At 65.0% G+C, this 111,212-nt stretch carries 109 protein-coding genes, 2 tRNA genes and 1 pseudogene (1 of these 112 running past the window's edge); 44 read left to right on the plus strand and 68 right to left on the minus strand.

What is annotated here, in order from left to right; translation table 11 throughout:
* Positions 1–165: 165 nt before the first annotated feature.
* Positions 166–1,437, plus strand: coding sequence for an IS256 family transposase (locus ACODTB_RS08690; protein WP_133598508.1), 1,272 nt, complete (start codon positions 166–168; stop codon positions 1,435–1,437).
* A gap of 56 nt (positions 1,438–1,493) precedes the next feature.
* Here ACODTB_RS08690 and ACODTB_RS08695 read toward each other — a convergent pair.
* The 8 genes and pseudogenes from ACODTB_RS08695 to merT all read right to left on the minus strand — a co-directional run.
* Positions 1,494–2,108 (minus strand): annotated as a pseudogene (locus ACODTB_RS08695) (DUF4158 domain-containing protein); the annotation flags it as partial.
* 2 nt (positions 2,109–2,110) lie between these two features.
* Positions 2,111–2,671: a recombinase family protein gene (locus tag ACODTB_RS08700; RefSeq protein ID WP_003124096.1), complete on the minus strand. Its 561-nt coding sequence runs from the start codon at positions 2,669–2,671 to the stop codon at positions 2,111–2,113.
* Positions 2,672–2,801: 130 nt separating this feature from the next.
* The gene (locus ACODTB_RS08705) at positions 2,802–3,791 is read right to left on the minus strand and encodes a DUF3330 domain-containing protein (RefSeq protein ID WP_003132006.1); all 990 of its coding nucleotides are present in this window, start codon (positions 3,789–3,791) and stop codon (positions 2,802–2,804) included.
* A complete protein-coding gene (gene merE / locus ACODTB_RS08710; protein ID WP_003132004.1) occupies positions 3,788–4,024 on the minus strand; it encodes a broad-spectrum mercury transporter MerE in 237 nt (78 codons plus the stop codon). The genes ACODTB_RS08705 and merE overlap by 4 nt, the downstream gene beginning before the upstream one ends.
* Positions 4,021–4,386 (minus strand): mercury resistance co-regulator MerD, encoded by a 366-nt coding sequence (merD, locus tag ACODTB_RS08715; protein ID WP_000995360.1) that lies wholly within the window; start codon positions 4,384–4,386, stop codon positions 4,021–4,023. Before merD ends, merE begins: the two co-directional genes overlap by 4 nt.
* A 17-nt stretch (positions 4,387–4,403) precedes the next feature.
* Complete coding sequence (gene merA, locus ACODTB_RS08720; protein ID WP_003158917.1) at positions 4,404–6,089, minus strand: mercury(II) reductase; 1,686 nt, start codon at positions 6,087–6,089, stop codon at positions 4,404–4,406.
* 71 nt (positions 6,090–6,160) lie between these two features.
* Positions 6,161–6,436 (minus strand): mercury resistance system periplasmic binding protein MerP, encoded by a 276-nt coding sequence (gene merP / locus ACODTB_RS08725; RefSeq protein ID WP_003131987.1) that lies wholly within the window; start codon positions 6,434–6,436, stop codon positions 6,161–6,163.
* A 12-nt stretch (positions 6,437–6,448) separates the two neighbouring features.
* Positions 6,449–6,799, minus strand: coding sequence for a mercuric ion transporter MerT (merT, locus tag ACODTB_RS08730; protein WP_003131974.1), 351 nt, complete (start codon positions 6,797–6,799; stop codon positions 6,449–6,451).
* 71 nt (positions 6,800–6,870) lie between these two features.
* Here merT and merR point away from each other — a divergent pair, with 71 nt between their 5' ends.
* Positions 6,871–7,305, plus strand: coding sequence for a mercury resistance transcriptional regulator MerR (gene merR / locus ACODTB_RS08735; RefSeq protein WP_003131969.1), 435 nt, complete (start codon positions 6,871–6,873; stop codon positions 7,303–7,305).
* Between the two features lie 35 nt (positions 7,306–7,340).
* On the opposite strand, the gene ACODTB_RS08740 is transcribed toward merR, so the two are convergent.
* The 6 genes from ACODTB_RS08740 to mads1 are packed head-to-tail and all read right to left on the minus strand — an operon-like array spanning position 7,341 to position 17,446.
* A complete protein-coding gene (locus tag ACODTB_RS08740; protein WP_166226536.1) occupies positions 7,341–8,516 on the minus strand; it encodes an RNA/DNA-binding domain-containing protein in 1,176 nt (391 codons plus the stop codon).
* On the minus strand, positions 8,498–11,167 hold the full coding sequence (locus ACODTB_RS08745; RefSeq protein WP_116356570.1) for a TrlF family AAA-like ATPase: 2,670 nt from the start codon (positions 11,165–11,167) through the stop codon (positions 8,498–8,500). The genes ACODTB_RS08740 and ACODTB_RS08745 overlap by 19 nt, the downstream gene beginning before the upstream one ends.
* Complete coding sequence (locus ACODTB_RS08750; RefSeq protein WP_166226534.1) at positions 11,164–12,375, minus strand: GIY-YIG nuclease family protein; 1,212 nt, start codon at positions 12,373–12,375, stop codon at positions 11,164–11,166. Before ACODTB_RS08750 ends, ACODTB_RS08745 begins: the two co-directional genes overlap by 4 nt.
* Positions 12,368–14,422: a DEAD/DEAH box helicase gene (locus tag ACODTB_RS08755; protein ID WP_166226532.1), complete on the minus strand. Its 2,055-nt coding sequence runs from the start codon at positions 14,420–14,422 to the stop codon at positions 12,368–12,370. The genes ACODTB_RS08750 and ACODTB_RS08755 overlap by 8 nt, the downstream gene beginning before the upstream one ends.
* On the minus strand, positions 14,419–17,187 hold the full coding sequence (locus ACODTB_RS08760) for a class I SAM-dependent DNA methyltransferase (protein ID WP_166226530.1): 2,769 nt from the start codon (positions 17,185–17,187) through the stop codon (positions 14,419–14,421). Before ACODTB_RS08760 ends, ACODTB_RS08755 begins: the two co-directional genes overlap by 4 nt.
* A 58-nt stretch (positions 17,188–17,245) precedes the next feature.
* Positions 17,246–17,446, minus strand: coding sequence for a methylation-associated defense system helix-turn-helix domain-containing protein MAD1 (gene mads1 / locus ACODTB_RS08765; RefSeq protein ID WP_010378957.1), 201 nt, complete (start codon positions 17,444–17,446; stop codon positions 17,246–17,248).
* Positions 17,447–17,775: 329 nt separating this feature from the next.
* Between mads1 and ACODTB_RS08770 the strand changes: the two genes are divergently transcribed.
* On the plus strand, positions 17,776–18,144 hold the full coding sequence (locus ACODTB_RS08770) for a helix-turn-helix domain-containing protein (protein WP_166226528.1): 369 nt from the start codon (positions 17,776–17,778) through the stop codon (positions 18,142–18,144).
* Positions 18,141–18,500 carry a helix-turn-helix domain-containing protein gene (locus ACODTB_RS08775; RefSeq protein ID WP_047350575.1) on the plus strand — a complete coding sequence of 120 codons (360 nt, stop codon included), beginning with the start codon at positions 18,141–18,143 and terminating at the stop codon, positions 18,498–18,500. Before ACODTB_RS08770 ends, ACODTB_RS08775 begins: the two co-directional genes overlap by 4 nt.
* Positions 18,501–18,743: 243 nt before the next feature.
* Here the strand turns inward: ACODTB_RS08775 and ACODTB_RS08780 are convergent, their stop codons facing one another.
* From ACODTB_RS08780 to ACODTB_RS08825, 10 genes are all read right to left on the minus strand, one after another.
* Positions 18,744–18,974, minus strand: a complete 231-nt coding sequence (locus ACODTB_RS08780) for a type I toxin-antitoxin system ptaRNA1 family toxin (protein WP_010378963.1) — start codon at positions 18,972–18,974, stop codon at positions 18,744–18,746.
* Positions 18,975–19,036: 62 nt separating this feature from the next.
* A complete protein-coding gene (locus tag ACODTB_RS08785; RefSeq protein WP_210768845.1) occupies positions 19,037–19,309 on the minus strand; it encodes a hypothetical protein in 273 nt (90 codons plus the stop codon).
* Between the two features lie 2 nt (positions 19,310–19,311).
* Positions 19,312–20,910 (minus strand): P-type conjugative transfer protein TrbL, encoded by a 1,599-nt coding sequence (gene trbL / locus ACODTB_RS08790; protein ID WP_166226526.1) that lies wholly within the window; start codon positions 20,908–20,910, stop codon positions 19,312–19,314.
* On the minus strand, positions 20,907–21,176 hold the full coding sequence (gene trbK, locus ACODTB_RS08795; RefSeq protein WP_026437069.1) for an entry exclusion lipoprotein TrbK: 270 nt from the start codon (positions 21,174–21,176) through the stop codon (positions 20,907–20,909). Before trbK ends, trbL begins: the two co-directional genes overlap by 4 nt.
* A 15-nt stretch (positions 21,177–21,191) precedes the next feature.
* Positions 21,192–21,977, minus strand: coding sequence for a P-type conjugative transfer protein TrbJ (gene trbJ, locus ACODTB_RS08800; protein ID WP_033996778.1), 786 nt, complete (start codon positions 21,975–21,977; stop codon positions 21,192–21,194).
* A 265-nt stretch (positions 21,978–22,242) separates the two neighbouring features.
* Positions 22,243–22,614 (minus strand): conjugal transfer transcriptional regulator TraJ, encoded by a 372-nt coding sequence (gene traJ / locus ACODTB_RS08805; protein WP_166226524.1) that lies wholly within the window; start codon positions 22,612–22,614, stop codon positions 22,243–22,245.
* Between the two features lie 319 nt (positions 22,615–22,933).
* Positions 22,934–23,212, minus strand: coding sequence for a TraK family protein (locus tag ACODTB_RS08810; protein WP_047350570.1), 279 nt, complete (start codon positions 23,210–23,212; stop codon positions 22,934–22,936).
* A 716-nt stretch (positions 23,213–23,928) separates the two neighbouring features.
* A complete protein-coding gene (repC, locus tag ACODTB_RS08815) occupies positions 23,929–24,798 on the minus strand; it encodes a replication protein C, IncQ-type (RefSeq protein WP_166226522.1) in 870 nt (289 codons plus the stop codon).
* Positions 24,788–25,663: a helicase RepA family protein gene (locus ACODTB_RS08820; RefSeq protein ID WP_166226519.1), complete on the minus strand. Its 876-nt coding sequence runs from the start codon at positions 25,661–25,663 to the stop codon at positions 24,788–24,790. The genes repC and ACODTB_RS08820 overlap by 11 nt, the downstream gene beginning before the upstream one ends.
* A 3-nt stretch (positions 25,664–25,666) precedes the next feature.
* Entirely contained in the window at positions 25,667–25,900 is a 234-nt protein-coding gene (locus ACODTB_RS08825; protein ID WP_033996783.1) for an SPRY domain-containing protein, read from the minus strand.
* 91 nt (positions 25,901–25,991) lie between these two features.
* Here ACODTB_RS08825 and ACODTB_RS08830 point away from each other — a divergent pair, with 91 nt between their 5' ends.
* Entirely contained in the window at positions 25,992–26,972 is a 981-nt protein-coding gene (locus ACODTB_RS08830; RefSeq protein WP_240936558.1) for a LuxR family transcriptional regulator, read from the plus strand.
* 79 nt (positions 26,973–27,051) lie between these two features.
* The gene (locus ACODTB_RS08835) at positions 27,052–27,297 is read left to right on the plus strand and encodes a helix-turn-helix transcriptional regulator (RefSeq protein ID WP_015649464.1); all 246 of its coding nucleotides are present in this window, start codon (positions 27,052–27,054) and stop codon (positions 27,295–27,297) included.
* Between the two features lie 89 nt (positions 27,298–27,386).
* On the opposite strand, the gene ACODTB_RS08840 is transcribed toward ACODTB_RS08835, so the two are convergent.
* The 3 genes from ACODTB_RS08840 to guaB all read right to left on the minus strand — a co-directional run bounded on the left by ACODTB_RS08840 (position 27,387) and on the right by guaB (position 32,137).
* Complete coding sequence (locus tag ACODTB_RS08840; RefSeq protein ID WP_166226515.1) at positions 27,387–28,589, minus strand: tyrosine-type recombinase/integrase; 1,203 nt, start codon at positions 28,587–28,589, stop codon at positions 27,387–27,389.
* 307 nt (positions 28,590–28,896) lie between these two features.
* On the minus strand, positions 28,897–30,513 hold the full coding sequence (gene guaA / locus ACODTB_RS08845; protein WP_488929253.1) for a glutamine-hydrolyzing GMP synthase: 1,617 nt from the start codon (positions 30,511–30,513) through the stop codon (positions 28,897–28,899).
* Between the two features lie 154 nt (positions 30,514–30,667).
* A complete protein-coding gene (guaB, locus tag ACODTB_RS08850; RefSeq protein WP_291115661.1) occupies positions 30,668–32,137 on the minus strand; it encodes an IMP dehydrogenase in 1,470 nt (489 codons plus the stop codon).
* 172 nt (positions 32,138–32,309) lie between these two features.
* Here guaB and ACODTB_RS08855 point away from each other — a divergent pair, with 172 nt between their 5' ends.
* On the plus strand, positions 32,310–32,882 hold the full coding sequence (locus ACODTB_RS08855) for a DUF4124 domain-containing protein (protein ID WP_291115664.1): 573 nt from the start codon (positions 32,310–32,312) through the stop codon (positions 32,880–32,882).
* On the opposite strand, the gene ACODTB_RS08860 is transcribed toward ACODTB_RS08855, so the two are convergent.
* Both ACODTB_RS08860 and ACODTB_RS08865 read right to left on the minus strand, forming a co-directional pair.
* Complete coding sequence (locus tag ACODTB_RS08860; RefSeq protein ID WP_291115667.1) at positions 32,876–33,205, minus strand: RnfH family protein; 330 nt, start codon at positions 33,203–33,205, stop codon at positions 32,876–32,878. The two genes, ACODTB_RS08855 and ACODTB_RS08860, sit on opposite strands and share 7 nt — an antisense overlap.
* A gap of 10 nt (positions 33,206–33,215) precedes the next feature.
* On the minus strand, positions 33,216–33,662 hold the full coding sequence (locus ACODTB_RS08865) for a type II toxin-antitoxin system RatA family toxin (protein WP_291115670.1): 447 nt from the start codon (positions 33,660–33,662) through the stop codon (positions 33,216–33,218).
* 48 nt (positions 33,663–33,710) lie between these two features.
* On the opposite strand from ACODTB_RS08865, the gene smpB reads away from it, so the two are divergent.
* The 4 genes from smpB to ACODTB_RS08885 all read left to right on the plus strand — a co-directional run bounded on the left by smpB (position 33,711) and on the right by ACODTB_RS08885 (position 36,085).
* Complete coding sequence (gene smpB / locus ACODTB_RS08870) at positions 33,711–34,205, plus strand: SsrA-binding protein SmpB (protein ID WP_291115673.1); 495 nt, start codon at positions 33,711–33,713, stop codon at positions 34,203–34,205.
* 93 nt (positions 34,206–34,298) lie between these two features.
* Positions 34,299–34,676 (plus strand): COG4315 family predicted lipoprotein, encoded by a 378-nt coding sequence (locus tag ACODTB_RS08875; RefSeq protein ID WP_291115676.1) that lies wholly within the window; start codon positions 34,299–34,301, stop codon positions 34,674–34,676.
* 39 nt (positions 34,677–34,715) lie between these two features.
* A complete protein-coding gene (locus tag ACODTB_RS08880) occupies positions 34,716–35,249 on the plus strand; it encodes a sigma-70 family RNA polymerase sigma factor (protein ID WP_291115679.1) in 534 nt (177 codons plus the stop codon).
* Positions 35,250–35,269: 20 nt separating this feature from the next.
* Positions 35,270–36,085 carry an anti-sigma factor family protein gene (locus ACODTB_RS08885; RefSeq protein ID WP_291115682.1) on the plus strand — a complete coding sequence of 272 codons (816 nt, stop codon included), beginning with the start codon at positions 35,270–35,272 and terminating at the stop codon, positions 36,083–36,085.
* 6 nt (positions 36,086–36,091) lie between these two features.
* Here the strand turns inward: ACODTB_RS08885 and ACODTB_RS08890 are convergent, their stop codons facing one another.
* The 14 genes from ACODTB_RS08890 to ACODTB_RS08955 all read right to left on the minus strand — a co-directional run bounded on the left by ACODTB_RS08890 (position 36,092) and on the right by ACODTB_RS08955 (position 53,235).
* Positions 36,092–37,192, minus strand: a complete 1,101-nt coding sequence (locus ACODTB_RS08890) for an enoyl-CoA hydratase/isomerase family protein (protein ID WP_291115684.1) — start codon at positions 37,190–37,192, stop codon at positions 36,092–36,094.
* Between the two features lie 22 nt (positions 37,193–37,214).
* Positions 37,215–38,222 carry a DMT family transporter gene (locus ACODTB_RS08895; protein ID WP_291115687.1) on the minus strand — a complete coding sequence of 336 codons (1,008 nt, stop codon included), beginning with the start codon at positions 38,220–38,222 and terminating at the stop codon, positions 37,215–37,217.
* A gap of 54 nt (positions 38,223–38,276) precedes the next feature.
* Positions 38,277–40,103: a translational GTPase TypA gene (gene typA, locus ACODTB_RS08900; RefSeq protein WP_291115690.1), complete on the minus strand. Its 1,827-nt coding sequence runs from the start codon at positions 40,101–40,103 to the stop codon at positions 38,277–38,279.
* Complete coding sequence (gene truB, locus ACODTB_RS08905) at positions 40,100–41,095, minus strand: tRNA pseudouridine(55) synthase TruB (RefSeq protein WP_488929254.1); 996 nt, start codon at positions 41,093–41,095, stop codon at positions 40,100–40,102. Before truB ends, typA begins: the two co-directional genes overlap by 4 nt.
* Positions 41,096–41,097: 2 nt before the next feature.
* Positions 41,098–41,469: a 30S ribosome-binding factor RbfA gene (gene rbfA / locus ACODTB_RS08910; protein ID WP_291115695.1), complete on the minus strand. Its 372-nt coding sequence runs from the start codon at positions 41,467–41,469 to the stop codon at positions 41,098–41,100.
* Positions 41,470–41,472: 3 nt separating this feature from the next.
* A complete protein-coding gene (gene infB / locus ACODTB_RS08915; protein WP_291115698.1) occupies positions 41,473–44,340 on the minus strand; it encodes a translation initiation factor IF-2 in 2,868 nt (955 codons plus the stop codon).
* A gap of 31 nt (positions 44,341–44,371) precedes the next feature.
* A complete protein-coding gene (gene nusA, locus ACODTB_RS08920; RefSeq protein WP_291115701.1) occupies positions 44,372–45,871 on the minus strand; it encodes a transcription termination factor NusA in 1,500 nt (499 codons plus the stop codon).
* A gap of 51 nt (positions 45,872–45,922) precedes the next feature.
* Entirely contained in the window at positions 45,923–46,522 is a 600-nt protein-coding gene (rimP, locus tag ACODTB_RS08925; RefSeq protein WP_291115704.1) for a ribosome maturation factor RimP, read from the minus strand.
* 144 nt (positions 46,523–46,666) lie between these two features.
* Positions 46,667–46,888 (minus strand): DUF2788 domain-containing protein, encoded by a 222-nt coding sequence (locus ACODTB_RS08930; protein WP_291115707.1) that lies wholly within the window; start codon positions 46,886–46,888, stop codon positions 46,667–46,669.
* A gap of 3 nt (positions 46,889–46,891) precedes the next feature.
* The gene (locus ACODTB_RS08935; RefSeq protein ID WP_291115710.1) at positions 46,892–47,635 is read right to left on the minus strand and encodes a DUF2189 domain-containing protein; all 744 of its coding nucleotides are present in this window, start codon (positions 47,633–47,635) and stop codon (positions 46,892–46,894) included.
* A 77-nt stretch (positions 47,636–47,712) separates the two neighbouring features.
* Positions 47,713–49,320: an ABC transporter ATP-binding protein gene (locus ACODTB_RS08940; protein WP_291115713.1), complete on the minus strand. Its 1,608-nt coding sequence runs from the start codon at positions 49,318–49,320 to the stop codon at positions 47,713–47,715.
* On the minus strand, positions 49,317–50,351 hold the full coding sequence (locus ACODTB_RS08945; protein WP_291115715.1) for an ABC transporter permease: 1,035 nt from the start codon (positions 50,349–50,351) through the stop codon (positions 49,317–49,319). Before ACODTB_RS08945 ends, ACODTB_RS08940 begins: the two co-directional genes overlap by 4 nt.
* Positions 50,351–51,382, minus strand: a complete 1,032-nt coding sequence (locus ACODTB_RS08950; RefSeq protein ID WP_291115718.1) for a microcin C ABC transporter permease YejB — start codon at positions 51,380–51,382, stop codon at positions 50,351–50,353. Before ACODTB_RS08950 ends, ACODTB_RS08945 begins: the two co-directional genes overlap by 1 nt.
* Positions 51,383–51,399: 17 nt before the next feature.
* A complete protein-coding gene (locus tag ACODTB_RS08955) occupies positions 51,400–53,235 on the minus strand; it encodes an extracellular solute-binding protein (RefSeq protein WP_291115721.1) in 1,836 nt (611 codons plus the stop codon).
* Between the two features lie 38 nt (positions 53,236–53,273).
* Between ACODTB_RS08955 and fabI the strand changes: the two genes are divergently transcribed.
* Positions 53,274–54,071, plus strand: coding sequence for an enoyl-ACP reductase FabI (gene fabI / locus ACODTB_RS08960; protein ID WP_291115724.1), 798 nt, complete (start codon positions 53,274–53,276; stop codon positions 54,069–54,071).
* Positions 54,072–54,134: 63 nt separating this feature from the next.
* Here the strand turns inward: fabI and ACODTB_RS08965 are convergent, their stop codons facing one another.
* Entirely contained in the window at positions 54,135–56,411 is a 2,277-nt protein-coding gene (locus ACODTB_RS08965) for an Orn/Lys/Arg family decarboxylase (RefSeq protein WP_291115727.1), read from the minus strand.
* A 221-nt stretch (positions 56,412–56,632) separates the two neighbouring features.
* Here ACODTB_RS08965 and ACODTB_RS08970 point away from each other — a divergent pair, with 221 nt between their 5' ends.
* The 4 genes from ACODTB_RS08970 to ACODTB_RS08985 all read left to right on the plus strand — a co-directional run bounded on the left by ACODTB_RS08970 (position 56,633) and on the right by ACODTB_RS08985 (position 58,582).
* On the plus strand, positions 56,633–57,058 hold the full coding sequence (locus ACODTB_RS08970; RefSeq protein ID WP_291115730.1) for an NfeD family protein: 426 nt from the start codon (positions 56,633–56,635) through the stop codon (positions 57,056–57,058).
* 59 nt (positions 57,059–57,117) lie between these two features.
* Positions 57,118–58,035, plus strand: coding sequence for an SPFH domain-containing protein (locus ACODTB_RS08975; protein ID WP_291115733.1), 918 nt, complete (start codon positions 57,118–57,120; stop codon positions 58,033–58,035).
* 32 nt (positions 58,036–58,067) lie between these two features.
* Complete coding sequence (locus tag ACODTB_RS08980) at positions 58,068–58,460, plus strand: DUF2237 family protein (RefSeq protein ID WP_291115736.1); 393 nt, start codon at positions 58,068–58,070, stop codon at positions 58,458–58,460.
* A gap of 32 nt (positions 58,461–58,492) precedes the next feature.
* Positions 58,493–58,582: transfer RNA gene (locus ACODTB_RS08985), tRNA-Ser, on the plus strand.
* Positions 58,583–58,828: 246 nt separating this feature from the next.
* Here the strand turns inward: ACODTB_RS08985 and ACODTB_RS08990 are convergent.
* Both ACODTB_RS08990 and ACODTB_RS08995 read right to left on the minus strand, forming a co-directional pair.
* Positions 58,829–59,275 carry a hypothetical protein gene (locus tag ACODTB_RS08990; protein ID WP_291115739.1) on the minus strand — a complete coding sequence of 149 codons (447 nt, stop codon included), beginning with the start codon at positions 59,273–59,275 and terminating at the stop codon, positions 58,829–58,831.
* Positions 59,268–60,530, minus strand: a complete 1,263-nt coding sequence (locus ACODTB_RS08995) for an AAA family ATPase (protein WP_488929255.1) — start codon at positions 60,528–60,530, stop codon at positions 59,268–59,270. Before ACODTB_RS08995 ends, ACODTB_RS08990 begins: the two co-directional genes overlap by 8 nt.
* A gap of 656 nt (positions 60,531–61,186) precedes the next feature.
* Here ACODTB_RS08995 and ACODTB_RS09000 point away from each other — a divergent pair.
* Complete coding sequence (locus ACODTB_RS09000; protein WP_291119015.1) at positions 61,187–61,882, plus strand: hypothetical protein; 696 nt, start codon at positions 61,187–61,189, stop codon at positions 61,880–61,882.
* Positions 61,879–62,226, plus strand: coding sequence for a hypothetical protein (locus tag ACODTB_RS09005; RefSeq protein ID WP_291119013.1), 348 nt, complete (start codon positions 61,879–61,881; stop codon positions 62,224–62,226). Before ACODTB_RS09000 ends, ACODTB_RS09005 begins: the two co-directional genes overlap by 4 nt.
* Positions 62,227–62,233: 7 nt before the next feature.
* Here ACODTB_RS09005 and ACODTB_RS09010 read toward each other — a convergent pair whose 3' ends face one another.
* The 6 genes from ACODTB_RS09010 to ACODTB_RS09035 form a co-directional block, all read right to left on the minus strand.
* Positions 62,234–63,466, minus strand: coding sequence for an MFS transporter (locus ACODTB_RS09010; RefSeq protein ID WP_291119011.1), 1,233 nt, complete (start codon positions 63,464–63,466; stop codon positions 62,234–62,236).
* Between the two features lie 60 nt (positions 63,467–63,526).
* The gene (locus tag ACODTB_RS09015; protein WP_291119009.1) at positions 63,527–63,976 is read right to left on the minus strand and encodes a hemerythrin domain-containing protein; all 450 of its coding nucleotides are present in this window, start codon (positions 63,974–63,976) and stop codon (positions 63,527–63,529) included.
* 56 nt (positions 63,977–64,032) lie between these two features.
* Positions 64,033–64,299, minus strand: coding sequence for a hypothetical protein (locus ACODTB_RS09020; RefSeq protein WP_291119007.1), 267 nt, complete (start codon positions 64,297–64,299; stop codon positions 64,033–64,035).
* A gap of 212 nt (positions 64,300–64,511) precedes the next feature.
* Complete coding sequence (locus ACODTB_RS09025; RefSeq protein WP_291119005.1) at positions 64,512–65,696, minus strand: branched-chain amino acid ABC transporter substrate-binding protein; 1,185 nt, start codon at positions 65,694–65,696, stop codon at positions 64,512–64,514.
* A gap of 204 nt (positions 65,697–65,900) precedes the next feature.
* Positions 65,901–66,335 (minus strand): DNA polymerase III subunit chi, encoded by a 435-nt coding sequence (locus ACODTB_RS09030; protein ID WP_291119004.1) that lies wholly within the window; start codon positions 66,333–66,335, stop codon positions 65,901–65,903.
* A 14-nt stretch (positions 66,336–66,349) separates the two neighbouring features.
* Positions 66,350–67,840, minus strand: coding sequence for a leucyl aminopeptidase (locus ACODTB_RS09035; RefSeq protein WP_291119002.1), 1,491 nt, complete (start codon positions 67,838–67,840; stop codon positions 66,350–66,352).
* Between the two features lie 25 nt (positions 67,841–67,865).
* Here ACODTB_RS09035 and lptF point away from each other — a divergent pair, with 25 nt between their 5' ends.
* From lptF to ACODTB_RS09060, 5 genes are read left to right on the plus strand one after another with little or no spacing between them, the layout of a single operon-like run.
* Complete coding sequence (gene lptF, locus ACODTB_RS09040) at positions 67,866–68,987, plus strand: LPS export ABC transporter permease LptF (RefSeq protein WP_291119000.1); 1,122 nt, start codon at positions 67,866–67,868, stop codon at positions 68,985–68,987.
* Positions 68,984–70,102 (plus strand): LPS export ABC transporter permease LptG, encoded by a 1,119-nt coding sequence (gene lptG, locus ACODTB_RS09045; protein WP_291118998.1) that lies wholly within the window; start codon positions 68,984–68,986, stop codon positions 70,100–70,102. Before lptF ends, lptG begins: the two co-directional genes overlap by 4 nt.
* Before the next feature lie 5 nt (positions 70,103–70,107).
* Entirely contained in the window at positions 70,108–70,473 is a 366-nt protein-coding gene (locus ACODTB_RS09050; protein ID WP_291118996.1) for a sirohydrochlorin chelatase, read from the plus strand.
* Complete coding sequence (locus tag ACODTB_RS09055) at positions 70,470–71,414, plus strand: CysB family HTH-type transcriptional regulator (RefSeq protein ID WP_204734862.1); 945 nt, start codon at positions 70,470–70,472, stop codon at positions 71,412–71,414. The genes ACODTB_RS09050 and ACODTB_RS09055 overlap by 4 nt, the downstream gene beginning before the upstream one ends.
* A 5-nt stretch (positions 71,415–71,419) precedes the next feature.
* Positions 71,420–72,598: a pyridoxal phosphate-dependent aminotransferase gene (locus ACODTB_RS09060; protein ID WP_291118992.1), complete on the plus strand. Its 1,179-nt coding sequence runs from the start codon at positions 71,420–71,422 to the stop codon at positions 72,596–72,598.
* 97 nt (positions 72,599–72,695) lie between these two features.
* On the opposite strand, the gene ACODTB_RS09065 is transcribed toward ACODTB_RS09060, so the two are convergent.
* The gene (locus ACODTB_RS09065) at positions 72,696–73,412 is read right to left on the minus strand and encodes a Rieske (2Fe-2S) protein (RefSeq protein WP_291118989.1); all 717 of its coding nucleotides are present in this window, start codon (positions 73,410–73,412) and stop codon (positions 72,696–72,698) included.
* Positions 73,413–73,612: 200 nt separating this feature from the next.
* Between ACODTB_RS09065 and ACODTB_RS09070 the strand changes: the two genes are divergently transcribed.
* A complete protein-coding gene (locus ACODTB_RS09070) occupies positions 73,613–74,554 on the plus strand; it encodes a FecR domain-containing protein (protein ID WP_291118986.1) in 942 nt (313 codons plus the stop codon).
* A 28-nt stretch (positions 74,555–74,582) separates the two neighbouring features.
* On the opposite strand, the gene hrpA is transcribed toward ACODTB_RS09070, so the two are convergent.
* A complete protein-coding gene (gene hrpA / locus ACODTB_RS09075; protein ID WP_291118983.1) occupies positions 74,583–78,515 on the minus strand; it encodes an ATP-dependent RNA helicase HrpA in 3,933 nt (1,310 codons plus the stop codon).
* A 20-nt stretch (positions 78,516–78,535) separates the two neighbouring features.
* Here hrpA and argA point away from each other — a divergent pair, with 20 nt between their 5' ends.
* Positions 78,536–79,876 (plus strand): amino-acid N-acetyltransferase, encoded by a 1,341-nt coding sequence (gene argA / locus ACODTB_RS09080; RefSeq protein WP_291118981.1) that lies wholly within the window; start codon positions 78,536–78,538, stop codon positions 79,874–79,876.
* 24 nt (positions 79,877–79,900) lie between these two features.
* Here argA and ACODTB_RS09085 read toward each other — a convergent pair whose 3' ends face one another.
* Both ACODTB_RS09085 and ACODTB_RS09090 read right to left on the minus strand, forming a co-directional pair.
* The gene (locus ACODTB_RS09085) at positions 79,901–80,416 is read right to left on the minus strand and encodes a disulfide bond formation protein B (protein ID WP_291119019.1); all 516 of its coding nucleotides are present in this window, start codon (positions 80,414–80,416) and stop codon (positions 79,901–79,903) included.
* 91 nt (positions 80,417–80,507) lie between these two features.
* Positions 80,508–81,278: a ferredoxin--NADP reductase gene (locus tag ACODTB_RS09090; RefSeq protein WP_291118977.1), complete on the minus strand. Its 771-nt coding sequence runs from the start codon at positions 81,276–81,278 to the stop codon at positions 80,508–80,510.
* 278 nt (positions 81,279–81,556) lie between these two features.
* On the opposite strand from ACODTB_RS09090, the gene ACODTB_RS09095 reads away from it, so the two are divergent.
* Positions 81,557–81,838 (plus strand): oxidative damage protection protein, encoded by a 282-nt coding sequence (locus ACODTB_RS09095; protein WP_291118974.1) that lies wholly within the window; start codon positions 81,557–81,559, stop codon positions 81,836–81,838.
* 14 nt (positions 81,839–81,852) lie between these two features.
* On the plus strand, positions 81,853–83,013 hold the full coding sequence (locus ACODTB_RS09100; RefSeq protein WP_291118972.1) for an FAD-dependent oxidoreductase: 1,161 nt from the start codon (positions 81,853–81,855) through the stop codon (positions 83,011–83,013).
* Between the two features lies 1 nt (position 83,014).
* On the opposite strand, the gene ACODTB_RS09105 is transcribed toward ACODTB_RS09100, so the two are convergent.
* On the minus strand, positions 83,015–83,827 hold the full coding sequence (locus ACODTB_RS09105) for a hypothetical protein (RefSeq protein ID WP_291118969.1): 813 nt from the start codon (positions 83,825–83,827) through the stop codon (positions 83,015–83,017).
* Between the two features lie 166 nt (positions 83,828–83,993).
* On the opposite strand from ACODTB_RS09105, the gene ACODTB_RS09110 reads away from it, so the two are divergent.
* The 8 genes from ACODTB_RS09110 (at position 83,994) to ACODTB_RS09145 (ending at position 91,580) form a co-directional block, all read left to right on the plus strand.
* The gene (locus tag ACODTB_RS09110) at positions 83,994–84,785 is read left to right on the plus strand and encodes a sulfite exporter TauE/SafE family protein (RefSeq protein ID WP_291118967.1); all 792 of its coding nucleotides are present in this window, start codon (positions 83,994–83,996) and stop codon (positions 84,783–84,785) included.
* A gap of 22 nt (positions 84,786–84,807) precedes the next feature.
* The gene (locus ACODTB_RS09115) at positions 84,808–86,583 is read left to right on the plus strand and encodes a nitrite/sulfite reductase (protein WP_291118964.1); all 1,776 of its coding nucleotides are present in this window, start codon (positions 84,808–84,810) and stop codon (positions 86,581–86,583) included.
* A gap of 11 nt (positions 86,584–86,594) precedes the next feature.
* Positions 86,595–86,987 carry a DUF934 domain-containing protein gene (locus tag ACODTB_RS09120; RefSeq protein WP_291118961.1) on the plus strand — a complete coding sequence of 131 codons (393 nt, stop codon included), beginning with the start codon at positions 86,595–86,597 and terminating at the stop codon, positions 86,985–86,987.
* A gap of 19 nt (positions 86,988–87,006) precedes the next feature.
* Positions 87,007–87,756: a phosphoadenylyl-sulfate reductase gene (locus ACODTB_RS09125; RefSeq protein WP_488929256.1), complete on the plus strand. Its 750-nt coding sequence runs from the start codon at positions 87,007–87,009 to the stop codon at positions 87,754–87,756.
* Positions 87,753–88,712 (plus strand): sulfate adenylyltransferase subunit CysD, encoded by a 960-nt coding sequence (cysD, locus tag ACODTB_RS09130; protein ID WP_382157489.1) that lies wholly within the window; start codon positions 87,753–87,755, stop codon positions 88,710–88,712. The genes ACODTB_RS09125 and cysD overlap by 4 nt, the downstream gene beginning before the upstream one ends.
* Positions 88,713–88,756: 44 nt before the next feature.
* Positions 88,757–90,067, plus strand: coding sequence for a sulfate adenylyltransferase subunit 1 (locus tag ACODTB_RS09135; protein ID WP_291118952.1), 1,311 nt, complete (start codon positions 88,757–88,759; stop codon positions 90,065–90,067).
* A gap of 102 nt (positions 90,068–90,169) precedes the next feature.
* Positions 90,170–90,499: a ferredoxin FdxA gene (fdxA, locus tag ACODTB_RS09140; protein WP_291118949.1), complete on the plus strand. Its 330-nt coding sequence runs from the start codon at positions 90,170–90,172 to the stop codon at positions 90,497–90,499.
* Positions 90,500–90,506: 7 nt separating this feature from the next.
* On the plus strand, positions 90,507–91,580 hold the full coding sequence (locus ACODTB_RS09145) for an NAD(P)/FAD-dependent oxidoreductase (RefSeq protein ID WP_291118948.1): 1,074 nt from the start codon (positions 90,507–90,509) through the stop codon (positions 91,578–91,580).
* A gap of 80 nt (positions 91,581–91,660) precedes the next feature.
* On the opposite strand, the gene ACODTB_RS09150 is transcribed toward ACODTB_RS09145, so the two are convergent.
* Positions 91,661–91,736: transfer RNA gene (locus ACODTB_RS09150), tRNA-Asn, on the minus strand.
* Positions 91,737–91,774: 38 nt separating this feature from the next.
* Here ACODTB_RS09150 and ACODTB_RS09155 point away from each other — a divergent pair.
* The 4 genes from ACODTB_RS09155 (at position 91,775) to ACODTB_RS09170 (ending at position 94,569) form a co-directional block, all read left to right on the plus strand.
* On the plus strand, positions 91,775–92,131 hold the full coding sequence (locus tag ACODTB_RS09155) for a VanZ family protein (RefSeq protein ID WP_291118945.1): 357 nt from the start codon (positions 91,775–91,777) through the stop codon (positions 92,129–92,131).
* Positions 92,132–92,161: 30 nt separating this feature from the next.
* A complete protein-coding gene (aat, locus tag ACODTB_RS09160; protein WP_291118943.1) occupies positions 92,162–92,932 on the plus strand; it encodes a leucyl/phenylalanyl-tRNA--protein transferase in 771 nt (256 codons plus the stop codon).
* Complete coding sequence (locus ACODTB_RS09165; RefSeq protein WP_291118940.1) at positions 92,929–93,666, plus strand: arginyltransferase; 738 nt, start codon at positions 92,929–92,931, stop codon at positions 93,664–93,666. Before aat ends, ACODTB_RS09165 begins: the two co-directional genes overlap by 4 nt.
* Before the next feature lie 102 nt (positions 93,667–93,768).
* Positions 93,769–94,569 (plus strand): IclR family transcriptional regulator, encoded by an 801-nt coding sequence (locus ACODTB_RS09170; protein ID WP_291118937.1) that lies wholly within the window; start codon positions 93,769–93,771, stop codon positions 94,567–94,569.
* Positions 94,570–94,630: 61 nt separating this feature from the next.
* On the opposite strand, the gene ACODTB_RS09175 is transcribed toward ACODTB_RS09170, so the two are convergent.
* From ACODTB_RS09175 to ACODTB_RS09205, 7 genes are all read right to left on the minus strand, one after another.
* Entirely contained in the window at positions 94,631–95,791 is a 1,161-nt protein-coding gene (locus tag ACODTB_RS09175) for a serine hydrolase (RefSeq protein WP_291118934.1), read from the minus strand.
* A 177-nt stretch (positions 95,792–95,968) separates the two neighbouring features.
* On the minus strand, positions 95,969–97,510 hold the full coding sequence (locus tag ACODTB_RS09180) for a 2-isopropylmalate synthase (RefSeq protein ID WP_291118931.1): 1,542 nt from the start codon (positions 97,508–97,510) through the stop codon (positions 95,969–95,971).
* A 41-nt stretch (positions 97,511–97,551) separates the two neighbouring features.
* Positions 97,552–99,240 (minus strand): 2-isopropylmalate synthase, encoded by a 1,689-nt coding sequence (gene leuA, locus ACODTB_RS09185; RefSeq protein WP_488929257.1) that lies wholly within the window; start codon positions 99,238–99,240, stop codon positions 97,552–97,554.
* A 176-nt stretch (positions 99,241–99,416) separates the two neighbouring features.
* The gene (gene pssA / locus ACODTB_RS09190) at positions 99,417–100,229 is read right to left on the minus strand and encodes a CDP-diacylglycerol--serine O-phosphatidyltransferase (protein WP_291118925.1); all 813 of its coding nucleotides are present in this window, start codon (positions 100,227–100,229) and stop codon (positions 99,417–99,419) included.
* Between the two features lie 166 nt (positions 100,230–100,395).
* The gene (gene ilvC, locus ACODTB_RS09195; protein ID WP_291118923.1) at positions 100,396–101,412 is read right to left on the minus strand and encodes a ketol-acid reductoisomerase; all 1,017 of its coding nucleotides are present in this window, start codon (positions 101,410–101,412) and stop codon (positions 100,396–100,398) included.
* Between the two features lie 142 nt (positions 101,413–101,554).
* Positions 101,555–102,046: an acetolactate synthase small subunit gene (gene ilvN / locus ACODTB_RS09200; protein WP_291118919.1), complete on the minus strand. Its 492-nt coding sequence runs from the start codon at positions 102,044–102,046 to the stop codon at positions 101,555–101,557.
* Positions 102,047–102,163: 117 nt separating this feature from the next.
* Positions 102,164–103,939: an acetolactate synthase 3 catalytic subunit gene (locus tag ACODTB_RS09205; RefSeq protein ID WP_291118916.1), complete on the minus strand. Its 1,776-nt coding sequence runs from the start codon at positions 103,937–103,939 to the stop codon at positions 102,164–102,166.
* Positions 103,940–104,211: 272 nt separating this feature from the next.
* Between ACODTB_RS09205 and ACODTB_RS09210 the strand changes: the two genes are divergently transcribed.
* From ACODTB_RS09210 to ACODTB_RS09220, 3 genes are read left to right on the plus strand one after another with little or no spacing between them, the layout of a single operon-like run.
* Positions 104,212–104,766: an RDD family protein gene (locus tag ACODTB_RS09210; RefSeq protein ID WP_291118913.1), complete on the plus strand. Its 555-nt coding sequence runs from the start codon at positions 104,212–104,214 to the stop codon at positions 104,764–104,766.
* A gap of 13 nt (positions 104,767–104,779) precedes the next feature.
* Positions 104,780–105,169: a diacylglycerol kinase gene (locus tag ACODTB_RS09215; protein WP_291118910.1), complete on the plus strand. Its 390-nt coding sequence runs from the start codon at positions 104,780–104,782 to the stop codon at positions 105,167–105,169.
* A gap of 20 nt (positions 105,170–105,189) precedes the next feature.
* Positions 105,190–105,777 carry an LOG family protein gene (locus ACODTB_RS09220; RefSeq protein ID WP_291118906.1) on the plus strand — a complete coding sequence of 196 codons (588 nt, stop codon included), beginning with the start codon at positions 105,190–105,192 and terminating at the stop codon, positions 105,775–105,777.
* Between the two features lie 19 nt (positions 105,778–105,796).
* On the opposite strand, the gene ACODTB_RS09225 is transcribed toward ACODTB_RS09220, so the two are convergent.
* Together ACODTB_RS09225 and ACODTB_RS09230 are read right to left on the minus strand one after the other, a co-directional pair.
* Positions 105,797–106,135, minus strand: coding sequence for a P-II family nitrogen regulator (locus ACODTB_RS09225; RefSeq protein ID WP_291118903.1), 339 nt, complete (start codon positions 106,133–106,135; stop codon positions 105,797–105,799).
* A gap of 214 nt (positions 106,136–106,349) precedes the next feature.
* Positions 106,350–108,029, minus strand: coding sequence for an NAD+ synthase (locus tag ACODTB_RS09230; RefSeq protein WP_291118901.1), 1,680 nt, complete (start codon positions 108,027–108,029; stop codon positions 106,350–106,352).
* 56 nt (positions 108,030–108,085) lie between these two features.
* Here ACODTB_RS09230 and ACODTB_RS09235 point away from each other — a divergent pair, with 56 nt between their 5' ends.
* Positions 108,086–109,255: a GNAT family N-acetyltransferase gene (locus ACODTB_RS09235; RefSeq protein ID WP_291118898.1), complete on the plus strand. Its 1,170-nt coding sequence runs from the start codon at positions 108,086–108,088 to the stop codon at positions 109,253–109,255.
* Between the two features lie 11 nt (positions 109,256–109,266).
* On the opposite strand, the gene ppa is transcribed toward ACODTB_RS09235, so the two are convergent.
* Positions 109,267–109,806: an inorganic diphosphatase gene (gene ppa / locus ACODTB_RS09240; protein ID WP_291118895.1), complete on the minus strand. Its 540-nt coding sequence runs from the start codon at positions 109,804–109,806 to the stop codon at positions 109,267–109,269.
* Between the two features lie 304 nt (positions 109,807–110,110).
* Here ppa and ACODTB_RS09245 point away from each other — a divergent pair, with 304 nt between their 5' ends.
* Positions 110,111–111,212, plus strand: partial view of a sodium-translocating pyrophosphatase gene (locus tag ACODTB_RS09245; RefSeq protein ID WP_291118892.1) — the 5' portion only. 962 nt of this gene lie beyond the right edge of the window; only the first 1,102 of its 2,064 coding nucleotides appear in the window; it begins with the start codon at positions 110,111–110,113; its stop codon lies beyond the right edge, outside the window.

The following is a 111,212-nucleotide window of genomic DNA, read 5'->3' on the forward strand; positions in this document are numbered from 1 at the left end:
TCGGCGAACTTGTTGCCTTGAGCGCGCAAGGTGCGGTGCCAGATGCTGAGTTGCGGGCGATGTCCCGCGGATTGTTGAACGGGTGAGCTATTATAAGGTGGCGGCTCCTTTGACCCGCATGTGACCATGCGGGTTGCCTAGCAAGCAACCAAAGGAGCCACCGACATGAAGTCTCGCACGAAGCCCGCGCTGCGGGTTGTTCCGGCTGCGCAGGTGCAGCTGACGTTGCCGATCCAGGGCGTGCTGCAGGACGTGAAGCACGCGTTCTATGGGCTGTGCATCAACGCCGGCAAGCAGGTGCTGGCAGCCATGATGGAGGCCGACAGGATCGCACTGTGCGGCCCCAAGGGCGTGCCCGATGCCGATCGCCGCGCGGTACGTGGCGGCAGCACGCGCAGCGCCGTTGTTCTCGGCGGGCAGCGCATCGGCATCAAGCGGCCACGTGCACGCGGCGTCGATGCGGGCGAGCTGGAGCTGCCCAGCTTCGCCTGGGCCGCCGGCACCGACCCGCTGGACACCGCGACGATGGCCGCCATTGCTGCGGGCGTGTCCATGCGCCGCTACGCCAGCACGCTGGAGGAATTGCCGCCGCCCGAGCAAGCGCTGTCGGTGTCCAAGAGCGCGACCTCGCGGCGCTTCGTGGCGCTGAGCGAAGAGCAACTGCTGCAGTGGCTGTCGCGCTCGCTGGGCAAGCTGGACCTGCCGGTCGTGATGGTCGACGGCATCCACTTCCGAGACCGCGTCATCCTGCTGGCGCTGGGCATTGATGCCCAGGGGAACAAGCACGTGCTGGGGCTGCGCGAAGGCTCCACCGAGAGCACGCGGGTCGTGCGCTCGCTGCTGAGCGATCTGATCGAGCGCGGTCTCGATGCCGACCGCGCACGGCTGTGGGTGATCGATGGTGGCAAGGCGCTGCGCAAGGCGATCGTCGAGACCTTCGGGGCCACGGCGCTGATCCAGCGCTGCCAGGAGCACAAGCGGCGCAACGTCATCGAGCACCTGCCCGAAGAGCTGCACGCCAGCGTGGGCCGCGCGATGCGCGACGCCTGGGACAGCGCCAACGCCGAGCTGGTCAAGAAGCAGCTGCAGCGCCTGGCTACGTCGCTGCAGTCCAAGCATCCCGGCGCTGCGGCCAGTCTGCGCGAGGGACTCGAGGAGACGCTCACCGTGCAGGCTCTGGGCATCACGGGCGCGCTGTACCGCACGCTGCGCACCACCAACCCGATCGAGAACCTCAACGGCTCGATCGCGCACTACACGCGCAACGTCAAGCGATGGCGGGACGGACAGATGACGTTGCGCTGGGTCGCCAGCGCACTCAGCGACGCCAAGGATCGCTTCCGCAAGCTGCGCGGGCACCGCGACATGAAGCACTTGATCGCCGCGTTGGACAAGCGCATCGCCGCCACGCAGCCCGCCGAACTCAAAGCCGCGTAGCATCACGAATGAGGAGCCGTCACACGGTCTCGTTCAACAGCGAACGGGACATCGCCCGTTTTGCCGTTGTCCCGACGCTTGAGCAGATCGTCGAGGCGGCGGCGATGCGCGTCCGACAGCGGTTCGGCCAAGGCATCGTAGATGCGCCGGTTGGCGCGGGTGATTGCTTCGGCGCTCGCCCGCTCGACGGCGTTGAGGGCAGGCAGAATGACCGACTGCTGCCGCAGGTGCTCGATCAAGGTGCTGGCCAGCACGATGCCCTTGTCGGTCTGCAAGGCCATCTCGGTCAGCAACTGGACGGCCTGCCGGTAGTGGCCCATGGTAAAGGGCTGGAAGCCGAACACCGTTTGCAGTTCGACCAGGTGCTCGCGCCGGGTCTGCTCCCGCTGCCCGTATTCGTCCCAGCTTTCGACGCTGACCTTGAGCTGGTCGGCGACCAGTTTCAACAAGGGCGGAAACGGCGGCTCATCGACGCCCAGGATGACACCAGGAAAGCGCAGGTAACAGAGCTGCACGGCGAAGCCCAGCCGGTTGGCCGGGCCGCGCCGCTGCCGGATGATGGAGAGGTCGGTTTCGCTGAACGTGTAGTGACGGATCAACTCATCCTTGGTGTCCGGCAACGCCAGCAGGCTTTCGCGCTCGGCGGCGGACAGGATTGAACGACGTGGCATATTTACTGATCCGTTCTCAAGTATTGATACAGGGTTTCGCGACTGATTCCGAATTCACGAGCCAGCTTGGTCTTTTGCTCGCCAGCCTCGACACGTTGGCGCAGTTCGGCAATACGCTCAGACGACAGGGATTTCTTCCTGCCACGGTAGGCCCCGCGCTGCTTGGCGAGCGCGATGCCCTCGCGCTGCCGCTCGCGGATCAAGGCGCGTTCGAACTCGGCGAACGCGCCCATTACCGACAGCATCAGGTTCGCCATCGGCGAGTCCTCGCCGGTGAAGGTCAAATGCTCCTTAAGGAACTCGATGCGTACGCCGCGCTGGGTGAGGCCCTGCACCAGGCGGCGCAGGTCGTCGAGGTTGCGCGCCAGACGATCCATGCTGTGCACCACGACCGTGTCGCCTTCGCGCACGAAGGCGAGCAGCCGTTCCAGTTCGGGCCGCCGTGTGTCCTTGCCCGACGCCTTGTCGGTGAACACTTTATCCACCTGGATCTGTTCGAGCTGCCGTTCTGGGTTCTGGTCGAAGCTGCTGACGCGGACGTAACCGATGCGCTGACCGTGCAAGGTATCCTCCTGAGGGAAATGTGTCAGGAAGAAATCTATGACCCTTGACGGCGCATGTCAATCAATTCGGAAGGCAACTCTATTCTGACGATTTAGCGCCGGATGGTCTGACGCCAAGTTAGGGTATGCCTCAATCTGACGGTAGCGAGTCGCAGGCGTTCGGATCGGCATCGGTTTCGTTCCCTGTCTTGGCACGCGCTTCGAAGCGTTGATAACACTCCAACCCGCAGAAGTGCTCGACGTATTCCGCGCCTTCCGGGGTGAAGGCGGCATCGAGCGGGATTTCCTTGCAGCACACGCAGCAACTGGTGGTGGTCGAGTCACTTGCATTCATGGTGGCACCCCTCCATTGACTGACGAAGACGGCGAATGCCGCCGCCGGCATTGGCTTCGCGAACAGGAAGCCTTGTCCTGTGTCGCAGTCCGCTTGTCGCAATAGATCAAGACTCGCCGATGTTTCCACGCCTTCAGCCACCACATCCATGCCCAGCCCGTGCGCAAGCTGAATCACGGTGTGCACGATGGTTTGGTCGCGGCGGTCGTTGGCGAGCCCGGCGACAAACGATTGGTCGATCTTGAGCGTGCTGATTGGGCAGCACTTCAGATGTTGCAGACAGGAATACCCCGTCCCGAAGTCATCGGCGGCGAAGCGCACACCGATCTGCCGCAAGGCGTCCAGGGCGGGGAAGATCGCCGGATCACCAAACGCGACCGATTCGGTCAGCTCGATTTCGAGATACTCGGCGGGCAACTCGGCATCAGCCAGCACGCCCTTTACCCACCCGTCGAAGTCCGGTCCCACTTGGCTCGCCGAAACATTGACGGCCAGCCGGAACGGTCGCCATGCCAGCATTCGCCAGTCACGCATCTGGCGGCAGGCTTCGCCCAGCACCCAAGCGCCGATTTCAGGCATCAGGCCGGACGATTCGACCACGGGCAGGAACTGGCCCGGTGGCAATAGTCCAAGCGTCGGATGACGCCAGCGCAACAGGGCTTCCGCGCCGACAATCCCACCACTGCGCAGATCGACGACGGGCTGGTAGTGCAGTTCAAGCTGCCCGCGCTCGACCGCTTGGGCCAGTTCCGGCGTCGTCCATCCATCCGGCCGGAAAGCGCTCATTCTCTTTCCCTGAATGCCCGCAACGCCCGCGACAGGGACAGAAGGAACAGGCCGGTCAAACCGAGCGCCGCGATGACCCAATGCTCGCCGAGGAAAGCACCGGCGGTTGTGCCGGCCAGCACGACAGCGAGGATGGGCAGGTGGCAGGGGCAAGTCAGCACAGCCAGTCCGCCCCACAGGTAGCCGGTGATCGGTTTGTGCGTCTCGGACGGCAAGCGCTCGGGGTTGTTCATGGCAGACTCTCCGCGTGCTGTGCCGGCTCGGTCGGCAGGGTGGCCAACTGCACTTCCAGATCGGCCAACGCTTCGCGCCGACGCTCGACGAACTGACGCAGCAGGGCAAGCTGCGCGGCCGCTTCGTCGCCGTCCGCCGCATCCAGCGCCCGGCACAGCCGCGCCAGCGCGTCGAGGCCGATGCCCGCCTCGAAGGCCGCCCGCACGAAGCACAGCCGTTGCAAGGCGGCGTCATCGAACAAGCCGTAGCCGCCTGGTGTGCACGCCACCGGGCGCAGCAATCCGCGCAGCAGGTAGTCGCGCACGATATGCACGCTCACCCCGGCATCAAGAGCCAGCCGGGACACCGTGTAGGCGTTCATTGAACACCTCCTTTTTCTCACCCGGCGCAGCAGGAAAGCTGCTTCACATCCTTGTTGAAGGTCTGCGCCGCGAGCTTCAACCCCTCGACCATCGTCAGGTAGGGGAACAACTGGTCGGCCAGTTCCTGCACCGTCATGCGGTTGCGAATGGCCAGAGCCGCCGTCTGGATCAGTTCACCCGCTTCCGGCGCGACCGCCTGTACGCCGATCAGCCGATGGCTGCCTTCCTCGATAACCAACTTGATGAAGCCGCGTGTGTCGAAGTTGGCGAGCGCACGCGGCACGTTGTCCAAGGTCAAGGTGCGGCTGTCGGTCTCGATCCCGTCGTGGTGGGCTTCCGCCTCGCTGTAGCCCACGGTCGCCACTTGCGGATCGGTGAACACCACGGCCGGCATTGCGGTCAGGTCGAGCGCCGCATCGCCGCCGGTCATGTTGATCGCGGCACGGGTGCCGGCCGCTGCCGCCACATAGACGAACTGCGGCTGGTCGGTGCAGTCGCCGGCCGCGTAGATGTTCGGGTTGCTCGTGCGCATGCCTTGGTCGATGGCGATGGCACCTTGCGCATTGACAGTGACCCCCGCTGCGTCCAGCGCGAGGCTGCGCGTGTTCGGTGTCCGACCGGTGGCAACCAGCAGTTTGTCGGCGCGCAATTCACCGTGCGTGGTGGTCAGCACGAATTCACCGTCCATATGGGCGACCTGGCTGGCTTGCGTGTGCTCCAGCACCTCGATGCCCTCGGCACGGAAAGCGGCTGTCACCGCCTCGCCGATGGCCGGGTCTTCACGGAAGAACAAGGTATTGCGCGCCAGGACCGTGACCTTGCTGCCCAGCCGGGCAAAGGCTTGCGCCAGCTCCAGCGCCACCACCGACGAGCCGATTACGGCAAGGCGTTCGGGAATGGTGTCGCTCGCCAGGGCCTCGGTGGAAGTCCAGTAGGGTGACTCTTTCAAGCCCGGAATCGGCGGGACCGCCGGGCTGGCACCCGTGGCGACCAGGCAGCGGTCGAACATCACGACGCGCTCGCCACCCTCGTTCAAACGGACGGTAAGGCTCTGGTCGTCCTTGAAGCGCGCCTCACCGTGCACAACGGTGATGGCCGGATTACCGCCCAGGATGCCTTCGTACTTGGCGTGCCGCAGTTCGTCGACGCGGGCCTGCTGCTGGGCCAGCAGCTTACTGCGGTCAATCGTAGGCACAGTTGCCGCAATACCGCCATCGAACGGGCTTTCCCGGCGCAGATGGGCGATGTGGGCGGCGCGGATCATGATCTTGGACGGCACACAGCCGACATTGACGCAGGTGCCGCCGATGGTGCCGCGCTCGATCAGCGTGACCTGCGCGCCTTGCTCGACGGCTTTCAGCGCCGCCGCCATCGCGGCTCCACCGCTGCCAATGACCGCTACCTGCACCGGGGGCTCGTTGCCACTGTGCTTTTCGGCGGCGGCCATCCATCCCCGCACCTTGTCGAGCAGTCCGACGCGGTTGTCCGCCAGTGGCGCATCGGCTAGCGTTGCCTTGTAGCCCAGTCCGGCCACGGCGGCAGTCAGCGCGTCCGGCGATGTGCCCGGCACGATGGCGAGTTGCGCTGTGCCCTTCGGATAGGACACCAGCGCCGACTGCACGCCTGGCACTTTTTCCAGCGCTTCCTTGACGTGCGCCGCGCACGAGTCGCAAGTCATGCCGGTGATTTTTAGATGGGTCATGCAACAGATCCTTTATCGTTTGTGGCGCCAGACAATGACGTCCGTTGTGCTGCGGTGCCGTTTTCAGTGACTCACTGCTTGACGCTGGACGGATAGCCCGCGTCTGCGGTTGCCTTGGTCAGCTTCTGCACGCTGGTCTTGGCATCGTCGAAGGTGACGACCGCTTGGCGTGTCTCGAAAGTCACGTCAACTTTGCTGACGCCTTCGACCTTGGAAATCGCCTTCTTGACAGTGATCGGGCAGGCGGAGCAGGTCATGCCCGGTACGGACAGCGTGACGGTCTGGGTGGCGGCCCAGACGGGGGCAACAACGGCGGCGAGGGCGAGGGAGGCAAACAGTTTCTTCATGGTGAACTCCGATCAGTAGAAAAATGGCATGACGTAGGGAAATCCGAGCGCGACCAGAACCAGCGCGGCCACGATCCAGAAAATGAGCTTGTAAGTAGCTCGCACTTGGGGAATCGCGCAGACCTCACCCGGTTTGCAGGCCGCTGCCTGCCGGTAGATGCGCCGCCAGGCGAAGAACAACGCCACCAGCGCCACGCCGATAAAGATGGGGCGATAGGGTTCCAACACCGCCAAGTTGCCGATCCAAGCGCCGCTGAACCCCAAGGCGATCAGAACCAACGGCCCGAGGCAGCAAGCCGAGGCGAGGATGGCGGCAAGCCCTCCAGTGAAGAGCGCGCCGCGCCCGGTTTTTGGTTCAGACATGCGCTTGTCCTTTCGAATTGAAATTGGATAGCGTAACCTTACTTCCGTACTCATGTACGGAGTCAAGCGATATGGAAAACAATTTGGAGAACCTGACCATTGGCGTTTTCGCCAAGGCGGCCGGGGTCAATGTGGAGACCATCCGTTTCTATCAGCGCAAGGGCTTGTTGCTGGAGCCTGACAAGCCCTATGGCAGCATCCGCCGCTATGGCGAGGCGGATGTAACGCGGGTGCGCTTCGTGAAATCAGCCCAGCGGCTGGGCTTCAGCCTGGATGAGATCGCCGAGCTGCTGCGGCTGGAGGATGGCACCCATTGCGAGGAAGCCAGCAGTCTGGCCGAGCACAAGCTCAAGGACGTGCGCGAGAAAATGGCTGACCTGGCGCGCATGGAGGCCGTGCTGTCTGAGTTGGTGTGCGCCTGCCATGCGCGAAGGGGGAACGTTTCCTGCCCGCTGATCGCGTCACTACAGGGTGGAGCAAGCTTGGCAGGTTCGGCTATGCCTTAGCGTGCTTTATTTTCCGTTTTCTGAGACGACCCCAGTCAAGAACTTCCGGCCGGCTCCAGCAAGCTGGGACGCGCCACGATAGCCTTGAACAGATTGGCGGACCGATCATCGATGAGTTCGATCTGCGGCCATGCCCTCAGTGAGCGCAGCAGGCCGCTACCCAATCCGCGATAAGGCAGGAGCTTGGCGGCAAAGGACGCCAGGATGGGGTTGCGCATATTGGAGTTGCCGGCCTTGATGTTCTCGATAGTCAGGTTGTTGGGCAGGTGGCCAGGGCTGATGATCTCGACACGATCCGCGAAGACCAGTACGCGGATCGGCGCGCTGACGAAGTAGTCGCGGTGAATGAGGGCGTTGGCGACCAGTTCTTCCCAGACGATGCGGGGAATCTCAGGCTGCCCCTGGGAGTTGAAGCCCTGCTCGCCCTGCGCGGCGCGGGTGTTAGCGACGATAAAGCCCAACGTCTGCTGGAACACGTCGGCCAGCTTGCCGACGATGTCGCGGCTGTCGATGTAGCGTTCGTCCTCAATCTGGGTGCCGACAAAGGCGACGGCCTTGACGACGAAGGCGGGTAGCGCGTAGTGCGGTGATTTGGCGAACAGCAGACCGCCCGCCACGTTGAGCTGCCCCTGGTTCATCAGGTTCATGTTGGTCAGCAACTGCGGCAGCGGCTGGTTATGCTGGGCGAGCGGCTCACCGAATTGCTGCTCGAAGAAGGTTTCGAAATAGGGCATGTCCACATCGCCCGCGCTCAAGCCCGCTACGGGCGTTTCGTCGGCGTGCACCAAACCCGCCTGCTGGAACAGGCGCTGCAATTCCTCGCGCGAGGTGGCGCGGCGCTTGTCCGAGCCGTTCTTCACCCAAATCGCGCCGTTCTTGTCCATGTAGGGCTTGTTGACGCCCTCAGCGATAGAGAGCACCAGCACCGTGCCTGCCGGGTGAGGCACGTTTTCCGTGAGCGGGTTCACGGCGGGACGCACGACCTGCGAGGCCACGTTGGCGATGAGCATGTTGAGACGAGCAACGTCGGCGCCGGATAGACCGCGCACCGAACCGTCGTCGTTCACCCCAATGAAGATGCGACCACCAGCGGTGTTGCTGAAGGCAACGATCTCTGCTGCCAAGGCGTCGGCATTGTTGATGTCCGTCTTGAACTGCTGCCGACTGTCCTCGCCCCGGCTGAGCAGGTCGATCAGCTCTGTGGTTTCCATAGGTTGTAGACCTCTTTGCGACGGTTGAAGGCTTCCTGGCCTCCTTCCATGATGTTGATGATGGCGTCCTGCACCGGGCGGGCGTCGATGCTGCCGCTTCGCGTGGCGACCTTCTCGTCCTGGTATTGGCAGGCGTGCACCTGTTCCGCGTCACCCAGCACCGGGAAGTTGGCGTTGTGGGTGGCGAAGATGAATTGGGCGTGAGGCTTCATTTCCCGTAGCAGCTTGATCACATCGTCGTAAATGGTCTGGTTGTCCAGATCGTCTTCCGGTTGGTCGATGATGATCACGTCGTTCTGGCGTTGACTGAGCACGTACAGCAACAGCGCCGAAGCGCGCTGCCCGAGAGAGTGGTGCTTCAACTCTTTGCCGCGATAGCGGATGACGAAGCGGTTGGGCACCTGCCAGGTGACGAAATCGGTCAGGTTCTGCATGAAGGTCTTTTCGAAGACCTCGGGGGTGCTGCCGGCCTTCGCCAAGGCTCCCGGCAAGGCACGTAGGAGGCCGCCAAAATCGGCATAGTCCTCCATCACTGCGCGCAGCGTGGTTTCGCGAATGTTGCTGCCCTTGAAGAGCTGCTGCATGAAGCTGATGGCGGCTTCCTTGTCGCCCTTGAAGTCCGCTTCGATCTGCAGGGCGGTGTGGCCAGCGTTCACGCGGTCCAGCTCTACCTTGATGGTATTGAACTCGCGCAGCCATAGTTCATTGAGTTTGTCGATCTCGGCAAACAGCGCGTCGCGGATGCTGGTCTGCTGTGATTCCTGCTTGGCCAGCGCCTCCAGCATTTGCTCCGCCTTGGTTTTGCGCTGCTGCTGGGCCAGGAAGTCGTCCGGCTGGATGGCAGTCATGCCGGTTTGCTTGAGCTCCTGAGCCAGTTGGCGCTCGACTTGTGCGAACTCCTCCTGAAGGCTCCTGCTTGCGCCTTCAAATTCGCCCTGTTTGGTCTTGAGGCGAGCTGCAATGACGTTCGCTTCTCGCTCGATCTGCTTGAGCTGATCGACCTTGGCAACGAGGCTGGAGAACTCAGCGTAGTAGGCCGTGAAGAAATCCGGGTTCTGCTTGGAAACGTAGCTCGTTGCGTTCCGCAGCTCGTCCTCATGCTCGGCAATCAGACTTCCTAGAGCGAGGATGAAGCTGTCTGCCCGCTCCATCATGCGCGCGAGCGCTGTGGCGTCCTGCTGGAAGCCAAGTCGCTTTTGGAGCTTATCGGCGACACCGTGCTCCGCGAACTTGGTCAGACGGAAGTTGGCATCATTTAGTTGGGTCTCGAAGTCGCGCTTGAGTTCGGCCGTGTTGCTGAGCTTGAGCCAGCGCTGAGCAGCGTCACGCACGCGCTGGCGTTGAACCTCTATTTCGTCACGCAGCACACGCAGCTTCTCGCCAACCAGCTTTTCCACCAGATCGGTCTCGAAGCCTTCGCCGGTGCTGGAAAGGTCCTTCTGGCCGAAGTAGATCGGACGGCGCAGTACGGTTTCCCGGATCGACACGCCGGGTTGCAACTTGCCGCCCAAATAGACATTCGGGGCTTCGCGGAAGATGCGGGAGATGGTGAACTCCTGTCCGTACACGTCACATGCTGTCAGCGTCACCTTGCCGCCGCTGCCAAGGGTATGGCGGATCAACTCATCCTTGTACTTGGTGTCCTGCGCCTTCTCGCCGCGTGGAATGTCGAGGGCGTAGCGTACTGCCTCCAGGATGGACGATTTGCCGCTGCCCCGGATGCCGATCAACGTGTTGAGTTCGGAAGAGAAATGCAGCACTTGCCCATCGAGGATGCCGCCGTCGAAGCGGATGCTGCGGATGTGCGACGCTTGATGTTTGGGCGGCTCCATGGCTACCCGCCCAGCGGGATCGCTCAAGGCAAACTTGACCGCCTCGAAGGACAGTTCGCCCAGCTTCAGGTAGCTGGCTTTGCCTCGACCGATTTCATCGACACTCTTAGGGTCGCTGCCTTCCAGTTCGGCGGGGTACCAGCTCTGTAGCCAGCTTTGAATCTTGGTGCGGCAGGGTTTGTCTTTGCCTGCGCCGTCGTGCGTGCGTACCTTCTGAAAAGCCAGCGTTCTGCGTCGGAAGAACTCGTTTTGCCCCAACTCAGTAAGCCGGCCGCCATCCAGCTCCGCCCACAGGCCACTCGGGGCTTCGACATGGGCGAAGACAAGGAAGAAGTCCCGGTGATAGCCTTCCAGCTTCTTGATGGTCTCCAGAAGCGACCATGAAGTGCGCCCGTTCTCCTGCTCGTACTGCGCGGGCGTTTTACCTTCGAATGCGCTGGTCAGAAAGGGGTTGATGTAATTGTGTTCATCGATCCATTCGTCGGAGAACACAACAAGCGTGTGGATGCCATTAGCCCCGTCATTGACCGACAACTCAACGCCTGGCAGCAGCGCAATACCCTTCTTCTGGGCCGTCTTGCGCAGTGCTTTGAATTCTTCGAAGTCGAACTTGTTGTGGTTGGTAATGACGCCCAATCGGATGTCCGCTTTCTCCAACGCATCCACATAGTTGCTGTTGTAGAAGTTGTCATCGCCCGTGAACTTGAATTCTCGGTCCGCTCGGGTATGCAGATGAAAGTCAGCACGGACCCACTGCGCCCCTTCTGCAAAGACCATGGATCGAGCCTCTGACTGCTTCGGTCGCAGACTTTCCATCATGGTTCATCCTTATAGTTAGTCCGCGCGTAGCCCACCAGTCGAGCGGTCTGCGGGTCATAGATAAACTCGGTGATCGATCCATCTCGAATGCGCTGAACCGCCTCGTCGATCACATGAAGTGGCACTAGGAACCATTCCTCAGGCTGCACAGGATGACCGAAGCGGTCGTTGATCGTGATGTTCAACCGCGCGGGCGCGAACAGTCTGTGGAACAGGTTCTCCATCCGGGTGCGGTTGACGCCCGCGAGCTTGTAGGTCGCTACCACTTCGACCTTCGCCAGCAGGTAGGTGGAGTCGTGTTCGGCGTTGGCAATGCGCGTCTCCACCCTGCCCCCGGTCACGCCCATCTTGTGGATGATGTCGCGGTGCTGCGCGACATAGGGATGATCGGAGAGGGAGCGCAGGACGTAGATCGTGCCGCTTTCGACATCATCGGCCTCAAGCTCGCCGCCGAAGGAGAGTTGTCCGCTCTCGGGCGAGGCCAGCCGCCGCGCGGCGGGGTCGTTGTAGAAAGCGCGCTGGAGCGAGCGCAACAGCAGATTGCTTTCGGTGCCGTTGGAGAAGATGAGGCGCAGGCGGCGGTCCACTTCCCCGGCGGTGGTTCTCAGCGGTTCGCCGACGTCTGCGACGTAGAGCGTGATTCCATCGAGAACGAAAAAGTCCCCGGCCTCAATCGCGCGGCGGCCCGCCTCTATGGGCTGGGACTGGCGCAATCCGGTCTTGACTTCCGTCGCTACGCGCTCGAACAGTGGCTTGAACGCCTCGAAGTCTTCGCAAGGCTTGCGATCCGCGATCTCCTCGGCGGCGCGCTTGTCGGCGCTGGTGCGGACATGGCGTAGGACCGTGATGTCGTCTGCGTCGGCTACGCCCGCCAGCTCGGCGGCCAGGTCGTCGATGTCGATGGCTTCATCTGCCGAAGCGGCAACGGTAGGCGCCCCGGCAAGCAAGCCCTGATGGTCCAGCGGCTCCAGCAGGGCGCGGCAGTCCGGGAGCGCACGCAAGCGGTCCAGGCGCACGGCATAGAGGCGCTCGAAAATATCGCGATCCTCACCATGCTGCGGCGCACGCCCGTGCTTCTCGGTGAAGCGTTGGATTTCCTCGAAGCCCGCGATGACGCGCTCCTCACTGGCCGGCCGTCCGGCCTTCGCCTCGGGCGGTGCGAACTCGGCAAGCTCCGCAGCGAGTTCGTCAAGATCGGAGTTACTCATAGCGCCCCTCCGCCTTGAATCGCATAAAGGCGGCCGCGCCTTCGGCCATGCGTCGCTCCCAGGCATCCTGGGAATCGAGTGCAGGAATGCGTCCGCGCTCCTTCTTGAACTGAACGGCGCGAACAGCCATCTCCTTCGCCTCGTCCGGCGTCAGACTCGTGCGCTTCGCCGAGATGGCCGCCGCGACCTGCTTCAAGCTGTCCTCGCTCATGGTCTTGGCGAGGATGGCGTAGGCTTCGCCAAAGGGGTTGATGCGGTCGATGAGGTCAATGTCCAGCTCGCGCACGTCCATCGCGAAGCGGCGCACGCCGTCGATCAGGGCGGTGTTGGGCGACCCGTCGCTCTCGCCTTCGGTGACAAGCCGCTTGGCCTGTTGCGTCAGGTTGAGGGCGGCGATGGCATGCTGGCGCACGGCCTCCTGATCTTCGGCGTCAAGCTCGGGATACTTGTCCTTGATGATCTTGCCCATGCGAACCTGCGTCAGCTCCTCGGGCACCAACTCCTCATCGAACAGGCCGCGCTCAATGGTGGGCTTGTCCTGCACGAAGGCCGCGATGACTTCGTTCAGGTCTTCCTGACAGATTCGCGCCGCCTCCTTGCTCTTGGGCTCGGCGATGCCCTTGATCTCGATTTGGTACGCCCCTGTCTGCTCATTGACGCCGATGTTGCAGCGATCCGGGTCGTAGCCACCCTCGCCGTAGTTAAAACCCGGCACCGGGCCACTGTCGGGGTTCTTGGGCTTGAACTCGAAGCGCGGAGCAAGAACCTGCTCCATCAGCAGGCTCGCCGCGATGGCCTTTAACGTATCGTTAACGGCCTCGGTGACAGCTTCCTCGGCTGCGTCCGGCTCGGCGATCAGGTTGGTGAACCTCGCGCGGGTCTTGCCGGGCGCGTCGCGGGTAGCTCGGCCGATGATCTGCACGATCTCGGTCAGGCTGGCGCGGTAGCCCACGGTCAGTGCATGTTCGCACCAAATCCAATCGAAGCCTTCCTTCGCCATGCCCAGCGCGATGATGATGTCCACATGGTCGCGGCTGTTCTTCTGCGCCGGGTCTTTGAGCGCGGCGGACACGCGGTCGCGCTTGGCGGCATCGTCATCGACGAGATCGGCGATCCGCAGCACGCGGCCATCGGGGCGCTTGACACGTTGGAAGCCGGTCGCAGGGTCGATGCCTTGCCATTCACCCAGCGCCTCGATGATGTGCTCCACTTCCCGCATCTTGTCCTTCGTGCTCTCGCGCGAATTGACATTCGGGATGTGGATGATGGTCTTCTCGGCGGGATCGAGGACATTGAGGATGTCGTCGACGTAAGGCCCGCTGTAGAAGAAGTAGCCGATGTCGAGTTGCTTGAGGTACTCGTAGCCGTTGAGCTGCTCGTAGTAGGTGTAGGTGACGGTATCGAACTTCGACTCATCCTGCGGCGCGAGCACGGCCTCGGCGTCGCCACGGAAGTAGGAGCCGGTCATGGCGACGATGTGCGTCTTGCCCCGCGCGAAGAACTGCCCCAGGTGCAAGCCGAGCTTGTTGTCCGGATTGGCCGAAACGTGGTGGAACTCATCGACCGCGATCAATCGGTCGTCGAACGCCTCGACGCCGTAGGCATCGACAGCGAAGCGGAAGGTCGCATGGGTGCAGACCAGCACCTTGTCCTCGCCTTCGAGGAATGCGCCCAGCGACTTGACCTTGCCGCCGTTGTCGTTGCCTGGCGCATTGCACAGGTTCCACTTGGGTTCGACCTGCCAGTCCGCCCAGAAGCCGTACTTCGACAGCGGTTCGTCGTTGAAGCTGGCACCGATGGACCTCTCCGGCACAACGATGATGGCCTGCTTCAAGCCTTGGTTCTTGAGCTTGTCGAGTGCCACGAACATCAGCGCACGGCTCTTGCCCGATGCGGGCGGCGACTTGATAAGCAGGTATTGCTCGCCCCGCTTCTCGTAGGCCCGCTCCTGCATGGGCCGCATCCCAAGAGCATTGGCCTTGGTCGATGCGCCGTTTCGGGCGTAGGTGACGGAAACGGACGGTACGGACTTGATCTTGTCGCTCATGCGTTGGCTCCCGCCTTGCGTTTCTTGCCCTTGGCCGGTGCAGCCGAAGCGGTCATCTTGGTATAAAGGTCAAACAGCTTTTCCAGCCGCTCAGTGTCGTTCTTGAAGCGCCGACCGATGTAGATGCGCTCCAGCACTTCGTCGTTGCGATCATGTGCGGCACGCAGGTCAGCGGGCATGTTCTCGGGGTCGTACAGGTCCGCGATGGTCGCGGGGAAGTGATGCTCCCGCGCCAGCAAGATATCCTCAGCGCAGCGCGTGAGATCGACCTTGTTCTTGTCGGTGAGCGTGGGCACGGGGAAGGTGTTCCAGCCGAGGGTATTGGAGTAGCGAATATCGGTCTTCAGCCTGCCACAAACGGTGGCGATCCAAACGAGATGCAGGCGTGATGCAATCAGTGCCAAGTTCCAAAGCGGCGCATCGTAAATCACCGACGCGAGATTGGAGACAACGGTGTCATATCCAGTTATCTCGCACGGAAGAAACAACCTTCGTTCCGACGACACATTCGGAACTGCGATTGCAGCGTGGCGACTATGAGGGGCGAAAACGAAGCGATGCGGCGTGGCAGCGTTCTCGTTGGCTTGAGCTCCGTTACTACTCAAGCGCATTTCGCGAACCTTTTCGAGGCGGTCACGAAGAATATCGATGCGATTTACCTCTTCAAGATCGTCATCCTCGATCCATATGCACCAGCGAGCTCCACCGTTTATCAATTCGCGCGATCCAACGTAGCGCTTTAGGAAGCGTCTGGCATCTGGACTCGCTGCAATTATTTGATCCTTCTCTTCAGTAGATGGTGTCAGATGACCTCCATCAGTCGGCTTATTCCCCGACTGCATATGTCCGATGGCTGAAAGCGCACTCGATCTCTTCGTGACAATCACGGTATCAGCAGCGACAAGATACGGACTAATGTTGGCGCATGATCTAACAGTGCCTTCGCCGAACAGTTTCCTTTCAGAGCCAGGGTTGGTCGTCAGGCCGAGAATCACACACGTGACAGCAGCTTTGTTACTAGCGAGGTTGCTCCACAAGAACGATGTGTGCGCAAAGTTGATCGTGTTGCACTCTTTAAATACGAGCGGCCAAAGCATTGCAACTTGCTCTCCTTGAGTGATGGAGTTAGTCGTTACGAATGCGCTTGCCGCCCCAGTAAAATTGTTGAACTGAGCTGCTTTCAGAACGAACGCGGCTACATAGTCCAAATCCTTGTAAGTCTTTAGAAGGGGCGCGAGGACTCGCGCCATGTCTTCCTTCTGCTGCGCTGTCTGACCAACGCTTCCTTGGTACGGCGGATTGCCGCAGATGTACGTCTCGCCGCCTTCGTTCTCGAAGTCAATCTCCGCTTGGTCGAGCGGCGTCTCAAACAGATCATCCGCCAGCACCTTCACGTCCGTCCCGGTGGGCGGGCAAACGCTCAACCAGTCGAGCCGCAGCGCGTTGCCGCAGGTGATCCAGTTCTCGTTACGCAGGGGCAGAAACTCGGCCAGGGCCAGCTTCTGCCCCCGGTACAGCACGTCGCACTGATACTCGGCGATGACCAGCGCAAGGCGGGCAATCTCCGCCGGGAAGTCACGCAGCTCAATCCCGCGAAAGTTGGTGAGCGGGATCTCCGACGCGCGATCCGGCTCGCCGCGCCGCCGATTGATCTCGGCCTCGATGGCGCGCATTTCCTTATAAGCGATGACCAGAAAATTGCCCGAGCCGCAGGCCGGGTCGAATACCCTGATCTTGGCAATGCGCTTGCGCAGGTTGAGCAACACGCGGGCGTTGTCGCCCGCCTCCTCCAGCTTCGCCCGCAGGTCGTCGAGGAACAGCGGATTGAGCACCTTCAGAATGTTGGGAACGCTGGTGTAGTGCATCCCCAGCTCGCCGCGCTCCTCGTCTTCGGCCACGGCCTGGATCATCGAGCCGAAGATGTCAGGATTGATCTTGGTCCAGTCCAGGCCACCAACGTGCAGCAGGTAGGACCGGGCGATCTTGCTGAATCGCGGCACCTCGTCGCCGCCGGAGAACAAAGCCCCGTTGACGTAGGGGAAATCTTCGGCCCATCGAGGAATCTTGGCGGCAGCCCGGTCCTCGCGCTTGGTGTTCATGGCGCGGAACAGCGTGGCGATGACCTCGTGCGTGTTGGACGAGTCCTTGGCGCTCATCTGCGCAACGGTTTCGGTGAAACGCCCCTTCCCGATGAAAATGTCGGTGTCCTCGGCGAAGAAACAGAAAATCAGCCGCGCCATGAGCTTGTTCATGTCGTGGCGGCGCTCCGCCGTGCCCCATTCAGGGTTGTCTTTCAGCAGTTCGACGTACAGACGGTTCAGGCGGCTGGTGGCCCGAATGTCGAAGGCGTTTTCGCTGATCTGGCGGACGGTACTGATGCCCGCCAGCGGCAGGAAGAAGCCGAAGTGGTCGGGAAAGTCTTTGAAGGCACAGGCGACGGTCTCACCGCTGGCCAGGTCTTCGGCCTCGAAGTCCGCACCGTCGGTGGCGAGGATGAACTTCGCCTTGGCCTTGGCCGTCGCCGGGCTGGCCTTGAGAGCGGCCAGCGTCTGTGTCACCCGCCCTACGTCGCAGGTCAGGATGTGGATATTGCTGGTCTGGAGAACACCGCCGAGGTCGGACTTGTTCGACGCCCCCGCGCGCAGGCGCTTGATGGTGGTCGCTTTGTTGCCGAACGCCTCAAGAAAGGCATAGGGGAACTCCGCACGGTCGAACGGCTGCTCCGCGAGGTCGGTGATGGCTTGTTCGATTTCTACGGCGTTCATGGACGTGCAGCCCCCTCTCGGGGCGAGGCCGCCTGGTTGCTATCGTTTTTCGGGGCGCTCATGTCTTGTCCTGCGTTTTCTCGGCTATCTGCGCGGCAATCCAGCGATCCAGCTCGCTGCGACGAAACCGCCAGGTGCCGCCCAGCTTGAATCCCGGTATCTCCCCCTGCTGGGCCAGCCGGTAAACGGTCTTCTTCCCTGCCTTGAGGTAGACCGCCACTTCATCCAGCGTGAGAATTTCGCTATCAGGTTGGTTCATGTCAGGCGGCTCGCTTGGTGTCGCGCGGCGAAGTCTTCCAAAGTTTGGCCAAGTTTACCATCTGATCCACCCAAGTGAACCCCGAATCTCATGTGCGCGACGCCATGGATTCGGCCGGCGCCATGCGTTGCGGCGGGCTCGCGGCACCGGCTCGATGGCAAGGCCATGTGCTTTAGCCACCGGGTCGTAGATGGTTTACGCCAAGAAGGTGGTCGGCGTGTCTTCTTCCGGGGAAAACACGCAACGTAGTACTCTTTGGCCTTCACAGCCGCGCTCTCTGTGGCCTCATCTGGATGAGACGGGCTAGGCAAATCAGCGTGAGGTGTGCGATGGGCAGGAAGGAAACCGAGGAAGCAATTGCAGACAGCCGCGCCGGCCGTGTCTCGGGGCGGTTCGCCACAGTCGCCGAGCTGCTGGCCGACCTGAACGCTGACGACACCCCGAACATTCAGCACGGCAGCGCCAACGTCTATGCCGACCTGGGCTATCCCGACGCCGGCGAAATGCTGGTCAAGACCCGACTCGTCACCAAGATCGGCGAGGCCATCAAGGCGCGACAGTTGTCGACCGAGCAAGCGGCTACGCTTCTCGGATTGACGCCGGCCGCGCTGCACGAGCTGCTGACCGGCCGCTTTCGCTCGCAATCGGTCAATGACCTGGAGCGCCTGGCATCCATGCTTGATGAGGCCAGTCGATGACAGGCTCGAAGAACCTGGAAAACTGGCTGCATGAGAAGGTCGGCCCGGCCTATGACGCCTTGAAGGCCGATCCCGCCCGCGCCGTCACGCCTGACCAGGTGCGCTACACCCTGGCCGAGCTGCTGGCCGAGGCCGAAGCCGCCGGCGTGTATCCACTGCCGCCGGAACAACGCGAATGGGTGGATGCGCCGGCCGTTGGCCGTGAGCTGACGCCTTTCGACCCGGCCGAGACGCTGACCTCGGCCGAGGCGATCAGCACCTTCCTGGCCGAAGCCGAGGCCACAGCCGACCCGGCCTATATCGAACACGCACAGGCCGTCGCAGCGCGGGCGAAGGCCATGCACGGCATCGAGTAGGAGAGCTGGCCAGCATCGCCATTCCTGGCGGTGCTGCAGCTCGACGTGCGCCGTTCTGGTGCGCTGGATCTCATCGCTAGAAGCGACGATGCGATCCACGCCAAGGGAGAAGGCCAGAGCGGCCGTCATCGTCCGATCTGGCGATGCTCGAGCACGCCAGCGCACATCGTCACCTTTGACGATGCAGGCCCGGAAATGACAAGGGCGGCCAATGGCCGCCCTTGCTGCTCCTGGTGCGCGTGCCTACGCGGCGCCGAGTGACTGCCGCACCGCGTCCAGGGCCTCGCGAAAGTCGGCAGGTGTCGCCTGGCCCGTCTCGGCCTGGTAAAACACGACCATGAAAGCGTTCGCCACGGCCTCGGCGAGCGGCCCGAGCTGCCGCGCCGCGTCCTGGTCTAGCCAGTCGAGCGCGGCGAGTTGCACGGCTGCATGATGAACGGCCTGCGTTGCATTGGTAGGATTCAGGGTTGCCATGATTCACCTCTCTAACAGGTGGGTTGTGGAAGTGTCGGCCGGCCCCACGCCGCCCGACGCGCTTATCGGCTGCCGGTGCCGTAGAAGCCGGCGGCCTCGGCCAGCGGCGTGCTTCTCGCGCTGCTGCCGTAGCTGCTGGCGTAGCCGCCCGACCTGGCCGCCAGCTTGGTGGCCTCAATGACGGGCGGAGCAGGTCGATCAACAAAGGCCGCAACTTCTGCCGCCGGGTCTGCATCAGTCGATTGATCGTCGACCGGCTCAACCTCAACCGCCTGCGCCTGGCGCTGCTCGGCAGCGGCAACGTCCAGGCAGTCGAAAAATCCTCTCGGCGTCATCGTCATACCTCCTTGTCGCGGTTGGCGAACGCGACCACTTCATCATCAGGATCAGCAGCAGCCGAATCGGCCCCTGCCAGGCTGTTGCCGCCGAAGCTGGGCACATCGTCGACCGCCCGGTCTGTCTGGCTGCTCGCCCGGATTGCGGCGGCGATCTTCCCTCCGGTGGTGTCGGCGATGCGTTCGGCGGCGGCGTCGCGGATGCTGGCCGCCTTGGCCTGCGCAACGTCGCCAATGCCTTGCACCAGGTTCGCAGCCGTCGCAGCGACAAGGCCTCCCGCACCTCGGCCGGCTTGGCCGCCAGCGTCGCTGCCGCCGCCGGCCTTCGAGCCGCCGACATCGCCGCTACCCTTCGAGCTGGAGCCGGCTTTGTCGCCGCCCCTCGATTCGCCGCCGCTGCCGCCCGAATTGCTGGAGCTTCCAGAGCTGTAAAAGCCAGCCGCCTGGCCGAGCGGCGTACTTGTGCCGGCACTGGAACCGCCGCCACCAAAGCCCGCCGCCTGCGCGAACGGTCCAGCATCGGAATCACCGCCAGCACCACCACCAAACATGGGCACTCCGCCCGATTCGCCACCGGCGCTAGCCCCTGCTTTCTCGAACGCCGCCCTAATCGCCGACATGCCGCCGGCGGCCGAGGCCGCACCGCCCATCACGGCCGCGCCAGCCACGCTGGCCGCTCCGGCGGCCATACTCGACGCGCCCATAGCCGCACCGATGGCGGCACCTGCACCGAAGTTGCCAATGCCGCCAGCGCCACCGATCCCCGAGCCGGTGATGATGCCGGCGACAAGCGGGGGCACACGATTGACCAGCATGAGCAACGCCACGCAGAACACCAGCATCACGCCCAGCTCTTCAAAGTTCAGGGTGCCGGTGTTCATCCTGGCGTAGAAGCTGGAAAGCAGGTCGTTCCCGATGCCGACCAGGAGCACCATCGTCATGATCTGCGCGGCCACGCCCAGCACGGTCTTGTAGTAGTTGATCGCCATGTCGGAAGTCCAACGGCTTCCACCGAAGCCGAGGAAGAAGATTCCGGCGTACATCAGCAGCCAGCCTGATACGAGCAGCAGCAACATATTCACGGCGACAACAGCCAGCAGGATCAGGATGCCGACGCTCAAGGCCACACCGATGAAGCTATCCACGGGCGACCAGATCGACGAGTTCCTGAATGCCTGCTTCAAGATCATGAAGCCGATATCCACAATGCCCGAGGGTGTCACCGACGCCACCCCGGACGCCTGCTCGCCGATCCGGGCCAGTGACTGGATGATCGAGTTGGCGAAGGCCGGGCCGTTGCGCAATAGCCAGAGGAAGAAGCCGAAGAACAGGATGAACCTGATGAACTCGGCGAAGAACTCGCCAATGTCAGCCTTGCGCAGCGCCATGAAGCCGAAGGTGAAAACCAGCGAGATCGTGCCCAGCGTCCAGAACAGGAACATCGCGGCATTCATCACCACCGTCTGCCAGGACGTGGCTCGCGTGGCGAACTCCGTCACCACCTGGTCAAGCATCCCCTGATTGGTGAGTTGGGCCGATGCGGCGGTGGAGTAAAGCGCGAGGGCGACGCCGATCAGCGCCGCCTTGTGCAGTGTTTTCATGGCTTCGCCTCCTTCTGGTCTTTCGGGTCGGCCAGTTCGAGCCAGTTCATGGGCTTCTCGGTCGGCGCGATGCCGCCGGCGGCCGGCGACCGGCGCGAGCACAGCCCGGCGAATTTCTCGCGCGTGGCCCTGTCCTCGATCTTCTTGATCGCCTCGATCTGGCAATTGGTGTCATTGACCTCGGGCATGGGCGGGATGGCCGGCTTGTTGTCGCAACCAGCCACCAGCACCACCACGAGGCCGGTAAGCAGCATCGTTTTCTTCATGGTGCAGGGCCTCCGTCAGCGGGTCAGTTCGAGCCAGTTTCTCGGGTTGGCCGTCCGCTCGATCCTGGACTCCCGGGAAGTCGCGCCGGCGGCCTGCTGTTGCGCCTCTAGGTCGGCCTGCGCCTGCATCCTGGCCGTCGCGGCGTTCTGCTGTGCGATCAGCAGGCCACGGATTTGCAGAAGCTGGTTTGCCTGGTTGGCGGCGAGCTGGTTGGCGTAGCCGATGGCCTGCATCTGCCCGGTCGCGCCCTGCGCGGCGGACTGGAGCCGTTCGAGCTGGCGAGCATCGGCGGAAAGGTTGCGCTGCTGTTGCTCCAGGCCCTTGAAAAGCGCGTCGTTCGCCTTCTTCTGACTCTCGCTCGCCAGGCTGCGGTTTTGCTCCATCGCAGCGCGCTCGGCATCCGAGCACCCAGCGGCCGAGAAGCAAGGCGAACCACGGTAATAGGCCACATCCTGGAACTTGCCCAGGTACGCATCGATGCTGCCGAGCTGATTCCGGTAGTAGTTCAGCGTGTCGGTGGCGGCCATCAGTCCATTGATGGTGGACTGCGCCTGGTCCCAGATATAGGCGGCCGGAGCCATGGTGTTTTGCAGCATGTTTTCGTACTGCTGCAATTGAGTCTGGTACTGCTCGATCTGCTTGAGCGTCTGCGCCACCGACTCAATGGCGGTCATGACGTTCTGCACCAGGTTGCCGCCGTCGATGACGGGGATGCCGGCCTGCGCCGGGGTGACGATGATGCTGCCGGCCAGAGCGGCGGCGAGCGCGGTTTTAGCCGCTAAAAAACGGACGTGCTTCATGGTCGCAATCTCCATTCGATGAAAGAAAGGCAATGCCTTGACCAAGCTCGCGCTTGCCCACGGCAAGGTTTCATCGAAGAGCTACGCCACTAGCTAATCGGTATCGCCCTTGGCACTGAGGCCCGGGCTTCGGTGATTCTGCTCTCGGCCCTTACGGGGTGTCCCTGGCCTTATGCGTCCTCCCGAGAGTTGATAACGCTCAGGCCGGCGGCCTGGAAGTGCCTCGTGTCGCGTCCGGCACACGGAAATTTAGCCGCTAAAACTCTCAACGGTCGGCCCTCGGCTGCACCACCGATTTCATAAGCCGACTCATTTCATCCTGAGTAGCTTCGATCCGAGCCAACAGGGCGAGAATCGTTGCATCGCCGAAACGGGCAGTGCGCGGATCGTCGGTCAGCCAGAGCTTGAGCAATCCGCCCAGCCGGCCAAGGTCGCCATTCACCCGCGCCAGCTCGCGTACGTAGTGGTAGTCCATGACTCCCTTGACCTGGTAGCCCTGGCCTACGTCGCGCAGATAGCGCGCCACGCTGATCCCCGCCATCTTGGCGTTCGCCTCAATCAGTTCGCGTTCTTCTGGAAGGCAGTACACCTTGATCGGCGGGCTGCCCTTCCTGGTGATTCGATTCTCGTCACCCATGTGTCCTCCAACCGGCGGTAGCCGGCAGCCTCGCAGAGCAGGATGCCCGTTGAGCGCCCCGCGCGAATAAGGGACAGTGAAGAAGGACAACCGGCTTGCCGGTGGGCCTACTTCACACATCCTGCCCGCCTTACGGCGTTGTTTTTGCCTCGTATGACTCATCGAACTTCGCGCTGTAACCGCACCGTTGCTTCGCAACAGCGCGCCAACAGCGGGAAAACCAACGGAAATTGCCAATGTCCGCGTGCTTGCAGAGATCCAAGAGGCCGGTAACAGCGTTTCAGCCATGCGCTTGCAGCGATTGAGCATGGAACTTTGCTTACTTCGTACCCTGCCCCATTGAGCTAGGCCGCGCATTGGTGATGTGCTGGCGAACGTACTTCAGGAACGTCTCATACCGGAAAGGGATGCGCCCGACCTCGCGCAGGTGCTCCCAGATGATCTTGAGCGCGTAGCCGGCCTCCATCGCTTCCTTCACGTCCGAGCGCACCGCCATGAAAGCGGCCAGGTAGTCCCTGCGCTTTGTTTGCGAGGTCTTCTGCTGAAGAGCCAGCCGTGCGGCCAGCTCCTCGGGGTAGCTGCTTTCTGTCGTCGCCATGTCCGTAAACCTCCGTTATCAACTGAACTACTCCGAAGGTTACGGAGTGCTGGCCTACACAACATTCCAATAATTGGCCGAAATGGTTGACATAGAGCCGATGACACAGGCACGCCCATCGAAACAGGGATGGCAGCTCATTCAGCACGGAAAATTGAACGCCAAGAGGGGAGTAGGCCGGGAGATCCCCGCCGCTCGGCCCCTCAAGTGTCAAAGAGAGGATCGCATCGTCAGAAGTGGCGATGCGAGCTCCAGCGCCGGCGGCCGTCATCGTCAGAACTGGCGATGGGGCCCTCGGTGCATCGTCGGACGTGGCGATGGTCGACCATGGCCCGGACATGGCCAGCCTCGCCGGAGATGACGATGCTGCAGCTCGACGTAGCGCGCGAAAGAAAGGCCGATCTCATGACGTGGCCAGGGCATTGAATTGAACTGTTGTATGTTGTAGCGCGCTACAACATACAACATACAACATCTTATTGACACTTGAGGGGCGCAGCGTTTTAGCCGCTAAAAAGAACCGGCCGGAGCTGACCGCCCTTCTGGCGTACAACTCGGCCGCAGGCCGACCATCGGCAAGGACTTGGCGTCGCCCTAAAGGGCGGCGGCAAGTGCCGCGCCTAGTGGATGATCTTGGAAGATCATGGATGGAATTTGCGGACTAGCCGCAAGCCCGCGCCGTTGCTCTGTTTTCCGGTTTGAGGCGGGGAACGTTGCTACGGGTGAAGGGGAACGTTGCTACGGAGCTTGGGGAACGTTACTACGGGCTTCGGCCTGCCAATTTCCCACTTCCCTGCCGCATACTCGCTGACCTTCCATCCCACGGTGGCAAGCTCGGCCAGAGCCTTGCGGGCCTTCTGGCGGCGCTTCTTCATGGCCTCGGCGTTCGCCTCGTCCGGCCAGACGTAGCCAGCAAGGGTATCGAGTTCCACGCGCCCGGCTTTGCCGGGGTCGATCCAGCCGCATAGCCGTTGGTGAATCAGGCGGGCCGGGTCGGTTTGCAGCGCCCGCACCTCGACCATCTCGATGCGGGTATATGGGCGCCGCCCAAGAATCGCCTCTGCAATCTGAGGATTCAACGCGACAAACAGCCGTCCGTCATCCTCATCGAAGGCATAGCTCATCAGGTGAAAAGACCTTTGCCGGCTTCCCTTGGTGAGCACCACCGTCACGTTTGCCATGCGCAGCAAGCACGCCTTGATCGCCCGGATGTTGTCACCGCCATCGGTCAAGCCGATTTCGCCTAGCAGGCGGGTCATGCTCTCTCGCACGACCAGCGCATCCTGCCCCACCGCGTCGAACTTCGGCTCAAGGAATAGACGGAGTTGCTTCGGCAAGTCCGCTGTTGGCTCTGGCGTCAGGATGATGCCCTTCGGCCCTCCAAGAGCCACAAGACCTTGCAGCAGCCGCATGTCATCAGCGCCAAGAGGCTCGAAACCGACGAACCGCGCTTGTTCAGTCCCGGCGTAGTGATACGTCACATCGAGCTTGAGTTTCTTCCGTTCACCGCGCTTGAGACTGCGGAACAAGCCGGGGACCAAGCAGTGCATTGGGTCGTGCCTGGCATGGGTGAGGTCAAAAGCCATCGCCTCGCCTCCGACTATTACGTCTTTCCTCATTCCTGCTGGCCTCATACAGCTCCACCGGCACCAGCACGCCGCCGGCGTGCCGCATGTACCAGCGATCAAGCGGCGTGGCGTCGTAGTTCTGCTTGCTGACGCCGAAACGCACGAAGAAGCCGCGCCGCTCATCGCCGATGGGCTGCCGGTCATGGGCGCGGTCGCTGAGGCGCTTCGCCTCGTCCTCAGTCATGCGGGCGACGTAACCGCACCACCTGGCGTTGTCGATCAGCGCGGACGCGCCACGCGCGGCCTGCTGCTGGTCGGTCTGCCCTTCGCGGGCGCTTCCTTTGCTGACGTGGTGCAGGTAGAGCACGGATGCGCCCGTGGTAGCCGCGACCTGCTCCAGCACGGCCACGAGGTGGGCCATGTTGCCGTTGCTGTTCTCATCGAGGGCGTGGATGCGGCTCAGGGTGTCCAGCACGATCAGCCTCGCCCCGGCGCTGTACTCGATGACGCGGCGCAAGTGAGCCTCGTCCATGACGTTCAGGCGCTTGCCCATGATCGGCTCAAGCACGAGGTTCTCGGCGATGGCTTGGCGGGCTGTATGCCCAAGGTGCTGGCCGATGGCGTGAATGCGCCGGACAAGCGCGGGCGGCGGGTCTTCCCCGGCCAGATAGACCACGCGCCCGGTGTGTGCGGGGGCCAGGCCCACGAGGTCGCCGCCGGCAACGCTGCATGCGATGCTCATGGCCGCTTCCAGCGCCCAGAAGCTCTTGCCCGTGGCCCCTGGGGCGACGAGCGCGCCGACGGTTCCCGCGAGGAAGCCCGGCCATATGAAGTCCAGCACCGGCGGTTCGCACTCGAACGCCGCCAGGACGTCAATCGCCACGACTCAGTTCCCCGTTCCGTACAGGGATTCGTCGCTCAGCACCTCGGCGATCTGCGAGGTTCGAAAGTAGACGCGCCGACCGATCTTCAAGCGAGCCTTGTTGATTCGCCCCGCCCATTCGCTCGTCGTGCGCAAACTGACCCGCAGGCCATCCGGTGATCGATCCAGGACGGAGGCGAGCTGTGCCATGCTCAGCAGCGGGCCGAAGCGTTGCAGTAGCGTGTCTTCTATCGTCATTGCGTAAACCTCCGTTATCAACTGAATTGCTACGAAGGTTAGGCGTTATTGGGGGTTGCCTACATCTTATTAGTTGTCCAAAATGGTTGACATGAAGAACGATCCAACCATTGTCATCTGGGAAGGCTGCGATCCCACTGTCTCGGAAGCCATCGGGCAGTTTGAGGATCGCTGGCGGCCGTATTCCGCCTCCTCGCGGCGCTACCCCATCGTTGGGCTGTTACAGGAACTTATTGACCCCGCCGTGGCTGCGTACACGGCGACGCTGCCACAACGCTACTTGGGCCATATCCCCGGAGCAGGAACAGGGGTGAGCTTCAGCGGAATCATTCGACTGATTGGACTTGATGCGATGGTTCGCATGCAGCGGCAGTTGCTGCGCCAGTTCATCAAAACGGAGGATAGGCAGACGCCAAGAGATCGGCGGTTTGTTGCAACACTCGAATCGTTGATCGGGCTTGTATGGGACTGCGCCTGCAAACGGCCGGTGAAGTCGAAGGTGCGCGACACCCGACTGAATGGCGAACGCCTCCAGGGGTTCTGCCGGTTCTGCGGATCACTCGCCGAGCTGACCTCATTCGCCGGCGGGAGCGATGATCCGAAGGCGGACGATCCAGAGGAAAGGCTTCGACTAAGCAGCCTGTATTGCCTGGATCACCGGCCTAAATTGCCGAGCGGCGCATGGAACCCTGTCTACAGACAAGCAAGGCGATCCCTCGCGCAATTCGACCTCGAACTGGCGAGACTCAACCAGCAATGCGCGAAGCCGGCCACTGCCCAAGTGAAATCGGGCGATCAACTGGTTGACAGCTACTTCTTCCACTATGTCGCAGGCCAGACCTTACAGCCGGCGGACAAGGCAGAGCTGCGCAATCAAGCACGGCTGATGGTGGACTCAAAGCTATCGGATCGCAAAAAGCAGATGCTGATGCTCCAGCGGTCTGGACTCAACCAGTCGGAGATTGCGCGAAAGCTAGGTATAGAACGCCAAGCCGTATCGAAGGCACTGACGTCGATCCCTGCGATGTTCCACTTGAGTTCAAAGTCGCGCTCGCGGCGTCAACCAAATTGACCAACTAATAGGACGAAACAATCCGCATTCACAGGCACCATCAGGCACATGTTCGCAAGTGACTGAAAGAGGCCAAGGGATGCAGACAACGACAAGTAAGACGCTCATCAACCGCAAGAAGCTACTGGCGATGATCCCGCTGTCTGAGCGCACGATTTTCAATATGGAGCAGCGGGGGGAGTTTCCGCGTCGCATTGCGCTCACCAGCCGAAACGTCGCCTGGGACTTGGCCGAGGTCGAGGAATGGATCGAGGCGCGCAAGGCATCGGGCACTCAGGCCATGCGTCCCGGCTTCACCCCGTCGGTCGCAGCAGCCACTTTTTAGCGGCTAAAACGCTACGCCCCTCAAGTGTCAATGAAACCCGGGGCCATGCCTCGATGTTCGGGCAGGCGAGCGAACTGTAATCTTCTGGCTTACGCCTTCGGCCGCTTCAGTGTCCATTCGTCGATCATGTCCGCCCAGTCTTGCAACATCGCCGTCCGCTGCTCGCGGTACTCGGCCTTGTTGTAGACGGCCCTGACGCCTCGCTGCTCGTGCGCAAGGCACTTCTCAATCCAGTCCGTGTTGTAGCCGGCCTCATGCAACAACGTGCTGGCCGTGCGCCGCAAGTCATGTGGCCCGAACTTGGCGAGCGACTTCCCTTCCTTCTGCGCCAGCCGATACGTCAGCGTCAGCACCTGGTTGAGCGTGGCGCTGCTCATGGGCAAGTCCGAGTCGTACCGCGACGGCAACACGTAGTCCGATCCGCCGGCAAAGGTCTTGAGGGCAATGAAGATGTCCAACGCCTGCCGGGACAGGAACACCAGGTGCGGATTGCGTCGCTTCATCCGCTCCTTCGGGATGGTCCAAAGCGCCTCGCTGAAGTTGATCTCGCTCCAGGTCGCGTTGGTCAGCTCGCTCTTGCGCACCATCGTCAGCAGCAACAACTTGGCGGCAGCCCGAATGGATGGCGTTGTGCCGATGCGCTCCATGTACTGATACATCAGACCGATCTCGTCGGGCGTCAGCGCACGGTCGCGCGGCTCGAACTTGGCGATAGTCGTCGGCCGCACCAGCTCTGCCGGGTTCTCGACCTTCTGGCCGCGCTCGATGGCCCAGCGAAAGACCTGCAACATCACCTCGCGAGCATGCACTGCGGTCGCCGGTGCACCGCGCTCCACGATGGCATCGGTCAGCGCCCGCAAGTCCTCGTGGGTGATCTCTCCCAGTTTCTGATTGCCGAATTTCGGCTTCAGCTCGCGCTCGTAGACTGAACGGCGCATGTCGCGGGTGGAGTCAGCCATTTGGTAGCCGCGCAGCCACTTTTCCGCCCACGCCCCGAACGTCTCCGCATCCTTGACGCGGGCCTTGTCCCGAGCCTTCTCTTTGGCCGGCGACTTCCCGGCTGCGATCATCTTCTTAGCCTCTCCCAACCGCTCGCGGGCTTCCGCAAGGGTGATGCCGCCGACGCCATAGCGGCCGAAGGTGATGGTCTCCTGCCGACCGTGGATCGAGTAGTTGTAGCGGAACGAGATCGCCCCAGCGGGCGTGACGGCCACATAGAGGCCGTCACGGTCATTTTCCTTGTAGAGCTTGTCCCTCGGCTTGAGGTTACGCAGCTTGGTATCGGTCAGCATGGTTCTCGCCCTGATTCGGCTTAAATACCATGATCTGGAACCAACCCCACCTTGGCGTAAAAACACAATGAAATCATTGCACTACGCTATATCAATACCATGATCACCAGAAAGGCGGTTACATGGCATCGGCGGCATCTCATGGCATCGAAGCATTCAATGCCATTCATCATGCCATGAAAAAACGGTGCTTGGCGATACCAAAGATTGCCAGCCAGTGCCGGAAGAAATCACAAAAAAGCCCGCAGTGACGCGGGCTTAGGTGTGTTTTCGTGCTACTCGGTGCCAGCCGATGCCAGACGCCAAATCACTCCCACTCGATGGTCGCTGGCGGTTTGGAGCTCACGTCGTAGGTCACGCGGTTGATGCCGCGCACCTCGTTGATGATGCGGCCGCTGACCTTCTTGAGCAGCGCGTAGGGCAGCTCGGCCCAGTCGGCGGTCATGAAGTCGCTGGTCTGCACCGCGCGCAGCGCCACCACGTAGTCGTAGGTGCGGCCATCGCCCATCACCCCCACGCTCTTGACCGGCAGGAACACGGTGAAGGCCTGGCTGGTGAGCTCGTACCACGTCTTGCCGCTGTGCGGGTCGACGGTGGAGCGCAGTTCCTCGATGAAGATGGCGTCGGCGCGGCGCAGCAGGTCGGCGTAGTCCTTCTTGACCTCGCCCAGGATGCGCACACCCAGGCCCGGCCCCGGGAAGGGGTGGCGGTAGACCATGTCGTGCGGAAGACCCAGCGCCACGCCCAGTTCACGCACCTCGTCCTTGAACAGGTCGCGCAGGGGTTCGAGCAGTTTCAGGCCCAGTTGCTCGGGCAGGCCACCGACGTTGTGGTGGCTCTTGATGGTCACGGCCTTCTTGCTCTTGGCGCCGCCGGACTCGATCACATCCGGGTAAATAGTGCCTTGTGCCAACCACTTGGCGCCTTTTGTTGAAGCACCACTTGAAATGAGTTTGGCGGCTTCGGCCTTGAAGACCTCGACGAATTCGCGGCCGATGATCTTGCGCTTGGCTTCCGGATCGCTCACGCCGGCGAGGTGGCCGAGGAACTGGTCGGCGGCGTCCACGCGGATCACCTTGGCGTGCAGCTTGCCAACGAACATGTCCATCACCATGTCGCCTTCGTTCAGGCGCAGCAGGCCGTGGTCGACGAAGACGCAGGTGAGCTGGTCGCCGATGGCGCGGTGGATCAGGGCGGCCGCCACGGAGGAATCGACCCCGCCGGACAGGCCCAGGATGACCTCTTCATCGCCCACCTGCTGGCGGATCTTCTCGACCGCCTCGGCGATGTGGTCGCGCATCACCCAGTCGGGATTGGTGCCGCAGATCTCGAGCACGAAGCGCTCCAGCAGCGCCCGGCCCTGCACGGTGTGCGTGACCTCGGGGTGGAACTGCACGGCGTAGAAGCGGCGCTCCTCGTCGGCCATGCCGGCGATCGGGCAACTCGGGGTGCTGGCCATGAGCTTGAAGCCCGGGGGCAGCTCGGTGACCTTGTCGCCGTGGCTCATCCACACCTTGAGCATGCCGTGGCCTTCGGGGGTGGTGAAGTCGGCGATGTTCTTGAGCAGCGCCGTGTGACCCCGGGCGCGCACCTCGGCGTAGCCGAATTCGCGCGTGTGCGAGCCTTCCACCTTGCCGCCCAGCTGCTGCGCCATGGTCTGCATGCCGTAGCAGATGCCCAGAACCGGAATGCCGAGTTCGTACACCGCTTCAGGCGCCTTGTCGTCCACCTCGTACACGCTGGCGTGGCTGCCGGAGAGGATCACGCCCTTGAGCTGCCCGTCGGCGGCGAACTCGCGCACCCACTCGCTGCTGACATCGCAGGGATGCACTTCGCAGTACACATGGGCTTCGCGCACGCGGCGGGCGATCAGCTGGGTGACCTGGGAACCGAAATCGAGGATGAGGATTTTCTGGTGCTGCATGGCGTGACGGTGGACTTCTGAAAAAAACAAGGGTCGTCACGAAGGACGACCCGTTGGGCGAGCGGCCCCCCCATCCAGGGGCACCGCGGAACCGGCTTTGCCGGGCCGCTGGTGCCGCCCCTCGGGGGTGACGCCGCAGGCGGCGCGGGGGGTCTCATTCAGCCCGGTAGTTCGGGGCTTCCTTGGTGATCTGCACGTCGTGCACGTGGCTTTCGCGGATGCCGGCCGAGGTGATCTCGACGAACTCGGCCTTGTCGCGCATGTCCTCGATGCTCGGGCAACCGCAGTAGCCCATGGCCGCGCGCAGGCCGCCGGCCATCTGGAAGATGATGGACACCACCGAGCCCTTGTAAGGCACCCGGCCTTCGATGCCCTCGGGCACCAGCTTGTCGGCATTGGGGTTGCCGGTGCTGCTTTCCTGGAAGTAGCGGTCGGCGCTGCCCTGCTGCATGGCACCGATCGAGCCCATGCCACGGTAGCTCTTGTAGCTTCGGCCCTGGTACAGCACGATCTCGCCCGGCGCCTCTTCGGTGCCGGCGAACATGCCGCCCATCATCACAGTGTTGGCGCCGGCCGCGATGGCCTTGGCGATGTCACCGCTGTAGCGGATGCCGCCGTCGGCGATCATCGGCACGCCGGTGCCCCGCAATGCGGTGGCCACGTTGTCGATCGCCATGATCTGCGGCACGCCCACGCCAGCCACGATGCGGGTGGTGCAGATCGAGCCCGGGCCGATGCCGACCTTGACCGCGTCGGCGCCGGCTTCCACCAGAGCCAGGGCGGCCGCGCCGGTGGCGATGTTGCCGCCGATCACGTCGATCTGCGGGTAGTTCTGCTTGACCCAGCGCACGCGGTCGAGCACGCCCTTGCTGTGGCCGTGGGCGGTGTCGACCACGATGGCGTCCACACCGGCCTTGACCAGCGCTTCCACCCGTTCCTCGGTGCCCTCACCCACGCCCACTGCCGCGCCCACGCGCAGGCGGCCGGCGGCGTCGCGCGCGGCATTGGGGAAGTTGAGCTGCTTGGTGATGTCCTTCACCGTGATCAGGCCCTTGAGCTCGAAGGCGTCGTTCACCAGCAGCAGGCGTTCCAGCTTGTGCTTGTTGAGCAGCTTCTTGGCCTCGGCGGGTGTGGTGCCGTCGGGCATGGTGACCAGGCGCTCGCGCGGCGTCATGATCTCGCTCACCGGCAGGTCGTAGCGCGTCTCGAAGCGCAGGTCGCGGCCGGTGACGATGCCCACCACCTTGCCGGCGTCGACCACCGGGAAGCCGGAGACGCCCAGGTCGTCCGAGAGCTTCATGACCTGGCGGATGGTGGTCTGAGGAGAAATCACCACCGGGTCGCGCAGCACGCCCGACTCGTAGCGCTTGACCTTGGCCACGTGGGCCGCCTGTTCCTGCGCCGTGAGGTTCTTGTGCACGATGCCGATGCCGCCTTCCTGGGCGATCGCGATCGCCAGACGGGCCTCGGTGACGGTGTCCATGGCCGCGGAGACCAGGGGCAGATTCAGCTGGATGTTGCGGGAGAACTGGGTGGCAAGCGAGGCGTCCTTGGGCAGGACCTGGGAGTACGCTGGCACCAGCAACACGTCGTCGAAGGTGAGCGCTTTGCCGAGGAGGCGCATGGGTAAAGCTCCAAAAGCGTCGATTGTAGCCGGCCGACCTTCGGGCAAACCCGCACACCCCGCCCCACCCCGGGTACCGCTCAGGCTCGAAAAGCTACCGCTCCTGCGGCTTGTGGCCGATAAAACCGCAGATGCCACCATGCGCGCAGGGGCCCGCCGCTAAACTCCGCCAATGCCTCAAAAACGCCCTTCGAAGCCGTCCTGGCGAGCGCCTCTGGCGGCGGGATTCCTGCTGCTGGTCTGCTCGACCGCCTCCGCGCAATGGGTCTGGAAGGAAGGTGATCGCAAGGTGTTCAGCGACACCGCACCCCCCGCCAGCGTGCCCGACAAGAACATCCTCAAGCGCCCCGGCGGCGGCAGCGCCCCGATGCCCGCGCCGGCAGCGGCCGCTCCCGCCAACACCGAGACCGGAGCAGCGTCCCCCGCGGGTGCGGCGCCTCAGGCGGCAGCCCCTCAGCTGCCCACGGTCGACAAGGAACTCGAAGCCAAGAAGAAACAGGCCGAACAAACCGAGGCCGCTCGCCTGAAGGCCGAGGAGCAGCGCGTCGCGCAGGCGCGCACCGAGAGCTGCAACCGCGCCAAGCAGGCCAAGGCCACGCTGGATTCCGGCGTGCGCCTGGCCACCACCAATGCCAAGGGCGAGCGCGAGGTCATGGACGACAAGGCCCGCACCGCCGAGGCCAAGCGGCTGGATGACGTGATGCGCAGCAACTGCGGGCCGATGCCCAAGGCCGGCCCTCAGTAACCGGCCTTCGACCCCGGGCGCCGGCGGGCGAACAGCCCCGTGGAGCGTGCGCCCTGCCCCATGAAGCGTTCGCGGCGCGCCACCTTCGGGTCCACGCGCAACCCACGAACCACCTCCACCCGGTCACCCTCGCGCAACACCCGGTCCCAACCGGCCTTGCGCCCCCAGATGCCGAGCGCCAGCGGTTCGGCCTCAATGTCGGGAAAGCGCAGCAGCCAAGCCGCCTGATCGAGTGCCTGGCGCAGCGTGCAACCCTCGGGCACGTCGAGCACCTCTTCCACCACCTCGCGGGGCGACGGAGCGTGAATCAGTGTGATCTTCATGGGATCGTGATCAGTCCGCGCCGTACACCTGATCGGCCCGCTTCACGAAAGCGTCCACCAGGCTGCCGGCGATCTTGTCGAACACCGGGCCGACCAGGGCCGCCAGGGCCGAACTGGCGAAGCCGTAGCTCAGCTTGAAATCGACCTTGCAGGCTCGCTGGCTGCCGTCCCCCAAGGGGGTGAACTCCCACACGCCATCGAGCTGCGAGAACGGCCCGTCCACCAGCTCCATGTGCACCTTGCGGTCGACCTCGTGCGTGTTGCGGGTGGTGAAGCTCTGATGCAGGCCGCTGATGGCGATGCCCACGCGGGCCACCATGCCCGCTTCGTTTGTTTCCAGCACCTGGCCCTGATCGCACCAGGGCAGGAACTGGGGGTAACGCTCGATGTCGGTGACCAGCGCGAACATTTCGTGTGCGCTGTGCCAGAGCAAAACGGACTTGTGAATGGTTTTCATACAATCCAACTCATTGTATTGGCCTGAAATGGCCGCACCTTCCGCTTCATGTCCACCAAAAGCAGCAAAGAATCTTCCACCAAAGGCGTTGACAGCCGCATCGCCGAGAACCGCAAGGCGCTCTTCAACTACGCGATCGAAGAACGCTTTGAAGCGGGCATGGTGCTGGAAGGCTGGGAGGTCAAGGCCTTGCGCGAAGGCAAGGTGCAGCTCACCGACGGTTATGTGGTGATCCGCGAGGGCGAGATGTTCCTCATCGGCTGCCAGATCAACCCGCTGCACACCGCCTCATCCCACGTGAGCCCGGACTCGGTGCGGACCAAGAAGCTGCTGCTGCACAAGGAGCAGATCCGCCGCCTGGTCGGCAAGGTCGAACAGAAGGGCTATGCCCTGGTGCCGTTGAACCTGCACTGGAAGACCGGCAAGGTGAAATGCGAGATCGCACTGGGCAGGGGCAAGGCCGAACACGACAAACGCGACACCATCAAGGACCGCGAAGGCAAGCGCGAGGTCGAGCGCGCGATGAAGTCGCGCAGCCGCTGAGGTTTTTTTCCCCTGGGGCGGGAATAAACCCGCCACAGCCGGCGTTCATCCCTGTGCAGAGCCTGTCTGCCCATACCTTCAACGGAGAACGCCATGAAATTCCTGATTCCCCTGACCCTGGCAACAGCCCTGCTGGGTGGCTGCGCCTCGATGTCGTCCGCCCCGGCCCCTGCCATGGCCAGCGATGGCGTGCTGGTCGGCCCCAACCGCATGACCCTCTACACCTTCGACCGCGACGTGGCGGGCAGCGGCAAGTCGGTCTGCAACGGGCCCTGCGCCACCAACTGGCCGCCGCTGATGGCCGGTGGAAACGACAAAGGCAACGGCGACTACACCGTCATCACGCGCGACGACGGCCAGAAGCAGTGGGCCCTGAAGGGCAAGCCGCTGTACTACTGGGCCAAGGACACCAAGCCCGGCGACAAGACCGGCGACGGCTTCAACAACGTCTGGCGCGTGGCCAAGCCCTGAGCCTCCCACAGCCCACCACGGCCATTGCCGCGCCGAGACATGAGACGCGCCGAGCTGATCGACCAGATTCCCGGTCTGCGCCGCTACGCGCGCGCGCTCACCGGCGACCCCTGGGCGGCCGATGACCTGGTGCAGGACACGCTGGAGCGGGCCTGCGCCAGGTGGCGGCTCTGGACGGTCGGCACGGATCTGCGGGCCTGGCTTTTCACGCTCATGCACAACCTGCACGTCAGCGACCTGCGCCGGGCGCAACGTCGCGAGGGCAGTGGCCTGCCGGTGGACCCGGACGATGTGGCGGCCGAGCTGGTGGCGCCCGACGCCGCGCAGGACCTGGCCATGGACCTGCAGCGCTGCCTGTTGCGCCTGCCCGAAGAACAGCGCGTGGTGTTGCTGCTGGTGAGCCTGGAGGACATGAGCTACGAGCAGGTGGCCCGCATCACCGGGAGCCCGATCGGCACCGTCATGTCGCGGCTCTCGCGCGCCCGCACCCGCCTGCAGGCGCTGATGAACGCGGCGGCCCAGAGCGAACCGCCCGATGCCTACGCTCCTCCCCACCTGAGGCGGCTGAAATAGCACCGCCCGCAAGACCGACCATGGACACGCCCCTCACCCAGCCGCTGACCGACGCCGAGATCAATCGCCTGCTCGATGGCGAGGTGCAAGGTGCCGAGCGGGACGCCCTGTTGCAGCGGCTGCAGGGCGATCCACACGGCCGCGAGCGCCTGGCCCACTGGCAAACCCAGCGCGACGCCATCCGCCAGTTGCATGCCGGCCTGCTGCAGGCACCCGTGCCGCCCGGCATGCGGGAAGCCGCGCACCGCGCGAGCGATGCGCAGGCCCGCGTGTCCGGCTGGTGGCGCTGGGGCGGCATGGCGGCCGGCATCGTGCTGGCCTTCGGCGTCGGCCGTTTGTCGAACCACGAATGGCCGGGCGGGCCCGCGCCAGGTTCTGCCCCCTTGGCCACCCTGCCCGCCTTCGCGCGTGATGCATCGGTCGCCCACGCGGTGTACTCCCCCGAGAAGCGGCACCCGGTTGAAGTGGGGGCGGCGGATCAGGAGCACCTGGTGCAATGGCTGTCGCGCCGCACCGGCAAAGCGCTCAAGGTGCCGCGCCTCGATGCCTTGGGCTACGAACTCGTCGGTGGCCGCCTGCTGCCGGGCGACGTGGGTGCGCGCGCGCAGTTCATGTTCCAGAATGCCCAGGGCGTGCGCATTACCTTGTACCTCGGTGCGCTGGACCTCACCACGGTGCCCGCCGAGACCGGCGAGGAAACCGCCTTCCGTTTCGCGCAGGACGGCCCGGTACCGGGCTTCTACTGGGTCGACCAGGGCTTCGGCTACGCGCTGAGCGGCCCGCTGAGCCGGGACGCGCTCATGGCCCTGGCCCAGGCCGTGTACCAGCAGCTCTAGGCACCGTCAGCGCAGATGCCGCAGCGGGTGCGCGTCCGCCGCCCAGGGGCTCTCGAAGAAGGCCGCGACCTGCGCAGGCGTCACGTCTTCGAGGCGAGCCGGATTCCATCGGGGCGCATGGTCCTTGTCCACCGCCAGGGCGCGGATGCCCTCCACCGTTTCGCTGGCCGAGCCGGGGCGCAGGTGGAAGCAGCGGTGCACCATGTCGCGCTCCATGCGCAGGTCGTCGGCCAGGCCCATGCCGCGCGCGCGGCGGATCTGCTCGAGCACCACATGCAGCATCAGCGGCGAACGCTGGCGCAGCGTGACAGCGGTCTGTTGGCACCACGTGTTGTCGGAGGTTTCGAGCGCGGCCATGATCTGCAGCACATCAGGCAGGTCGAAGATCCGGTCCAGCTCCTTCTTCGGCCACGTCATCGGTGCCAGGGTGGTGCTCAGATGGCTCACGCACCAGCGCTCCACCGAGTCGCCGTTCTCGAACGGCGTGCGTTCGAGCGAGGCCCACAGACCGGGCAGGCGTCCCGAGTCGATGAAACCGTCGGCCAGGCCCCCGTTGATGGCCTCGCGACCCTTCAGCACATGGCCCGTCAGGGCGAGGTACTCGCCCAGCCGGCCGGAGCAGCGGCTCAGGAAGTAACCGCCACCCACGTCGGGGAACAGGCCGATGTTGGTCTCGGGCATGGCCAGCATGCTGCGCTCGGTGATGATGCGCAGGCTCGCCCCCTGGCTGATGCCCATGCCGCCTCCCATCACGATGCCGTCCATCAGCGCGATGTACGGCTTGGAGTAGGTGTGGATCAGGTGGTTGAGCGCGTATTCCTCGGTGAAGAAGTCCTCCAGCGCCGCGTCGCCGGCCAGGGCCGCCTGGTGGAAGAAGCGGATATCGCCGCCGGCGCAGAAGGCGCCGAACGGTCCTTCCTTGTTGACGCCCCGCACCACCACCGCGAGCACGGCGTCGTCGTTCTGCCAGTCCTTCAGCGCCTGCGTGATGCGCCGGATCATGTCGAGCGACAGCGCGTTGAGGGCCTTGGGCCGGTTCAGCGTGATGCAGCCCACGCGCCCGCGGATTTCGGCAACGACATGGGTTTCGGGTGTCAGCGAGGTCATCTTCGTTCTTCCGTTCTGTCGATCAATGTGGCTGTCTGTCCACGGTCTGGATGCGGGGGGTGCCGACGCGCGAGCGCCAGCCCAGCAATTCGTTGAGCACCAGGGCACCGATGACCAGCGAGCCGCCGGTCAACACCTCGGGGCCGGGCACTTCGCCCGCGCCGGCCCAGGCCAGCAGGATGCCGAAGATCACCTCCAGCAGCGCCAGCAGCGAGACCTCGGGCGCCTTGAGCGAACGGGCGCACACGACGGCCAGCGCGCAGGGAATGGCCAGCTGCACCAGGCCGAGCAGGGCCAGCCAGGCCACGTCGGTGCCCGTGGCCTCGAACGGCAACGCCAGAGGCAGCGTCGCCAGCGAGGACAGGAGGCCGCCCAGCAGCACCGAGGGCACGAGGTCGATCTTTTCGCCATGGGTCTGGCCGCGTTGCACCACGGTCCAGTTGATGGCAGCGGCCACCGGCACGCACAGTGCCGCCAGCGAGCCGGCCACCAGGCCACCGGTCTGTGTGGCGGGGTCGCTGAAGGCCTGCAGGAACTGGCTGCCGTACATGTACACGATGCCCGCGCCGGCCGCCACGATGGCCAGCCAGGTGCGCAGCGCGAGCCGCTGGCCGAGCACCGCGCGCGCCACCAGCGCGGTGAACAGCGGGCCCACCGACATGATGATGAGCACGTTGGCCACGGTGGTGAAGGTCAGCGCCAGCATGAAGGCGGTGAACATCACGCTCCAGCAGACGCCCGAGATCCAGAACGCCTTCGAGCGCGCCAGCACGCCCCAATGGCGCTCGAGCATTCCCTGCCCGGGGTCGTCGGCGATCTGCCCCGCCGCGCGGTCGGCGGCGCGCCACCAGGGCAGGATCACCAGCAGTGAAAGCGCGGTGAAAGCGCTGCGCCAGAACGTGACCTCGAAGCGCGCCGCCGACTCGAGCTGGCGCGAGACCACCCCCGCGATCGACCACATCAGGGTCACCACGATCATCATGAACACCGCCTGGGTGTGCGTCAGGCGACTGAGGGCACGAAAGGGCATGGTCTGTTCGTAAAAAAGGCCGCGTCCCGGGAGACAACGGCCTGTGCGGAGCGATCAGCCTTCGCGGCTGGCGCGCTTGCGGTCGTGCTCCTTCAGGTGGCGCTTGCGCAGGCGGATGCTCTTGGGCGTGATCTCCACCAGCTCGTCGTCCTCGATGAACTCCACGCCATACTCCAGCGTGCACTCGATGGGCGGCGTGATCTTGATCGCATCTTCCTTGCCGCTGACGCGGAAGTTGGTCAGCTGCTTGGTGCGCGTGGCGTTCACCACCAGGTCGTTGTCGCGGTTGTGGATGCCGACGATCATGCCTTCGTACACCGGGTCGCCAGCGCGCACGAACATGCGGCCGCGGTCGTCCAGCTTGCCCAGCGCGTAGGTGAAGATTTCGCCGTCGTCCATGGAGATCAGCACGCCGTTCTTGCGGCTGGCGATGTCGCCCTTGTGCGGCTCGTAGCCGTCGAAGATGTTGGCGATCAGGCCCGAGCCGCGCGTCAGGTTCAGGAACTCGTTGGTGAAACCAATCAGGCCACGGGCCGGGATGCGGTACTCCAGGCGCACGCGGCCGCGGCCATCGGGCTCCATGTTCACCAGCTCGCCCTTGCGCTCGCCCAGGGCCTGCATCACGCCGCCCTGGTGCTGCTCTTCGATGTCGGCCGTCACCATTTCGATGGGCTCGTGGCGCTCGCCGTTGATCTCGCGGAACACCACGCGCGGCTTGGACACGGCCAGTTCGTAGCCTTCGCGGCGCATGTTCTCCAGCAGGATGGTCAGGTGCAGTTCGCCCCGGCCCATCACCTCGAAAATGCCGTCTTCGCTGGTTTCCCTGACGCGCAACGCGACGTTGCTTTGCAGTTCCTTTTGCAGGCGGTCCCAGACCTGGCGGCTGGTCACGTACTTGCCTTCGCGGCCGGCCAGCGGGCTGGTGTTGACGCAGAAGTTCATGGTCAGCGTCGGCTCGTCGATCTTGAGCATGGGCAGCGGCGCCGGGTTGAGCGGGTCGGTGATGGTCACGCCGATGCCGATGTCGGCAATGCCGTTGATCAGCACGATGTCGCCCGGGCCGGCTTCGGTCACCTGCACGCGGTCCAGACCCTGGAAGGTCAGCACCTGGTTGACGCGGCCCTTGATGGTCTTGCCATCCGGGCCTTCCATCACCGCCACGTCCATGCCGGGCTTGACGATGCCGGCGCTGACGCGGCCCACGCCGATGCGGCCCACGAAGGTCGAGAAGTCGAGTGCGGAAATCTGCAGCTGCAGCGGTGCGCTCGGGTCACCCTTCTGCGACGGCACATGCTTGAGCACGGTGTTGAACAGGGCCGACATGTCCGGGCCCCACTGCTCGCCGGGCGCGCCCTCGACCAGCGAGGTCCAGCCGTTGATGCCCGAGGCGTAGACCACGGGGAAGTCGAGCTGCTCGTCGTTGGCGCCCAGCTTGTCGAACAGGTCGAAGGCGGCGTTGATCACCTTGTCGGGATTGGCGCCCGGCTTGTCCACCTTGTTGACCACCACGATGGGCTTGAGGCCCAGGGCCAGCGCCTTCTTGGTCACGAAGCGCGTCTGCGGCATCGGGCCTTCCTGCGCGTCGATCAGCAGCACCACACCGTCCACCATGGACAGGGCGCGCTCCACCTCACCACCGAAGTCCGCGTGGCCGGGGGTGTCGACGATGTTGATGTGCGTGCCTTCCCAGCTCACCGCGCAGTTCTTGGCCAGGATGGTGATGCCGCGCTCGCGCTCGATGGCGTTGTTGTCCATCACCGTGTCGACCACCTTCTCGTGCTCGGCGAAGGTGCCTGACTGGCGCAGCAGTTGGTCCACCATGGTGGTCTTGCCATGGTCAACGTGGGCAATGATGGCGATGTTGCGGATTTGTTTGCTCATGATGTGAGTTCCGGTGAGGTTTCCAGGATTTGCTGTATTTCGGAGGGGCTCAGCAGTCGCCCCGGGATCAACTCCCCGGCCTGGGTGTGGGCACTGCCCAGCAGCACGGAAGATGGGAGGGAGAATGGGTCGGAAGTCGTGTGGGGCAAGGGACCGAAGACCGCCACGCGGGCGCTGTCAGCCCAGCCGCCCCGGCGGCGCACGCCGCTGAGAAAGCGCCCGGCATCGTCGGCGCCGAGCGTGACAGGGTCATGACCTACCAGCAGGGACTGCACCGGCAGCAGCCGCGCCAGCCGGTCCTCTTCGCCCAAGGCTTCCAGCGCATCCAGTGCGATGCATTGCGAGACGTCGAATGGGCCGGTGGCGGTGCGCCGCAGCGCGATGAGGTGGCCGCCGCAACCCAGGGCTTCGCCAATGTCTTCACCCAAGGTGCGGATGTAGGTGCCCTTGCTGCAGCGCACCCGCAGGCGCAGTTGCGGGGCCTCGCCCTGCAGCTGCATGTCCAGCAGCTCCAGATCGTGGATGACGACGTGGCGCGCTTCGCGCTCCACCGTCTCGCCGTCCCGCGCGTATTCGTAGAGCGCCTTGCCGTCCTTCTTCAAGGCGCTGTGCATGGGCGGCACCTGGGCAATGGGGCCGGTGAAGCGGTCGAGCACCTCGACCACCTGCCCCGCCGTGCAGGTCACGGGGCGCGACTCGATGACGTCGCCCTCGGCATCGCCGGTGCGGGTCTTCACGCCCAGGCGCACGGTGGTCTCGTAGGTCTTGTCCGCGTCCAGGTGGATCTGGCTGAATTTGGTGGCGGCGCCGAAACACAGCGGCAGCACCCCGCTGGCCAGCGGGTCGAGTGTGCCGGTGTGGCCCGCTTTTTCCGCGCGCAGCAACCACTTGGCCTTCTGCAAAGCCTGGTTGCTGGAGAGACCCAGCGGTTTGTCGAGCAGCAGCACCCCATGCACAGGGCGCCGCTGCACCCGTGTGCGTGGCGCGTGCATGCTCATTCTTCCTTTGAACGAGAAGACACGGCCTTGGAAATCAAGGCGTTCATGTCGGCCGCGCGCTCGGTGGTGCGGTCGAACACGAAATGCAGCGTCGGCACGGTGTGGATGTGCAGGCGCTTGAACAGGCCATTGCGCAGGAAACCGGCCGCCGCGTTGAGGCCCTGCAGGGTCTCATCGGGGTTGCCGGTCAGCAGGCTGAAGAACACCTTGGCGTGCGCGTAGTCGGGCGTGACCTCCACCGCATTGATCGTGACCATGCCCACCCGCGGGTCCTTGAGCTCGCGCGCGATCAGCTCGGCCAGATCCCGCTGGATCTGGTCGGCCACGCGGAAACCGCGGTTGGGGGTGGATGATGCTTTGCGGGGCATGGTTTACAGCGTGCGCGCCACTTCCTTGACTTCGAAGAATTCGAGCTGGTCGCCTTCCTTGATGTCGTTGTAGTTCTTCAGCTTGATACCGCACTCGAAGCCTTCCTTGACTTCGCGCACATCGTCCTTGAGGCGCTTGAGCGTGTCGATCTCGCCGGTGTAGACCACCACGTTGTCGCGGAGCAGACGGAAATGCGCGTTGCGCGTGACCATGCCGGAGGTGACCATACAGCCAGCGACCGTGCCAATCTTGGAGGCCACGAACACGGTGCGGATCTCGGCCGAGCCGATGACCTCTTCGCGCTTCTCGGGCGCCAGCATGCCGGACATGGCCGCCTTCAGATCGTCCACGGCGTCGTAGATGATGTTGTAGTAGCGCAGGTCCACGTCGTTGCCCTCGGCCAGCTTGCGCGCGCCCACGTCGGCACGCACGTTGAAGCCGATGATCACCGCCTTGGAGGCGATGGCCAGGTTGACGTCCGATTCGCTGATGCCACCGACCCCGGCGAACACCAGCTGCACCTTGACCTCTTCGGTCGAAAGCTTGAGCAGCGAGGCCGACAGCGCTTCCTGCGAACCCTGCACGTCGGCCTTGACGATGATGGGCAGCAGCTTGACCTCGCCCGCCGTCATGTCGGAGAACATGTTCTCCAGCTTGGCGGCCTGTTGCTTGGCCAGCTTGGTGTTGCGGAACTTGCCGGCACGGTAGGTGGCGATTTCACGCGCACGGCGCTCGTCGGTCATCACCATGAAGTCGTCGCCAGCCTGAGGCACTTCGGACAGGCCCTGGATTTCCACCGGAATCGACGGGCCGGCCGCCTTGATGGGCTTGCCGTTCTCGTCGAGCATGGCGCGCACGCGGCCCGAGGTCTGGCCGACCAGGATCACGTCGCCGGTCTTGAGCGTGCCGCTCTGCACCAGCACCGTGGCCACGGCACCGCGTCCCTTGTCCAGGCGCGCTTCGATCACCAGGCCCTTGGCCATGGCATCCACCGGCGCCTTGAGCTCCAGCACTTCGGCCTGCAGCAGCACCTGTTCGAGCAGCGCGTCCACGCCCGCACCGGTCTTGGCCGACACGCCCACGAATGGGGTGTCACCGCCAAACTCTTCCGGCACCACTTCTTCGGCGATCAGTTCGGAACGAACCTTCTCCAGGTTGATGCCCGGCTTGTCGATCTTGGTCAGGGCCACGACCATCGGCACACCCGCCGCCTTCGCGTGCTTGATGGCTTCCCTGGTCTGTGGCATGACGCCGTCGTCGGCCGCGCAGACCAGGATCACGATGTCGGTGGCCTGGGCACCGCGGGCACGCATGGCGGTGAACGCCTCGTGGCCCGGGGTGTCGAGGAACGAGATCATGCCGCGCTCGGTTTCCACGTGGTACGCACCAATGTGCTGCGTGATGCCGCCGGCTTCGCCCGCAGCCACCTTGGCACGGCGGATGTAGTCGAGCAGCGAGGTCTTGCCGTGGTCGACGTGGCCCATGACGGTGACCACCGGCGCGCGAGGCAATGCCTCGGCGTCCTGTTGCGCGGCTTCCTCGTCGGTGAAGGCCTCGGGGTCGTCCAGCGCGGCCACGATGGCCTTGTGGCCCAGTTCCTCCACCACGATCATGGCGGTGTCCTGGTCCAGCGGCTGGTTGATGGTGACCATCTGGCCCAGCTTCATCAGCTGCTTGATGACCTCGGACGACTTCAGGCTCATCTTGTGCGCGAGTTCGGCCACGGTGATGGTCTCGGGCACGTGCACTTCGATCACCTTGAACTCGGTCGGTGCCACGAAGCTGCTCTGGCCGGCATCGCGCGAATCGCGGTCGTTGCGGCGGCCACGTGGGCCGCCACGCCAGTTGGAACGCCCGGCGCTGGTGTCGCCACGGGTCTTGATTTCCTTCTTCTTGGCCGCGTCGTCCTTCCAGGTGGAGGACAGGTTCTCGGACTTGACTTCCTTCTTGCCCGCGGCACCGCCCGGAGCGGCCGCCGTGGCGCCGGCCGTGGCGGGCGCCTTGCCTGGCGTGCCCGCTGGCTTGTGCAGCGTGCCCTTGATGCCCGCCTTCGGGTCGGCAACAGGCGCCGGCTCCGGCTTCTTGGCCACCAGGGTCCTGGCGGGAGCGGACATCATCGCGCGGATGTTCGCGGCTTCGGCCTCGGCCTTGCGGCGGCGCTCCAGCAGGTCCTGCGCGCGCAGTTCCTCGGCCTTCTTGGCTTCGGCGTTCTTGTCGGCCAGAACGCGGGCAGCGGACTCGCGCTCCAGCGAAGCCGTCTTGGCCTGAGCGTCCTTGCTCGCCTTGGCGGCGGCGGCCTCATCCACCGAAACCGGCGCGGCGGCCTCGGCGGCGACGCGCGCGGCAGCCTCAGCGGCTTCGACCGCGGCTGCACGCTCCTGCTCGGCCTTGGCCTGGCGGGCTTCCTCGGCCTCGCGGGCCTGGCGCTTCTGCGTCAGTTCTTCTTCCTGGCGGCGCAGCAGCTCGGCCTGGCGGCGCGCGTCTTCCTCGCGCCGGGCCAGTTCCTCGGTGTCGATCGCGGGTGCGGTCGGCGCGGCTTCGGCCACGGCCTCGGGCACAGCCACCTCGTCGTCGCGCTTGATGAAAGTGCGCTTCTTGCGCACTTCCACCTGGATGGTGCGGGCGCGCCCGGTCGCATCGGCCTGCTTGATCTCGGAGGTCGATTTCTTGACCAGGGTGATCTTCTTGCGCTCACCCCCGGCCGTGCCGTGGCTGGCCTTGAGGTGGCCGAGCAGCGACTGCTTGTCGGATTCGGTGACCGCATCGGTCCCGGAAGTCTTGGGCACTCCGGCTGCTGTGAGTTGCTCCAGCAGGACGGAAGTGGGCTTGTTCAGCTCGGCAGCCAATTCGGCGACGGTGGTACTGGTCATGGGTTCTTTTCTCCGCTGGGGCCTCCGCTGGTCAGTTCGTGGATTGCGCTTCGTCACCGGTGAACCAGTGCGCGCGTGCCAGCATGATCAGCGCCGTGGCCTCTTCAGGCGTCTGTGCGGTGATGTCGGTGAGTTCGTCGGTGGCCAGGTCGGCCAGCTCGTCGCGGGTGTGGACACCGGCGTCGGCCAACTTGGCGATCAGCTCGGGTGTCACGCCTTCGAGGTCGCGCAGGTCCTGCGAGACTTCCTCGACGCTTTCTTCCCGCGCGATTTCCATCGTCAGCAGGGCGTCCTTGGCGCGCGTGCGCAACTCGTTGACGGTGTCTTCGTCGAAAGATTCGATCTCAAGCATTTCCTGCAGCGGCACGTAGGCCACTTCCTCGAGGCTGGTGAAACCTTCCTCGATCAGGATGTCGGCGATCTCCTGGTCCACGTCCAGCTTGGCCATGAACACCTTGCGGATGCCGTCGGCCTCTTCGGCCTGCTTCTGCGCCGATTCGTCGGCGGTCATGATGTTGATGCGCCAGCCGGTCAGTTCCGAAGCCAGGCGCACGTTCTGGCCGCCACGGCCAATCGCGATCGCGAGGTTTTCCTCATCGACCACCACGTCCATCGCGTGGCGCTCTTCGTCCACCACGATGGAGACCACGTTGGCCGGGGCCAGCGCGCCGATCACGAACTGCGCCGGGTCTTCCGACCACAGCACGATGTCCACGCGCTCGCCAGCAAGCTCGTTGGTCACGCCGTTGACGCGCGAACCGCGCACACCGACGCAGGTGCCGATGGGGTCGATGCGCTTGTCGAAGCTGTGCACGGCGATCTTGGCGCGCGAACCCGGGTCGCGGGCGCAGGTCTTGATCTCCAGCAGGCCTTGCTCGATCTCGGGCACTTCCTGGCGGAAGAGCTCGATCATGAAGGACGGGGCCGAGCGCGACAGAAGGATGGGCGCGCCGCGCAGCGTCAGGTCCACCTCCATGATCATGGCTCGCACGCGGTCGCCGGTGCGGAAGTTTTCCTTGGGGATCATCTCGCCGCGCTTGAGGCGGCCTTCAACCCGGCCGCTCTCGACGATCAGGTCGCCCTTGTCCATGCGCTTGACGGTGCCCACGAAGATCTTGTCGCCGCGCGACATGAAGTCGTTGAGCAGCATCTCGCGCTCGGCGTCGCGGATCTTCTGCAGGATCACCTGCTTGGCGGCCATCGCGCCGATGCGGCCGATCGGCACGCTTTCCACCGGCTTCTCGATGTAGTCGCCCTCCTCGATGTCGGCGAGTTCCTCGCGCGCATCGCTGAGCATTTCTTCGGCATCCGGGTTCTGCAGGCCGGCCTCATCGGGCACGACCAGCCAGCGGCGGAAGGTTTCGTAGGCGCCGGTGTCCGGGTCCATCGCGACGCGGATGTCGACATCGCCCTTGTAGAGTTTCTTGGTGGCCGAGGCCAGTGCGAGCTCCACGGCGCCGAGCACCACGTCGCGCTCGACGTTCTTCTCGCGGGAGATCGCATCGATCAGCATCAACATTTCGCGGTTCATTTCACTCGCCCACCTTTCCGAATAGCTTTTCCGTAGTCACAACGTTTTCTCTCATTCATCGCCCGGCGCAGCGGCCGCGCCAGGGGCCTGCCGGCCCTTGAAATTCACGATCGGCGCAAGCCGCGCCTGCTGGACATCCGCCAGCGCAAAAGCCAGGGCCTGCAGCGGCACGGGCGCGCGCTTCTTGCTCACGCGCTGCCCCGGCTTGGGTTCGGGCGCATCGCTCCAGACCACCTGCCACTGCACACCGTCGTCGGCACGTTCGAGCGTGCCGCGAAATTTCTTGCGGTTCGCCGCCACATCGGTCCCCGTGGCGCCGATCGGCGCCTTCAGGGTCAGGTCCACCACGTGGCCTTCGAACCGCACGTAATCGATCTCGCGCTTGAGCGGGCGATCAATGCCCGGCGAGCCCACTTCGAGGCGCCGGTACTCCAGACCTTCCACTTCCAGCAGGTACTGCAGCTGGCGCGTGACCTTCTCGCAATCCTCCACCGTCACAAAGCGCTCGGCGGGCATCGGCTGCCCCTCCACGGGCGCCTGCCAGGGCCAGTCGATCGTCACCCGCAACAGACCGCCAGCGGAGCGTTCGAGTTCCACCAGGTCAAAGCCCAGTCCGGTGACGGTCTGCTCTACGGTGTCTTGCCAAGCCATTCGTGTGGTGTCTGCCCAGGGTTCGCCCCCGGCGGTCCGTGGGGCCAAAAGCGTTCGGCCAAAAAAAATGGGCCGGTAGTTACCCGCCCATTTGGTCGTGAAGCCAGCATTGTAACGCTTCTGTGCGCTATCTGGCAACCTCGCTCAGATGCCCAGCACCCATTGGATGAGGTTCTTGGCCAGAAAGCCCAACATGCCGAAAGAAAGCACCAGGAAGAGGACAAAAGTACCAAATTTCCCCGCCTTGGACTCGCGCGCCAGGTTGAGCACGATGAACAGCATGTAGAGGATGAAGGCACCGACACCGAAGGTCAGCCCGAACTGTGCGATCTGGCCCTCCGTGAAGCCCAGGACGGTGGCTTCCATCGCTCAGCCCTGCCCGTCCCCGGCGGTCAGATCGCGGTAGGCGTGCCAGCTGGCGTGGCCCATCAGCGGAATGAGCACGATCAGGCCCAGCAGGCCCGACGCCATGCCCAGGCCAGCGAGCAGCGCAATGCAGACCGCCCACCACGTGGCCGGGCCCGGGTGGCTGGCCACGGCGCGCCAGCTGCGGAACACCGCCGTGCTGACCGTCACCGGCCGATCCACCAGCATGGGCAGCGCCACCAGGGTGGACGCGAAGACCGGGGCGGCCAGCAACGCGCCCAGCAGCAGCCAGACCTCGAACAGGCCGATCTCGCGCACCAGCACCACGTGGCGCAGAAAATCCATCGGCTTGTGAATGGGCAGGGGCGACCACAGGGTGATCAGCGCCGCCGAGGTCAGCACCCAGCCGGTGCCCGCCAGCCCCAGCAGCAGACCAAAGCGCACCAGCCGGGCGTCGCCCGAGCGCCAGAGCCCCCACACCTCGGCCATGCCGATGCGCTGACCGCGTTCCAGCCCCCCGCTGACCGCGTACAGGCCGGTGGCCAGGATCGGCGCGACGATGAGAAAACCCGAGAAGGCGCCGGCGAGCAGCCAGAAGCGGTCGCGCGCGATCCACAGCAGCAAGGCGCCAAAGGCGGTGACCAGCAGGCCATGCACCAGCCCCGGCACGGGGTTGCGGCAGAGGTCGGCCCAGCCCGCCGCCACCCAGCGCGCGGGCGAAGTCAGCGTGACTGGCGACGAAGGCATGCGATCCACAACCATTGGGCGCGTTATAGCCTCCGCGCCCGCGCCAGCGACTGACGCAGATCAAGAACGGTGTGGGTTCAGGCGGCGGCCTGCACCAGCGCGCGCGTGTAGGGGTGCCCGGGCGCCTGCAGGACCCGGTCCACCGGCCCATGCTCCACCACCACACCGTCCTTCATCACCATCACGTCGTGCGCCATGGCGTGGATCACATCCACGTCGTGCGTGATCAGCAGGTAGCTCAGACCCCGCTCTCGCTGCAGGCGCTGCAGCAGCGACAGCACCTGCTTCTGCACCGTCACGTCGAGTGCGCTGGTGGGCTCGTCGAGCACCAGCAATTGCGGATCGACGATCAAGGCACGGGCGATCGCCAGCCGCTGCCGCTGACCGCCCGAGAACTCATGCGGGTAACGCTGCAGCCAGTCGCTGCCGTGCTCGGGGTCGTCAACCAGCCCCACGTCGGCCAGCGCGGTCACCACCCGTTCGCGCCGCTGCGCCGCCGACAGCCCTGGCTGGTGCACCTGAAGACCCTCGCCCACGATCTGCTCGACGGTCAGGCGCGGCGAGAGCGAGGAAAACGGGTCCTGGAACACCACCTGGATGCGCTGGCGCACGGCGCGGTCCCGACCGGCCTTTTTCGCCTGCGCCCAGTCCGTGCCATCGATCTGCAGGCTGCCCTGGTGCGGCAGCAGGCCCAGCGCGGCCAGCGCCAGGGTGGACTTGCCCGAGCCAGACTCGCCGATCACGCCCAGCGTCTGCCCTGGGGCGATCACCATGTCGGCGCCGTGCACCGCCACGAACTCGCCCTTTCTGAACCACCCCTTGAAACCTGGCAGCCGCACGGGATAGCTCACGCGCAGACTCCGGGACTTCAGCACAGGCGCCGCATCGGCCCGCACCGCCGGCTCGGCCACGTCGCGCTCGGGCTTGCTGGCCAGCAGCTTGCGGGTGTAGGGGTGTTCGGGCGCATCGAACACGTCGCCCACCCCGCCCTGCTCCACCAGGTGGCCCCGTTCCATCACGGCCACGCGGTCCGCGAAGCGGCGCACGAGGTTCAGGTCGTGCGTGATCAGCAGCACCGCCATGCCGTGCTGCCGCTGCAGGTCCGCGAGCAGGTCGAGGATCTGCACGCGCAGGGTCACATCCAGCGCGGTGGTGGGTTCGTCGGCCAGCAGCAGCTTGGGCGCGCTGGCCAGGGCCATGGCGATCATGGCGCGCTGGCGCTGGCCGCCGCTGAGCTGGTGCGGAAAGGCGTTGGCGCGGCGCGCCGGCTCTGGAATGCCGGTGGAGGCCAGCAACTCGTGGGACGCCACCACAGCCTGGCGGAGCGAGAGGCCCTTCTTGAGCTGCAGCACCTCACGGATCTGATCGCCCACGGTGTAGAGCGGGTTGAGCGCGCTCATGGGCTCCTGGAACACGACCGCCACCTCGTCGCCCCGAACGCCACGCAGCTGGCGCTCGGTCATGGCGAGCAGGTCCTTGCCCTGCAGCAGCGCACGGCCGGACACGTCCGCGTTGTGCACCAGCCGCAACAGCGAGAGCGCCGACACCGTCTTGCCCGAACCCGATTCGCCCACCAGCGCGAGCTTCTCGCCGGCGCGGATCGAGAAATCGATGCCATGCACGACCTCCTGCCCGGCGAACGCCACGCGCAGATCGCTGACTTCGAGCAGCATCGGGGCCGTCATTTGTCGGCCTTTCTGGGGTCCAGCGCGTCGCGCAGCGCATCGCCCATGAAGGTGAGCAGCAGCAGGGTGATCACCAGCACCGCGAACGTGGAAAGGGAAATCCACCAGGCGTCGATGCTGTTCTTGCCCTGGCTGAGCAACTCGCCCAGCGACGGTGTGCCCGGCGGCACACCCAGGCCGAGGAAGTCCAGCGAGGTCAGCGCCAGGATGGCCGCACTCATGCGGAACGGCAGGAAGGTGACCACGGGCGTCAGGCTGTTGGGCAGCACATGGCGCCAGATGATCTGCCCGTTCGACAGGCCCATGGCGCGCGCCGCGCGCACGTAGTCGAGCTGGCGGTTGCGCAGAAACTCCGCGCGCACGTAGTCGGACAGGCCCATCCAGCCGAACAGGCTGAGCAGGATCAGCAGCAGGCCCAGGCTGGGCGAGAACACGGCCGAGAAGATGATGAGCAGATACAGCTCCGGCATGGAACTCCAGATCTCGATGAAGCGCTGGAAGGCCAGGTCGGTCTTGCCGCCAAAGAAGCCCTGGATCGCGCCGGTGATGACGCCCAGCACCACCCCGATGGCGGTGAGCGCCAGCGCGAACAGCACACTCACGCGAAAGCCGTAGATCAGCTGCGCCAGCAGATCGCGCCCCCGGTCGTCGGTGCCCAGCCAGTTGTCCCACGTGGGCGCCGACGGATTGGGCGATTTGGCGAAGTAGTTGATGGTCTGCGCACCGTAGGGGTTGGGTGCGTAGAGCGCCCAGTTGTCGCCCCGGGTGATCTGCTCGCGGATGAAGGGGTCGAGGTAGTCGGTGGGCGTTTCGAAGTCGCCCCCGAAGACGGTCTCCGCATGGTCCTGCACCACCGGGAAATAGGTCTTGCCCTCGTAGCGCACGATCAGCGGCCGGTCGTTGGACAGCACCTCGGCGAAGAGGCTGGCCACCACCAGCGCACAGAAAATCACCAGGCTCCAGTAGCCGAGCCGGTTGCGCTTGAAGCGCAGCCAGGCGCGCCGGCCGGGACTCAGGGACGCCGTGGCCATCAGTCGAACTTCACGCGGGGGTCCACCCACACGTAGCAAAGGTCGGAGATCAGCTTGGTGACCAGTCCGATCAGGGTGAACAGGAACAGCGTGCCCATGACGACCGGGTAGTCGCGCCGGATCACGCTCTCGTAGCTCAGCAGGCCCAGGCCATCCAGCGAGAACAGGGTTTCAATGAGCAGCGCCCCCGTGAAGAAGGCGCCGATGAAGGCCGCCGGAAAACCGGTGACGATGGGGATGAGCGCATTGCGGAACACGTGTTTCCACAGCACCTGCCGCTCCGACAAGCCCTTGGCGCGCGCCGTCATCACATACTGCTTGCGGATCTCCTCCAGGAAGGCGTTCTTGGTCAGCATGGACGTGACCGCGAAGCTGCCCAGCACCATGGCCGTGACGGGCAGCGTGATGTGCCAGAGGTAGTCCACGATGCGCGCGCCCCAGCTCAGCTCCTCCCAGTTGGCGGAGGTCAGGCCACGCAGCGGGAACCACTGCAGCTGCCCGCCGAAGATCACCAGCAGCGCCACGCCCAGCACGAAGCCCGGAATGGCATAGCCCACGAGCACGAGCAAGGTGCTGACCAGATCGAAGCGCGTGCCCGCCCGCACGGCCTTGGCCACACCCAGCGGCACGGCCACGCCGTAGCTGATGAGAAAGGTCCACAAACCCAGGCTGATGGACACCGGCAGCTTCTCGGCGATGAGCTGGCTCACCGGCTTGTTCTGGAAGAAGCTGTTGCCCAGATCGAAGCGCGCGAAGCGGCCCAGCATTTCGACGAACCGCGTGTGCGCGGGCTTGTCGAATCCATAGAGCGCCTTGATCTGTTCCAGGCGCTGCGGGTCCACACCTTGAGCCCCCCGGTAGGTCATGCCGCTGCCCTCCGCGCCGCCGGGCCCGCCCGCCGCGCGCGCGTCGGCCAGGTACTGCTCCACCGGGCCACCGGGCACGAACTGGATCACCACAAACGTCAACAGCAGCACCCCGAACAACGTGGGCAGCATGAGCAGCAGGCGTTTGAGGATGTAAGAAAGCATAGGGGGTCAGCGGCAGGTCATTTTCTGGCCCACCAGGTGCTCATGGCCCAGGTCTCGGCCTGGGTGTAGGGCGGCATGCTGGCAGGCTTGTCCAGGCGCGTGGCGTTGTAGGCCATGCGGTGTTCGTTGACCGTCCATTGCGGGATCAGGTAGTGGCTGTGCGCGATCACGCGCTCCAGCGCGTGGCAGGCTGGCAGCAGCTCGGCCTTGGTCCGGGAACTGGTCATGCGCCTCAACAGGGCATCGACCGCCGGGCTCTTGACACCCGCGAAATTGCCCGAGCTCGGCGTGTCCGCCGCCTTGCTGCCGAAGATCTCGACGTACTCCTGCCCCGGGTTGTTGGTGCCCGGAAAGGCGATCGAAATCATCTCGTACTCGAAACGATCGACCCGTTGCTGGTAGAGGGCGTAGTCCACGGAGCGGAAGTTCAGGCGAATGCCCAATTTCTCCAGGTTGCGGATCCACGGGCCGACGGTGCGCACGCCGCCCTCGCGGCTGTCCAGGTACTCCAGCACCATGGGCTCACCCTTGGCATTGCGCAGCGCGCCGTCGCGCACCGTCCAGCCCGCCTCGCTCAGGAGGGCGCGGGCCTTGCGCAGGTTCGCCCGCAGCGAGGAGTCTCCATCGGTGCGCGGGGGCACGGTCATAGGGCCGAAGACCGCATCAGGCACCTTGCCGCGCCAGGGCTCCAGCAGCGCCAGCTCCTGCGCCGTGGGCAGGCCCGTGGTTTCGCAATCGGTGTTGCCGAACAAGCCATTCACACGGTGGTACGAGCTGTAGAACATCTGGCGGTTCATCCACTCGTAGTCAATGGCCAGGCCCAGCGCCTCGCGCACCCGCACGTCCGCCAGCTTGGGGTTGCGCGTGTTGAGCACGTAGCTCTGGAAACCCGAGGGCAGCCGATGGGCGAATTCGCCCTTGACCAGCTCACCGCTGTCGAAGCGCTTGCCGTTCACGCGGCGGGCCCAGTCACCCGCGGAAAACACCTGCATCAGGTCGTATTCGCCGGCCTTGAAGCCCTCCAGGCGGGCGGTGTTGTCCTTGTAGATCTTGACCGTGATGCGGTCGAAGTTGTCCGTGCCGCGCTTGACGTTGAGATCGCGGGCCCAGTAGTTCGGGTCGCGCACGTAGGTGATGTCGCGCCCGAACACCACGGGGCCGATCTTGTAGCGCCCGCTGCCAATCGGCACGTCCATGACCACTTGATCGAACGGCTTGGCCTTGCCGTCCACCATGCCCCACTTGCGGCTGAAAACGGGAATGGTGCCCACCGTCAGCGGCAGTTCGCGGTTCGGCCGCTTGAAGCGGAAGCGCACCGTGCGCTCGTCGATCACGTCCAGCCCTGCGACCTCTTCCAGCAGCGTCTTGTAGGCCGGCATGGTCTGCGGGCTCATCAGCGTGTCGTAGCTGTGGCGCACGTCCGCAGCCAGTACAGGATCGCCGTTGTGAAACCGCGCCTCGGCACGCAGCTTGAACGTGGCCGACAGGCCATCGTCGGCCACCGAGACATCGCTGGCCAGCAGCCCATAGGCCGACGCGGTCTCGTCCAGCGAGGGTGTGAGCAAGGTGTCGAACACCAGTGCGGCGAGGTAGGCCGGTGCCGAACCCCGGATGGTGAACGGGTTGTACTTGTCGAAGGTGGACACCCGCTGGTTGCTCACCAGCCGCAGCTCGCCACCCTGCGGCGCGTTCGGGTTCACGTAGTCGAAGTTCGTGAAACCCGCCGGGTACTTCAGGTCGCCCCACAGCGCATAGCCATGGGCCGCCCAGCTGGCCGGGCTCCACGCCACCAGGGCCACGGCCGCGCACAGCGTCGCGAGACGGCGGTGGAGGCAAGGGGCGGAACGACGCATGAGACAATTCTGAAGGATTTTTCTCTGGAGACTGAAAAATGGGTTTTCTCGCTGGCAAGAAACTGCTGATCACGGGCGTGCTGTCCAACCGATCCATCGCCTACGGCATTGCCAAGGCCTGCCACCAACAAGGCGCCGAGCTGGCGTTCAGCTACGTCGGTGACCGCTTCAAGGACCGCATCACCGAGTTCGCGGCCGACTTCGATTCCAAGCTCATCTTCGACTGCGACGTGAGCGACGACGCCCAGATCGACAAGATGTTCGCCGACCTGTCGCAGGCCTGGCCCAAGTTCGACGGCTTCGTGCACAGCATCGGCTTCGCCCCACGCGAGGCCATCACCGGCGACTTCCTCGAAGGCCTCTCGCGCGAAGCCTTCCGCATCGCGCACGACATCAGCGCCTACAGCTTCCCTGGCATGGCCAAGGCGGCCCTGCCCTACCTGAACGACAAGGCTTCGCTGCTCACGCTGAGCTACATGGGCGCGATCCGCGCGGTGCCGAACTACAACACCATGGGCCTGGCCAAGGCCAGCCTGGAGGCATCCGTGCGCTACCTCGCCGAGTCGCTCGGGCCCAAGGGCATGCGCGTCAACGGCATCAGCGCCGGCCCGATCAAGACGCTGGCGGCCAGCGGCATCAAGGACTTCGGCAAGCTGCTCAACCTCGTGGCTTCCGCCGCGCCGATCCGCCGCAACATCACCATCGAGGAAGTGGGCAACGTGGCCGCGTTCCTGCTGTCCGACCTCGCCTCGGGCGTGTCGGCCGAAATCACTTACGTGGACGGCGGCTACGCCCAGACCACGGGCGTGAGCCGCGACAGCCAGGCCATGCTCTGAAATGGAAACGCCCCGCGCCACTGACGTGGCCGGGGCGCCTCGCGGCACGGAGGCCCGGGGGCCTCAGGCCTTCACGCAGTCCGCGAAATAGCTCTTGCGGCCGTCGTCGCCCACCACTTCCACCAGACCGTGGATGTCGGTCTCGAAGCCCGGGCACTGCAGGTTGAACTCGCGCGCGAACTTCAGGTAGTCCACGATCTTCTTGTTAAACACCTCACCCGGGATCAGCAACGGAATGCCCGGCGGGTACGGCGTCACCAGACTGGTGGTGATGCGGCCTTCCAGCGCGTCGATCGGCACACGCTCGGTGGTGCGTTGCGCGATGTGCGCGAAGGCATCGGTGGGCTTCATCGCCGGCGTGAGGTCACTCAGGTACATCTCGGTGGTGAGGCGCGCGATGTCGTAGCGGGCGTACAGCTCGTGCACGTGCTGGCACAGGTCGCGCAGGCCCATCTGCTCGTAGCGCGGATGCTTCTGGCAGAACTCCGGCAGGATGCGCCACATCGGCTGGTTCTTGGCGTAGTCGTCCTTGAACTGCTGCAGCGCGGTCAGCAGCGTGTTCCAGCGGCCCTTGGTGATGCCGATGGTGAACATGATGAAGAAGCTGTACAGGCCCGTCTTCTCCACCACCACACCGTGCTCGGCCAGGAACTTGGTGACGATGGACGCCGGAATGCCGTTGGTTTCGAAACGGCCGTCCAGGTTCAGGCCCGGGGTGACGATGGTCGCCTTGATCGGGTCCAGCATGTTGAAGCCGGGCGCCATGTCGCCAAAGCCGTGCCAGTCCTTCTCGCTGAAGGACACGTCCTTCTGCTTGAGCACCCAGTCGCCGGTCTCGCCCATGCCTTCGTCGGCCAGGTCGTCCGGCCCCCAGACCTTAAACCACCAGTCGTCCTCACCGAACTCGGCTTCCACCTTGCGCATGGCGCGGCGGAAATCGAGCGCTTCGAAGATGCTCTCTTCCACCAGCGCACGGCCGCCGGGCGGCTCCATCATGGCCGCGGCCACGTCGCAGCTGGCGATGATGGCGTACTGCGGGCTGGTGCTGGTGTGCATCAGGTAGGCCTCGTTGAAGAGGTGGCGGTCCAGCTTCACATTCTGCGAATCCTGCACGAGCACGTGGCTGGCCTGGCTGATGCCGGCCAGCAGCTTGTGGATGGACTGCGTCGCGTACACCACCGACTCCATCGGCCGCGCGCGCTTCTTGCCCATGGCGTGGAAATTGCCGTAGAACGGGTGGAAGGCCGCGTGCGGCAGCCAGGCTTCGTCGAAATGCAGGTTGGCCACGTAGCCGTCCAGCATCTGCTTGATGGCCTCGGTGTTGTAGAGCACGCCATCGTAGGTGGACTGCGTCAGCGTGAGCACGCGCGGCTTCACGGTCTCGGCGTCCACGCCGGCCAGCAGCGGATTGGCGCGGATCTTGGCCTGGATGGCCTCGATCTCGAATTCGCTCTGCGGGATCGGGCCGATGATGCCGTAGTGGTTGCGCGTGGGCTTGAGGAAGACGGGGATTGCGCCCGTCATGATGATGCTGTGCAGGATGGACTTGTGGCAATTGCGATCCACCACCACCACGTCACCCGGCGCCACCGTGTGGTGCCACACCATCTTGTTGGAGGTGGACGTGCCGTTGGTGACGAAGAAGCAGTGGTCGGCGTTGAAGATGCGCGCGGCATTGCGCTCGCTCGCACCGATCGCGCCGTTGTGGTCCAGCAGCTGGCCCAGCTCTTCCACTGCGTTGCACACGTCGGCGCGCAGCATGTTCTCGCCGAAGAACTGGTGGAACATCTGGCCCACCGGGCTCTTGAGGAACGCCACGCCGCCCGAGTGCCCCGGGCAGTGCCACGAATAGGAGCCGTCTTCCGCGTAGTCCAGCAAGGCCTTGAAGAACGGCGGCTGGATGCCTTCGAGGTAGCTCTTGGCCTCGCGGATGATGTGGCGCGCCACGAACTCCGGCGTGTCCTCGAACATGTGGATGAAGCCATGCAGCTCGCGCAGCACGTCGTTGGGCAGGTGCCGGCTGGTCTTGGTCTCGCCGTAGATGTAGATCGGCACGTCGGCGTTCTTGCGGCGCACCTCGTCGATGAAGCTGCGCAGGTTCAGCACCACGGGGTCGATGTCGTCGCCGTGGCTGAACTCCTCGTCGTCGATCGACAGGATGAAGGCACTCGCCCGGCTCTGCTGCTGCGCGAACTGGCTCATGTCGCCATAGCTCGTCACGCCCACCACCTCGAAGCCTTCGACTTCGATGGCCTGTGCCAGCGCGCGGATGCCCAGGCCCGAAGTGTTCTCCGAGCGGAAGTCCTCATCGATGATGACGATGGGAAAGCGGAATTTCATGTGAGATTCTCCAGCCGTGTTCAGCCGGCTACGGGGGAAGGGCACCATCGGCGGGGACCCCAACGGTGGCAAAGCAGGCGCGAAGTGTACGGAAATCGCGTGTCTCCCTGCGGAACGCGCCGGCCTTTTGTCGCAGAATGTGGCGCAAGCCAGACATTCCTTCTGGCCAGACCCTTGGGCCGCGCCCGGGTTCCCTTGGCATTCTGAAGACAGGAGTATTCATGTCGGACTCAACCGTGTGGTGGCTGCTGGCCGGCGCCGCCGTCGCGCTGGAGCTTTTCACAGGCACCTTTTACCTGCTGATGCTCGCCGTGGGCCTGGCCGCGGGCGCGCTCGCGGCACACGCCGGCCTGGGCACCACCGCGCAGCTGATCGCGGCGGCGGTCGTCGGCTCGGCTGCTGTGGTGGGCTGGTACTTCATCAAGAAACGCGGTGCCGGCGACCCCTCGGTGCGCGCCATGCGCAGCGTCAACCTCGACATCGGCGAGGTGCTGCAGATCGACGAATGGCACGCCGACGGCACCGCGAGCGTGAAATACCGTGGCGCGCAATGGACCGTGATCCAGCGCCCGGGCAACCCGCCCACCCCAGGCGCCTACCGCGTGGCCGAGCTCGTGGGCAACCGCCTGCTGGTTGACAAGGTCTGAGCGCGAACACGCATGCGCTACCCTCGCCCCTCCTGAAACCTTTCTGAGAAGCCATTGCCATGGAAATTGCCATCCTCCTCTTCATCATCGCCGTCATCTTCATCACACGGTCCATCAAGGTCGTGCCGCAGCAGAACGCGTGGGTGGTGGAGCGCCTGGGCAAGTACCACTCTTCGCTCGCGCCGGGCCTGAACTTCCTGGTGCCCTTCGTCGACAAGGTGGCCTACAAGCACAGCCTGAAGGAAATTCCGCTGGACGTACCCAGCCAGGTCTGCATCACGCGCGACAACACCCAGCTGCAAGTGGACGGCATCCTGTACTTCCAGGTCACCGACCCCATGCGCGCGAGCTACGGCTCGTCCAACTACATCGTGGCCGTGACCCAGCTGGCACAGACCTCGCTGCGCTCGGTCATCGGCAAGCTGGAACTCGACAAGACCTTCGAAGAACGCGACGTGATCAACGCGCAGGTGGTCTCGGCCATCGACGAAGCCGCGCTGAACTGGGGCGTGAAGGTGCTGCGCTACGAAATCAAGGACCTCACGCCGCCCGAGGCCATCCTGCGCGCCATGCAGTCGCAGATCACCGCCGAGCGCGAGAAGCGCGCCCTGATCGCGGCGTCCGAAGGCCGCCGCCAGGAACAGATCAACATCGCCACCGGCGAGCGCGAAGCCTTCATTGCCCGCTCCGAAGGCGAAAAGCAGGCCGAGATCAACAACGCCCAAGGTGAAGCCGCCGCCATCCTCGCGGTGGCCGAAGCCAACGCCGAAGCCATTCGCAAGGTGGCCGAAGCCATCCGCCAGCCGGGCGGCCAGGAAGCCGTGCAGCTCAAGGTGGCCGAGAAAGCCGTGGAGGCCTACGGCAAGGTCGCCGCCGACGCCACCACCACGCTCATCGTGCCCAGCAACATGACCGAGGTGTCGGCGCTGATCACCTCGGCCATGAAGATGGTCGGCGTGGGCAAGACCAACGCCTGACGCAACGCCAGCCTCACCACGGAGCCGCCACCATGACCTTGTCGCGCAACGTGCTGGGCGGCCCGCTGGTGCCCTGCTCCTACGACCCGCTCACCGGCTTCTACCGCGACGGCTGCTGCGAGACCGACGCCGAAGACCACGGCACGCACGTGGTGTGCGCCCGTGTCACGGCGGCGTTTCTGGACTTCTCGCGAGAGCACGGCAACGACCTGAGCACCCCGCGCCCGCAATGGCGCTTCGCCGGCCTCAAGCCCGGCGACCGCTGGTGCCTCTGTGTGCAACGCTGGCTGGAGGCCCTGCGCGCGGGCGTCGCCCCGCCCGTGGTGCTGGACAGCACCCACGCGGCGGCGCTGGAGTACGTATCGCTGGAAGTGCTTCAGCAACACGCCTGGCACAAGACGGCGGACGGCAGCCCGGCGGGATGAACGAAATCGCCTGCTACAATCGCAGGCTTCGCGGAGAGGTGGATGAGTGGTTTAAGTCGCACGCCTGGAAAGCGTGTGTGGGCTAATCCCCACCGCGGGTTCGAATCCCGCCCTCTCCGCCATTATTGAGTCTCGGACCTTCTCATCAGGTCTCAGACGCCCCCTGAAAGCCCCGTCCTCCCTCTAGGAGTGCGGGGCTTTTTTTGTTGCTCGCTGTGCAAATTGACTTGTAGCAAGTCACACATTTTTGCGGGCTATCTTTGGGGGAATCGCGGTACTTGAAGTGGGTATCGGCTCTGAGGCTCCAGACGGGACTCTCCATGCCCTGACCGACACCGCACAAGCGCCTGCGGCCAACTTCGCCTTCTCTAGAACGGCCCTGTCTGCGACATTACTCGATCGACAATAAACTCGTGTCTGGCCGTCACCACGTGAAGCGGTGCCTTGTATCTCTCCGAAAGTCGAGCGCGAGCTTTTTGAAGCTTAGAACTGAACTTGGGGGTGCGATGAGGCCGCGAGCAAACAATCAGCGCTGCGTTCTTGTCCGCCAACAACTTCTCACGAGCCATATATTCAAACGCTGCCTCAATTTGCTCAAGCGCGTGCTCGACATCAGTCCCTTTCAACTCGACCAAAATATTGTCGGTTGCTTGGCGGATCACTAGCCAATCGCAGGCTACAGCATTCTTCACTAAACATCCGTCAAACTTGACCCTAAAAAAATCCACACGTTCCGGATTAAGAAACACTGCAGACTTCCCTCTTTCTTGGACCAAAACCTTTGAAGCCTTTGTCTTTGTGTAGCACTCAATCAAGGGATTCCTCCAATTCCAGCAACCGTCCAAATTCCGTGCTCATTTCGCTGGAGACCTCATCGAGATAATCTGCGGAGATCAAACCGTCGGACTCAAGAATAGACTCTGTTTTTCCATCCCGCAAAGCATACGCTGAAACATTTCGTGCTGTGAGCCAGGCCCGACGACTAACGATTGAATCGAGTGCTTTTTTCTTGTCCTCTGACAGTCGCCGTGATAGCGCGCCTGCTTGCAACAAGTTATTGATCTTTGTCAGCACATAGGGGCTATGGGTTGTCAATACCAAATTTGCATTTGTATTAGCACTAACGGACGATACAAGAGTTTCAATAAGCTGACTTTGCGCCTTAGGGAATAGATGGGCTTCTGGCTCTTCGATGTAACATATTCTCTCTTCTCGAATCCTCATCAACCAAGGCAAGATAGTTGCCAAGGGGAGCAGTTCCTGCTGGCCGGAGGACATCGCACTAAGTGGGACCTTTCGATCATCTTGCGTGATCAGATATTCTCTCTCCCCATCTCGCTCGACCCTTCCGCCCAAAAGCTCATCAAACTGTCGTTCTAGGGTTTTCCTAAGCGACGACTCCGCTGTTTTTTCACCGTAGTAGTGAGCGAAACCTTGTTCCCGATAAGCCGTATACAACCTACCAAATTGAAGAATTAATGGATCCAGCACGCGACCTTGTTCAAACGCAGCGATCGCCTTTCCGATACTCGTAAAGAATGAACGTCCCGCCGGCACAAATGCTTGGTGCATCACCCTTTCTTTGCCCATTAAAACCGCTAGCGATTTTCTGGATTGATCAAATACACGATAGTCAAGCCCAAATGCAATTTCATCTCGCGAGTCTTTTGAAGACTTCTCCACGCTCTGCAGAAGGTTTTCGTATTGAAGCTTAAACGCTTCTGAGAACTTTAGGCGAAAATCATCGGATACTTTTCCGCCATAGGTTTTGCGCGTCAACGTAATATTGTAGTCACCTGCATTCAGCTCGATTCTGAAACGTTTCGATCCCCAAGCTTCAATCGGAAACCATTCAATAAATTTCGCCTTCAGTCCCAATGTAAACTTATCAAAGCTATGACGTCGCTGGATGCAGTTGTCTTGATGGTGAGCACAGTCAAAGAGGAAGTAGCAAAGTTTGCTGAGCACACTTTTGCCACTCGCTTGGGGACCAATGATCACAGTGAGCCGCTTGAGCTCAACTTGAGCGTTGAGCACGCAAGAAAAGTTTTCGACAGAAAGAGTTCGCATTTGCCGAGTGTACGTTCTGATGGCCTAGATTTTGTGAGCTTCGAGCGCATGAAGCTTGCATGCATCGCCATCTCTCCATCCCACCACCTTTTTCTTGGACCGCTACACGCTCACCCTCACGATGAACCAAGGGTTATCCCTCGAGAAAAAGTTAACCCAATCAATTGAAATAGGTTTACTATTTTCCGCATGGATACAAAGAAACCGCTTGGTGGAGCAAGACCCGGGAGCGGGCGAAAACCGCTGGCTGAAGGAGTGGCTACCGTCCCCGTCATGATCAAGATGACCGAGCCCCAACGCGCCAAGCTCAAGCGCCTGGGTGGTGCCCCTTGGGTGCGCGAGAGGATCGACAAGGCGAAGGAACCGAAGGAGTAGCGCCGCGTCTCGGGGCGTGACTTCCTGCATTGCAGGGAGTTGATCCGAGACACAAAAGCGAACGGCCACAGGGGGGCAACCCTGCAGCCGTTCTAACCACAACGTGCAACAACCTTGGAAGGACCGCACATCATGGCTAAGACCGATTCTAAGACCGCGAGCAATGTCGTCGACATTGCCCAAGCCCGCGCAGCGCGCATCCATCTCGCTCGCCCCGCGCGCTGCATCCGCCGCGCCCCCACTCGCCAAGCCGCCCCTGCGGCGCTGTGAGGGGGTGCGACATGTCAAGCAGCCAACTACTCCCCTCCTCCATCCAGAAGATCGAGGAGAAAGAATTCGACGGGTACATCGGCAAGGCCGAGGATCTGATGGCGGCGGGTCTGGTGAGGCCCGAGCAGTTCCCGCCTGAGGGCAAACGGAGCGTGTCCTACCTCGGCGGCGTGGTGATGCCTCGCCGCTGTCGGATGGATGAGACCTACCTTCGCGTGTGCCGGCGCGACGATGCCGACATGCCATGGTTGGTGTGTGTTGGCCTGCCGCGTGGCGAACTCCTTCAGCGCCGGGCCAAGGCCCGCGAGAAGCGCCGCAGGGAGCGGGCGCAGAGCGTCGCCAGATGCAAGGCCGAACTCGCCCAGCGCGAACTTGCGCGGATGCCCGGCTCCGAGCGGCAGTTCGTGTGTGAAGTCGCCGCCACCATCCGCGAGTTGGCGGACCTTGTTTTCCTCAGGCGGCTGGATCAGGCAAAGGGCGGGCACGGCTACAGGTTCAGCACCGAGACGAAGGAATCCGCCCTGACGGCGGTGGACGCGATCGTCGAAGCGCTGGTGCAGGGCGAGGTGATCTTTGACGCCGAGCGGCATGCGCAGATCGTGGAGGCGCACCGGGCGGTCATCCGCGCGGCCGATCCGGCCTTCTATGCCCAGCTCGACAAGCTGACGACGCCCGATGCCTCCATCCTCGCGGGGGAAGCGCCATGAGCCGCCGCTGCAAACCGGGGCAGCGCGCCAGAGTGATTGGCGAAAGCCGGAACAAGGGCGCCATTGTTTTGGTCGTCGGCCCGCATTTTCCGAGCGAGGAGTGGGGTGGCTCAGGGCGGTGGGTCGCAGGTCTCTTCCCATGGAAGACCATCTCGCTGGGCGGCCCTCTTCACATTCGAGACGCGGACACCCTGGAGCCCCTGCCGCCATCGATGTACTGCGTTTTCGAGGACGAAGACCTGGAGCCGCTGAAGGACGACGACGACGGCCTGACCTGCTCCACCGGGAAGGACAGGCCGAAACGAGACCCGGCGTGCGGCGTGCTGGAGGAGGACCCCGTCTAGGGGCCGGTCAGGCCTGCGAGGCCGCCACGGGCAGGCGTGGCTTGCCGCCGCGCCGCTGTTGCCAGATCGAGGCGGCAAACACCACCAGCCCGCCCACGGCGAGCAACGCGCCCACCCAGCCTGTCGATGTCCAGCCCAGGCCGCTCGCAATCGCCAGACCGCCCAGCCAGGCACCCAGGGCGTTGGCGAGGTTGAAGGCGGAGTGGTTGAGCGCGGCGGCCAATGCCTGCGCTTCACCGGCCACATCCATCAGGCGGATCTGCAGCGCCGGTGCCAGCGCCACCACGGTGCCCACCAGCAGCACGTTGAGCGACACGGCGGCGGCGTATGGCGCGGTCACGAGCATGAGCAACAGCACCAGCGCCGACCACACCAGGGTGCCGCCGATGGTGGGCAGCAGGGCCTTGTCGGCCAGTCGCGCGCCCACGAGGTTGCCGGCGATCATGCCGACGCCGAACAGCGCGAGCACCAGAGGGATGGCACCGAGCGAGAGGCCAGTCACCTCGATCAGCGTCGGCTTGATGTAGCTGAACACAGCGAACATGCCGCCGAAGCCGATGGCGCCGATGCCGAGTGTGAGCCAGACCTGGGGGTTGGTGAGCGCCGCGAGTTCCCGCAAGGGGCTCGCCCCTTCGGGCGCCGGCAGGTTCGGCAGCGCACGGTGGATCATCACGCTGGCCAGCAAGGCGATCACGCCCACCAGCACAAAGGCGCTGCGCCAGCCCCAGTGCTGCCCCAGCCAGGCCGCCACGGGCACCCCGATGAGCGTGGCGCCCGTGAGGCCCAGCATCATCAGGCCCACGGCCTGGGCCCGGCGGCCCGGTGGCACCAGCGAGGCGGCCACGAGGGATGCCACGCCGAAATAGGTGCCGTGCGGCATGCCGGCCATGAAGCGCAGCAGGTTCAGGCTCCAATAACCGGGGGCCGCCGCGCTGGCCAGGTTGCCGAGGGCGAACAGCACCATCAGCACGACGAGCAGCATGCGCCGGGGCCAATGGGCGGTGAGCACGGCCAGCAAAGGCGCCCCGACAACCACACCCAGCGCGTAGGCGCTGATCACATGGCCGGCCTGCGGGATGCTGACCTGCAGCGTGGTGGCCACTTCGGGCAGCAGGCCCATGATGACGAACTCGCCGGTGCCAATGGCAAAACCGCCGAGCCCGAGGGCCCAAACGGTGGCACGGAAAGCAGGATGGGTGGCGGGGTCGCCCGTGGGGGCCTGGGAGGATGTGGCGGACATTCCCTCGATCTTGCTGCAACGCAGCATTCCACGCAGGCTGGGGGTTTTACCCCTTCGGGATCAGGCCACCACGTCACGCATCCGGTCGAGGTCGGACCGGTACTGCGCGGCCAGGCTGACTTTTTGCCTGTCGCTCAGGATCTTGCCGGAGAGCTGGAAGAACTTGCGCTCTTCTTCCCGCAGGTGGTGGTGCACTTCGTGGGACAGCTTCTTCGCCAGCTCCGGCCAGGCCTTGGGCTTGTTTCGCGCCTCTTCCAGGGCTTCGACACATTCATCGATCTCATGGTGCTCGTGCAAAGCGTGGCGCGACGAATCCAGCCCCATGTCGTCAAACAGGATCTGGGCGTACAGATAGCGCTCTTCGGCGGCCGCGTGGGCGGCCAGTTCGATGCGCAGCGCCTTGAAAATCTCTTGGGCGCGGGGATCCTCGGGCTTGGTGCGCACCAGCCGCCGGCACAGCGTGCGCTGCGTCTCGTGGCTTTCGCGGAGGGCTTCGTAGATGTTGTCCATGGGGATCTCCTGCATAAAAAACCCGGCCGAGGCCGGGCATTCCTCGTCTCAGCCGATCAACCACGTTGCGGGTTGTTGCTGCCTTGCTGCTTGCGCGACGGATCGTTGTTGTCCGCCTGGTTGCCGCCTTGCTGCGGCGACTTGCGGTTGTCATCGCGGCCGGGTTGTGCCTGTTGCTGCTGGCCCGGCTTGTTCTGGCTGCCGGGTTGCTGCTGATTGGGGTTCGGCTGCTGTTGCTGCTGATTGGGGTTGTTCTGGCTGCCAGGCTGTTGCTGGTTCGGGTTCTGCTGTTGCTGCTGGTTGGACTTGCCTTGGTTGCTCATGCGAAATCTCCAGAAAAGAAACGGGTTGCGGGCAGGATCGCCACGCACAACCAGTCTAAAAATCCCCGTGCGGCCCGGGTGTCGGCTGAGGCCCCCCTTCCCTGTAGGACTGCACCCACGCCGGGCGCAGACGAAAAAAAGCCACCGCATGCGGTGGCTTTTTTGTCACAGGAGGCCTCCGAAGAGGCCGTCCCGTCCGGGGCACTGGCCGATCAGCGGATCACGGCCAGGGTGGTGCGGTTGCCGCCCTTGTAGGTCATGAGCGTCAGGGCACCGTTCTTGATGTCGCCCTTTTCGTCGAAGGCGATGTTGCCGGTCACGCCCTTGTAGTTGGTGGCCTTGAGCGCGGGCAGGTAGACCTTGGGGTCGGCCGAGCCGGCGGTGACCATGGCGTTGACCAGCACCTTCGTGGCGTCGTACACGTACGGGGCATAGACCTGCACGTCGGCGTTGAACTTGGCCTTGAAGTCAGCACGGAATTTCTCCATGCCTTCCTTCTGTTCGCCTTCCACACCACCGGCTTCGGCGCAGAACACCTGGTCGTCGGCCAGGCCATCGGCGGCCAGCTTCGGCAGCTCGGTCGAGCAGATGCCGTCGCCACCCATGAACTTGGCGTTGATGCCGAGCTGCTTCATCTGCTTGAGCATCGGGCCGGCCACGGCGTCCATGCCGCCGAAGAACACCACGTCGGGCTTCTTGGCCTTCAGGGTGGTCAGGATGGCGTTGAAGTCGGTCGCCTTGTCGTTGGTGAACTCACGGCCCACCACCTTGCCGCCCGCAGCAGCCACGCCCTTTTCGAACTCGTCGGCCACACCTTGGCCATACGCGGTGCGGTCGTCGATCACGGCCACGCTCTTGGCCTTGAGCGTTTCCACGGCGTACTTGCCCAGCGTGCCACCCAGGTGCACGTCGTCAGCCACCACGCGGAACGCGCCGGCGTAACCCTGGCGGGTGTACTTGGGGTTGGTGGCGGAGGGGGAGATCTGGGGAATGCCGGCGTCGTTGTAGATCTGCGAGGCCGGGATGGTCGTGCCGGAGTTCAGGTGGCCGATCACGCCAGCGACCTTGGCATCCACCAGCTTGGTGGCAGCGGCGGTGCCTTGCTTCGGATCCGCTGCGTCGTCTTCCGCCAGCAGTTCGAACTTGACCGGGTTGCCACCGATGGTCAGGCCAGCTGCGTTGAGCTCCTCGATCGCCATGCGGGCGCCGTTCTCGTTGTCCTTGCCGAGGTGGGCGATGGCGCCGCTGGTGGGACCAACGTGACCGATCTTGATGACCTGAGCGGCGGCAGCGGGGGCTGCGGCAGGAGCGGCTGCGGGTGCGGCCTCTTCTTTTTTGCCGCAAGCGGCAAGTGCGACAGCCGCCGCGATGACGGCCAGTTTGGTGTTCAGTTGCATGGTTTTCCTCGGAAAAGGATGGAAGTTGGAATGCGGAGGGAACTTTTTTTCTCCACGCCCATAAAGATACTCCAAAAAACCAGCGGATTTCGCATCGCGCAGCGCCTGTGGGAAGGAACGAGGGTTTTCCCAAAGTCGCATCACGCCATTGAATGGCCCATAAGGCTGGCGCATGCTGCCCGGCGCAGGTGCGCGAGCGTCAGGTCAGTCCTGGGGCGCCAGCTGGAGATCGTGCCGCTGGGGCTCGATGCCCTTCGCCTTGTAAAGCTTCCAGCGGTCGCGCGCGTGTCCGCGGTCTTCCTGGTCCCCGGTCACCACCTCGATGACACGCGCAAAGCCTTCGTAACCGGCCGGCATGTCCAGGCGCAGGTTCACCAGCACCGTGGCCCCGTTGGCGGCCGAGACCTCGCTGGCGAGGTGGATGGGCGAGCGGGACTTCACATGCGCGGGGTCCGTCGGCCCGCTGTGGGGGATGAACTCGCCGTTGGCCATGGTCCAGAGCGCGGCATCCAGCGCCGTCCGCTCCCGCTCTTCCACGAGCACCATCACCCGCGCGCCGCGCAGGTAGGCCTTGCGCAGCAGGCGACAGGCGTAACCCAGCTTGTCGGGTGCATTGAAATGGAAGGCCACCTCGGTCATGCTGCGCGCCGTGTTCAGGCCTTGCGGGTTCTGGTGGCCTTCTTCGGAGCCACCGCCGCGGCCTGGTCGATCAGGTACTGCAACAGCAGCGGCACCGGCCGCCCCGTGGAGCCCTTGGCCGCCCCGCTCTTCCACGCGGTGCCGGCAATGTCCAGGTGGGCCCAGGGCAGCTCGGCGGTGAACTTCTGCAGGAACTTGGCGGCGGTTATGGCGCCACCCGCGCGCCCGGCCACGTTGCCCATGTCGGCGAAGTTCGATTTGAGGCCTTCGGCGTACTCATCGTCCAGCGGCAGGCGCCAGCACAGATCCTGCGCGGTGTCGCCGGCCTTCTGCAGGGCCTGGGCCAGGTCGTCGCGGGTCGAGAACAGCCCCGAGCGCACGCCCCCGAGGGCGATCACGCAAGCACCGGTGAGGGTGGCGATGTCGATCACGCTGTGGGGCTTGAAACGCGCGGCGTAGGTGAGTGCATCGCACAGGATCAGGCGGCCTTCCGCATCGGTGTTGAGGATCTCGATGGTCTGCCCGCTCATGCTGGTGACCACGTCGCCCGGCTTCACGGCCATGCCATCGGGCATGTTCTCGCAGCTGGGGATGAGGCCCACCACGTTGATGGCGGGCTTGAGCTCGGCCAGGGCGGCGAAGGTGCCGAGCACGCTGGCCGCGCCGCCCATGTCGAACTTCATTTCGTCCATCTCCGCTGCCGGCTTGATGGAGATGCCGCCGGTGTCGAAGGTGATGCCCTTGCCCACCAGCACCACGGGGGCGCTGGTCTTGGCCGCACCGTTGTAGTGCAGGACGATGAAGCGCAGCGGTTCGGCCGAGCCCTTGGCCACGGCGAGAAAGGAGCCCATGCCCAAGGCTTCGACCTGTTTCGGGCCGAGCACATCCACCTTGAGGCCGGGCTTGCGGCCCAGCCTGCGGGCCGCCTCGGCCAACATGCTGGGCGTGGCGTGGTTGGCCGGGCGGTTGGCCCATTCCTTGGCGAACTCCACCCCGGTCACCAGCGCACGGCCGGTCTCGAAACCGCTGCGCACGGCCGCCGCGTTCTCCACACCCACGACCACCTGTTGCACCGTGCGGGCTTTGGCCGAGGGCTTGGTGGTGGTGTAGGTGTAGGTCGCGTCCGCACAGGTCTGCACGGCGGCGCGCACGGCGTCGTCGTTCGCATCGAACAGGCTGAGCACCAGCCCCAGCTTCTTGATGCCGGGCTGCTTGAGCGAGCCCATGCCCGCGCCCACGGCCTTGCGCACCGAAGCGGCCGAGCCGTCGCCCACCCGCACCAGCACCACCCGCGGGGCCTTGATGCCCACAGGGCGGTAACAGGCCAGTTGCTTGGCCACACCCGCGTCCAGGTCGCCCAGTTTCGTGGCGCTGGCCACGAGCTCCTGCAGGGCGCCGCTGGCAGCCTTGCCGGGGGCGACGGTGTCGGGCACCAGCACCAGCAGCGCGTCGGCGTTCAGTTGGGCGGCCTGGGTAGGCGAAAGGGATTTGAGTTCGAAGTCCATAATCGTGTTTTCCTGTTCTCGATCGATGTTATTCCATTCTTCCATCCGCAAAGAGCTGGCACGCAGCTTCGGGGCCACGCTGGTGGTGCTGTTCACCATCGTGTTGACGATGCTGCTGATCCGCACGCTGGGACTGGCCTCGAAAGGCAGCGTCGACCCGCAGGAGATCGCACTGGTGCTGGGCTACACCGTCATCGGCCGCATGCCCACGATCCTCACGCTGGCGCTCTTCATTGCCATCGTCTTCACGCTCTCGCGCATGTACCGCGACAGCGAAATGATCATCTGGTTCTCCAGCGGCCGCTCGCTCGGGGGCTTTCTGCGGCCGGTGATGCGCTTCTCGTGGCCGATCCTGATGGTCATCACGCTGATGGTGTTCTTCGTCTGGCCCTGGGCCAATGCGCAGACCGACCAGTTGCGCGACCGCTTCGAGCGCCGGGGTGACCTGGAGCGCGTGGCGCCCGGGCAGTTTCAGGAGTCGTCGAGCGGGCGGCGCGTGTTCTTCATCGACAAGGACACGGCGGACGGCACCGAGGGCCGCAACATCTTCATCTCCAGCACCGAAAACGACGGCCGCGAGACCGTGACCTCGGCGCGTTCGGGCCGCATCGAGTGGATCAACGAGCAGCAGATCCTGATGCTCAACAACGGCCAGCGCCTGGAGACGCCGGCGGACCAGAGCAGCCTGAAGGTGAGCGAATTCGAGGAGTACGGCACCCAGATCGGCTCCTCCGCCATCAGCCAGCGCGGCGAAGCCCTGAAGGCCCGCAACAGCTGGGACCTGATCCGCGACCCCAACCGCGCCAACCTCGGCGAACTGGGCTGGCGCATCGGCATGGCCTTGACCGCCATGAACTTCGTGCTGATCGCCGTGGCCACCACCACCGGCAACCCGCGCGCCGGTCGCGGCGGCAACCTGTTCTTCACCCTGTTCGCCTTCGTGTTCTATTACAACTTGCTCAACCTGGGCCAGAGCTGGGTGGCCAGCGGCCTCTTCAGCCTGGGCGGCTACATGGTCGGCCTGCATGGCGGCGTGTTCGTGCTGACCGTGCTGTGGTTCTTCAAGCGCCACTACAACCTGAGCCTGCGCGGCTGGCTCAGCGCCCGGCGCACGGCGCGCAGCGCCGCCGTGGGAGCGGGCGCATGAAAACCATCCGCCGTCTCATCTATGGCGAAGTGTTCGCGGCAGTGACCTTCGTGTTGCTGGCCTTCCTCTCGCTGTTCTTCTTCTTCGACTTTGTCGACGAGTTGCCCGCGCTGGGCAAGCCCTCGGCGCTCGACCCTTCATTGGTCTACGAAGTGCCGCATGCCCTGCTCTACGTGGGGCTGCTCATGCCGAGCCGGATCTACGAGCTGTTGCCCATCGCCGTGCTGATCGGCTCCGTCTTCGTGCTCGCGCGCCTGGCGCAGGGCTCGGAATACACCATCCTGCGCACCAGCGGCCTGGGCCCCTGGCGGGCGCTGCGCATGCTGCTGGGGCTGGGCGCGGTGTTCGTGGTGCTCACCTTCGCCATCGGCGACTACCTGGCGCCGCTGTCGGACAAGACGGCCCAGCTGCTCAAGGCGCGCTACCAAGGCAACATCAGCCTGGGCCAGACCGGCGCCTGGCTCAAGGAAAAGCAGCCCTACAGCAACTTCTCGGTCAATGTGGGCTCCATGTCGCCGCAGGGCGAGCTGGGCAATGTGCGCATCTTCGAGTTCAACAACCAGGGTTTCCTGGTCTCCACGCTGCACGCCCAGACCGGGCAGATCGAGGTGGACGACTCCTGGACCCTGCGGCAGGTGCAGCGCCGCGAGTTCGATACCGCTGGACAGGCCTCCGGCCGCATCCAGCGCGAATCGCTCGAGACCCTGCGCTGGCCCAGCGGCATCAACGCCGAGATGGTGTCCGTGGCGCTGCTCAAGCCCGAGCGCATGCGCACGGCCGACCTGTTCGGCTACATCCGCCATCTGGAGGCCAATGGTCAGACGGCACAGCGCTACGAGATCGAGTTCTGGCGCAAGGTGTTCTACCCCTTGAGCTGCCTGGTGATGGTGGTGCTCGCGCTGCCCTTCGCCTACCTGCACTTCCGCTCGGGCAGCATCACCGGCTACGTCTTCGGCGGCGTGATGATCGGCATCAGCTTCTTCCTGCTGAACAACGTGTTCGGCTACATCGGCAACCTCAACCAGTGGCAGCCCTGGCTGGCCGCGGCCTCACCGGCCTTGATCTACTCCGTGTTCTCGCTCGGCGCCTTCGGGTGGCTGGTGCTTCGGAGGTAGCGGCCATGCTCGGTGTGATCGTTTTCGCCCATGGGTCGCGCGACCCCCTGTGGCGCCAGCCGGTCGAGTCGGTGGCGCAGCAGATCGCGCGCCGCGACGCCTCGGCCGTGGTGTCCTGCGCCTACCTCGAACTCAGCGACCCCGACATCGCCACGGCGGCGCGCCAGCTGGTGGCCCAGGGTGTGACGCGGGTGCGGGTGCTGCCCCTCTTCTTCGGCATGGGCAAGCACGCCCGTGAAGACCTGCCGGTGCTGATGGCCCAGCTGGCCGCCGCACACCCCACCGTGTCCTTCGAACAATTGCCCGCCGCTGGCGAAGACCCCCGTCTGACCGCCCTGCTCGCCCAAATCGCGCTGGAGACCGCCGCATGAACCTGCACCAGTTCCGTTTCGTGCAGGAGGCGGTGCGCCGCAACCTGAACCTCACCGAGGCCGCCAAGGCCTTGCACACCTCGCAGCCCGGCGTCTCCAAGGCCATCATCGAGCTGGAGGACGAGCTCGGCATCGAGATCTTCGCGCGCCACGGCAAGCGCATCAAACGCGTGACCGAGCCGGGCCAGCAGGTGCTCAAGAGCATCGACATCATCCTGCGCGAGGTCAACAACCTCAAGCGCATCGGCGAACAGTATTCGGCCCAGGACAGCGGCACGCTCTCCATCGCCACCACCCACACGCAGGCGCGCTACGTGCTGCCGGGGCCGGTGGCCGCGCTGCGCCAGGCCTACCCCAAGGTAGGCATCAGCCTGCACCAGGGCTCGCCCGACCAGGTGGCCAAGATGCTGATGGAGGAAGTGGCCGAGATCGGCATGGCCACCGAATCGCTGGTGAACTACCCCGAGCTGGTCACGCTGCCCTGCTACGAGTGGCAGCACGTGCTGGTGCTGCCGTTCGACCACCCCTTGCTGGAGCGCGAGCGCATCACGCTCGACGACCTGGCCCAGGTGCCGCTGGTGACCTACCACCCCAGCTTCACCGGTCGCACCCGGATCGACCAGGCCTTCGCCCTGCGCCACCTGCAACCCAACATCGTGCTCGAGGCGATCGACTCGGACGTGATCAAGACCTACGTGAAGCTGGGCATGGGCGTGGGCATCGTGGCCGAGATGGCCATGCAGGGCGAGAACCAGACCCCCGATCTGGTGGCCCGCCCCGCCGCGCAACTGTTCGGCCACAACCTCGCGCGCGTGGCCTTCAAGCGCGGCACCTACCTGCGCCACTTTGTGCTGCGCTTCGCCGAACTGCTCAGCGACCGCCTCTCGCGCGACCTCATCCTGCGCGCCATGAGCGGCACCCCGGACGACTACGAGCTGTAACCCCCATGAGTTCCCTACCGCCCCGCACCCCCGCCCTCGCCTCCCGCCTGCCCAAGGTCGGCACCACCATCTTCACCGTCATGTCCTCGCTCGCCGCCGAGCACGGCGCGGTGAACCTGGGCCAGGGCTTCCCCGATTTCGACTGCGACCCAGCCCTGGTGGAAGCGGTCACGCGGGCCATGCAGGCCGGCCACAACCAGTATCCGCCCATGCCCGGCGCGCTCGCGCTGCGCCAGGCCATGGCCGCCAAGATGCAGGCCCTCTACGGCCTGGCCTGCGACCCGGCCACCGAGATCACCGTGACGGCGGGCGCCACGCAGGCCATCCTGACCGCCATCCTCGCCGTGGTGCAGCCCGGCGACGAGGTGATCGTGCTCGAACCCTGCTACGACAGCTACGTGCCCAACATCGAGCTGGCCGGCGGCGTCGCGGTGCGCGTGCCGCTCACGCCCGGCACATTCCGGCCCGACTTCGACCGCATCGCCGCCGCCATCACGCCGCGCACGCGCGCCCTGATCATCAACAGCCCGCACAACCCCAGCGGCATGGTCTGGAGCGAGGCCGACATGCTGCGCCTGCAGGCGCTGCTCGCGCCCACCGACGTGCTGCTGATCAGTGACGAGGTGTACGAGCACATGGTGTTCGATGGCCAGGCGCACCAGAGCGCGGCGCGCTTCCCCGGCCTGGCCGCGCGCGCCTTCATCGTCAGCAGCTTCGGCAAGACCTACCACGTGACCGGCTGGAAGGTCGGTACGGTGGTGGCCCCGGCCGCGCTCACGGCCGAGTTCCGCAAAGTGCACCAGTTCAACGTGTTCACCGTGAACACCCCGGTGCAGCACGCGCTGGCCACCTACATGGGCAATCCGGCGCCCTACCTGGAGCTGGCGGCGTTCTACCAGCGCAAGCGCGACCTGTTCCGCGAGGGCCTGGCGGCCACGCGCTTTCGCCTGTTGCCTGGTGAAGGCACCTACTTCCAGTGCGTGGACATTTCGGCCCTGGCCGTGCCCGAGCGCGACCTGCCCGAGGGTGACTTCTGCCAGTGGCTCACGAAGGAAATCGGCGTGGCCGCCATCCCGCTCTCGGCCTTCTATGGCGACGGTTTCGACCAGCGCGTGGTGCGCTTCTGCTTCGCGAAGAAGGACGACACCCTGCGTGAAGCCCTCACGCGGCTCGCCAGACTCTGACCCGTCGAGATTCGATCCGGCGCCGGGCCGCCCCAAGCCGGATCAGCCCCCTCGGGGGGCAGCGACCCGCGCAGCGGCGGAGCGTGGGGGCAACCCCTCAGCACCGCACGGGGTTGCGGCAGTAGCGCTCCAGTTCGACCACCGTGGCCTGCCGGGCCACGGCCTGCTTCGCGTTCGGCCCCACCTCCAGGCTGAGCTTCATCTCGTACTTCTTGAAAAAGTCGTCGAACAGTTCGCCACCCAGCGTGCCGGTGGCGGTGAGCGTGTCGCTCTTCGCATCGTGCTCGATCAGCACCGCGCACAGGGGTTGCTCGGCCGGGCCGTTGAGCACCTGGGCACCACGCGCCGGGTCGTACTGGCTGTGGTCCGCGCAGCAGTGGATCAGGTCGTTGCCCTTGCTCGGCGTCTGCGGATTCGTGGCCGCGCCTTTGCGGAAGCTGATGAAGCTCAGGTCCTTGGTCGGGTACACCAGCTTGTGCGCGCAGATGGCCGAGAACGCGACCAGACTCCTGCGCGGGCCGATGCCCCCCGGCCACTGGTAGCTCTGCTTGTCGCGGGTCTGCAGCTGGGTCGCCGCCGCCGGTTTGCCCAGGTCGAGCAGGAACACGGGTGTCGCTTCGAAGGGGTAGTGGAAAACGTAGTTGGTCTGCGGTTTCAGGTTCGACGCCTTGAGCGGTTTGCCCACATCGTCGAGCAATTGAACCCGGCCATACGAACGCGGTTTGGCATCCGCGGCCCAGGCGGTCTGCGTCAACGCCGCCGCCAGCGAGCCACCGCCGAGCGCGCACACTTCCACGAATTCACGTCGATCCATCGCCCATCTCCGATGAAAGGCCGTTGCGCCGGCCACCTTGGGGCAGTGAAACGCATGCGTCCGCCGGTGTCAACCCGTGTTTTTTCTCACATGCCGGCGTCAAGAAGTGCATCCGGCACGCCGATATGGACGTAACTTGGGACACCGAGCGGCCTGTCGGACAGGCTTTTTTTTTGTGCATCGCTAAAGGACCTTTCCCCGTGACCCCCCTCATCCCTTTCCATCGCCTCAAGAACCTGAGCCGCCGTGCGGTGCTTTGGCAGGCCTGCGCCGCTGTCGCCTGGGGCTTGAGCACCCCGGCCCACGCCACGCCCAGCGCCACCGTGGTCGAAGCCGTTCAACTGCCCGCCTGGGTGGAGCGCAACGGCCAGCGCCGCCCGGCCGAGCCCGGGGCACAACTGCGCGCCAACGACAAGGCCATCACCGCCAACGGCTCGCGCATGCTGCTGCGCATGGACGACCGCAGCACCATCAAGCTGGGGGAGCAGACCGAGTTCCTGATCCAGTCGCTGGACACCAGCCGCAGCAGCGCCGCCGCGCCCAGCGAGCAGAAGAGCGCCTTCAAACTCGTGAGCGGCGTGTTCCGCTACGCCACCGACTACACCAGCAAGGCCTTGGGCAACAAGCGCGAACTCAACGTCGAGCTGGCCACGGCCACGGTGGGCGTGCGCGGCACCGACTTCTGGACCATGACCGATGCGGCCCACGACGCCGTGTGCGTGTTCGAGGGCAAGGTCGAGGTGGTGCGCGAGGCCAAGCCGGGCATCGAGCTCGACAAACCCGGGGCGTTCTGGGTGGTGTTCACGGGCCAGCCGGAAAAACCGGCCGACCAGGCCACACCGGCCCAGTTGGCCAAATTCATCGGCCAGGCCGAAATGCAGCCCGGCAGCGGTGTGCTGCTGCAAGGCGGGCGCTGGCGCACCGTGGCGGCGACCTTCAGCAGCGCGGCCGATGCCGCCGCGCTGCGCACCCGGCTGCAGACCGCAGGCTACCCGGCGCAAACCCTGGCCAGGGATGGGCGCCACGAGGTGCGCATCAACCAGTTCGCCACGCGCGAGGACGCCGAAGCCGTCTTGCAGCGGCTGCGCGCTGACGCCGCCCTGGGCGTGAGCGAAGGCCGCGTGGCGCTCACCGCGAACTGAGCCGCTCGCCGGAGGCCAGGGCCCAGGCTCAGGCGTTGAGCTGGGTCCAGGCCTTCTCCAGCCGCTTCACGCTCACCGGCTGGGGGGTGCGCAGTTCCTGCGCGAAGAAACTTACCCGCAGCTCCTCCAGCAGCCAGCGCAGCTCCTGAAGGCGGGCGTCCTGCACGCCCTTGCGCTCGGCCACCAGCCGCCAGAAGCGCTGATCCTGCGGCCGCAGCTCGGCCAGCCTGGCGGCGTCGCGCGCCGGATCGGCGCGCACCTTGTCCAGCCGCAACTGCACCGCCTTGAGATACCGCGGCAGGTGCTGCAACTGCGCGTACGGCGTCTGCAGGAGAAAGCGCTTGGGCACCAGGCGTTGCAGCTGCTGCGCGATGTCGGTGGCCACGTCCGCCGGCGGTTTGCTGTCCTTGAGCTTGCGCGCGGCGGCGGCGTACTCGGTGAGCACGGTGCCGGCCGTGCGGGCGATCTCGTTGGCGATCAGCGTAAGGCGGCCCCGCCCCTCTTCCACGCGCCGCTTGAAGGCGGCTTCGTCGGTGGGCAGCGGGTCGCCGAGAAAGGCCCGGTCCAGCGCGAGTTCCAGGATCTGCGAGCGCAACTCTTCCAGCGTGCCACCCCCGCCCGCCTCCTTGCCCACCTGCATGTAGGCCACGCCCATGGCCTGCAGGCCGGGCAGGTTCTTCTCCAGGTACTTCAGCGCGTCGCGGATCTGCAATGCGCAGAGGCGGCGCAGGCCTTCGCGGTGGCGCGCCTGGGCCACCTCGGGTTCGTCGAACACCTCGATGCGCACCGCCTCGCCGTCGTCCACCAGCGCCGGGAAGCCGATCAGGGTCTGCTGGCCCTGGCGGATTTCCATCAGCTCGGGCAGCTCGCCGAAATCCCAGGCGGTGTGGCGCTGGGCCGCGCTCACGGCCGGGGCCTTGGTGGCGGCCGCCTTGGCCGCCACCGGCGCCGGGCCGCCCTTGACGGGCGCGGCGGGCGCAGGCGCCGCGCGCAGCCCTTCCATCTTGAGCGAGGCCAGGGCCTGGAAGGCACCGCGCGCCTGCGCGCCCAGTTCGGCCTTGAGCGCCGCGAGATTGCGGCCCTGGCCCAGCTGGCGACCGTGTTCGTCGACCACGCGCAGGTGCATGAAGTGGTGCGCGCTGAGCATGTCGACCTTGATGTCGTTGCGCTGGATGTCAAGCTGCGTGGCCTCGCGCACGAGCTTGAGCACCGCGTCCATCAGGTTGCCGGCGCCGAAGGTGGCGGGCTCGCACAGCGCCTGCGCGAAACGCTCGGCGGTGGCTGGCAGCGGCACCAGGCGAGAGCGCGGGCGCTGGTGCAGGGTCTTGAGCAAGGCCAGCACCTTCTCCTTGAGCATGCCGGGCACCAGCCAGTCGCAGCGGTCTTCGCTGGCCTGGTTGAGCGCGAAGATCGGCAGCGTGACCGACAGGCCGTCGCGCGGGTCGCCGGGTTCGTGCAAGTAGCTGCAGGCGCAGTCCACGCCGCCCAGGCGCAGCGTCTTGGGGAAGGTCTGCGTGGTGATGCCGGCGGCCTCGTGCCGCATCAGCTCCTCGCGCGTGAGCAGCAGGAGCTTGGGGTTCTCGCGCACGGCGTCGCGGTACCAGCGCTCCATGGCGGCGCCGTTGCAGATGTGCGCGGGCAGTTGCTGGTCGTAGAAGGCGTAGATCAGCTCGTCGTCGACCAGCACGTCCTGCCGGCGCGACTTGTGTTCCAGCTCGGCCACCTGGCGCACCAGCTTCTGGTTCGCGGCCAGGAACGGCAGGCGCGTCTCCCACTCGCCGGCCACCAGCGCCTCGCGGATGAAGATCTCGCGCGCGCCGGCCGGGTCCACCTTGCCGTAGTCGGTGCGGCGGTTGCTGTAGATCACAAGGCCATACAGCGTGGCGCGCTCCAGCGCCGTGACCTGCGCGGCCTTCTTCTCCCAGTGCGGGTCGAGCAGCTGCTTCTTGATCAGATGCCCACCCACCTGCTCCAGCCACAGCGGCTCGATGCCGGCGATGCCGCGCCCGAACAGGCGCGTGGTCTCCACCAGCTCGGCGCAGACGATCCAGCGACCGGGGCGCTTGCTCAGGTTCGCACCCGGGTGGCGGTGGAACTTGATGCCGCGCGCGCCCAGGTACCAGTCTTCGGTTTCGTGCTTCTGGCCCACGTTGCCCAGCAGCCCGGCCAGCATGGCCAGGTGCAGTTGCTCGTAGCTGGCGGGTTTGTCGTTGAGCCTCCACTGGTGCTCGGCCACCACGGTGTGCAGCTGGCTGTGGATGTCGCGCCACTCGCGCACGCGCCGCACATTGACGAAGTTCTCGCGCAGCACGCTTTCGTATTGCCGGTGGCTGAGCTTGTGGTCCTTGCCGTGGCCACCCTTGGTGTCTTCCAGCCATTTCCAGAGCTTGAGCGTGCCGCTGAATTCGCTCTTCTCGTCGTCGAACTTGGCGTGCGCCTGGTCGGCCTGCGCCTGTTTGTCCAGCGGGCGGTCGCGCACGTCCTGCACGCTCAGGGCCGAGGCGATCACCAGCACCTCGTCGAGCGCGCCGCGCTGCTGCGCCTCCAGAATCATGCGACCCACGCGCGGGTCCAGTGGCAGGCGCGAGAGCGTCTGGCCGATGGGCGTGAGTTCGTTGGCCTCGTCCACCGCGTTGAGTTCGGCCAGCAACTGGTAGCCGTCGACGATGGCGCGCTTCTGCGGCGCCTCGATGAAGGCGAAGTCTTCCACCGCGCCCAGGCGCAAGGCCTTCATGCGCAGGATCACGCCCGCGAGCGAACTGCGCAGGATCTCGGGGTCGGTGAACGCCGGGCGCGCGCCGAAGCCCGCCTCGTCGTAGAGCCGGATCGCGATGCCGTCGGCCACACGGCCGCAGCGGCCGGCGCGCTGGTTGGCCGCGGCCTGGCTGATGGGCTCCACCATGAGCTGCTCCACCTTCTGGCGGAAGCTGTAGCGCTTGACGCGGGCGGTGCCGGCATCGATCACGAACCGGATGCCGGGCACGGTGAGCGAGGTCTCTGCCACGTTGGTGGAGAGCACGATGCGCCGCCCGCTGTGGTCCTGGAAGATGCGGTCCTGCTCGGCCTGCGACAGGCGCGCGAACAGCGGCAGCACCTCGGCGTTGCGCAGCGTGGGGATGTGGCTCAGGTGTTTGCGCAGGTGGTCGGCCGCCTCGCGGATCTCGCGCTCGCCGGGCAGGAACACCAGGATGTCGCCGCCGGCCGGACCGCGCCAGAGCTCGTCCACGGCATCGGCGATGGCGTTGTTCAGGTCGTAGTCGCGGCTTTCCTCGAACGGGCGCCAGCGCACCTCCACCGGAAAGGTGCGGCCCGAGACCATGAGCACCGGTGCCGGCCCCTTGGCCGAGGCGAAGTAGCGCGCGAAACGGTCGGCGTCGATGGTGGCCGAGGTCACGACCACCTTGAGGTCGGGCCGGCGCGGCAGCAGCTGGCGCAGGTAACCGAGCAGGAAGTCGATGTTGAGGCTGCGCTCGTGCGCCTCGTCGATGATGATGGTGTCGTAGGCGCGCAGGTCGGGATCGGTCTGCGTTTCGGCGAGCAGGATGCCGTCGGTCATCAGCTTGACGGAGGCGTCCTTGGACAGGCGGTCCTGGAAGCGCACCTTGTAGCCCACCACATCGCCCAGCGGTGTCTTGAGCTCTTCGGCGATGCGCTTGGCCACGCTGGAGGCGGCGATGCGCCGCGGCTGGGTGTGGCCGATCAGCTGGCCGCGCTGGCCCGGTTTCGCGTTGCACTTGCCCCGCCCCATGGCCAGCGCGATCTTGGGCAGCTGCGTGGTCTTGCCCGAGCCTGTTTCGCCGCAGACGATGACGACCTGGTGGTCGCGCATCGCGGCCTCGATCTCATGGCGGCGCGCAGAGACGGGCAGGCTTTCCGGGAATTCGATGTGCAGCGGCGTGGAGGACAAGTGGGAACTTCGGTCAAAATCGGGCAACCGGCCATTATCCGCGCCCGGCCCCATGCCCGCCTGACCACCGCCCCATGTCCACTGTCTTCAACTTCACCTTCGTCCCCTGGTTCCGCTCGGTCGCGCCCTACATCCACAAGCACCGAGGCAACACCATCGTGGTCGGCATCGCGGGCGAGGCCATCGCGGCCGGCAAGCTGGAGAAGCTGGCGCAGGACCTGGCGCTGATCCAGAGCATGGGCGTGGACATCGTGCTGGTGCACGGCTTCCGGCCGCAGGTGAACGAGCAGCTGCGGCTCAAGGGCCATGAGGCGAAGTACTCGCACGGCATGCGCATCACCGACGAGGTGGCGCTGGACTGCGCCCAGGAAGCCGCCGGCCAGCTGCGCTACGAGATCGAGGCCGCCTTCAGCCAGGGCCTGCCCAACACGCCGATGGCGGGCGCCACGGTGCGCGTGATCTCCGGCAACTTCATCACCGCGCGGCCCGTGGGCCTGATCGACGGTGTGGACTTCATCCACTCGGGCCTGGTGCGCAAGGTGGACACCGACGGCATCCAGCGCACGCTCGACATGGGCGCGATGGTGCTGCTCTCGCCCTTCGGCTTCTCGCCCACGGGCGAGGCCTTCAACCTCACCATGGAAGACGTGGCGACCTCGGTGGCCGTGGCGCTGCAGGCCGACAAGCTGATGTTCCTGACCGAGGTGCCAGGCATCCGCGTGGACCAGGCCAACCCGGAAAGCGACATCGACACCGAACTGCCGCTGGCCGACGCGAAGAAGATGCTGGCCGCCCTGCCCCCGGCCACCCAGCCCACCGACACCGCCTTCTACCTGCAGCACTGCATCCGCGCCTGCGAAGGCGGCGTGGACCGCAGCCACATCCTGCCGTTCTCGGTGGACGGGGCGCTGCTGCTGGAGATCTACACCCACGACGGCATCGGCACCATGGTGGTGGATGAAAAGCTGGAGAGCGTGCGCGAGGCCACCATGGACGACGTGAGCGGCATCGTGGCGCTGATCGAGCCGTTCGAGAAGGACGGCACCCTGGTCAAGCGCGACCGCACCGAGATCGAACGCGACGCGGGCAACTACACCATCATCGAGCACGACGGCGTGATCTTCGGCTGCGCCGCGCTCTACCCCTACCCGGAAGAGCGCACCGGCGAAATGGCCGCGCTCACCGTCTCACCCCAGACGCAGAGCCAGGGTGACGGCGAACGGCTGCTCAAGCGCATCGAGACCCGGGCGAAGGCCCAGGGCCTTCAAAGCATCTTCGTGCTCACCACGCGCACCATGCACTGGTTCGTTAAGCGCGGCTTCGTGCAGGTCAGCGCGGACTGGCTGCCCGAGGCGCGCAAGCGCAAGTACAACTGGGACCGCAAGAGCCAGGTGCTGGTGAAGAAGTTGAGCTGAGGGCCCGCGCCAGCCCGGACGGCCTCAGGCGGCCGGGCGCTTCACCCAGAGGGCCACAGCCAGCGCGATGATGGCCGAGAAGCACAGGAAGGACCAGTTCGCGATCGACAGACCGAGGAAGGTCCAGTCGATCACCGAGCAGTCGCCGCTGCCGCGAAAGATCATGGGAATGGCCCGGCGCAGCGGGAAGGCTTCGATCATGCCGAAGAAGTCGCGCCCGCAGCTCATGATCTCGGGCGGGTTCCATTGCAGCCAGCTCTGGCGCGCGGCCGTGAAAGCACCGAAGAGCGCGAGCAGGCCCATCAGCGCGATGCCGGCCTGCCGGGCCACGCGGCCCTTCAACAGGGCCGAGATGCCGGCCACCAGTGCCACCGCCACCAGGGCGTAGCGCTGCACGATGCACATGGGGCAAGGCTCCAGACCCACGACGTGCTGCAGGTACAGGCCGAAGGCCAGCATGGCGGCGCAGGCGGCGGCCACCAAACCCAGGATGCGGCGCGGGTGCTGGGTCAGGGGAGACGGTTGGCCAGGGGAAAGGATGGCGATCAAGGGAAGTCCTGAAGTTGGGAGAAAGCGGCCGCCGGGCGGGACAGATCACTGAGCCCGGCGATCCCCCGCAAGTTCCCCCGCTTCAGCTCACGAAGGCGCGTTCGATGACGAAATCGCCCGGCGTCGTGGTGTTGCCTTCCTTGAAGCCGCGCTTCTCGCACAGGGCCTTGAGGTCGCGCAGCATCTCGGGGCTGCCGCAGATCATCACCCGGTCTTCGGCCGGGTTCAGGGGCGGAATACCCAGGTCCTTGGCAATCACGCCATCCCCCAGCAGTTGGGGAATGCGGCCCTGGTGCATGAAGGGCTCGCGCGTGACGGTGGGGTAGTACAGCAGCTTCTGCTGCACGGCCTCGCCCAGGAACTCGTCCTGCTTGAGCTGCTCGGTGATCAGTTCTCGGTAGGCCAGCTCCTTGACCTGGCGCACGCCGTGCACCAGCACGACCTGCTCGAAGCGCTCGTAGGTTTCCGGATCGCGGATGACGCTCATGAAGGGTGCCAGGCCGGTGCCCGTGCCCAGCAGGTACAGGCGCTTGGCCGGCAACAGGTAGTCGATCAGCAGGGTGCCGGTGGGCTTGCGGCCGACGACGATGCTGTCGCCCACCTGGATATGCTGCAGGCGCGAGGTCAGCGGGCCGTCCTGCACCTTGATGCTGAGGAACTCGAGGTGGTCGGCCCAGTTCGGGCTGACGATGCTGTAGGCGCGCAGCAGGGGCTTGTCGTTCACCCGCAGGCCGATCATGGTGAAGTGGCCGTTGGAAAACCGCAGCGAGGTGTCGCGCGTGGTGGTGAAGCTGAACAGCCGATCGGTCCAATGGTGAACGCTGAGCACGCGCTCTTCCAGAAATGCACTCATGAGAGATCCTGATGGGGTCGAACCCCGTATTGTAAAAAGTCGGGCCGGCCGTGCGGCTGGCGGGGTGATCGGCCAGCCCCACTCACAGGACGGGCACCGAAACCTTGCTACAGTGACGGGCTGCCCGGGATACCCGGGGCCTTGCGCCCACCACGGCGAACTGCGCCGACGAACAAAGAGTCCCGGATCATGCCGACGATCGGCCTGTCCGGGAACGAATTATTTCTTCAGTTCGTTATAACCAATCCATCTAACCCACACCTCCTAGGACGTTTCTCATGGCACGCACCGTTCATTGCATCAAGCTCGGCAAGGAAGCCGAAGGCCTGGACTTTCCGCCCTACCCGGGCGAAATGGGCAAGCGCCTGTACGAGAACGTGAGCAAGGAAGCCTGGGCCGCCTGGCTCAAGCACCAGACCATGCTGCTCAACGAAAACCGCCTGAACCTGGCCGACGCGCGCGCGCGCCAGTACCTCGCGCGCCAGATGGAAAAGCACTTCTTCGGCGAGGGTGCCGACGCCGCCGCTGGTTTCGTGCCGCCGCCGCCCGAAGGCAACTGACCGCCGCCCGGGCCGTGCCCCCACCCCAAGCCCGCCATGCCCTGGTGATCGGCGCCGGCCTGGCGGGCGCCGCCGTCTGCGCGGCGCTGGCGCGGCGCGGTTGGCGGCTCACGCTGGTCGATGCCGCCAGCGGCCCGGCGCAAGGCGCCTCGGCCCTGCCGGTGGGCATGCTGAGCCCCCACGTCACCCGCTCGCCCACCCCGCTGTCGCGGCTGTCCGCGCTGGGCGTGGCGACCACCCTGGCCGAACTGCAGCGGCTGGTTCCACCAGGCCAGGGCTGGCAAGCCTGTGAGGTGGACAACCTGGGACACGATCCGGGCCGCGGGCCCGCCGCGCTGGTGCGCCCGGCCGCGCTGGTGCGGGCCTGGCTCGATGAAGCCGCGAACCTGTGCACGTTGGCGTGCGTGTGGCAAACCCCGGTGCAGACGCTGGCCCGCTCCGCCCGGGGCTGGCAGGCGCTGGATGCCCAGGGCCGCTGCGTGGCTGAAGCCCCCGTGGCCGTGGTCACCGCGGCCTTTGGCAGCCATGCCCTGCTGACAGGGCCCGCCGGCTGGATGGACCTCGGCGCCCTGCCCCTGCGCCCCGTCAAGGGCCAGATGAGCCTGGCCGCCCAGAGCGGCGACCCGCTGGCCGAGCGCCCGCAACGCGACAACGGCGTGTACGTGCCCCTCTATGAAGACACCGGGTTGCCGCCCGCCTGGCCGGCGCGCGTCTGGGCCATGGGCTCCACCTACGAGCGCGGCGAGAACAGCACGCAGCTGAGCGAGCAGGCGCACGAGCGCAACGCCGAGAGCCTGGAGGCCATCTGCCCGCCGGCGGCGCTGGGCCTGCGCCAGGCCTGGCAGCAAGGCCAGTTGCTGGGTTGGGCGCAGGTGCGCTGCGCCTCGCTGGACCGCCTGCCGCTGGTGGGTGCGGTGCCCGACGGGGACGCCCTGAAGGCCCACATGGAGGCGGCCGGCGCCCGGCGGGCCCGTGTGCCCCCGGCAGACACCCCTCGCCAGCCCGGGCTCTACCTGCTGACCGCGCTGGGCTCGCGCGGCATCACCTTGGCCGCCTGGTGCGCGAACCAGTTGGCCGCCCAGATGGAGGGTGAGCCCATGCCCAACGTGGAGGAGGACCTGCTGCGGGCGATCGATCCCTCGCGCTTCGCCTGGAAACAGGCGCGCCGTCAGTAGCTCAGATCAGGTCCAGCCACTCGGACACCTGGCGCGGCTGGAACGGCCGCTCCAGCAGGGCCGTGATGCCCACGCGGTGCGCGTCGCGCCGCACCCGGCGGCGGCGCCACCAGCCCGCCAGCGGGCCGGCCAGTTCGGTGGTGGCCAGGGTCAGCGCCTGGGGATTGCGGGCGACGAAGTGGCGCATCAGCGCCCACACGTCGATGCGGTGGTCGTCCAGATTGAACACGCCGCACACATAGCGGTTGCGCTCCATGAGTTCCAGCGCGGTCTCGGTGTCGACCACTTCGTCCACATGGCCCACGCCCGCCAGGGCCAGGCGGGTGCGCAGGTAGGTGCCTTCCTGATCCTCGGCCCCCACCACCAGGGCGCGCCGGGTCATGTCGGTGGCTTCGGCGGTGTCCATCTCGAGGTCGATGTCCAGCGGTGCCGGTGCGGTCACGTCCAGGTCGAGCAGGCCCGAATCGGCCTGCCGGGCGGCGAACACCAGATCCAGGTCGTGCAGCACGGCAGCCCATTCGATCGGCCGGTCCAGCACCCGCCAGGCGTGCTCGGGGGCGTCCGGGCCGACCCAGATCAGGCGCTGCCCGGGTGGCATCTCCTTGGCGTGCGACAGCACGGCCTCCAGGCTTTCGCCATCCACCAAGGCCACCTGGGCCACGCCGGAAGGGATGACCGCGCCCGGCGGGGCCAGGGGCACCCAGGGGGCATAGGACAGCTCGCGTTCCTGCGACAGGCGGAACACGGTGTTGAGCGCATGGCGTTCCACGTCGGAGAAACCGACCACGCTGACCAGGATGCGCTGCTTTTGCATGGCGCGGATGTTACGCCCAGCAGACCGATGTGCGGTCGGAGTTGTACGACGAGCGGCCATCTCGTGTGCGATTCGGCACATCGCTCATTTGTTTATTCCCGAGTGGCATATACCCATGAACAAAAAATCGTTTGGGATATATCGATGTCTCTCTACAGTCTCGCCCATGCCTGACATCGCCATCATTCTGGCCGGATTTGCCGTGGGACTCATCGTGGGTCTCACGGGGGTGGGCGGCGGCTCGCTCATGACGCCCATCCTGATCTTCTTTTTCGGCGTCAAACCGTACCTCGCGGTCGGCACCGACCTGCTGTTCGCCGCCTTCACCAAGATGGGCGGCACGGTCAGCCTGGCGCGGCAGAAGCTGGTGCCCTGGCGCGTGGTCGGCCAGTTGAGCGCCGGCAGCCTGCCGGCGGCCCTGTTGACCCTGCTGGTGCTGCGCCAGCTCGGCCCCACGAGCGCTGCGGTGCAATCGCTGATGACGAACACCCTGGGCGTGGCGCTGCTGCTGACGGCGGTGGCCATGCTCTACAAGGCGGCGCGCGGCAAACAGCTGCCCCGCCAATTGCCCGAAAGCCAGCTGGCCCAGGCCACGCATGCGCGCCACTGGAGCCTGCCGGTGCTGTTCGGTGCGGTGATCGGCACCATCGTCACGCTCACCTCGGTCGGTGCAGGCGCCATCGGCGTTTCCGTGCTGCTGTTGCTGTTTCCCCTGTTGCCGCTGCCCCGCATCGTGGCCGCCGACATCGCTTACGCCGTGCCGCTCACGCTGGTCGCCGGCCTGGGCCACGCGAGCCTGGGCTCGGTCGACTGGCCGCTGCTGGCCAAGCTGCTCGCCGGCTCGCTGCCCGGCATCTGGCTGGGCACGCGGCTGATGCGCCACACCCCCGAACGCCTGGTGCGCTCGGCGCTGTCGCTGCTGCTGGCTTACGCCGGCACCAAGCTGTTCGTTTTTTGATTCCTGAAGACCCACGAAGACGATGTACCAATATTCCGACTTTGACCGCCAGTTCGTGCACCTGCGCGCCGCCCAGTACCGGGACCAGCTGACCCGCTGGCAAGCCGGCACGCTGGGCGACGACGAGTTCAAGCCGCTGCGCCTGCAGAACGGCTGGTACGTGCAGCGCTTCGCGCCCATGCTGCGCGTGGCGGTGCCCTACGGCGAGATCTCCAGCCCGCAGCTGCGTGTGCTGGCGAAGATCGCGCGCGACTTCGATCACAAGGAAGATCACGACGTCTCCAAGGCCAATGCGGGCCTGTCCGAAGTGCCCACGCTGCCCGACCGCTGCGGCCACTTCACCACGCGCCAGAACGTGCAGTACAACTGGATCCCGCTCTCGCGCTCGGCCGATGTGATGGACCTGCTGGCCAGCGTGGGCTTGCACGGCATCCAGACCAGCGGCAACTGCATCCGCAACATCACCACCGACGCGCTCGCCGGCATCGCGGTCGATGAGGTCGCCGACCCGCGCCCCTTCGCCGAGATCCTGCGCCAGTGGAGCACGCTGCACCCCGAGTTCGCTTTCCTGCCGCGCAAGTTCAAGGTGGCGATCACCGGCGCGCGCGAAGACCGCGCGGCCACCCCCTGGCACGACGTGGGCCTGCGCCTGCTGCGCAACGTCGACGGCGACCTGGGTTTCCAGGTGCGCGTGGGCGGTGGCATGGGCCGCACGCCCATCATCGGCAGCGTGATCCGCGAGTTCCTGCCCTGGAACCAGATCCTCAACTACCTCGAAGCCGTGGTGCGCGCCTACAACCGCTTCGGCCGCCGCGACAACATCTACAAGGCCCGCATCAAGATCCTCGTGAAGGCCGAAGGCCAGGCCTTCACCGACCAGGTGGAAGCCGAGTACCTCGACATCATTGAAAAAGACGGCGCGCCGCACACCATCAGCCAGGCCGAGCTGGACCGCGTGAGCGCCTTCTTCGTGCCGCCGCAGCTCAACTGCGACCGCAAGAGCGCCGACGCCAAGATCGCGCACATCCTCAAGGCCGCGGCCGAGGACGACCTGGAGTTCAGTCGCTGGCTGCAGCAGAACGTGAAGCCGCACCAGAACCCGGACCTGCGCGCCGTCACGCTGTCGTTCAAGCGCTTTGGCCAGGCCCCTGGCGACGCCACGGCCGAGCAACTGGAGCGCGCCGCCGAACTGGCCGAGCGCTTCTCGGCCGGCGAAGCCCGCGTGACGCACGAACAGAATCTGCTGCTGCCCTGGGTGCGCTGCGACCAGTTGCCCGAACTGTGGCGCGAAGCGCGCCGCCTGGGCCTGGCCAAGCCCAACATCGGCCTGCTCACCGACATGATCGCCTGCCCTGGCGGCGACTTCTGCGACCTCGCCAACGCGCGCTCGCTGCCGCTGGCACAGGCCATCCTGGGTCGCTACAAGGACCTCGACGAGCTGCACGACCTGGGCGAGATCGACCTGCACATCAGCGGCTGCATCAACTCCTGCGGCCACCACCACAGCGGCCACATCGGCATCCTGGGCGTCGACAAGGACGGCCAGGAGTGGTACCAGGTCACGCTCGGCGGCTCGGACGGCACGCGCCTCTCGGGCGACGCCACGCCGGGCAAGGTGATCGGCCCGTCCTTCGCCGCCAGCGAAGTGCCCGACGTGATCGAGGCCCTGCTCGACACCTACCGCGCTCAGCGCACGGGCCAGGAGACCTTCGTGAACACCCTGCGCCGCACCGGCGCCGACCCGTTCAAGACCGCCGCCAACGCGGTGCGCACGAGCACGGCCCGCGCCGCCGCCTGAGGAGAGACCGCATGAGCCAGAACCTTCAACTCTTCAGCGCCGACACCTTCACCGCCACCGAAGCCGAGTCGCAACGCCTCTCGATCGCCAACGACGCCGATCCGCGCGAAGCCGACCTGAGCGGCGTGCGCGTCGTGGAGCTGCACTTCCCCAAGTTCAGCGATGGCCGCGCCTTCAGCCAGGCCTTTCTGCTGCGCCGCCGCCTGGGCTTCACCGGCGAGATCCGCGCCACCGGCGACGTGCTGATCGACCAGCTGGTGCAGATGCAGCGCAGCGGCTTCAGCCAGGCCGTGCTGCGCGCGGACCAGAACCTCGCCCATGGTGAAGCGCTGCTGCAGCACTACCCGGCCTTCTACCAGGGCGACGCGGTGCATACCGCGCCGCATTTCGCCGCCACCGCCTGAGCGTTCCAAAGCCGCCGCCATGACCGCCATCGCCCTCTACAACCGCCCCTCGGCCGACTTTGCCGCCAAGGTCGAGCGCAGCATCGCGCTGCTGCGCGAGACGGCCGCCAACCACCCCAAGCTCACCCAGGCCTCCAGCCTGGGCGCGGAAGACATGGTGGTCACGCACCTGCTGCACCTGGCCAGCATCGAGGCCAGCGTCTTCGTGCTGGAGACCGGCAAGCTGCACGCGGAGACGCTCGCGCTGATCCCGAAGATCGAGCAGCGTTACGGCATCAGCGTGCAGGTGTTCCGACCCAGGCAGGAATCGGTCATCCACTTCGTGCGCAAGAACGGCGAAGAAGCGATGTACCAGAGCATCGAACTGCGCAAGGCCTGCTGCGACATCCGCAAGATGGAACCGCTGGCACGCGCCCTGGCCGGCCAGGACGGCTGGATCACCGGCCTGCGCCGCGAGCAGTCCAACGCACGCGCCGAGGTCGGCGAGATCGTGCAGGAGCCCGAGCGCATCAAGGTCAGCCCCATCGTCGAGTGGACCTGGGGCGACGTCTGGCACTTCATCGCCGAGCAACAGCTCGACTACAACGAACTGCACGACCAGTTCTTCCCCAGCATCGGTTGCGCGCCTTGCACGCGCGCCATCAGCGTCGGCGAGGACTTCCGCGCCGGCCGCTGGTGGTGGGAGCAGGAAAGCGCCAAGGAATGCGGCCTGCATGTGCAACCCGCCGCCGAACCCCTCGTATCGTCTCTCGAACGGACCCACGCATGAACGCCCGCACCGAAACCGCCGTGATCCAGACCGCGCTGCAACACGCCAGCGATCACCACCTGAGCAACGCCCACCTGGATGCCCTGGAAGAGGAAACCATCTTCATCCTGCGCGAGGTCGCTGCCGCCTTCGAGCGCCCCGCCCTGCTGTTCTCGGGTGGCAAGGACTCGCTGGTGATGCTCAAGTGCGCCGAGAAGGCCTTCGGCGCCGGCCGCATCCCCTACCCCTTGCTGATGATCGACACCGGCCACAACTTCCCCGAAGTGACCGATTTCCGCGACCTGCGCGCCAAGGAGCTCGGCGCCGAACTGATTGTGCGCAGCGTCGAGGATTCCATGGCACGCGGCACCGTGCGCCTGGCCCACCCGGGCGAGAGCCGCAACGTGCACCAGTCGGTCACGCTGCTGGAAGCCATCGAGGAATTCCGCTTCGATGCGCTGATCGGCGGCGCGCGGCGCGACGAGGAGAAAGCCCGCGCCAAGGAGCGCATCTTCAGCCACCGCGACAGCTTCGGCCAGTGGCAACCCAAGGCGCAACGCCCCGAACTCTGGACGCTGTTCAACACCCGGATCCAGCCCGGCGAGCACTTCCGCGTGTTCCCCATCAGCAACTGGACCGAGCTCGACGTGTGGCAGTACATCGCGCGCGAAAACATCGCCCTGCCCTCGATCTACTACACGCACCAGCGCGAAGTGATCGACCGCCGCGGCCTGCTCGTGCCGGTGACCGAACTCACGCCGCCGCGCGACGGCGAAACCGTGGAAGTGCGCGACGTGCGCTTCCGCACCGTGGGCGACATCACCTGCACCTGCCCGGTGGAGAGCCTGGCCGCCACGGCCGACGACATCGTGATCGAGACGCTGGCCGCCGAGGTCAGCGAACGCGGCGCCACGCGCATGGACGACAAGACGTCCGACGCCTCGATGGAAAAGCGCAAGAAAGACGGGTACTTCTGACCCCCACGCGCCCTTGAACAGAGATCTCTCGCAGAAAGATTGCCATGACCACCGCTGAACTCACACCCACCGCCCAGGACACCCGCTCCGCCCTGCGCCTCATCACCTGCGGCAGCGTGGACGACGGCAAGAGCACGCTGATCGGCCGCCTGCTGGTCGACAGCAAGGCCGTCCTGCAGGACCACCTGGCCGGCGTGCAGCGCCACGGCCAGACCGACCTCGCCCTGCTGACCGACGGCCTGTCGGCCGAGCGCGAACAAGGCATCACCATCGACGTGGCCTACCGCTACTTCAGCACCGAGGCGCGCAAGTTCATCATCGGCGACGCCCCCGGCCACGAGCAGTACACGCGCAACATGGTCACGGCGGCCTCCAGCGCCGACGCGGCCGTGGTGCTGGTGGACGCCACCAAGCTGAACTGGGCCGACGCCGCGCTGCAGCTGCTGCCCCAGACGCGCCGCCACAGCCTGCTGCTCAAGCTGCTGCGCGTGCCCTCGGTGGTGTTCGCCATCAACAAGCTCGACGCCGTCGAGGACAGCCGCACAGCCTTCGCCCACATCGCCGCGGCGCTGCGGCAGTTCGCCGCGCAGGCCGGCATCCCGGTCACGGCCATCGTGCCGGTGTCGGCCCTCAAGGGCTGGAACGTGGTGGATGCCAGCGAGCAGGCCGGCTGGTGCGGCTACAGCGGCCCGACGCTGCTGGAGATCCTCGAAGGCCTGCCCGTCACGCCGGCCGACAACACGCTGCCCTTCGCCTTCGCCGTGCAATGGGTGGAAAAATTCAGCAGCTCGTCCGACACCTCGCAAGGCCGCCGCGTCTTCTGGGGCCGTGTGGCCACCGGTGGCGTGCAGCCGGGCCAGGCGGTGCGCATCATGCCCAACGGCCAGACTGCGGTCGTCGCGCAGGTGCTCAACCACGTGCGCCAACCGCAGGCCGTGGCGGCCGGCCACAGCGCCGGCATCGTGCTGGACCGCGAGGTCGACGTGTCGCGGGGCGACTGGCTGCTGGCCGAGGAGAACGGCGAAGCGCAGGACACGCTGACCGGCAGCCGCGAGATCCGCGCCACCGTGGCCTGGCTCGACGACGAGACCCTGGTGCCCGGCCGCGTGTACTGGGCGCTGCATGGCCACCGCTGGGTCAAGGCCAAGATCAAGCGCATCGTGCACCGCCTGGACATCCACACATTGGCCGAGGAAGAGGCCAGCCAGCTCGAGCCCAACGCCATCGGCCACATCGAGCTGGCGCTGCAGGAACCGCTGGCCACCCTGCCGTTCGAGCGCTCGCGCACCCTCGGGTCCCTGGTGCTGGTGGACACCGCCAGCCACCGCACCTCGGGTGCCTTGCTGGTGCTCTGAAAGACCCTCCGTCCTTAACGCGTACCCAGGCAAGGGGCTTGCGCCTGCCTGGGGTTCAGGGAAACCCTAAAATCCGGGGTTCTACCGATTCCCATCATCACCATGACCCACGTTGTCACCGAAGCCTGCATCCGCTGCAAATACACCGATTGTGTGGACGTCTGTCCCGTGGACTGTTTCCGCGAAGGCCCGAACTTCCTGACGATCGACCCGGATGAATGCATCGACTGCGCGGTGTGCATTCCCGAATGCCCGGTGAGCGCGATCTACGCCGAGGAAGACTTGCCCAAGGACCAGCAGCACATGACCGAGCTCAACGCCGAGCTCGCCCGCCTGCCGGGCTGGAAGAGCATCACCAAGCGCAAGGACCCCTTGCCCGACCACGACGAGTGGAAAGACCGCAGCGGCAAGTTGTCGGAGCTGATTCGCTGAACTTGGCATGACCTTTGCCAACACGCCCGACGGCCTCATCGAAACCGATGCCGTCATCGTGGGCGCGGGCCCGGTCGGCCTCTTTCAGGTTTTTGAACTCGGCCTGCTGGAGATCAAGGCGCACGTGATCGACTCACTCGCCTACCCCGGCGGCCAGCCGGTCGAGCTGTACCCCGACAAGCCCATCTACGACATCCCGGCCATCCCGGTGTGCACCGGGCAGGAGCTCGTGGATCGCCTGCTCTCGCAGATCAAGCCCTTCGGCGCCAGCTTCCACCTCGGCCAGGAAGTCACCAGCGTGCAGCGGCAGGAAGATGGCCGCTTCTTCGTCGCCACCTCCAAGGGCGCGCGGTTCCTCACCAAGACCTTGTTCATCGCCGCTGGCGTGGGTGCTTTCCAGCCGCGCAAGCTCAATGTGGAGGGGCTGGACCGATTCGAGGACACCCAGCTGTTCTACCGGGTCAGGAGCCCGGCCGATTTCGCGGGCAGGCACCTGGTCATCATCGGGGGCGGTGATTCGGCGCTCGACTGGGCCCTGAACTTCGCGGCCGAAAGCCCGCACCGTGCCGCCAGCGTGATCCTCATCCACCGCCGCGACGGCTTTCAGGCGGCGCCCGCGAACGTGGCGAAGATGCGCGAACTCTGCGAGCGCCATGAGATGCAGTTCATCGTCGGCCAGACCACCGGCTTCGAGGAAAGCGATGGCCGCCTCACAGGCCTGAAAGTCACCGGCCCCGACGCTGTGACCCGCGTCGTGCCTCTGGACGCCTTGCTGGTGTTCTTCGGTCTCTCGCCCAAGCTCGGCCCGATCGCAGACTGGGGCCTGGACATCGAACGCAAGCAACTGGTGGTCGACACCGAAAGGTTCTCCACCAGCGTGCCAGGCATCTTCGCGGTGGGTGACATCAACACCTACCCGGGCAAGAAGAAGCTCATCCTCTCCGGTTTCCATGAGTGCGCCCTGGCCGCCTTCGGCGCCGCGCCCTTCATCTTCCCCGACAGGAAGGTAACGCTCCAGTACACCACCAGCAGCACCAAGCTGCACAAAGTGCTGGGCGTGGACTCGCCCGCGTTGGATTGAGCCCAGGGCGTGTTGTGCGCAATGACAAGACGCAGAAAAGACAAAGGCCTTCCGAAGAAGGCCTTTGTCTTTTGTCTGTCTGGCTCCCCGACCTGGACTCGAACCAGGGACCTGCGGATTAACAGTCCGTCGCTCTACCGACTGAGCTATCAGGGAACAGCCTCGAATTATAGCGTCGTTTTTCGCGTTTTTCTATGACCCGCTTCATCTTCATCATCAAACCGCTTTTCTGGCTCAGTGTCGCGGTGCTCACCGTCGCCTCGCTCGTGCCCGTGGTCCTGCTTCCACCCCAGAGCCTCGACATATGGGACAAGGCCCAGCACGCGTTCGGATTCGCCTGGCTGGCATTCCTCGGCTTGCTCGCGTATCCGCGTTGGCCCAATGCGGTGGCTGCGTCTCTGCTGGTCTATGGCGGCGCCATCGAACTGGCCCAGGCGGCCACGGGGTGGCGCTACGGCGAATGGTCGGATCTCGCGGCCGATGGCGTGGGCATCCTGCTGGGCGCCCTGGCCTGGTGGCTTCTTCGTCGGATCGCCCGCCCCGCCGCTTGAAACCGCGGGGCCGCCGCGCACAATAGTGGCATGTCACACACCCCGCCCAACCGAGCATTGCCGTGGCTTGAGCCCGGCCAAGCGTTTCCATCCGTGGAAACGGCGTGGAGTGCCACGGACCCCGCGCCCGGTCTGCTCGCCGCAGGCGGGGTGCTGGATGTGCCGACGCTGGTCGCCGCGTACTCCCGTGGCATCTTCCCCTGGTACAGCGCGGGCCAGCCCATACTGTGGTGGAGCACCGACCCTCGCATGGTGCTGGAGACCCGCCAGTTCCGCCTGCACCGCTCGCTGCGCAAGACACTCACCCGGCTGCTGCGCGAGCAGCGGCTGGAAGTGCGCTTCGACCACGACTTCGAACGCGTCATCCGCGCCTGCGCGCACACGCCGCGCGACGGCCAGACCGGCACCTGGATCCTGCCCGCCATGGTGGAAGCCTACGTCCGGCTCCATCACGCAGGCCTCGCACACAGTGTGGAGACCTGGTTGGACGGAGAGTTGGCTGGTGGGCTGTATTGCGTCAATCTCGGCGCCATGGTGTACGGCGAGTCGATGTTCAGCCGCCGCAGCGATGCCTCCAAGATCGCGCTGGCGGCGCTGATCGCTTTTTGCCGCGCCCACGCCATGCCGCTGATCGACTGCCAGCAGAACACCACGCACCTGGCATCGCTGGGCGGCCAGCTCATGGCCCGCGACGAGTTCTGCCGGCACGTTCGAATGGCCCTGCCCCACCCTGCCCCACACTGGGAATTCGAGCCCGTATACTGGCAGCACATCCTCTCTGACGACGGTCCTCGCGCGTGACCCACCTCAAAGAACTCCCGCTTCAGGCGCTGCAGTTTTACGCCACGGCACCTTACCCGTGCAGCTACCTGCCGGACCGTCAGGCGCGTTCGCAAGTCGCCACCCCCAGCCACCTCATTCACAACGACGCGTACTCGGATCTGGTCACGCATGGCTTCCGCCGCAGCGGCATGTTCACCTACCGCCCGTATTGCGATGGCTGCCAGGCCTGCGTACCGCTGCGCGTGCCGGTCGCCTCGTTCACACCCAACCGGAGCCAGCGGCGATCGGCGAAGCAGCACGGCATGCTGCAGACGCGCGTGCTCAAGCTCTGCTTCATCCCCGAGCACTACCAGCTTTACCTGCGCTACCAGAACAGCCGCCACGCCGGCGGCGGCATGGACCACGACAGCATCGACCAATACACGCAGTTCCTTCTGCAGAGCCGGGTCAATTCGCGGCTGGTGGAGTTCCATCAGCCCGGCACCGACGGCGGCCCTTCCCGGCTGAAGATGGTCTCGATCGTCGACGTGCTGAACGATGGCCTCTCGGCGGTCTACACCTTCTACGAACCCGATGAGAAGGCCAGCTACGGCACGTACAGCGTGCTCTGGCAGATCGATCAGGCCCGCGCGCTGGAGTTGCCCCATGTGTACTTGGGCTACTGGATCGGGCAGAGCAGCAAGATGAACTACAAGGCGGGCTTCCAGCCGCACGAGTTGCTGCTCGAGGGTCGCTGGATCACGCCGCCTTGAGGCGTGGCCTGACCGAGGGTGGCGCTCGCCGCACCGTATTGCGGCACCGGTTGGAGGAAGTGGATTTCATCTTGTAAAATCAAGAACAACCTCTGACCTCTCATGACCAAACGCTCCGAGACCCTTCCCAGCACGCCCACAGTCCAGGTGATCGAACGCATGTTCAACCTGCTGGAAGTGCTGGCATCGCGCGAGGAACCGGTGTCGCTGAAGGAAATCAGCGAGAAGACCGGCCTGCATCCCTCGACCGCGCACCGCATCCTCAACGACCTGACCATCGGCCGGTTTGTCGATCGGCCCGAGGCAGGCAGCTACCGGCTCGGCATGCGGTTGCTGGAGCTGGGCAATCTGGTCAAGGCACGGCTGAGCGTGCGGGATGCCGCCCTGCTGCCCATGCGCGAGCTGCACAAGATGATCCAGCAGCCGGTCAACCTGAGCGTGCGCCAGGGCGATGAAATCGTCTATGTGGAGCGGGCGTACAGCGAACGTTCCGGCATGCAGGTGGTGCGCGCCATCGGTGGCCGCGCGCCCCTGCACCTCACCTCGGTGGGCAAGCTCTTCCTGGCCGATGACGAGCCGCAACGGGTTCGCGCCTACGCCACCCGAACCGGGCTGGCCGGCAACACGCGCAACAGCCTGACCCAGCTCGCCACCCTGGAACGCGAACTGGCGCAGTGCCGGCAAGCCGGCCTCGCACGGGACAACGAGGAACTGGAACTGGGCGTGAGGTGCATGGCCGCCGGCATCTACGACGACCAGAGCAAGCTGGTGGCAGGGCTGTCGATCTCCGCCCCTGCGGACCGGATCGACGAAAGCTGGGTGCCCAAGCTGCGCTCCACCGCCGCCGAGATTTCATCCGCGCTGGGCTGCCCCAAGGTGCCGACGCCGGCATCCGCCCGCTGAGCACGTCGCTCCCATGAGAAACGGCCCTGACGGGCCGTTTCTCATGAAGCTGGAAGAAGGGTCAGCCTTGAGGACGGGGCATCACGCGCGCATCGGTCTGCACTTCGACCCAGCGCCGCACGCGTTCGGCGTCCTGCATGCGCCCGACCTTGCCGGTGGCGTCCAGAAACACCATGATCAACTGGCGCCCGGCCACCTTGGCCTGCATGACGAGGCAGCGGCCGGCTTCGGAGATGTAGCCGGTCTTCTGAAGACCGATGTCCCATGACGGGTTCTTGATCAGGCCGTTCGAGTTGTTGTAGTGCAGCGTGCGACGACCGAGGTCGACCTCGTAGCTGGGCGACGTGGACAAATCGCGCAGGATGGGGCGCTGGTAGGCCACGGACACCAGGGTCGCGAGATCGCGCGCGCTCGACTGGTTGGAGCTGGACAGACCGGTGGGCTCGACGTAACGGGTGTCTGCCATGCCCAGTTCCAGCGCCTTCTTGTTCATCAGGCGCACGAACTCGGCAAGACCGCCGGGGTAGGTGCGACCGAGTGCATGGGCGGCCCGGTTTTCGCTGGACATCAGCGCCAGGTGCATCAGCTCGCCACGGCTGAGCGTGGTACCCACGGCCAGGCGCGAACTGCTGCCCTTGTAGGTGTCCACATCGTCCTGCGTGATGGTGATCATTTCCTGCATGTTCAGGTGGGCGTCTGCCACCACCAGGCCGGTCATGAGCTTGGTCAGCGAGGCGATCGGCAGCACAGCCGCGTCATTCTTGCTGAACAGCACTTCATTGGTTTCCTGATCGATCACCAGGGCCACGCTGGAGTTGAGTTCGAGCGGATCGTCCATCGAGCGCAGGCCCAGGCGCGAGCCTTCGGAAAGACGGGGCGCCACGGCCGCGCGCATCACCGCCTGGGTGGCTGCGGGTTTGCGTTGAACGGCCACCTTGTGCAGCGAAGTCGTCTTGCCCGCCGCCATCTGAACCTTCACACGGCCCTGGGGCTTGCTGGCCACGCGAACGGTCTTGCGTGCCGGGGCCTGCGCCACCTTGGGTTGGGCCTTCTTGGAGGTGGTCACCGTGCGCTTGGGAGTCGCCTTGGCCGTCACCGTCTTCTTGGCGGTCTTCGCGTTGCTGGCAGCCTGGGCTTGCAAGGGCGCGAAAGAAAGCGCTACCCAACCGGCAACAGCCGCAACCAGCAAAATTTTGCGAAAACGATCGACGCCGATGACCATGACTCCACTCCAGCAACAGGAACTGCGCAGGGGTGAAGTATAGGCAATCGGAAAAAAACTAGCAATATCAAAAGCTTGGGAAATTGTCTTCAGTGATCGGTAGAACAAGTGCTACTTTTGGTGTCTTTTCTTCGCCTCACGAAACACAATTCATCAAGCCTTTGATTTCATTGGGTTTTATCCCTGTGCGGCGACGCGGTCCGATTTGCTGTGCAGCTTGTTCAGCGCACTCAGGTACGCCTTTGCCGAGGCCACGACGATGTCAGGGTCGGCACCCACGCCGTTGACGACGCGGCCACCGTGTTGAAGGCGCACCGTCACCTCACCCTGGCTCTCGGTGGAACCGCTGGTGATGGCATTGACCGAGTACAGCAGCAACTCGGCGCCGCTCTTCACGTGGTTCTCGATCGCTTTGAGCGAGGCGTCCACGGGGCCGTTGCCGTCGCTCTCGCCCTGGATTTCCTTGCCGTCCACGGTGAACACCACGCTGGCGTGCGGGCGCTCGCCGGTCTCGCTGCGCTGTTTCAGCGAGACCAGGCCGTACTGCTCCTTCTCGGCGGTCACGCTCTCGTCGCTGCACAGGGCCAGGATGTCCTCGTCGAAGATCTCGCTCTTGCGGTCGGCCAGTTCCTTGAACGCCGCAAAGGCGGTGTTGATCTCGCTCTCGGACTCCATTTCGATGCCCAGGTCCTGCAGGCGCTGCTTGAACGCATTGCGGCCACTGAGCTTGCCCAGCACGATCTTGTTGGCACTCCAGCCCACGTCCTCTGCGCGCATGATTTCATAAGTGTCGCGTGCCTTGAGAACGCCGTCCTGGTGAATCCCGCTGGCATGGGCAAACGCGTTGGCGCCCACCACCGCCTTGTTGGGCTGCACCACGAACCCGGTGGTCTGGCTCACCATGCGGCTGGCCGGCACGATCTGCGTGGCGTCCACGCCCACGTCCAGGCCGAAGTAGTCACGCCGCGTGCGCACCGCCATCACGATCTCTTCGAGCGAGCAGTTGCCCGCGCGCTCGCCCAGGCCGTTGATGGTGCACTCCACCTGGCGCGCGCCACCGATCTTCACGCCGGCCAGCGAGTTCGCCACGGCCATGCCGAGGTCGTTGTGGCAATGCACCGACCAGATGGCCTTGTCGGAGTTGGGCACGCGCTCGCGCAAGGTGCGGATGAAATCGCCGTAGAGCTCCGGGATCGCATACCCCACGGTGTCCGGGATGTTGAGGGTCGTCGCGCCCTCCTTGATCACGGCCTCCAGCACGCGGCAGAGGAAATCGACATCGCTGCGGTAGCCGTCTTCCGGGCTGAACTCGATGTCGTCCACCAGGTTGCGGGCGAAGCGCACCGACTGCACCGCCTGCTCCAGCACCTGCTCCGGCGTCATGCGCAGCTTCTTCTCCATGTGCAGGGCGCTGGTGGCGATGAAGGTGTGGATGCGTGCCCGATGAGCGCCCTTGAGGGCTTCCGCCGCGCGCGAAATGTCCCTGTCGTTGGCCCGCGCCAGCGAGCACACCGTGGAGTCCTTGATGGTGTTGGCGATGGCCTGCACACAGTCGAAGTCCCCGTTCGAGCTGGCCGCAAAACCGGCCTCGATCACGTCGACTTTCAGGCGTTCCAGCTGGCGCGCGATGCGCAGCTTCTCGTCCTTGGTCATGGACGCACCGGGCGATTGCTCACCGTCGCGCAGGGTGGTGTCGAAAATGATCAGTTTGTCGCTCATGGGGAACTCCGTTGAAGTTGTATTGGTCGGCCCGATCGGCATCACACCGTCTGGGCTTCAGATGTATTTGTGTGCGGTCGCGTCACCCGGTTCAGACCGGACAGAATGGCCTTGAAGGACGCCGAGACGATGTTGGCGTCGATCCCCACCCCGAACACCGTGCGTTGCTCGTCGATGCGCATTTCCACATAGGCCACGGCACGCGCCTGGGCGCCAGAGCCGATCGCGTGCTCGTGGTAGTCCAGCACGCGCAGCTGGCGGCCCATCACCGTCTGCAGCCCGTTGACGAAGGCATCGATGGGCCCGTTGCCCTGCCCGTCCACCGAAACCGGCTGACCGGCCATCTCCACCTGTGCGGCCACGCGCACGCGCTGCCCCGTGACGTCTTCCATGACAGGTTGCAGCGGCGCGGCGACCTGGGACAGCCCATACTCGCGGTCGAAGATGTCCCACAGGTCGGCGGCGGCCAGTTCCTTGCCGTTGGCGTCCATCACCGCCTGCACCACCTGGCTGAACTCGATCTGCAGGCGGCGCGGCAACTCAAGACCGTATTCGTTTTCCAGCAGATAGGCAATGCCGCCCTTGCCCGACTGGCTGTTGACGCGGATCACCGCCTCGTAGCTGCGCCCCAGGTCCTTGGGGTCCACGGGCAGGTAGGGGATGTTCCAGGGGTCGTCCTCCCGACGTGCCGCGAACGCCTTGCGGATCGCGTCCTGGTGCGAGCCGGAGAACGAGGTGTAGACCAGATCGCCCACGTACGGATGGCGCGGGTGCACCGGCAACTGGTTGCAATGCTCGACGGTGCGGCGGATCTCGTCGATGTCGGAGAAGTCCAGGCCGGGCGACACGCCTTGCGTGTAGAGATTGAGCGCGACGTTGACCAGATCGAGGTTGCCGGTGCGCTCGCCGTTGCCGAACAGGCAGCCTTCGATGCGGTCGGCACCGGCCATCAACGCGAACTCGCCCGCGGCGGTGCCCGTGCCGCGGTCGTTGTGCGGATGCACCGACAGCACGATCGCATCGCGCCGCGCGAGGTGGCGGTGCATCCATTCGATCATGTCAGCAAAGATGTTCGGCGTGCTGTGCTCCACCGTGGACGGCAGGTTGATGATGCACTTGCGCTCGGGGGTGGGTTGCCAGACCTCGGTCACGGCGTCCACCACCCGCTTGGAGAAGGCGAGCTCGGTGCCCGAGAACATCTCCGGTGAATACTGGAAGGTCCACTGCGTGGCGGGCTGCGAGGCGGCCAGCTCGCTGAACAGACGCGCCTGCGACGTGGCGAGCTCGACGATCTCGTCCTCGTCCATGCCCAGCACCACGCGCCGCATGACGGGAGCCACGGCGTTGTAGAGGTGCACGATGGCGCGCGGGGCGCCCTGCAGGGACTCGAAAGTGCGCCGGATCAGCGGCTCGCGGGCCTGGGTGAGCACCTGGATGGTGACGTCGTCCGGGATGAGGTTTTCATCGATGAGGCGGCGCAGGAAATCGAATTCGGTCTGCGAAGCCGACGGGAAACCGACCTCGATCTCCTTGAACCCGATCTGCACCAGCAGCTTGAACATGCGCAGTTTGCGCTCCACGTCCATCGGCTCGATCAGGGCCTGGTTGCCGTCACGCAGATCGGTGCTCAGCCAGATGGGAGCCTGGGTGATAACGGCATCGGGCCAGGTGCGGTCCTTGAGACCGATCGGCTGGAAGGCGGGGTACTTGCTGGCAGGGTGTTTCAACATGGTGCTCTTTCGATGTTACTGAAACCCACAGCCCCAAAATGCAAACGGCCCGCTGCGGGTGCAAACGGGCCGTTTTGAATGGAATGCGCGCGCGCTGCTACCAAGCCTGCCCGTGTCGGACATCCAGTAGTAGGGCGAAAGCGCGAAGAATCATGGCTCAAACTGTATCACAAAGCTCAATCGTCGTGCAGACCACGCTCGTCGGGCTCGTCGGTGGAGGTGCTGATCACGCTGGTCGGGCGGCCTTTGGCCTTGCGCCAGAAGTACACCGCATAGCCGGACAGCCCGTAAACGACGAAGAGCGCAAACAGCACGGTGGGCGGATGGATGTTGATGACAGCGATGCCCAGGGCCACGAGCACGATGGCCGCGAACGGCACGCTCTTCTTCAGGCTCAGGTCCTTGAAGCTGTAGAACGGCACATTGGTCACCATGGTCAGGCCCGTGTAGAGCGTGATGACGAACATGGGCCAGGTCACGTCCTGCGCGGGCACTTCCAGCTCGGTCATGAGCCAGATGAAACCGGCCACCAGCGCGGCGGCCGCAGGCGACGGCAGGCCCTGGAAGTAGCGCTTGTCCACCACGGCCGTGTTGACGTTGAAACGGGCGAGCCGCAGAGCCGCGCACGCGCAGTACACGAACGCGGCGATCCAGCCCCAGCGGCCGATGTCGCGCAGGGTCCATTCGTAGGCGATGAGCGCGGGCGCCGCACCGAAGGACACCATGTCGGACAGCGAGTCCATCTGCTCGCCGAACGCGCTCTGCGTGTTGGTGAGGCGCGCCACACGGCCGTCCAGGCTGTCGAGCACCATGGCCACGAAGATGCCCACGGTGGCCAGGTCGTAACGACCGTTCATGGCCATGACGACCGAATAGAAGCCGCCGAACAGGGCGGCAAGCGTGATCATGTTGGGCACCATGTAGATGCCCTTGGGGCGCCTGGGGCGTTCGTCGCTGGGCGTCATAGTGGTTTCGGTTCCGTCGTGCATTCGGGCCTCCGTGCGTCGCGGCAGCGCAGGAGCCGTCGGCACCTGATGCAGCACTCTTGCACAGAATGCCGCAGTGTAAAGCAGTGTGTCTGTAGGAAAAGACGACAAAGGCCACCGAAGTGGCCTTTGTCGTCGATGTGCGCCGCGTCGCGGCGCACGCTGCCCATCAGTTGCGGGTCTGGTCCACCAGCTTGTTCTTGGCGATCCAGGGCATCATCGCGCGCAGTTGTGCCCCCACCACTTCGATGCTGTGGTCGGCGGTGTTGCGGCGGCGGGCCGTCATCGACGGGTAGTTCAGGCGGCCTTCCTGGATGAACATCTTGGCGTAGTCGCCGTTCTGGATGCGCTTGAGCGCGTTGCGCATGGCCACGCGCGACTGCTCGTTGATGACTTCCGGACCGGTCACGTACTCGCCGTATTCGGCGTTGTTCGAGATCGAGTAGTTCATGTTGGCGATACCGCCTTCGTAGATCAGGTCCACGATCAGCTTGAGCTCGTGCAGGCACTCGAAGTAGGCCATCTCGGGCGCGTAGCCGGCTTCGACCAGGGTCTCGTAACCCATCTTGATCAGCTCGACGGCACCGCCGCACAGCACGGCCTGTTCGCCGAACAGGTCGGTCTCGGTTTCTTCCTTGAAGTTGGTCTCGATGATGCCGGCCTTGCCGCCACCATTGGCCATGGCGTAGCTCAGCGCCAGATCACGCGCCTTGCCGCTCTTGTCCTGGTGCACAGCCACGAGGTGGGGCACGCCGCCACCCTGGGTGTAGGTGTTGCGCACGGTGTGGCCAGGGGCCTTGGGCGCCACCATCCACACATCCAGATCGGCGCGGGGCACGACCTGGTTGTAGTGCACGTTGAAACCGTGGGCGAAGGCCAGCGAGCCGCCTTGCTTGATGTTGGGCTCGACGTTGTTCTTGTAGACCTCGCCGATCTGCTCGTCGGGCAGAAGGATCATGACCACGTCGGCAGCCTTGACCGCCTCGTTCACTTCCAGGACGTTCAGGCCGGCCTTGCCGACCTTGTCCCAGGAAGCACCGCCCTTGCGCAGGCCGACCACGACCTTCACGCCGCTGTCGTTGAGGTTCTGTGCGTGTGCGTGACCCTGGCTGCCGTAGCCGATGATGGCCACGGTCTTGCCCTTGATCAGGGACAGGTCACAGTCTTTGTCGTAGAAAACTTTCATGCTTTGCTCCAATGGATTTGATGGGTTGTGCCGTTCTTCGCGAGCCTGTCGAAGGGCTCTCGGTACCCCGGCCCGCCACAAGGACGGGCCGGGGCTTCGACAGGCTCAGCGCGAACGGGCAAATGGCTGAGCCCCGAAACTGTCAGACGCGCAGGATTCTCTCACCCCGGCCGATGCCGCTGGCGCCCGTGCGCACGGTCTCCAGAATGGACGAGCGATCGATCGCCTCGAGGAAGGCGTCGTTCTTGCCTTGGTCGCCGGTGAGTTCGATGGTGTAGCTCTTCTCGGTCACATCGATGATGCGGCCGCGGAAGATGTCGGCCATGCGCTTCATTTCCTCGCGCTCCTTGCCCACCGCGCGGACCTTCACCATCATGAGCTCGCGCTCGGTGTAGGCCCCCTCGGTGAGGTCGACCACCTTGACGACCTCGATGAGGCGGTTCAGGTGCTTGGTGATTTGCTCGATGACGTCGTCCGACCCTGTGGTCTGGATCGTCATGCGCGAGAGGCTGGGGTCCTCGGTGGGCGCCACCGTGAGCGATTCGATGTTGTAGCCACGGGCCGAGAACAGCCCCACCACGCGCGACAGGGCGCCGGGTTCGTTTTCCAGCAGGACAGCGATGATGTGTTTCATGTGCGATTCCTCTTTTCGCCGCCCTCCCCTGCGCACGGTAATGCGCAGACTTGGCGGACAATAGATTCGTCTGAGGGGATGAAGCGGCGAAGGCTTTTCGCCGCCTCGCTTCGGGGATTACAGGTCTTCGGAACCCAGCAGCATCTCGGTGATGCCCTTGCCGGCCTGAACCATCGGGAACACGTTCTCGGTGGGGTCGGTGCGGAAGTCCATGAAGACCGTGCGGTCCTTGAGCTTGCGCGCTTCGCGCAACGCCGGTTCGACGTCCTCGGGACGTTCGATCAGCATGCCCACGTGGCCATAGGCCTCGGCAAGCTTGACGAAGTTCGGCAACGCGTCCATGTAGCTGTGGCTGTAGCGACCTTCGTAGTCGATCTCCTGCCACTGCCGGACCATGCCCAGGTAGCGGTTGTTCAAGGCCACGACCTTGATGGGCGTGTTGTATTGCAGGCAGGTGGACAGTTCCTGGATGCACATCTGCACCGAGCCTTCACCGGTCACGCAGAACACCTCGCTGTCGGGCTTGGCCAGCTTGATGCCCATGGCATAGGGAATGCCCACGCCCATGGTGCCCAGGCCACCGGAGTTGATCCAGCGGCGCGGCTCGTCGAAGCGGTAGTACTGGGCCGCCCACATCTGGTGCTGCCCCACGTCCGACGTGATGTAGGTGTCGGCATCCTTGGTCATGTTCCACAGCGTTTCCAGCACGTACTGCGGCTTGATCACGTCCTTGTTGCCACGGTCGTACTTCAGGCAGTCGCGCGAACGCCAGGCCTCGATGGTCTTCCACCACTCGGCCAGGGCCTTGTCATCGGGCCTCGCGGTGCTCTCGCGCACCATGCTGATCAGCTCGGTCAGCACGTCCTTGACGTCGCCCACGATGGGAATGTCGACCTTCACGCGCTTGGAGATGCTCGACGGGTCGATGTCGATGTGAATGATCTTGCGTTCGTTCTGCGCAAAGTGCTTGGGGTTGCCGATCACGCGGTCGTCGAAACGCGCACCCACGGCCAACAGCACGTCGCAGTTCTGCATGGCGTTGTTGGCCTCGATCGTGCCGTGCATGCCCAGCATGCCCAGGAACTTGCGGTCGGAAGCCGGGTAGGCGCCCAGGCCCATCAGCGTGTTGGTGACCGGGTAGCCCAGCATGTCTACCAGCGTGCGCAGCTCGTTGGTGGCGTTGCCCAGCAGCACGCCGCCACCGGTGTAGATGTAGGGCCGCTTGGCCGTCATCAGCAGTTGAAGCGCCTTGCGGATCTGGCCGCCATGGCCCTTGCGCACCGGGTTGTAGGAACGCATCTCCACCGAGTCGGGGTAGCCGTTGTAGGGCACCTTGTTGAAGGACACGTCCTTCGGGATGTCCACCACCACCGGGCCGGGCCGGCCGCTGCGGGCGATGTGGAAGGCCTTCTTCATGACCATCGCCATGTCGCGCGCATCCTTGACCAGGAAGTTGTGCTTGACGATGGGGCGGGTGATGCCCACGGTGTCGCACTCCTGGAAGGCGTCCAGGCCGATCGCGGCGGTGGGCACCTGACCGGTCACGATGACCATGGGGATGCTGTCCATGTAAGCCGTGGCGATGCCTGTGATGGCATTGGTCACGCCCGGGCCGGAGGTGACCAGGGCCACGCCCACGTCACCGGTGGCGCGCGCGTAGCCGTCGGCCGCGTGCACGGCGGCCTGCTCATGGCGCACCAGCACGTGCTGGATCGTGTTCTGCTTGTAGAAAGCGTCGTAGATGTGCAGCACAGCACCGCCGGGGTAGCCCCAGACGTACTTCACACCTTCGGCCTGGAGGGCCTTGATGAGGATTTCTGCGCCGCGGAGGTCTTGAGGGGCTGCGCCTTTAGCGGCGGCAGCCGAGGCCAGTTCGGCCTTGCTGATTTCCATGATGAACCTTTCGAGAATTTCTCTGACGAAAAACCTTGGGTGCCTCTTGACCCACTCTTGTGGAGCGGTTTCGAGACTTGAGACCAATGGCCATGAGCGGGCACATACCCCGCCGGACCCTGATCCGTTTGCCTTGTTTTGAATTGCAGCCGGCATTATCGCACTGCAACAAGGTTTTTCCAGCCGGGGCGTCAGAAGCCGCCCCAAAAAGGCGCCCGCATGTGCCGCAATGCGACAATTCCTGTCTTCCTTGCCGCCTTCGCGCCCGCCTCATGCCCGCTTCCCTGCCTGCCTCGACGACGCCCCCTTCCAGCGCCGAACCCAACCTGATGGCGCCCTCGCTGCGCCGCCGCATGGCCTGCTGGCTGTATGAGGGCATGCTGATGTTCGGCGTCGTGTTCCTCGCTGGCTACCTGTTTTCCACGCTCACCCAGACCCGGCACGCGCTGGACAACAGGCATGCCCAGCAGGCTTTCCTGTTCGTGGTGTTCGGCATCTACTTCGCCTGGTTCTGGGCCAAGGGCCAGACGCTGGCCATGAAGACCTGGCACATCCGCGTCGTGGACCGCCATGGGCGCGCGCTCACCCAGGCTCGCGCCCTGCTGCGCTACCTGCTGTCCTGGCTGTGGCTGCTGCCACCGCTGGCGGTCTCCGGCCTCATGGGCTTGCCTGGGGGCGAGTTGGCGGTGCTGCTGTGCGGCTGGATCGTCGTCTGGGCCCTGCTCTCGCGCTTCCATCCGCAGCGCCAGTTTCTGCACGATGCGCTCGCCGGCACCCGCCTCGTGCACCAGGCCCCGCCCCCTACACCGCCTCGTGCCAAGCGCTGAAAAGCAGTTTCCGATGAACAACCAAGAACCCGTTGACGCGCAGAAGCGCCGCACCGGCCTCACGCGCATGGCGCATGCGTTTCGCTATTCCCTGGCCGGCTTGCGCGCCGGCTGGGGCGAAACGGCTTTCCGGCAAGAGACGCTGGCCGCGCTGGTGATGATCCCGGCGGCGTTCTGGCTCGGCCGAAGCTGGGTCGAGACGGCCCTGCTGGCCGCCTCAGTGTTGCTGGTGATGGTGGTCGAACTGCTCAACACCGGCATCGAAACCGCCATCGACCGCATAGGTCCCGAATGGCACGATCTGTCCAAGCGCGCCAAGGACATGGGCAGCGCGGCCGTGCTGCTGAGCCTGCTGCTGTGCGCCGGCATCTGGATCGCCGCCCTGTGGACCCGCTGGTCCTGACCATTTTTCCCCTCACCTTCATGACTTCTCCCACCTTCTCCCTCTGCGTCTACTGCGGCTCGCGCCCCGGCGCACACCCAGCCTTCATCGACACCGCCCGCGCCGTGGGCGAATGGATCGGCAGCCGGGGTGGCCAACTCGTCTACGGGGGTGGCCGCAACGGCCTGATGGGCGTGGTCGCCGAAGCCACGCTCGCCGCCGGGGGCCGCGTGGTGGGCATCATCCCGAAGGCCCTGGTGGAAAAGGAGTGGGCACACCACGGCTGCACCGAACTGCACGTGGTGGACACCATGCACGAGCGCAAACGCATGATGGCCGAGCGCGCCGATGCTTTCGTGGCCTTGCCGGGCGGCATCGGCACGTTCGAGGAATTCTTCGAGGTCTGGACCTGGCGCCAGCTGGGTTACCACGACAAGCCCGTGGGCCTGCTCAACGTGGGTGGCTACTACGACGGCCTGGAAACCTTTTTGCGCACCGGCGTGGAGCAGCAGTTCATGAATGCCTGGCAGATGGACCTGATCCGCGTGGGCCGCGATCCGGCCAGCCTGTTGCCAGAGCTGGTGCAATCCGCCGGGCTGGCGCCCGCGCCGCGCATCGAGGCCATCTGAGCGTCGCGAAACCCGGCGCTCAGACCGCGGTTTCGTCCACTTCGCCGGTGCGGATGCGCACCACGCGCTCGACCGAGGTCACGAAGATCTTGCCGTCCCCGATCTTGCCGGTGCGGGCGGCGCGGATGATCGCGTCCACACAGCGATCGACGTCGTCGGTCTTGACCACGACCTCCACCTTGACCTTGGGCAGGAAGTCCACCACGTACTCGGCACCGCGGTAGAGCTCGGTGTGGCCCTTCTGGCGTCCAAAACCTTTCACCTCGGTCACGGTCAGGCCGGTCACGCCCTGCTCGGCCAGGGCCTCGCGCACTTCCTCGAGCTTGAACGGTTTGATGACGGCGGTGATTTGTTTCATGCGGAGGCTCCGAGGGGCGTTGCGGGGAAAGGCGTGTCTGGATTTCATTATGCCCAACGCTACGCACGACGTTTGCTCTGTGCCAGCCACAGTGGTGTGGCCCATCCATATCATGATGAATCAAGTCGGGCTGCCTATCCAGCCGATCCCCCCGCACGAACGCGGCGGGCATCGAGGTGGGCGAGATGCGTGCTGTAACGGAACTGCGCAAGCCTTAAGCCCGGTATTTGCTGGTGATCGGGTAGCGCCAGTCCTTGCCGAAGCTGCGGTGGGTCACGCGGATGCCCACAGGTGCCTGGCGGCGCTTGTATTCGTTGATGCGGATCAGGCGCACCACCTTGTCCACGTCGGCCCGCTCGAAGCCAGCGGCCACGATGCTCTCGGGGCTCTGGTCGTTTTCCATGTAGCGCTCGATGATCGCGTCCAGCACGGGGTATTCCGGCAGGCTGTCCTGGTCCTTCTGATCGGGTCGCAGCTCGGCGCTGGGCGGGCGCGTGATGATGCGCTCCGGGATCGGGTTGGCGCCCGTTCCATAGGGATCGTGCGCGTTGCGCCAGCGGGCCAGCTTGAAGACCATGGTCTTGGCCACGTCCTTGATGACGGCGAAACCGCCGGCCATGTCACCGTACAGCGTGCAATAGCCCGTGGCCATCTCGCTCTTGTTGCCGGTGGTCAGCACGATGCTGCCGAACTTGTTGGACAGCGCCATGAGCAAGGTGCCGCGGATGCGCGCCTGCAGGTTCTCCTCCGTCGCGTCCTCGGGCAGACCGGCGAACTCGCTCGCGAGGCTGGCCTTGAAGGCCTCGAACTGCGGCGCGATGGCGATCTCGTCGTAGCGCACGCCCATGCGCGCGGCCATGTCGCGCGCATCGATCCAGGAAATGTCGGCCGTGTAGGGCGACGGCATCATCACGGTGCGAACGCGGTCCTTGCCCAGCGCGTCGACCGCGATGGCCAGCACCAGCGCCGAGTCGATACCGCCCGACAGGCCCAGGATGGCGCCTGGGAATCCGTTCTTGCCCAGGTAGTCGCGCACGCCCAGCACCAGCGCATGCCACAGGTCGGCCTCCGGGCTGTGGGCGCGGTCGGTCTCGGCAGCGATCTGCCAGCCGGCGCCCTGGCGCGTGAAGGCCACATCGAACAGCGTCTCCTCGAAGCTCACCGCGCGACCAGCCAGAGCGCCGTCGGCACCGAGCACGAAGCTGCGCCCCTCGAAGACGATCTCGTCCTGCCCGCCCACCAGGTGCGCGTAGACCAGCGGCAGGCCGGTGGAGCGCACCCGCTCGCGCATGGTGGCTTCGCGCTCGCCGCCTTTGCCAGCATGGAAAGGCGAAGCATTGATGACGGCCAGCAGGTCGGCGCCGGCGGCCCGGGCGTCGGCAGCGGGGGCGTCGAACCAGGCGTCTTCACAGATCAGCAGGCCCACGCGCACGCCTTCCACCTCGATCACGCAAGGCGCGTGGCCCGGCACGAAGTAACGGCGCTCATCGAACACCTGGTAGTTGGGCAGCTCGCGCTTGGCATAGGTGTGGGTCACCCGGCCTTCGCACAACACGCTCGCCGCGTTGTGCAGGAAGGCCACGGCCACGCTGCGTTCGCGCCGCTCGATCACCGCCCCGGGGGCCCGCGCCGGATGTCCCACCACGATGTGCAGGCCTTTGAGGTGGGCCGTCCCGGCCGCGATGATTTTGAGGGCATCATCACACGCATCGATGAACGCTGGCCGCAGAAAAAGGTCCTCGGCCGCGTAACCGCAGAGGGCCAGTTCGGGCGTGAGCAGCAGGCGCGCGCCGCAGGCATGGGCCTGGGTGGCGGCATCGACGATTTTCCGGGCGTTGCCCACCATGTCGCCCACCACGAAATTGAGCTGGGCCACGCAAATGGAGAGTGTCATGGGGTCTGGAAACCTTGCAGGAAAGGCCGCGAAAACGCGGTGGGCGGGAGCCGTGTTTGTCTGAAATCGATTATGTCACCCGGGTCTTCGCCTCACCGCAGGCGGTCGATGCCGGGGCCTGGAACGCCCTGCTCGACCACGAGCCCGACCCCAGCCCCTTCATGCGCCACGAGTACCTGTCCGCGCTGCACGAAAGCGGCAGCGCGCGCGGGGCCACCGGATGGCAAGCCCAGTTCGTGACCCTGTGGCGCGACGACGTGCTGCGCGCGGCCTGCCCGATGTACCTGAAGAATCACTCCTACGGCGAGTACGTGTTCGACTGGGCCTGGGCCAACGCGTACGCCCAGCATGGGCTGGACTACTACCCCAAGGCGCTCGTGGCCGTGCCCTTCACGCCGGTGCCGGGTGCCCGCCTCCTGGCCCGCGACGAGGCATCGCGCGCAGCCCTGGTGAAAGCGCTGATCGAACGCACCCGCGAGGAACAGCTGTCGTCCCTGCACCTGCTCTTCGCGCAGCCCCAGGACATCGACGCATGCCATGCCGCTGGCCTGATGCTCAGGCACACCGTCCAGTTCCATTGGACCAACCACGATGCGAGGGGCCAGCCATTTGACGATTTCGAGCATTTCCTGGCCAGCCTGCAGCAGGAGAAGCGCAAGAAGATCCGGCAGGAACGGCGGAAGGTGGTGGACGCGGGCGTGCAGTTCCGCTGGTCGCGCGGCGCCGACATTTCGGACGCCGATTGGGACTTTTTCTACCGCTGCTATGAGCGCACCTACCTTGAGCACGGCAACGCGCCCTACCTGAACCGGGATTTTTTTCACCGCATGGCCAGGACCATGCCGCAGCACTGGCTGCTGTTCATCGCCGAACGCGAAGGCCGGCCCATGGCCTGCAGCCTGATCGGGATCGATGAAAAGACCCGCGTGGCCTACGGGCGCTACTGGGGGGCCCTGGAGCGGGTGGACTGCCTGCACTTCGAGGCCTGCTACTACCAGCCGCTGGCCTGGTGCATGGCCCACGGCTTCGTCCGCTTCGAGGGCGGCGCCCAGGGCGAGCACAAGATGGCGCGCGCCCTGCTCCCGGTGAAGACGACCAGCGCCCATTGGCTGGCCCATCCCGCGTTCGCCGACGCGGTGGAGCGCTTCCTGGAACGCGAAGGCCAGGGGATCGGGGAGTACCTCGATCACCTGGCCCTGCGAAATCCGCTCAAGGCAGCGCCCTGAGCCGGGGTTGATCAGGCCTTGTTGGCCTTGTTGTAGTTGGCGATGCCGTCCAGGATTTCCTTGTGGGCGGCGTCCTTGCCTTCCCAGCCGATCACCTTCACCCACTTGCCGGGCTCCAGGTCCTTGTAGTGCTCGAAGAAGTGCTGGATGGTGTTCAGGCGCATCGGGTTCAGGTCTTCCGGCCTCTGCCACTGGGTGTAGATCGACAGGATCTTGTCGGTCGGCACGGCCAGCACCTTGCCGTCTTCGCCGGCCTCGTCCTGCATCTTCAGGATGCCGATCGCGCGGCAGGGCACGACCACGCCGGGGATGAGGGGCACGGGCGTGATCACGAGCACGTCGACCGGGTCGCCGTCGCCAGAAATCGTCTGCGGCACATACCCGTAGTTGGTCGGGTAGTGCATGGCCGTGCTCATGAAGCGGTCCACGAAGATGGCGCCGGTTTCCTTGTCCACCTCGTACTTGATCGGGTCGGCGTTCATCGGGATCTCGATGATCACGTTGAACGATTCGGGAACATTTTTGCCAGGGGTGACGTTGTCAAGAGCCATGTTGATGAGGTCGTGGTTTGGAAAAGGGGCGTTTTCGACCCGGCAAGCGTGCCGGCGAACAAAGGCGCGCCTGGATTCGGCCCGGCGCGCCTAGGATTTACCCTGATTTTACCGACTCCACGCTGACAAACCCGACCACAAAGGATCGCCAAGTGGCATTTCCCCGCTAAATTCAAGGGGTTGGCCAATCGCCCTGTTTCAACGCTGTGCAACGCAGCGCAAACCGGCAGCGAGGAAGCAACGCAGCGGGGGCAGCCCCGGAGGCGTTGCCCCCTCCAAGTCGAAACAAGCAGGAGTAATTCTCATGGTTGGACAATCTGCGCTGATCTTTGCGTTGGTCTGCGGGCTGGTGGCCGTCATCTACGGCTTCTGGTCCCGCAGCTGGATTCTTTCTCAGGACGCGGGCAACGCCCGCATGCAGGAAATCGCCGGGGCCATTCAGACCGGCGCCGCGGCCTACCTCGCGCGGCAGTACAAGACGATCGGCATCGTCGGGGTGGTGCTGGCCATCCTCATCGGCGTCTTCCTCGACGGCCCCACCGCCATCGGCTTCGTGCTCGGTGCCGTGCTCTCGGGCGCCTGCGGCTTCATCGGCATGAACATCTCGGTGCGCGCCAACGTGCGCACCGCGCAAGCGGCCACCAAGGGCATCGGCCCGGCGCTGGACGTGGCCTTCCGCGGCGGCGCCATCACCGGCATGCTGGTGGTGGGCCTGGGCCTGCTGGGCGTGTCCGGTTTCTTCTGGTTCCTGGTCGGCAACGGCAACCTCACGCCAGCGGCCAACCTGGCCAAGCTGCTGAACCCGCTGATCGGCTTTGCCTTCGGCTCCTCGCTGATTTCCATCTTCGCGCGCCTGGGCGGCGGCATCTTCACCAAGGGCGCCGACGTGGGCGCCGACCTGGTGGGCAAGGTCGAGGCCGGCATTCCGGAGGACGACCCGCGCAACCCGGCGGTGATCGCCGACAACGTGGGCGACAACGTGGGCGACTGCGCCGGCATGGCAGCCGACCTGTTCGAGACCTACGCGGTGACGCTGATCGCCACCATGGTGCTCGGCGCCCTCATGGTCGCGGCCGCCCCCATGCAGGCCGTGCTCTACCCGCTGGTGCTGGGTGGCGTGTCGATCCTGGCGTCCATCGTCGGCTGCTTCTTCGTGAAGGCCAGCCCGGGCATGAAGAACGTGATGCCCGCGCTGTACAAGGGCCTGGCGATCGCGGGCGTGCTCTCGCTGATCGCCTTCTGGTTCGTGACCGCCTGGATCATGCCGGACAACGCCATCACCGCCACCGGCAGCCAGCTGCGCCTGTTCGGGGCCTGCGCCGTGGGCCTGGTGCTGACCGCCGCGCTGGTCTGGATCACCGAGTTCTACACCGGCACGCAGTACTCGCCGGTCAAGCACATCGCGC

It is taken from the genome of Hydrogenophaga sp. FG152, assembly GCF_057809615.1.

Bases quoted from the DNA above. Each gene is read 5' to 3' on its own strand.
- ACODTB_RS08690 (WP_133598508.1), top strand. From the start codon at position 166: ATGAAGTCTCGCACGAAGCCCGCGCTGCGGGTTGTTCCGGCTGCGCAG.
- ACODTB_RS08705 (WP_003132006.1), bottom strand. From the start codon at position 3,791: ATGAGCGCTTTCCGGCCGGATGGATGGACGACGCCGGAACTGGCCCAA.
- merE (WP_003132004.1), bottom strand. From the start codon at position 4,024: ATGAACAACCCCGAGCGCTTGCCGTCCGAGACGCACAAACCGATCACC.
- merD (WP_000995360.1), bottom strand. From the start codon at position 4,386: ATGAACGCCTACACGGTGTCCCGGCTGGCTCTTGATGCCGGGGTGAGC.
- merA (WP_003158917.1), bottom strand. From the start codon at position 6,089: ATGACCCATCTAAAAATCACCGGCATGACTTGCGACTCGTGCGCGGCG.
- merP (WP_003131987.1), bottom strand. From the start codon at position 6,436: ATGAAGAAACTGTTTGCCTCCCTCGCCCTCGCCGCCGTTGTTGCCCCC.
- merT (WP_003131974.1), bottom strand. From the start codon at position 6,799: ATGTCTGAACCAAAAACCGGGCGCGGCGCGCTCTTCACTGGAGGGCTT.
- merR (WP_003131969.1), top strand. From the start codon at position 6,871: ATGGAAAACAATTTGGAGAACCTGACCATTGGCGTTTTCGCCAAGGCG.
- ACODTB_RS08740 (WP_166226536.1), bottom strand. From the start codon at position 8,516: ATGGAAACCACAGAGCTGATCGACCTGCTCAGCCGGGGCGAGGACAGT.
- ACODTB_RS08745 (WP_116356570.1), bottom strand. From the start codon at position 11,167: ATGATGGAAAGTCTGCGACCGAAGCAGTCAGAGGCTCGATCCATGGTC.
- ACODTB_RS08750 (WP_166226534.1), bottom strand. From the start codon at position 12,375: ATGAGTAACTCCGATCTTGACGAACTCGCTGCGGAGCTTGCCGAGTTC.
- ACODTB_RS08755 (WP_166226532.1), bottom strand. From the start codon at position 14,422: ATGAGCGACAAGATCAAGTCCGTACCGTCCGTTTCCGTCACCTACGCC.
- ACODTB_RS08760 (WP_166226530.1), bottom strand. From the start codon at position 17,187: ATGAACGCCGTAGAAATCGAACAAGCCATCACCGACCTCGCGGAGCAG.
- mads1 (WP_010378957.1), bottom strand. From the start codon at position 17,446: ATGAACCAACCTGATAGCGAAATTCTCACGCTGGATGAAGTGGCGGTC.
- ACODTB_RS08770 (WP_166226528.1), top strand. From the start codon at position 17,776: ATGGGCAGGAAGGAAACCGAGGAAGCAATTGCAGACAGCCGCGCCGGC.
- ACODTB_RS08775 (WP_047350575.1), top strand. From the start codon at position 18,141: ATGACAGGCTCGAAGAACCTGGAAAACTGGCTGCATGAGAAGGTCGGC.
- ACODTB_RS08780 (WP_010378963.1), bottom strand. From the start codon at position 18,974: ATGGCAACCCTGAATCCTACCAATGCAACGCAGGCCGTTCATCATGCA.
- ACODTB_RS08785 (WP_210768845.1), bottom strand. From the start codon at position 19,309: ATGACGCCGAGAGGATTTTTCGACTGCCTGGACGTTGCCGCTGCCGAG.
- trbL (WP_166226526.1), bottom strand. From the start codon at position 20,910: ATGAAAACACTGCACAAGGCGGCGCTGATCGGCGTCGCCCTCGCGCTT.
- trbK (WP_026437069.1), bottom strand. From the start codon at position 21,176: ATGAAGAAAACGATGCTGCTTACCGGCCTCGTGGTGGTGCTGGTGGCT.
- trbJ (WP_033996778.1), bottom strand. From the start codon at position 21,977: ATGAAGCACGTCCGTTTTTTAGCGGCTAAAACCGCGCTCGCCGCCGCT.
- traJ (WP_166226524.1), bottom strand. From the start codon at position 22,614: ATGGGTGACGAGAATCGAATCACCAGGAAGGGCAGCCCGCCGATCAAG.
- ACODTB_RS08810 (WP_047350570.1), bottom strand. From the start codon at position 23,212: ATGGCGACGACAGAAAGCAGCTACCCCGAGGAGCTGGCCGCACGGCTG.
- repC (WP_166226522.1), bottom strand. From the start codon at position 24,798: ATGGCTTTTGACCTCACCCATGCCAGGCACGACCCAATGCACTGCTTG.
- ACODTB_RS08825 (WP_033996783.1), bottom strand. From the start codon at position 25,900: ATGACGATAGAAGACACGCTACTGCAACGCTTCGGCCCGCTGCTGAGC.
- ACODTB_RS08830 (WP_240936558.1), top strand. From the start codon at position 25,992: ATGAAGAACGATCCAACCATTGTCATCTGGGAAGGCTGCGATCCCACT.
- ACODTB_RS08835 (WP_015649464.1), top strand. From the start codon at position 27,052: ATGCAGACAACGACAAGTAAGACGCTCATCAACCGCAAGAAGCTACTG.
- ACODTB_RS08840 (WP_166226515.1), bottom strand. From the start codon at position 28,589: ATGCTGACCGATACCAAGCTGCGTAACCTCAAGCCGAGGGACAAGCTC.
- guaA (WP_488929253.1), bottom strand. From the start codon at position 30,513: ATGCAGCACCAGAAAATCCTCATCCTCGATTTCGGTTCCCAGGTCACC.
- guaB (WP_291115661.1), bottom strand. From the start codon at position 32,137: ATGCGCCTCCTCGGCAAAGCGCTCACCTTCGACGACGTGTTGCTGGTG.
- ACODTB_RS08855 (WP_291115664.1), top strand. From the start codon at position 32,310: ATGCCTCAAAAACGCCCTTCGAAGCCGTCCTGGCGAGCGCCTCTGGCG.
- ACODTB_RS08860 (WP_291115667.1), bottom strand. From the start codon at position 33,205: ATGAAGATCACACTGATTCACGCTCCGTCGCCCCGCGAGGTGGTGGAA.
- ACODTB_RS08865 (WP_291115670.1), bottom strand. From the start codon at position 33,662: ATGAAAACCATTCACAAGTCCGTTTTGCTCTGGCACAGCGCACACGAA.
- smpB (WP_291115673.1), top strand. From the start codon at position 33,711: ATGTCCACCAAAAGCAGCAAAGAATCTTCCACCAAAGGCGTTGACAGC.
- ACODTB_RS08875 (WP_291115676.1), top strand. From the start codon at position 34,299: ATGAAATTCCTGATTCCCCTGACCCTGGCAACAGCCCTGCTGGGTGGC.
- ACODTB_RS08880 (WP_291115679.1), top strand. From the start codon at position 34,716: ATGAGACGCGCCGAGCTGATCGACCAGATTCCCGGTCTGCGCCGCTAC.
- ACODTB_RS08885 (WP_291115682.1), top strand. From the start codon at position 35,270: ATGGACACGCCCCTCACCCAGCCGCTGACCGACGCCGAGATCAATCGC.
- ACODTB_RS08890 (WP_291115684.1), bottom strand. From the start codon at position 37,192: ATGACCTCGCTGACACCCGAAACCCATGTCGTTGCCGAAATCCGCGGG.
- ACODTB_RS08895 (WP_291115687.1), bottom strand. From the start codon at position 38,222: ATGCCCTTTCGTGCCCTCAGTCGCCTGACGCACACCCAGGCGGTGTTC.
- typA (WP_291115690.1), bottom strand. From the start codon at position 40,103: ATGAGCAAACAAATCCGCAACATCGCCATCATTGCCCACGTTGACCAT.
- truB (WP_488929254.1), bottom strand. From the start codon at position 41,095: ATGCACGCGCCACGCACACGGGTGCAGCGGCGCCCTGTGCATGGGGTG.
- rbfA (WP_291115695.1), bottom strand. From the start codon at position 41,469: ATGCCCCGCAAAGCATCATCCACCCCCAACCGCGGTTTCCGCGTGGCC.
- infB (WP_291115698.1), bottom strand. From the start codon at position 44,340: ATGACCAGTACCACCGTCGCCGAATTGGCTGCCGAGCTGAACAAGCCC.
- nusA (WP_291115701.1), bottom strand. From the start codon at position 45,871: ATGAACCGCGAAATGTTGATGCTGATCGATGCGATCTCCCGCGAGAAG.
- rimP (WP_291115704.1), bottom strand. From the start codon at position 46,522: ATGGCTTGGCAAGACACCGTAGAGCAGACCGTCACCGGACTGGGCTTT.
- ACODTB_RS08930 (WP_291115707.1), bottom strand. From the start codon at position 46,888: ATGGAAGCCACCGTCCTGGGCTTCACGGAGGGCCAGATCGCACAGTTC.
- ACODTB_RS08935 (WP_291115710.1), bottom strand. From the start codon at position 47,635: ATGCCTTCGTCGCCAGTCACGCTGACTTCGCCCGCGCGCTGGGTGGCG.
- ACODTB_RS08940 (WP_291115713.1), bottom strand. From the start codon at position 49,320: ATGACGGCCCCGATGCTGCTCGAAGTCAGCGATCTGCGCGTGGCGTTC.
- ACODTB_RS08945 (WP_291115715.1), bottom strand. From the start codon at position 50,351: ATGGCCACGGCGTCCCTGAGTCCCGGCCGGCGCGCCTGGCTGCGCTTC.
- ACODTB_RS08950 (WP_291115718.1), bottom strand. From the start codon at position 51,382: ATGCTTTCTTACATCCTCAAACGCCTGCTGCTCATGCTGCCCACGTTG.
- ACODTB_RS08955 (WP_291115721.1), bottom strand. From the start codon at position 53,235: ATGCGTCGTTCCGCCCCTTGCCTCCACCGCCGTCTCGCGACGCTGTGC.
- fabI (WP_291115724.1), top strand. From the start codon at position 53,274: ATGGGTTTTCTCGCTGGCAAGAAACTGCTGATCACGGGCGTGCTGTCC.
- ACODTB_RS08965 (WP_291115727.1), bottom strand. From the start codon at position 56,411: ATGAAATTCCGCTTTCCCATCGTCATCATCGATGAGGACTTCCGCTCG.
- ACODTB_RS08970 (WP_291115730.1), top strand. From the start codon at position 56,633: ATGTCGGACTCAACCGTGTGGTGGCTGCTGGCCGGCGCCGCCGTCGCG.
- ACODTB_RS08975 (WP_291115733.1), top strand. From the start codon at position 57,118: ATGGAAATTGCCATCCTCCTCTTCATCATCGCCGTCATCTTCATCACA.
- ACODTB_RS08980 (WP_291115736.1), top strand. From the start codon at position 58,068: ATGACCTTGTCGCGCAACGTGCTGGGCGGCCCGCTGGTGCCCTGCTCC.
- ACODTB_RS08995 (WP_488929255.1), bottom strand. From the start codon at position 60,530: ATGCGAACTCTTTCTGTCGAAAACTTTTCTTGCGTGCTCAACGCTCAA.
- ACODTB_RS09000 (WP_291119015.1), top strand. From the start codon at position 61,187: ATGTCAAGCAGCCAACTACTCCCCTCCTCCATCCAGAAGATCGAGGAG.
- ACODTB_RS09005 (WP_291119013.1), top strand. From the start codon at position 61,879: ATGAGCCGCCGCTGCAAACCGGGGCAGCGCGCCAGAGTGATTGGCGAA.
- ACODTB_RS09010 (WP_291119011.1), bottom strand. From the start codon at position 63,466: ATGTCCGCCACATCCTCCCAGGCCCCCACGGGCGACCCCGCCACCCAT.
- ACODTB_RS09015 (WP_291119009.1), bottom strand. From the start codon at position 63,976: ATGGACAACATCTACGAAGCCCTCCGCGAAAGCCACGAGACGCAGCGC.
- ACODTB_RS09020 (WP_291119007.1), bottom strand. From the start codon at position 64,299: ATGAGCAACCAAGGCAAGTCCAACCAGCAGCAACAGCAGAACCCGAAC.
- ACODTB_RS09025 (WP_291119005.1), bottom strand. From the start codon at position 65,696: ATGCAACTGAACACCAAACTGGCCGTCATCGCGGCGGCTGTCGCACTT.
- ACODTB_RS09030 (WP_291119004.1), bottom strand. From the start codon at position 66,335: ATGACCGAGGTGGCCTTCCATTTCAATGCACCCGACAAGCTGGGTTAC.
- ACODTB_RS09035 (WP_291119002.1), bottom strand. From the start codon at position 67,840: ATGGACTTCGAACTCAAATCCCTTTCGCCTACCCAGGCCGCCCAACTG.
- lptF (WP_291119000.1), top strand. From the start codon at position 67,866: ATGTTATTCCATTCTTCCATCCGCAAAGAGCTGGCACGCAGCTTCGGG.
- lptG (WP_291118998.1), top strand. From the start codon at position 68,984: ATGAAAACCATCCGCCGTCTCATCTATGGCGAAGTGTTCGCGGCAGTG.
- ACODTB_RS09050 (WP_291118996.1), top strand. From the start codon at position 70,108: ATGCTCGGTGTGATCGTTTTCGCCCATGGGTCGCGCGACCCCCTGTGG.
- ACODTB_RS09055 (WP_204734862.1), top strand. From the start codon at position 70,470: ATGAACCTGCACCAGTTCCGTTTCGTGCAGGAGGCGGTGCGCCGCAAC.
- ACODTB_RS09060 (WP_291118992.1), top strand. From the start codon at position 71,420: ATGAGTTCCCTACCGCCCCGCACCCCCGCCCTCGCCTCCCGCCTGCCC.
- ACODTB_RS09065 (WP_291118989.1), bottom strand. From the start codon at position 73,412: ATGGATCGACGTGAATTCGTGGAAGTGTGCGCGCTCGGCGGTGGCTCG.
- hrpA (WP_291118983.1), bottom strand. From the start codon at position 78,515: ATGGGGCCGGGCGCGGATAATGGCCGGTTGCCCGATTTTGACCGAAGT.
- argA (WP_291118981.1), top strand. From the start codon at position 78,536: ATGTCCACTGTCTTCAACTTCACCTTCGTCCCCTGGTTCCGCTCGGTC.
- ACODTB_RS09090 (WP_291118977.1), bottom strand. From the start codon at position 81,278: ATGAGTGCATTTCTGGAAGAGCGCGTGCTCAGCGTTCACCATTGGACC.
- ACODTB_RS09095 (WP_291118974.1), top strand. From the start codon at position 81,557: ATGGCACGCACCGTTCATTGCATCAAGCTCGGCAAGGAAGCCGAAGGC.
- ACODTB_RS09105 (WP_291118969.1), bottom strand. From the start codon at position 83,827: ATGCAAAAGCAGCGCATCCTGGTCAGCGTGGTCGGTTTCTCCGACGTG.
- ACODTB_RS09110 (WP_291118967.1), top strand. From the start codon at position 83,994: ATGCCTGACATCGCCATCATTCTGGCCGGATTTGCCGTGGGACTCATC.
- ACODTB_RS09115 (WP_291118964.1), top strand. From the start codon at position 84,808: ATGTACCAATATTCCGACTTTGACCGCCAGTTCGTGCACCTGCGCGCC.
- ACODTB_RS09120 (WP_291118961.1), top strand. From the start codon at position 86,595: ATGAGCCAGAACCTTCAACTCTTCAGCGCCGACACCTTCACCGCCACC.
- ACODTB_RS09125 (WP_488929256.1), top strand. From the start codon at position 87,007: ATGACCGCCATCGCCCTCTACAACCGCCCCTCGGCCGACTTTGCCGCC.
- cysD (WP_382157489.1), top strand. From the start codon at position 87,753: ATGAACGCCCGCACCGAAACCGCCGTGATCCAGACCGCGCTGCAACAC.
- ACODTB_RS09135 (WP_291118952.1), top strand. From the start codon at position 88,757: ATGACCACCGCTGAACTCACACCCACCGCCCAGGACACCCGCTCCGCC.
- fdxA (WP_291118949.1), top strand. From the start codon at position 90,170: ATGACCCACGTTGTCACCGAAGCCTGCATCCGCTGCAAATACACCGAT.
- ACODTB_RS09145 (WP_291118948.1), top strand. From the start codon at position 90,507: ATGACCTTTGCCAACACGCCCGACGGCCTCATCGAAACCGATGCCGTC.
- ACODTB_RS09155 (WP_291118945.1), top strand. From the start codon at position 91,775: ATGACCCGCTTCATCTTCATCATCAAACCGCTTTTCTGGCTCAGTGTC.
- aat (WP_291118943.1), top strand. From the start codon at position 92,162: ATGTCACACACCCCGCCCAACCGAGCATTGCCGTGGCTTGAGCCCGGC.
- ACODTB_RS09170 (WP_291118937.1), top strand. From the start codon at position 93,769: ATGACCAAACGCTCCGAGACCCTTCCCAGCACGCCCACAGTCCAGGTG.
- ACODTB_RS09175 (WP_291118934.1), bottom strand. From the start codon at position 95,791: ATGGTCATCGGCGTCGATCGTTTTCGCAAAATTTTGCTGGTTGCGGCT.
- ACODTB_RS09180 (WP_291118931.1), bottom strand. From the start codon at position 97,510: ATGAGCGACAAACTGATCATTTTCGACACCACCCTGCGCGACGGTGAG.
- leuA (WP_488929257.1), bottom strand. From the start codon at position 99,240: ATGTTGAAACACCCTGCCAGCAAGTACCCCGCCTTCCAGCCGATCGGT.
- pssA (WP_291118925.1), bottom strand. From the start codon at position 100,229: ATGCACGACGGAACCGAAACCACTATGACGCCCAGCGACGAACGCCCC.
- ilvC (WP_291118923.1), bottom strand. From the start codon at position 101,412: ATGAAAGTTTTCTACGACAAAGACTGTGACCTGTCCCTGATCAAGGGC.
- ilvN (WP_291118919.1), bottom strand. From the start codon at position 102,046: ATGAAACACATCATCGCTGTCCTGCTGGAAAACGAACCCGGCGCCCTG.
- ACODTB_RS09205 (WP_291118916.1), bottom strand. From the start codon at position 103,939: ATGGAAATCAGCAAGGCCGAACTGGCCTCGGCTGCCGCCGCTAAAGGC.
- ACODTB_RS09210 (WP_291118913.1), top strand. From the start codon at position 104,212: ATGCCCGCTTCCCTGCCTGCCTCGACGACGCCCCCTTCCAGCGCCGAA.
- ACODTB_RS09215 (WP_291118910.1), top strand. From the start codon at position 104,780: ATGAACAACCAAGAACCCGTTGACGCGCAGAAGCGCCGCACCGGCCTC.
- ACODTB_RS09220 (WP_291118906.1), top strand. From the start codon at position 105,190: ATGACTTCTCCCACCTTCTCCCTCTGCGTCTACTGCGGCTCGCGCCCC.
- ACODTB_RS09225 (WP_291118903.1), bottom strand. From the start codon at position 106,135: ATGAAACAAATCACCGCCGTCATCAAACCGTTCAAGCTCGAGGAAGTG.
- ACODTB_RS09230 (WP_291118901.1), bottom strand. From the start codon at position 108,029: ATGACACTCTCCATTTGCGTGGCCCAGCTCAATTTCGTGGTGGGCGAC.
- ppa (WP_291118895.1), bottom strand. From the start codon at position 109,806: ATGGCTCTTGACAACGTCACCCCTGGCAAAAATGTTCCCGAATCGTTC.